Genomic DNA, 114520 nt, shown 5'->3' on the forward strand with positions numbered 1-114520 from the left:
ATCGCCTCGCAGAACGGGGACGGCGTGGTCGTCGCCGTCGACTCCGCCGGTCAGTACGTGCAGTGCGAGTCGAAGGGCGACAAGGGCAACAGCCCGGACTCCCCGCCCACGTTCATCAACGATCGCCTGTGGGGCACCGGTCACATGGTCGAGTACTTCGACTCCACCAGTGAGCCCGCAGGTAAGGGGAAATACCTCTTGCTGGGTGCCGGGCACTACACATCCGACATTGCCAAGATCACCGTCAGCTACGGCGACAACCCGAAGCAGTACCCGGCGGTCATGGCGGGCGGCGCGTTCGTCTACGCAGCGGCCCTCTCCACGGATGACCCCGACCCGCGCTATGCGGGCCCCAGCCCCTACGTCCATGCCTACAACGCATCCGGCAAGGAGATCTACAACCAGAAGAAGGACCCGCAGTTCAGCGACGAGCAGTAGGCGGCCCTTTCGCCCCGCCCCCTTGCTGCCCCGGCGATGCAAGAGGTGGCGAAACGGTCACCCCTCGCTCGGCAGGGGCCTTGAAGGCGGTTCCTCCGGTCTGTCAGGAGCCCGGGCAGACGTCCGCAACTCCGGTGGTGCCGGAGGAACCGCCTGTTGGTCCGTTGCGGTACGTCCAGCAGGAGGACGCATTTGCATCGCTGACCGGCTGCGTTTCGATGCCGCCGCGATCGCCACCGCCGCCATCGTCACCGCCCCGGTCACCCTGACCGGCGTCGTGTCCGAGTGGCTCACCAGGCCCCAGGACAGGCAACGGCGCGGTGCCCCATCGGGCACCGCGCCGAAGCGTGTGGGTACGCGGGACGCCTGGGTCAGCCCACGCTGCAGCTGCCGACCGACGGGGACGGGCTGCTGGGTCCGCTCACGGTGAAGCCGAACGACGTCGACTGCCCCGCGCTCAGGGTGCCGTTGTAACCGACCGGGGTCACGGTCAGAACGTTGCCGTTCCGGCTGGAGGTGCCGTTCCAGAGCGAGGTGACCGTCTGACCGCCGGCCAGCGTCACCGGCACCTTCCAGTCGGTGATGCCGCTGCTGCCCGCCTTGATGGTCACCTCGCCGTTGAAGCCGTCGCTCCACGAACTGGTGGTTCGGTAGGTGGCGGTGCAGGCACCCGTCTCCGGAGGAGGAGTGGTACTCCCGCCCGGAGGCGGAGTGGTGGGCGCCGTCCCGCCGCCGCCCAGGCTGACGCTGGAGCTGCCGGTGCTCTGGTAGCCCTCCGTGGCCATGATCATGTAGTAGTTGAACGCCCCCATCGGCATCCCGGCCGCTTGCCAGGCGTCGAAGTGCGTGCCGGTGTTGATGGTGCCGGAGCTGCGCTTGCTCTGCCGGATGCTCCAGTACTGCTGGAAGGTCTTGGTGCCCTCCACGGAGGGCTGGTTGGTCCGGGTGGACTCGTAGATGTCGTACGTACCGCCGTCATCGGTGACCGTGCCGCGCTTCGTGCCGGCGGAACCGGGGTTGTACGGGCCGAAGTTCTCCACGATGTAGTACTCGACCAGCGGGTTGGCGGTCCACCCGTACAGCGCCAGGTAGCCGTTGCTGCCCGGGTTGAACGCACCGGAGTAGGTGACGGCCCGGCGGCTGCCGTTGCTCCAGCCGAGACCGCCGACCCAGTTGTTGGCGTTGCTCCACTGGCTGCTGTACGAGCCGGCGGTGTCCGACAGCGTCATGCTGACGGAGCCCGGGGTGTCGGTCCAGAAGGAGTAGTAGTAGCCGTTGTACGTACCGGTCGCGTTGCTGTTGAGGACCGTTGCGGCGCGCGCCGTGCCGGGCAGCAGTAGTCCTGCTGTCCCGGCCGCCACCAGCGCCCCGGCACTGCCGAAGACGAGTTTCCGGCGGCTGATCTGACGTGGGTCGGAGTTGTGGGAGGTGTCGCTCATGCGTTGTTTCCTCCTCGCGATTAGCGCGGTCTGTGACCAAAAGAAACGCCGAGCACACGTCGGCGTTCATCGATGGGGTGACACAGCCCGGTCGTGCGCATCGCATGCACGGCCGGCGGGCGTCACAACAGTCGGGCCTGGCAAGGGAGTTGTCAACGGTTTCCGTAACGTTTCCGAAACTCGGGTGACACCATGAATCCCTGCTGCGCTGGTCAATGCGGGTGCGGGTGAAACGCTGAGAGAGGGAAGTCGGAATTTCACCGATCCCGCGATGCTTGGGCTTCTGAATCCTCGAAATCTTTCGAAGCCACTTTCGGTGCGATGCGGGGCGTCATGTGTCCGGTCGGGACGGCCGTGGCGGCGGGGGACTTCCTGGGGCTCCGCGACGGTGGTCGCGTGGGGCCGGTCATGCTGGGTCCGCCCGTGATCGGCCTCTTCCCGCGCAGTCCCGCGAGTGGAACGAGGACCCTGTTCAAGGAAGCCCTCAGCACGAAACGGGTCGGCGTCGGCGATGGGCTCCCCGGCCTCGACGGACGCTGAGGTCTCTTCAACCCGGTTGTCGGGCTGGGCGGTTGGGGCGCCATGCCCGAGGCGAACGGCGAAGCTCCTGGTAGACGGGTTTCACGACGCAGACCCACCGCCTGCCGGGAGCTTCGCGTGCTTGTCTGCCGATCGGTGATCGGCCTGTCCAGCGCGTGCCTTCGCCACCTTGGCCGGCTTCCGGCCGCTCACCGCCGCGGGACCGGCACCCGATGGCGTTGCATCACACCGAGCCGGCAGGCGCTTCCGGCCCTGGTCCAGCCCGCGTTGCCGCCGCCGGCCGACGAGCAGGCACTCGGAGTTCCGCTGTCAGCCGCCGGCGCGGTGCGAGGTCCGCGGCGCGGGGGCGGGGGCCTGTGCGGCGCGGGTCACGTCTGAGACCAGTTCCACCACATCGGGGCCGTACGCCTGCGAGTTGACCACCTTCAGCAGCAGGCAGAAGGTGTTGTTGCCGTGCTTGCGGGCCAGGCGATCGTGGTTCCGGGCCAAATAGCGGGACGCCGCCTGGTTGGTGATCGCCTGCTGTCCGCAGAACAGGAAGACCGGACGGGCATCCTGACCAGCCGTCAGGCGCGCGAGGAGCACGTACTCGGCTATGCCCTTCTCCACCCGGTAGCGCTCCGAACCGATCTGGAAGGCGTTGCGGTCCGGGCCGGGCTCGGCGTCCGTGTTGACCTTCACGCCAGGCAGCAGTGAGTGCAGGTGGGCGGCCATGCGGCGGTTGGAGACGGGCCCGCCGACGCAGAACTCGGTCCGTTCGCCGAATCCCTGCTGGGAGACGTCGTGGGACAGGATCTGGGCATGCGCCGAGCAGTCCTTGATCAGCGCGGAGAGTTCGAGCAGTGCGAAGACGTCGTGCCGGTGGACGGCGCCGTCACCGCCCGCATCGCGGTTGACGACGAGCAGGCACTCCGAGTTCCCCGGCAGCCCGAAGAACGCCTGCTTGCGGCGGAGCTTGCGGCGCCAGAGATAGGTGCGTGCGAGCCAGCCGAGGGCGGCGCTGATGCCTGCGGCTATCACGCCCAGCACGATGTTGCGTACGTCGTCAGTCATGGGCGGGCATGTTAGCGGGCATTCGGCCTCAAGTTCGAGGCGGTCCTGACGGGGCGGCCGGAGCGGCGTTACCCTGCGCGGAGATTTCCTTTACTGGAGGTGCGCATGAGGCGTTCCGTTGCGCGGAATGTGTCGTTGTTAGGTGTTCTCGCCGCCGTGGTGTCGGTCGGGGCGGCCGCCCCGTCCTCGTCCGCTCCGCCGACCGCGCCGCCGCTCAAATCCCCCGTCGCGGTGGGATACGGGGGAGCGGTCTCCAGCGTCGACGCCGACGCGTCGGCCGCGGGCATCGAGGTGCTCCGCAAGGGCGGCAACGCGGTGGACGCGGCCGTCGCGACCGCGGCGGCCCTCGGGGTGACCGAGCCCTACTCGGCGGGGCTGGGCGGCGGTGGTTACTTCGTCCACTACGACGCCCGCACCCGCACGGTGGAGACGATCGACGGCCGGGAGACCGCGCCGCGCAGCGCCGACTCCTCGCTCTTCCTCGAGAACGGAAAGCCCCTCGCGTTCGAGTCCGCCGTCACCAGCGGCCTCGGCGTCGGCACGCCCGGAACCCCCGCCACCTGGGACGCCGCGCTCGACGCCTGGGGCAGCAAGTCGCTCCGGCAGGTACTGAAGCCGGCCGAGCGCCTGGCCAGGGACGGCTTCGTCGTCGACGGTACGTTCCGCTCGCAGACGGAGGGCAACCAGGCCAGGTTCGCCGACTTCCCCGCCACCCGGAAACTCTTCCTGCCGGGCGGCGGCCTCCCGGTGGTCGGCTCGGTCTTCAAGAACCCCGACCTTGCGCGTACGTACGAGGAGGTCGGCCGCAAGGGAGTCGACACGCTCTACCGGGGCAAGCTGGCCGAGGACATCGTGCGGACCGTACGCAATCCCCCCGTCGACCCCGCGTCGGCCCGGGTGGTCCGTGCCGGCGATCTCACCACGAAGGACCTGCGCTCCTACCGGGCGCTGCGGCAGGCACCCACGAAGGCCGACTATCGCGGGCTCGACGTCTACGGCATGGCGCCGTCCTCGTCGGGTGGTACGTCGGTGGGTGAGGCCCTCAACATCCTTGAGTCCACCGACCTTTCGAAGGCGAGCCAGGCGCAGTACCTGCACCGCTACATCGAGGCGAGCCGCATCGCCTTCGCCGACCGCGGGCGATGGGTCGGCGACCCGGCGTTCGAGGACGTGCCGACGAAGGAACTGCTCAGCCAGCGGTTCGCCGACTCGCGGGAGTGCCTGATCAAGGACGACGCGGTGCTCGCCAGCCCGCTCGCCCCGGGGGACCCGCGCCACCCCGCCGACTGCGCCGCCGCCGGGACGGCTGCCCCGACGACGTACGAGGGCGAGAACACCACGCACCTCACGACCGCCGACAAGTGGGGCAACGTCGTCGCGTACACCCTGACGATCGAGCAGACCGGTGGCAGCGGCATCACGGTGCCGGGGCGCGGCTTCCTGCTCAACAACGAGCTGACGGACTTCTCGTTCGCGCCGGCCAACCCGGCCGTCCACGACCCGAACCTGCCCGGTCCGGGCAAGCGGCCGAGGTCGTCGATCTCCCCGACCATCGTGCTCAAGCACGGGAAGCCGGTGCTGGCCCTGGGGTCGCCGGGCGGCGCCACGATCATCACGACCGTGCTCCAGTCCCTGATCGGCGTGGTCGACCGGGGACTTCCGCTGGTGGACGCCATCGCGGCGCCCCGTGCCAGCCAGCGCAACGCGGCGGCGACGGAGCTCGAACCGGGGCTGTGGAACAGCCCGGAACGCACACAACTGGAGGCCCTGGGCCACGTCTTCAAGCTCAACCCGGAGATCGGGGCGGCGACGGGCGTGCAGCGGCTGCCGGACGGGCGGTGGCTCGCAGCCGCCGAGACGGAGCGGCGTGGCGGCGGTTCGGCCATGGTGGTGAGGCCGGCCGGATAAACCTGACTGTGTGTCAGTAGTTGTACGGGCGGGGTCGGCCGGACGCGGGGAGATGCGCGTCGGGCCGGCCCCGCGGCCTCGACGGGGGCATGCCGGGGGGCGTCTTGGCTGATGTCAGCAAGGGAAAGACTCCTCACGGAAAGGCACCCCCACGGTGCGTATGCGAACGCTTGCCCTCGCCACGGTCTCCGGCGCCGCCCTGCTCGCGTCCGGATCCCTGACGCCCGCCGCCCGGGGCGGCACGGTCTTCCGCTCCGATGCGGACATGCCGGCTCGGAAGGCGTATTCCGCTCCGGTGCGCCTTGCCTCCGCCGCCTACAGCCGTCCGGCACCCGGCGAGGACCCCTCCGACGCCGCCTCGCCCGCCCCCACTCCGGTCCCCGCTGACGTGAGGGAAGGTTCTGTCGGTGCGGCCGAGCTGCTGGCCAAGGTTTCGGCCTGCAAGCAGATCTCGAACGGTTTCTACCGTACGGACGAGGGGGCTTCGCCCTCCGTGCCGGTGTGCGGCATGAACGGCGCGGTGTTCTGGAAGGCCGACCTCGACATCGACTGTGATGGTGAGGTGACCAAGGCCTGCAACGCGGACACCGACCCGTCGTTCCAGGGCGACACCGCGTTCCACACCTCCGGCGACCGGCCGCTCGACGCGGCGGAGCTCCCCTATGTCGTGGTGCCGAGCCGTAGCTCGGTGTGGGACTTCAGCACCGCCGGGATCAAGGGCGGCAGTGTCGCCGCCGTCATTCACGCGGGCAAGGTGGAGTACACCGTGGTCGGCGACACCGGACCCGCCGGGATCATCGGTGAGGCCTCGTACGCCACCGCCGAGGCGCTCGGCATCGACCCGGACCCGAAGTCCGGTGGTGCCGAGTCCGGCGTCACGTACATCCTGTTCAAGGACTCCGTCGTCGCACCGATCGAGAGCCACGGTGCGGCGGTGACCGCCGGGGAGGCCCTCGCCAAGGAGTTCCTGCGGATCAACTGACCAGGACGCGGCCGGCCGGAAGGTGTCAGAGGGCGGTCAGGATCCGGGGGCCGTCGTCCGTGATGGCCACCGTGTGCTCTGCGTGTGCGGCCCGGCTGCCGTCGTTCGTACGCAGGGTCCAGCCGTCCCGGTCCGGATGGAACTCGTCCCGGCCGCTGCCGATCAGCATCGGCTCGATGGCCAGCACCATGCCGTGCCGCAGCGGCATGCCGCGGCCGGGCCGTCCCTCGTTGGGGACGCCCGGGTCCTCGTGCATGGACCGGCCGATGCCGTGGCCGCCGAATCCCTCCGGGATGCCGTAGCCGGCCGTACGGCAGACCGTGCCGATCGCGTGCGCGATGTCGCCGATCCGGTTGCCGACGACGGCTGCCGCGATGCCCGCCTCCAAGGCCTCGAAGGCCGTTTCGACGAGACGGGTGTCCGCCGGCCGGGGGCGGCCGACGATGAAGCTGATCGCGGAGTCCCCGCACCAGCCGTCGAGTGTCGCGCCCGCGTCGATGCTCACCAGATCGCCGTCGCGCAGCCGAAGATCGTTCGGGATTCCGTGCACGATCGCGTCGTTCACCGATGCGCAGATCACGCCGGGGAAGGGCGTCGGCGCGAAGTGCGGCCGGTAGTTCAGGAACGGCGATCCGGCGCCGGCCTCGCGAAGGACCCCGTGGGCCACCTCGTCGAGCTCGCGGAGCGAGACGCCTACGGCCGCCGCCTCGCGCGCCGCCGTCAGCAACTGCGCCACGACTCGGCCGGCCTCGCGCATGGCTTCGATGGATGTGTCTGTCTTGAGCTGCACCATGCCAATTACTATACCGGTCTGAGCGGTATTAGAATGACGGCATGGTTCGAACTCCTCTCACCCCTGAAGAGCGCCTCCGCGGCGAACGGCTCGGCCGGCTGCTCCGTGAGGCACGCGGCCGCCGCAGCATGGCCGACATCGCGGGATGCGCCGGAATCTCGGCCGAGACACTCCGCAAGATCGAGACCGGTCGCGCGCCGACCCCTGCCTTCTTCACGGTCGCGGCACTCGCCGGGGCGCTCGGACTCTCCATGGACGAGCTGCTCCCGCGGTGTGCCCCGGAGCCGGACACCGTCCCGCTCGCCGGGTAGCTGAAGAGGGGTAGTGGCCCCTGCGTAGGGTTGGGTCATGAGCCTTCAGGACTTCGCCCGCAGCGAGTACGTCAGCCTCACCACGTACCGGAAGGACGGCACACCCGTCGCCACGCCGGTGTGGGCCGCGGTCGACGGGGACGAGCTGTTCGTATGGACCAAGAGCGATTCATGGAAGGTCAAGCGGCTGCGCAACGACAGCCGTGTCCGCGTCACCGTCTGCGACGCGCGCGGACGGATCGCGGAGGGTGCCCCGAGCGCCGAGGGGACCGGCAGGCTGCTCGACGAGCGGGGTACTGCCGCTGTGCGCAGGGCCATCGGCCGCAAGTACACCTGGAAGTACTGGCTGCTCGACTACCCGGCGATGATCGCCAGGCTCGGCAAGCGGCCGCACACCGGGATCGCCATCACCTTCTGAGTCCCGGGCCGGTCGCCGAGGGGGCGCGCGCAGCCCCTTCCCGCGCCTCTCGCACCCGGGCCGAAAAGTGCGCGTAGCCGCCCCGTAACACTACTGCGGTCGAATGCCTGCGGACTGGAAGGTTCCAGACGACGGCGGCCGAGGGCGACGATGACGGTGCATCAGCATGCTGTGTCCATAGGGGAGTTCGCGCGCCATCTGCGAGAGATGGCAGCGCTGCTCGACCCCTCGCGGGGTTGGTACGGAGTCTTCTGCCGGCGTGATCCGGAAGGGATGCGGGCCTGTCTTGCGGGCACCGAGATCCCGCCCTGGGATGTCATGGAGTCGCTCTTCGCGGACCTGGCGTCGGTACGCGGCACGGCGTTCGCGGAGCGCGAGTCGGTGCACGCGGCCGAGCTCTACGCGGCCTCCGCCGTCGCCCACGACAGGCGCCCCGGCGGGCGGCAGCAGCTGGTGGACCGGCTGGAGCTGATGCTGCGGGAACAGGCGAACGCGGCCCAGCGGCTGAGCGCCGCCCGAACAGGCGGCGAGGCGGGCGAGAGGGGCGCGGAGGCGGTCGCCTGGGCCCGCGACGACCACGCCCGGGCGTCGGCCCGCTGCACGGAGCTGCGCAGGAGGCTGGCAGCGGTGGCGGTACCGGCGGGCTGGTTCCGCACGGAAGGGGAACCCGCACCCGCGCCCGCGCCCGCGCCCGCGCCCGCACCCACGCCGACGCCCACGCCCACGCCCACGCCCACGTCCGCACCCTGGCGCGTACCCGGGCTCGGGGCCGCACCATCCAGGGCTGCACGGCAGTCCGCCGCCTCACGGGGGTCCGCCGCCGCACCGGAGCCCGGGACCGAACCGGAGTCCGCGGCCGGTGCGCCCGGCCCCGTCTCCGCTCGGCAGTCCCCGGCGGCGCACAGGCCCCCCGAGCCGTCGTCGGCCCCCGCGGGCAAGCCGCCGCGCAAAAAGCCGCGGGGCGCGCGTTTCGCCGGGCTGGAGGCCGAGGACGAGGGTGCGGTGGCCGCCGCGCCCGTCCTGCCCATGGCGGCCGCCCAGCCCCGCGGAGCCCGGTTCGGCGGCGCCCCGGGCGCGGACGGCGGCCCGGCCACGCATGCCGGCGCCGTCCAGGACCCGGCCGCGCTCCATTCCGCGCGGGCCACGGTCGCGACCCTGGTCCGGCTCCGGGCGGAGGGCCGAAGCGGTGAGGCGCACGGCGTGCTCTGCGAGGCGGCGGGCCGGCCCGCGGAGCTGCTGCCGGTCCTCGCCGTCGAACTCCACCGGGCGGGGCTCGGAGTGGACTGGTCGACCCTCCTGTGGGAGGTTTCCTCGCTGCCGCCGGCCGAGCTCGCGGCCGCGGCGGACGCACTGGCCGCGGCGGGACGCCCGGAGGACTGCGGGCAGTTGCTGCGTCAGGGAGTGGCGCGGCCGGCCGCCGAGATCGCCGATGCGGTGGTCGCCCTGGACCGGGCAGGCCGGGGCGCCCAGGCACAGGCGCTGCTCGGTGCCTTCGTCCGGGTGCGGACGGCGCAGGACGCGGCCAGGATCGCGGAGAGCGACCCGCGCCACCTCGTACCGCAGCTGCTGGCGGCGGCCCGGACGGTGTCCGAGGCGCGGGAGCGGGACGTGGAGCATGCGCTGCGGGTGGCGGGTATCGGATAGCGCCATCCGGCCGAGCCCGGTCACTGGACCGCATGGGTGTGAAACATGATCGACTCCGCTGGTTCACGGCGATGGTCTTGCCCCGCTGTGTGACGGGGCTTACGTTCTCCTCTACGCACGTGTCTACGGGCGTAGAAACGCGAAGAGGCTCTCTGACGCCGCGTCGAAGGAGCAGCTCATGTCCCAAGTCGTACGCGCCGCACTCGTCCAGGCGACCTGGACCGGCGACACCGAATCCATGATCGCCAAGCACGAGGAACACGCTCGTGAGGCCGCCCGGCAGGGGGCGCAGATCATCGGCTTTCAGGAGGTGTTCAACGCCCCCTACTTCTGCCAGGTGCAGGAGCCCGAGCACTACCGCTGGGCGGAGGCCGTGCCCGACGGCCCGACCGTGCAGCGGATGCGGGAGCTGGCCCGCGAGACCGGCATGGTGATCGTCGTCCCGGTCTTCGAGGTCGAGCAGTCCGGCTTCTACTACAACACCGCCGCCGTGATCGATGCCGATGGCTCGTATCTCGGCAAGTACCGCAAGCACCACATCCCGCAGGTCAGGGGATTCTGGGAGAAGTACTACTTCAAGCCCGGGAACGTCGGCTGGCCGGTCTTCGACACGGCCGTCGGCAAGGTCGGCGTCTACATCTGCTACGACCGGCACTTCCCCGAGGGGTGGCGTCAACTCGGACTCAACGGAGCCCAGTTGGTGTACAACCCGTCCGCGACCTCACGCGGCCTGTCCAGCTACCTCTGGCAGCTGGAACAGCCCGCGTCAGCCGTCGCCAACGAGTACTTCATCGCCGCGATCAACCGTGTCGGCCAGGAGGAGTACGGCGACAACGACTTCTACGGAACCAGCTACTTCGTCGACCCGCGGGGCCAGTTCGTCGGTGAGGTCGCCAGCGACAAGGCGGAGGAACTCCTCGTCCGGGACCTGGACTTCGGACTCATCGAGGAGGTCCGTCAGCAGTGGGCCTTCTACCGGGACCGCCGCCCCGACGCGTACGAGGGACTGGTCGAGCCGTGAGCAGCCTGCACCACCGACACCTCGCCGTCAGCCCCGAGTGGCTGGCGCTCTACTACCGGCACCCGTTGGAGATCACCCACGGTGAGGGCCGTCATGTCTGGGACGCGGACGGCAACCGCTACCTCGACTTCTTCGGCGGCATTCTCACCACGATGACCGCCCACGCACTACCAGAGGTCACCAAGGCGGTGAGTGAGCAGGCCGGGCGGATGATCCACTCCTCCACGCTCTATCTGAACCGGCCGATGGTCGAACTCGCCGAGCGCGTCGCCACGCTCTCCGGCATCCCGGACGCCCGGGTCTTCTTCACGACCTCCGGCACCGAGGCCAACGACACGGCGCTACTGCTCGCCACCACGTACCGCAGGTCGAACCAGATCCTCGCGATGCGCAACAGCTACCACGGCAGGTCCTTCTCCGCGGTCTCCATCACCGGCAACAACGCCTGGTCGCCCACCAGTCTGTCGCCGCTCCAGACCCTGTACGTGCACGGGGGTGTCCGCACCCTCGGACCGTACGCGCACCTGGGCGACGGGGAGTTCATCGCCGCCTGTGTCGCGGACCTGGAGGACCTGCTCGGCCACACCAGGGCGCCCGCCGCGCTGATCGCCGAACCCATCCAGGGCGTGGGCGGGTTCACCTCACCCCCCGACGGCCTGTACGCGGCGTTCCGCGAAGTCCTGAACCGGCACGGCATCCTGTGGATCTCCGACGAGGTGCAGACCGGCTGGGGACGCTCCGGCGAACACTTCTGGGGCTGGCAGGCGCACGGGCGGAACGGCCCGCCGGACATTCTCACGTTCGCCAAGGGCATCGGCAACGGCATGTCGATCGGCGGTGTCGTCGCCCGTGCCGACGTCATGAACTGCCTGGACGCCAACTCCATTTCGACGTTCGGCGGCTCCCCGGTCACGATGGCCGCAGGTCTCGCCAACCTCTCGTACCTCCTCGAACACGACCTCCAGGGCAACGCCCGCCGCGTCGGCGGTCTGCTCATCGAGCGACTGCGTGCGATCGGCGCGGGCTCGGAGTGCGTACGGGAGGTGCGCGGGCGCGGCCTGATGATCGGCATCGAGCTGGTGAAGCCGGGCACGGACGAGGCGAACCCCGAGGCGGCCGCGGCCGTGCTGGAGGCGGCCCGGGAGGGCGGTCTGCTCATCGGCAAGGGCGGTGGCCACAGCACCAGCGTGCTGCGCATCGCCCCGCCGCTCTCGCTGGCCATCCCGGAGGCGGAGGAGGGTGCGGCGATCCTCGCCGAGGCGCTGCGCACGGTGGGCTGAGGACGTGGGTGCGGCGGCCCGCCGGCCGCCGCGCCCACGCGCCCGGTCAGCCCCCGCGCCCGGTCAGCCCCCGCGCCCGGTCAGCCCCGGTGGCCGGTCGGGCGGGTGAGCTCCAGTGTGCGGACCGGGTCGAGCTCGCCGTAGTACGCCAGGCCCTGGAAGCGGACCTCGGTGACCGTCAGCGTCGCCCGGTCGGTGCCCCGGCCGACGGTGCCCTTGAACCGCACCGAGCCGTCCTTCTTCGTGGTGCCGGTGAGCTTGCGCACCGTACCGCCGGCCGACAGCTCGGCGGTGGCCTTCGCGCCCTTCACGGGCTTGCCCTGCGCGGTCCGTACCACGCCGTTCGCGGTGACCTTCCACGCGGCGTCGGACCCGGGCCGGCCGAGCAGCTTCGTGTCGGCGCGGAGGGAGGCGACGGCGAGCTGTGACGGCGGGTTCGGCTGACCGAAGGCGACCTGGTCGACGGTCCAGAACGCGCTGTTCGTGCCGGTGTAACGGAAGCTCAGCCGGGCCGACTTCGCCCCTTCCGGGACAGTGAGCTCAAGGTGCTCGGCGGTGTTGGCGTTCGCGCGGTAGGACTTCACGAGCCGCGGGGCGCCGCCGTCGTAGGAGACGTACACATCGCCGGTCTGCGGACCGTCGATCCGGTAGTTCGTCGCGTAGGAGAGCGTCGCCCGCGCCGCTCCGTTCAGCTGGTACGCGGGGCTGACCAGGGTGGAGTCGAACGGGCCGGCGTCGTGCGCCTTGTCGTCCCACTCGTCGGAGTCGGCGACCGCGAAGACGTTGCGGGCCCGGACGTTCGTCTCGCGGCCCTGGCCGCGCTCGGTGTTCGTCCAGAACTCGTCGGTGGCGAAGGACCAGCCGCGCCACTCGGTGACCCCGCCGGACGGCATCATCGAGTTGTCGATGGACCAGCCGTCGGGCGCGGTGTTCGTCCAACCCCTGGCGTCCGCCGGGAGCTTGGTCTCGTCGACGGGGGTGTGGAGTGCGGGGCGCAGCGCGTCGAAGGCGTCCGGCTTCAGCTCGGCGAGCGCGGTGCCGTCGAGGTTCCAGGCGGGGTCGGTGGCGACGCCCTCGTGACGCAGGACCGTGGGTGCGATGTCCGTGATCCTGACGTCGTCGCGCACGGAGCCGGGTGCGATGCCGCCGCCCCGGGCGATCACGAAGGTGCCGCGCTCCAGCGGGGTGTTGCCGCCGTGTCCGCCGGTCGGGGTGTGTCCGTGGTCTGCGGTGACGACGACGAGCCAGTCCTCGTCGGCGTACGTCGGCCGTGAGGTGACGGCGTCCATGAGCCGGCCGACCTGAGCGTCGGCGGTGCTGAGGGCCTGGAGGTAGGCCTCGCTCGCCGAACCGGAGCTGTGGCCGGCGCCGTCGACCTCGTCGAGGTGGACGAACGTCGAGTCGGGGTTGCCGTGCGCGAGGTAGTCCTCGGCCTTGGCGGTGGTGCCTTCGTCGTCGCCGCCCGCGATCCGCAGGTCCGTCGTCGCGCCGAAGACGATCTGGGGTATCGGGCTCCAGGTGCCGACGACGAGCGTGGAGACCGCCGGGTCGGCCGTCTCCAGCCGGGTCGCGTAGTCGGGGTACCGGCCGTAGTCAGGCGCAGTGAAGTTGTTGTCCTTCACGTTGTGCTTGTCGGGCCAGACGCCGGTGGCGATGGACGACCAGCCGGCACCGGAGACGGTCGGCGCCATGGGCTCGGCGTACAGGTTGCTCCGTGCGGTGAGCCCCTGGGTCATCAGCTGGTTCAGGTGCGGGACGTCGGCGCGCGAGAAGGCGTCGAACGTGGCGCCGTCGATGCCGATGACCAGGGTCTTGGTCTGCTTGGTGCCGGACGGCAGACCCGCGTACGGGGCGGCGGTCCTGCTGCCCGCGCCCTCGGCGTGGGCGGTGGCCGCCAGGAGCGGGAGGGCGACGGCGGCAACGGTGGCGGTGGCCAGCACGGTACGTGCTGAGCGCGGAAGGGACACGTGATCCTCCGGGATCGGTCGGTGGGCACCGGACGATCGGGGTGTCCGGCGACGTGTCCGAGACTCGCGGCCGGCGGTGAGCGGACCACACCGCGTAAGGGACGGGTGAATGAACCGCACTCAACATTTGGACCAGACCCGTAATCAGTTCGTTACACCTGAAGGGTCGTCGGGGGCGCCGTCCTGGCGCCCCCGACTCCCCGGCGGCTACCGCCCGATGCGCTCGAACGTCACGGAACCGCCGGAGTTCTCGTCGTCCGTGCCCCAGAGGCCCGGCCCCCCGGGCAGGACGGCGATGGCCTCGATCTTCCGGTTGTCGTGCTTGGTGAAGAGACCCAGCGGAACGAGGGCCCGCACGGGTTTCAGGCGCAGTACCGCGTCATGGGCCGGGTTCACGGTGAGCCGGCCGGCGTCGTAGACCGCGGAGGCGAAGGGGCCGTCGTCCACGTTGGGGTCCGAGGCCGCCGACACCAGTACGGTGCCGTCACCGAGCACCTTCAGGTCGCTGATGTGTCGCACCTCGTCCTCGTCCGGGAACGGTACGGCGAACTCCTGCCGCGCCGAGACCATGCCGAACTCCAGGCCGTTCGCACCGATACGCACCGCGGCGGCGCGTACGACGGCCTTCTGGTCGCCGCTGCCCCGAGTCGCCCACACGGCGAAGGCCCTCCCCGACCTGTCCCGGTGCAGCGCGAAGCTCTCGTAGTTGTCGCCGTCGCGCCGGCCCGGCAGGGCGACGGGTTCGTGCTCGACCGTCGCCAGGCCGTCCGCGACGACGACGTGGTACGCATCGCCCCGGCTGGCCACGGCGACGTAATGGCCGGGGAGGCCGGGCACCGCGTCGAGTGCCTCCAGGTCGGCGGGGAGCGTGCCGAGCCAGGGGAGTTCCTCGACGACGGGCGCGTGGCCGGGTCGCAGGCGTACCGTCGCCAGCCTGCTCTCGCGGTCCCCCTTGTTGTCCCGTACGACGACGGCGTCGGCCAGCCCGCGGCCCGAGGGTGCGCCTTCGACGAGCGCCATGCCGCTCACGCCGCCCTGGATCCCGGAGCCGACCCGCTGCCAGGCGTCCGGCGCGGCGGCGGCGCTCAGGGGCGTGGTGGCGAGGGAGGCGCAGAGGAACGCCGAGACGATGATTCCGTTTCTGATCATGAAAGGAAGCTAGGGGGCCGGGAGGAGGGCGGGCCGAACTGCCGCTCCCCGTCCGGCGGGTTCCCCCGCAAGGACCTGACGTACTCGCCCGTCCGGAGTCAGGCGAAGCCGCCTCCGGTGGCGCCACGTGCGGCATCCGCCAGAGCACTGCTCGAAGAGCCGGGAGGCCCGGGGTCCCGCATCCGTCGCGTATACGACACGCGCGGGTGCCCGGCCCGGCCGGCGGAACCGCACCGCGCACTGGGCCGGTTGGGTGCCGGACGGGTGAAACAGAAACGTCTTCAGCGGTTAGCCGCAGCGGTCTTGCCACAGTGGGTAACCCACTTCTACGTTCTTCATCACGCACCTTGTCTACGTGCGTAGACCCATTCCGCCACAGTGAGGAGGGGTACATGAGCCGCACCGTCATCCACGGCGGCCTCGTCGTCACCGCGTCCGACGAGATCCACGCCGACGTACTCGTCGAAGGCGGCCGCGTCGCGGCGCTCGCCGCGCACGGCACCGACGCCGCAGCGGGCTGGACCGCCGACCGGACCATCGACGCCACCGGGAAGTACGTCATCCCGGGCGGTGTCGACGCGCACACCCACATGGAGATGCCGTTCGGCGGCACCTACGCCGCGGACACTTTCGAGACCGGCACCCGCGCAGCGGCCTGGGGCGGCACCACCACGATCGTGGACTTCGCCATCCAGTCCGTGGGGCGCTCCCTGCGCGAGGGGCTCGACGCCTGGTACGCCAAGGCGGACGGCAACTGCGCCATCGACTACGCGTTCCACATGATCCTCGCCGATGTGAACGAGTCGTCGCTCAAGGAGATGGACCTGCTGGTCGCGGAGGGCATCACGTCCTTCAAGCTGTTCATGGCCTACCCCGGCGTCTTCTACAGCGACGACGGGCAGATCCTGCGGGCCATGCAGCGGGCCGAGTCCAACGGCGGCCTGATGATGATGCACGCGGAGAACGGCATCGCCATCGACGTCCTCGTCGAGCAGGCCCTCGCCGCCGGCCGTACCGACCCCCGCTACCACGGGGACGTACGGAAGGTGGCGCTGGAGGCCGAGGCCACGCACCGGGCCATCCAGCTCGCCCGCGTCGCCGGTTCCCCGCTGTACGTGGTGCACGTCTCCGCCGACGAGGCCGTCGCCGAGATCGCCGCCGCCCGGCACAAGGGGCTGCCCGTCTTCGGCGAGACCTGCCCGCAGTACCTCTTCCTCTCCACCGACAACCTGGCCGAGCCGGACTTCGAGGGCGCCAAGTACGTCTGCTCCACACCGCTGCGGCCGAAGGAGCATCAGGAAGCGCTGTGGCGGGGGCTGCGGAACAACGAGCTCCAGGTCGTCTCCACCGACCACTGCCCCTTCTGCTTCTCGGGGCAGAAGGAGAAGGGCCGCGGCGACTTCTCGAAGATCCCCAACGGGATGCCGGGCGTCGAGAACCGGATGGACCTCCTGCACCAGGCGGTCGTCGACGGCCACATCTCGCGCCGCCGCTGGATCGAGATCGCGTGTGCCTCCCCGGCCCGGATGTTCGGCCTCTACCCGAAGAAGGGCACCATCGCGCCCGGGGCCGACGCCGACATCGTCATCTACGACCCGGCGGCCGAACAGACCATCTCCGCCGAGACCCACCACATGAACGTCGACTACTCGGCGTACGAGGGCAAGCGGCTCACCGGTCAGGTGGAGACCGTGCTCTCGCGCGGTGAGGTCGTCATCGACCGCCGTACGTTCACCGGCCGCGCCGGCCACGGCATGTACACCCCGCGCGCCACCTGTCAGTACCTGGACTAGGAGCACCTGGCATGGACTTCGGACTCGTCCTGCAGACGGACCCGCCCGCATCGGCCGTCGTCGGCCTGATGCGCCGCGCCGAACGCAACGGCTTCCGCTACGGCTGGACCTTCGACTCGGCGGTGCTCTGGCAGGAGCCCTTCGTCATCTACAGCCGCATCCTCGAACACACCGAACGCCTCGTGGTCGGCCCCATGGTGACCAACCCGGGGACCCGCACCTGGGAGGTGACCGCCTCCACCTTCGCGACCCTCAACGACATGTACGGCAACCGCACGGTCTGCGGCATCGGCCGCGGCGACTCCGCGATGCGCGTCGCCGGGCGCAGCCCCAACACCCTGGCGCGGCTCGGCGAGGCCATCGACGTCATCCGCGACCTCGCCGAGGGGCGCGAGGCGGTCGTCGACGGACAGCCGATCCAGATCCCCTGGGTCAAGGACGGCCGGCTGCCCGTCTGGATGGGCGCGTACGGACCCAAGGCCCTCGCCCTCGCCGGGCAGAAGGCCGACGGTTTCATCCTCCAGCTCGCCGACCCCTTCCTCACCGAATGGATGATCAAGGCCGTACGGGACGCGGCGGCCGAGGCGGGACGCGACCCGGACTCCGTGACCATCTGCGTCGCCGCGCCCGCCTACGTGGGTGACGACCTCGACCACGCCCGCGAGCAGTGCCGCTGGTTCGGCGGCATGGTCGGCAACCACGTCGCCGACCTGGTCTCCCGCTACGGCGAGCACTCCGGCCTCGTCCCCGAGGCGCTGACCGCGTACATCGCCGGGCGCTCGGGATACGACTACAGCCATCACGGCCGCGCCGGGAATCCCGACACCACGTTCGTGCCCGACGAGATCGTCGACCGCTTCTGCCTGCTGGGCCCGCCCGAGGCGCACATCGAGAAGCTCCGGCAGCTGCGCGACCTCGGCGTCGACCAGTTCGCCGTCTACAACATGCACGACGCCCGCGAGGCGACCATCGACGCCTACGGATCCGAGATCATCCCCGCGCTCAACGACTGACCACCGCATTCCTCCGGTCGTACGCACCTCCCCAGCCCCGCACGGCACCGTCCCCGAGCGAAGGGTCCAGCCGCCATGACATCGACCGCACCACCGCCACCACCATCCCGGGACCGGATACCCGCGGCCCCGGACCGCGTCGGACTCCCCGCCGGCGCAGCTCCCGAAGACCGCCGGTTCGTCAACGAGGACCTGCTGCCCGTTCCCCTGGAGCGGCGCAACTGGACGACGTACAACTTCGCAGCCCTCTGGGTCGGCATGGCCCACAACATCCCGTCCTGGCTCCTCGCATCCGGCCTCGTCGCCCTCGGCATGGACTGGAAACAGGCGGTCTTCACGATCGCGCTCGCCAACCTGATCGTCCTCGGACCGATGCTGCTCACCGGGCACGCCGGACCCAAGTACGGCATCCCCTTCCCGGTGCTGGCCCGCGCCTCGTTCGGGCTGCGCGGCGCCAATCTGCCCGCCCTGATCCGGGCCGCGGTGGCGTGCGCCTGGTTCGGCATCCAGACGTGGATCGGCGGCGTCGGCATCTTCACGCTGCTCGGGAAGATCTTCGGCGGCTGGGCGGAGGCGGGCGAGATCGGCGGGCAGCCGTGGACGCTCTGGCTCTGCTTCGTACTGTTCTGGGCCCTCGAACTCGCCATCATCTACCGGGGAATGGACACCCTGCGCAGGTTCGAGAACTGGGCGGCGCCGTTCGTCATCGTCGGCGCGCTGGTGCTGTTGGTCTGGGTCGCCGTCAAGGCGGGCGGCCTCGGCCCGCTGCTCGACCAGCCCTCCAAGCTCGGCTGGGGCAAGGAGTTCTGGCCGGTCTTCTTCCCCTCCCTGATGGGGATGATCGCCTTCTGGGCCACGCTCTCCCTGAACATCCCCGACTTCACCCGCTTCGGCGCCGGTCAACGCGCCCAGATCCGCGGCCAGTCGCTCGGCCTGCCCACCACGATGACGCTCTTCGCCCTGCTCTCCGTTCTGGTCACCTCCGGTTCGCAGGCCGTGTACGGCGAGGCGATCTGGGACCCGGTGCAACTGGTCGCCCGTACCGACAACGTCTTCGGGCTGCTGTACGCGCTGGTGACGGTGCTGGTGGCGACGATCTCCGTGAACATCGCGGCGAACGTCGTCTCGCCCGCGTACGACCTGGCGAACCTCGCGCCCAAACTGATCAACTTCCGTACGGGCGCGCTGATCACGGGGGTCGTCGGCGTCGTGATCATGCCGTGGAAGCTCACCGAGACGCCGGAGCTGTACATCTTCACCTGGCTCGGACTCGTCGGCGGTCTGCTCGGTACGGTGGCGGGCATCCTGATCGCCGACTACTGGATCGTCCGGCGCACGGTGCTCGACCTCGCCGACCTCTACCGGCCCGGCGGCCGCTACTGGTACACGAACGGCTGGAACTGGCGGGCCGTCGCCGCGTTCGCCGTCGGGGGTGTCCTGGCGATCGGCGGCTCGCACTCGGAGCCCGGAAAGGGGCCCTTCCCGGCTGACGGCCTCATCCCGTTCCTGAAGCCTCTCGCCGACTACGGCTGGGCGGTCGGCCTGGCTTCCTCGCTGGTGCTGTACGTGCTGCTCACCGGACGCGAGAGCGTCACACAGGGCTCGTCGAGCGGCCCAGCAGTGCGCTGACGTCGAAGGAGTCGTCCGGCGACGGCGTGGTCCTGGGCACCGGCCTGTCGAAGGCGGAGAAGCCCACGACCGCGTCGGCGCCGTTGCCCTGGATCGTGAGCCGCAGCGGGTAGGGCTTGCCGGTGGCCGCCACGTCCAGCACCAGCGTCGTGTTGTCCCGCATCCTGGTCAGCGGGATGACGGACGCCTTGCCGAGAGTGGTCTTCGTGCCCTTGTTGAGCGTGCCGGTGTCGTTGTTCGCGTTGTCGCTGACCAGCTTCTGGAACGTGTTGAGGTCGCAGGTCTTCGTCAGGGCGCTCAGCCGGGGGTCGTCGGCCGACCCCTTCATGTAGCGGTCGCCCACGATCGCGGCGAAGGCGGAACCGCCGTTGGGGACCTGGTTCTCCCAGAAGTCCGCGTCCGGCTTGATCCAGATGTCGTCGCCCCGCTTCACGATCAGAGCCGAGCCCTGGCTGTTGCCGAGGTCCACCGAACCGTTGCAGTTGCCGTCCCGGTCCAGGGTGAGCTCCAGAGACATGGGGGTACTGCCCCTGCCGAGGTCCCCGCTCGTACTCAGGTGCAGGGAGTGCGTGCTGAGCAGCGCGTCGCGGGAGCGGTCGGCGATCTGCTGGGCGCTGAGGTTGTCGATGTCCTCCGCGTGTGCCACGCCGCTGCCGATGACGCCGCTGCCGGTGACGGACAGCACGATCGCCGCCGTCCATGCGGCCGCGCGTGTGCCGAGGTGTGGACCGGTCACGTCGCCTCCTCGAAAGGTCGTGGCGGGACTGTTCGGGTCTGCGGTCGGATCATTCGAGCGTACGCCGGGGGAGGGGCGGTCGCCCGGCGGAGCGGCACCCCGGGGTGCCGACGCAGCGTGACGTTTTGTGGTGTTTTCGGTTATGGGGACCGGGGGACGGTTGCCACGGCACCGCGTTCGTCACGACCGAGAGGGAAACATGAAGAAGTCCATGGGAAGTCTGTCCAGGGCCGTAGCGCGGGGCGCCGCCGTCGCAGGGGTGGCCACGGCGCTCGCGGTGGCCACCGGTCTGGCCACGGCCGCCTCGGCCGTGGCGCCGGCGGCGACGCCACCGGGGCTGTCCTGCGAGACGGGCAAGCACGCCGTCGACGACTACACCGGCTACGCGCTGTGCCGGAACAACGGCTCCGCGGCGCAGACCTTCTGGGTGCACCTGGTCTGCGGCTGGTCCCCGGACGTCGACGGTGAGCACGTCACGCTCAACCCGGGCCAGTCCGGCCAGTCGACCGCGCACTGTGCCGGGCTCGGCACCGGAATCGGTGAGATCACCGTCCAGCCGTAGGGTCTCTCGACCGGATCATGCCGGGCTCCCTGATCCGGCCTGATCCATACGGAAGGCCCCAGGCCGGGTGTCAGGGTGGTGCCGTTCCGGACCGGAGTGGCGCCGTGCGGGCGCCGTGGACGACATTTCGGCGACACGGACCGGCGGCACCTGCGCCGAACGGTTGAGGGAGCGCCCCCGACTCGTTACCCTCCAGTAAGTCTGTTCGGGCGGACAGGTGTACGCACCTGACGGTACGAGGGAGGCGGGCAGCCCATGTCCTCAGCACAATCCACCGGAACGGACGTCGAGGCCCCGGCCGGGCTGGCCGACAGCGCCCGGGCCCTCGCGGACGGCCGCACCACCGCCACCCGGCTGGTCACCGAGGCCCTCGCCAGGATCGAGGCGAGCCAGGGCACCCTCAACGCCTTCCGGCACCTGCGCGCGACCGCCGCACTCGCCGAGGCCTCCGAGGCCGACCGCAGGCTCGCCGCGGGGGAGCGGCTGCCGTTGCTCGGGGTACCCGTCGCCGTCAAGGACGACACCGACGTCGCCGGGATGCCCACCCACTTCGGCTGCGCGGGAGAGCTGCCCGCCGCGACCGCCGACAGCGAGGCCGTACGCCGGCTGCGCGCCGCCGGGGCCGTGATCGTCGGGAAGACCAACTCCTGCGAACTGGGCCAGTGGCCGTTCACCGAGGGCGCCGCCTTCGGCGCCACCCGCAATCCGTGGAACACCGACCACACACCGGGCGGTTCCTCCGGAGGTTCGGCAGCCGCCGTCGCCGCCGGGCTGGTTCCCGCCGCGCTCGGCTCCGACGGCGCCGGGTCCGTCCGCATCCCCGCCGCCTGGACCCACCTCGTCGGCATCAAACCGCAGCGCGGCCGGATCTCCGTCCACCCCCACAGCGACGCCTTCCAGGGGCTCACCGTCAACGGCCCGCTGGCCAGGACCGTCGCCGACGCCGCCCTGCTGCTGGACGCCGTCGCGGGGGCGCACCCCGAAGACCCGCACCGCCCGCCGCCCGTCGACGCCTCGGCCGCCGCCCGCCGCGACCCGGGCCGGCTCCGCATCGCCCTGGCCTGGCGCCCCCCGCTCACCCTCACCGGCACGGCCCCCCACCCGGACGTACGCCGCGCGGTCACCGAACTCGCCGAGGCACTGGCCCGGCTCGGTCACCACGTCGAGGAGGCCCGCCCCCGCTACGGGCTGATCGGTCTCGGCTTCCTCCCCCGTGCCACCGCCGGCATCGCCGAACTGGCCGCACTGCACCCCGAACCCGCGCTGCTCGACCCCCGTACCCGCAGCGCATTGCGCACCGGCACCCGGCTCGGCGGCCGGGTGGTGCGGGCGGCAAGGGAGCGGGAGGTGCGCCAGCACCGGCGCATCGGCGCCCTGTTCCACCCCGCCCGCGGCAGGGCCGGATCGGGATACCCGGGATTCGACGTGCTGCTCACTCCGACGACCGCCCTGCCGCCTCCCCGTATCGGCAGGTTCGACGGACTGAGCGCCTGGCGCACCGATGTGGCGATCACCGAGGCGTGCCCGTACGCCTGGCCGTGGAACGTACTGGGCTGGCCCGGAATCAACGTCCCCGCGGGCTTCACCCCCGACGGCCTCCCCGTCGGGGCCCAACTGCTCGGCCCCTCCCGCAGCGAGGAGCGGCTCATCTCGCTGGCCGCCCAACTGGAGGCCGACCGCCGCTGGTACGAGCACCGCCCTCCGGCCACACGCTGACGACCTCGTGGACGATAGGAGCCGTCGCTGCATCCGCGCAGGCCAACGGCTCGGGCGCCACGACGAAACAAGCCGCTGACCTGCGGCGATGCCTATCGTGCACGAGGTCGTCAGGGAGTGCGTGCGGTCACCACCCACACGCCCGCCCGCAGCATCACCCCGCTCGGCGACTCATGGGGCAGCAGGGCGTCGGTCATCGCGGCCCGGGTGGAGTCGGAGACGGTGAGGCCGGGGGCGCGGGATACGAAGAACTCGACCGCGTCGGCCGCGTCCTTCCCCCAGCAGGTGTCGGCGCTCACGCCGGTCACCTCGATGTCCACGAAGCCCGCCGCACCCAGGACCTGGTGGATGCGCTCGGGCTCGGAGAGCGATGCCATCGCCGCGGCCACCGCGTTCTCGGTGGTGTGGTCCCGGCCCAGCAGGGAGGCCAGCAGGCCCAGCGCCTTGCGCTCCTCGCCGTCCGGCTGTGCGGGCTGTGGGCAGAGGAACGCCAGCCGGCCGCCCGGCCGCAGCGCGCCCGCGATGTTGGTGAACGCGGCGACGGGGTCGGCGAAGAACATCACCCCGCCCCGGCTGATCGCCAGGTCGTATCCGCCGGGCTCGAACGCGCAGCTCTGCGCATCGCCCAACCGGTAGGTGACATGCGGGAACTGTTCGCCATCGGTGAGTGCGCGGGCCCGTGCGACGAGCGGCTCCGAGATGTCGACGCCGGTGACCCGGCCGTCCGGTGTCCGCCGCGCGGCCATCCGCGTCGTGAGCCCGCTGCCGCAGCCGATGTCCACCACCCGGTCCCCCGTGCCGACCGCCGCCGCGTCGAACAGCGGCCCGTCGAACCCGTCCAGCATGGCGTTGTAGCGGTCCGGGTGGGCGGCCCAGTGCTGCCCGAGCGGTCCGTTCCAGGCTTCGGCGACTGTCATGCGTGCTCCTTCGTTTCGGTGGTGAGCGTGGCCTCGACGCGCCCCATGGCGCAGATCGCGCCGAACGCGATCAGGTGGACCAGGCAGTGATCGGTGAACGGCGGTGCGAGCCAGGCGGCCACGTCCTCGTCCGTGATCCGGTACGGGGCGCGCGCCGCGAGCAGCGCCAGCCGGGCGCCCGGCCGCTCCGACCGGTCCGGCAGGCCCGCTCCGTGCAGGGGGAGCGGGGTGACGCCGTCCCAGGCCGCCACCGACTCCCGTACGAGCGCCGCGTCCTCGTCGCTCAGCAGCCCGGCACCCAGCTCCGCCGCGGTGCGCAGCGCACCGTACGCCGTACCGACGGCGGTGCCCGCCGCCCAGGCGGGTGCCTCGCCCTCCGTTTCGAGCATCGGCAGGCTCAGCCCCGTCACCAGTTCGCGGCTCACGGTCCGGGCCAGGGCGCGGCCCGCCGCACTCCGTACGCAGCGGAGGCGCTGGAGGCCGCCGGGCAGCATGCTCTCGGTCAGCAGCGAGGAGACGATCCGGTTGATGAAGTGGAAGGCGAGCGCGGTCCCGATGTGCTCGGCCGCGGCGGCCGGCCCGAACGGCTGCGGCGTACTCATGTCCTTGCCCCAGGCCAGCAGCGCGCGATGGGCGGGATCCCCCGGCTGCTCGCCGCGTGCGATCGTCTCCGCCAGCCGGTGGTCGCCGGTGGCGTGCAGCAGCACGGTGTGCGCGTCCACGCAGAACGGACACCGGTTGGCGAGCGACACCCCGGCCGCCACCACCTCCTTGTCCGTACGGGACACCCGACCGGCCAGCAGCGACTCGCGCGCCAGGGCCCAGGCCGCGGTGAGGAGCGGAGGGGAGGCGGACAGGACGACGAAGGTCGGGGCGCGTTCGATCCCGAAGTCGGTGGACATCTGGGCGTACACGTCGGCGACCACTCCGGTCGCCGACTTCGGAGGTACGGGTGAGGTGTAACGGAAAGGTCCGGTCATGGCTCCGATGGTCGCCCGCGGACCGGGGCCGGGTCGTCGTACCCGTGAAGGCGATCGGCGCTGATCCCGTTCGGCTGCGGACGGCCCGGCACTACTGCCCGGGGAGTAGTGCCTGGCCGGTCCCCAGGGCTGATGCCGCCACCGTCGTAAGGGAGTTAGGGTGCGGCACATGGGGGACACGGGGGACATCGGCCGCCGCACCCGACTGCTGGACGCGGTACTCGCGGTGGCGATCGGTGCGGCGGTCACCGTCGCCGCCTGCCTGGCCTCGGAGCCCGGCGCACTCGACCTGGTGCTCGTCGCGACCGGGTCGCTGGCCCTCGCCGAGCACCGCCGCGCACCGCGCACGGTGCTGGCCGTCACCACGCTCGCCATGTCCGGCTACGTGCTCCACGCGCACCCGGGCACCTGGGCGGCGTTCCCCGTGCTGGCCGCCGTGCACGCCGCCGCCCGCAGCGGTCACCGCGCCTGGGGCGTCGCGGCCGGTGCACTCTTCCTCGTCGGCTACTTCACCGTCCTGATCACCGCCTCACCCGCTGCCGAGGGGGTCGTGGAGCGGACCGCGCTGCTGCTCGGGTGGTTCCTCTGCGCCGGGGTCACCGGACTCATCGACAAGAACTGGCAGGCCTATCTGCGCCAGACCGAACAGCGGGCGCTCGACGCCGAACGCACCCGGGACGAGGCCGCGTTGCGCCGCGCGGGGGAGGAGCGGCTGCGGATCGCCCGCGAACTCCACGACTCGCTCACCCACTCCATCTCGATCGTCAAGCTCCAGGCGGGAGTTGCTGTCCACCTGGCCCGCAAGCGCGGCAGCGAGGTGGAGCCCGCTCTGCTCGCCATCCAGGAGGCGAGCGGTGAGGCGATGCGTGAACTGCGCGCCACGCTGGAGGTGTTGCGCACCGACGTGGTCGAGCCCGGCACCGGACTCGACCGGATCGGTGAACTCGCCGAGCGGGCCCGCAGCGCGGGCATCGCGCTCGCGGTCACCGTCAGCGGCGAGGAGCGGCCGCTGCCCGTGGCCGTGGACCATGCCGCGTACCGCATCGTGCAGGAAGCCCTCACCAACGTGGCCCGGCACGCCGACCGGGCCCCGACCACCGTCCGGCTGGCCTACGGACCGGACGCGCTGACCGTGCACGTCGACGACCACGGCCCGTGCGGCCCGGACGACACCGTCACCGCGGGCACCGGCCTCACCGGCATGCGGGAGCGGGTCACGGCGCTCGGCGGCACCCTGGCCGCCGCACCGCGCCGGGCCGGCGGCTTCTCCGTGCACGCCGAACTGCCCCTGCACACCGCAGGATCCCTCGCGTGAGCGAGGGCACCGAGGCCCCGATCCGGGTCCTCATCGTCGACGACCAGGCCCTCATGCGGGCGGGCTTCCGGGCACTGCTCGACGCGGAGGACGGCATCGAGGTGGTCGGCGAGGCCGCCAACGGCCGCGAGGGGCTGGAGCTGGCCCGGCTGCACACCCCCGACATCGCCCTCGTCGACGTGCAGATGCCGGTGATGACGGGGATCGAGGCCACCCGGGCGATCGCCGCCGACCCGCTGCTGGGCGGGGTCCATGTGGTGATCCTGACCAACTACGGCCTGGACGAGTACGTGTTCGACGCACTGCGCGCCGGCGCGGCGGGCTTCCTGCTGAAGGACACCGAACCCGCCGAACTGCTCCGGGCCGTCCGTGTCGCGGCCCGCGGCGACGCCCTGCTCTCGCCCGCCATCACGCGCAGACTGATCGGCGAGTTCGTCGCCCGGCCCCCCGACCGGACGACCGCACCCGGCTTCGAGACCCTGACCCGCCGGGAGCGGGAGGTCAGCGCGCTGGCTGCCCGGGGGCTGACGAACGAGGAGATCGCCACGCACATGGTCATCAGCCCGTTCACCGCCAAGACGCACATCAGCCGCGCCATGATCAAGCTCGGGGCCCGCGACCGCGCCCAACTCGTCGTCTTCGCCTACGAGTCGGGTCTCGTCACCCCGCGCGAACGGTGACGTCCGGCGGCGCCTCGGCCACCGCCCCCTACGGCACCCGGGCGGTCCACTCGGCCGTGCCGAACTTCGTGCGGACGAGCTCCTCGGCCCGGGCCAGCTCGTCCGGGGTCACCTTGCCCTGACTGAGGCCGTGCCGGTTGCGGAACGACTCGATCATTCGCTCGATGACGGCCTGCCGGGGCAGACCCGTCTGCCTGCGCAAGGGGTCGACGCGCTTCTTGGCGCTCTTCGTGCCCTTGTCGGACATCTTCTCCTTGCCGATGCGCAGGACGTCGAGCATCTTGTCGGCATCGATGTCGTACGACATGGTCACGTGGTGCAGCACCGCGCCGGGTCCTCCGTCCGGCCCCACCATGCGCTTCTGCGCCGCGCCCGCGATCTTCCCGACCTCGGTCGCGATGTCGTTGAGCGGCTGGTACCAGGCCTTGATCCCCATGTCGCCGAGCGCTTCGAGCACCCAGTCGTCCAGATAGGCGTAGCTGTCGGCGAAGGAGAGACCGGAGACGAGGGACTGGGGCACCGCGAGCGAGTAGGTGATGGTGCTGCTCGGCTCCGCGAACATCGCCCCGCCCCCGGAGATGCGCCGGACCACCGTGACGCCGTGGCGGTCGATGCCTGCCGCGTCGACCTCATTGCGCAGGGACTGGAAGCTGCCGATGATCACCGCGGGGGAGTCCCACTCCCACACCCGGAGCGTCGGAGGCCGTCGGCCCGCGGCGACCTCGGCCGTGATGACCTCGTCGAGCGCCATGTGGAGCGCGGGGGACTGCGGGGCGTCGTGGATGAGCTGCCAGTCGTAGTCGCTCCACTCCGTGGCGTGCGCCAAGGCCCGGCGCACGGCGACGGCGACACCCTCCGACGTGAGTCCGAGCATCACCGTCGACTCCGGGAGGGCCGCGTCGATCCGGGCGGCCAGCCCCGCGGTGTCGGTGGTGGCCGGAGCCCCCTCCAGCGCCGCGTCGATCGTCAGGATCGCCTCGTCCGGCTCCAGGAAGAAGTCACCCGCCACCCGTACGTCGCGCAGCGCCCCGCCCTGGACGTCCAGATCCACCACGACCAGCTTGCCGCCGGGGACCTTGTACTCACCGTGCACAGCCATGCCTCCAGTTCCGCCGGTTCCCATGCGTACGAATCGGCTCCGACCAGGCATAACGCCGCCATCGCGGCTTTTAGTCCGCAGCCGGCGCAGCGAGGGCCCGACCCCGGACGAAGCGCGTTCCATGTACAAATCATGATCTGTCCGGACTGTTTGCAACGGCGGTATTGCGACGTCGTGGCGGGATGGGCCAGGGCCTGGTGGCGCCGCCGGACCACGGATGAGACTGACGCTCGTACTCCTGTACTTGTGTTCCGTCCCCCCAGAAGGCTCCACCGCGCATGCAAACGCCCCCCAGACCCGGCGCCCCCTCGGCGCACCTCCTTCGCGTGGTGAGGAGGTGCTGCCCGTGCTGCGCTATGTGACGCGCAAGGCCACGGGCTGGCTCCTGATGATCGTGGTCTCGACCAACGCCACGTATTTTCTGGCCAGTTGGTTTCTGGACCCGCGGTCGAACTTCAAGGAGCTGCGGCCGGTCCGCAGCGAGGCGCAGATCGACCGGGCGCTCGCGCCCTACAATCTGGATCCCCAGGTGCCGGTGGTGCAGCGGTGGTGGGACTGGTTCACCTCAGTGGTCGTCCACTTCGACTGGGGGAGGTCACCCACGGGTGTCTCCGTCAACGGAGAGATCGGCTACCGCTCGCTCGTCAGCGCGGAGCTGGTCGTCATCGCGACGATCCTCTCCGTCGTGCTCGGTGTCACGCTGGGTGTGTACACGGCGTCGAGGCAGTACGGCTGGGCCGACCGGGTCTCGCAGGCCGTCTCCATCGCGGTGTTCAACGTCCCGACGTCCGTCGCCGCGCTCGGTGTGGTCTTCGTCGCCATCTGGCTGAACCAGCACGCCGGGCTGCACTTCCTCTACGTCGCCGGGGAGAACTCGCCGAACGTCGAAGGACTGCTCCCGACCGTCGGCGACCGCATGCTGCACCTGATCCTGCCGACCCTGACGCTGACCCTGATGGGGTACGTCGGCTACCACCTGACGCAGCGTTCGCTCCTGCTCGACACCATCAACGCCGACTTCGTGCGCACGGCCCGGGCCACCGGACTCACCCGGGCCCAGGCAATCCGCAGACACGCCCTGCGGACCGCGCTCATCCCGACGGCGACCTCCGTGGCATTCAGCGTCCCGGCCATCTTCACCGGCGCCATCATCACCGAGACGATCTTCGGCTGGAACGGTATGGGCCGCTACTTCATCCAGACCATCAGCAAGAACGACGTCCACGGCACGGTCGCGACAGCCGCTTTCGCCGCCGCGCTGACCGCGATCGGCGCGATCCTCGCGGACATCGCCACGGTCTTCCTCGACCCGCGCGTGAGGGTGAGCTGACATGTCCACCGAACTGACCACCGGCCTGTCCACCGACCTGGCCACCCCTGCGCCCGCCGGGCAGCCGCAAGCGGCGCGTGGCGCACACAAGGACGGACGTCACCTCGGCCTCGCCCGGCTCTACCTGAGGCGCTTCCTGCGCAACCGGCTCGCCGTCGTCGGTGTGGTGATCTTCGTGGCTCTGGTGCTGTTCAGCGCGGTGGGTGGCCTGTTCACCTCGTACGCGTACTCCGACGCCGACTTCGCCGCACTCACCCAGCCTCCGAGCGCGAGTCACTGGTTCGGCACCAACCAGGGCGGCAACGACATCTACGCCTCCGCCGTGCACGGACTCAGGCGCTCCCTCGCGATCGCCGTGAGCGTGTCCGTCCTGACCGTCGTCGTCGCCGCCGTCATCGGCTCCGGCGCCGCGTACTTCGGCGGCCGGGTGGAGAAGGCCACGCTCGCCGTCATCCACTTCCTGCTGATCGTCCCCTCGTTCCTCATCCTCGCTCTGGTCTCCAACCGCCTCGCCGGCGACTGGCGGATCCTCATCGTCGTGCTGACGCTGTTCGGCTGGATGTCCACCGCGAGGGTGATCTGGTCCGTCTCGACCTCCCTGCGCGAGCGGGACTACGTGACGGCGGCCGAGTTCATGGGAGTCGGTCCGCTGCGCATCATCCTGCGCCACATCATCCCCAACCTCGGCTCGCTGCTGATCGTCAACCTCACGCTCGGCGTCGTCGCGACCGTGCTCAGCGAAACCGCCCTGTCCTTCCTCGGGTTCGGTGTCCAGACCCCGGACGTCTCCCTCGGCACGATGCTCGCGGACGGTGCGAGCACCGTCACGAGCGCTCCCTGGCTGTTCGCCTTCCCCGCGGGCCTGGTCGTCCTGCTCACCGTTTCGATGACCTTCGTCGGCGACGGACTCCGTGACGCCCTGGACCCCACATCCGTGACCGGTGCGGCAGGAGGCCGACGATGACCCTCGCGACGACCACGTCCACGGCCCCCCTGCCCGGTGACGCCGGCACCCCCGTCCTCTCGGTACGGGACCTGCGGGTCTCCTTCCCCTCCGAAGCCGGACCCGTCGAGGCGGTGCGTGGTGTCGGCTTCGATCTCCTGCCGGGCCGCACCCTCGGCATCGTCGGCGAATCCGGCTCGGGCAAATCGGCCACCGCCATGGGCATCATGGGCCTGCTGCCGCCCTCCGCCGACCTGCGGGGCCAGGTGCTGCTCGGCGGACGGGACCTGATCGGCCTCGGCGACAAGGCCCTCTCCGGGATACGGGGCAACGCCATCGGCATGGTCTTCCAGGACCCGCTGTCCGCGCTCACCCCCATCTTCACCGTGGGCCGGCTGCTCTCCGACACCCTGCGGATCCACCAGGACCTGACGAAGCGGGCCGCCTGGGAACAGGCCGTGGAACTGCTCGACCTCGTCGGCATCCCCGACCCGCGGGGCCGGGCCAGGTCCTTCCCCCACGAGTTCTCCGGCGGGATGCGCCAGCGCGTCGTCATCGCCATGGCGATCGCCAACAAGCCCTCCGTGCTCGTCGCCGACGAGCCCACCACCGCCCTCGACGTCACCGTGCAGGCCCAGATCCTCGACGTGCTCAGGCTGGCGCAGAAGGAGACCGGTGCCGGACTCGTCCTCATCACGCACGACCTCGGGGTCGTCGCCGGCCACGCCGACGACATCGCCGTCATGTACGCGGGCCGGATCGTCGAGCGGGCGGGCGCCGGGGAACTCTTCGCCCGGCCCGTCATGCCGTACACCGCGAGGCTGCTCGCCGCCGTGCCGACCGTGGACAGCGGCGTCCACCGGCCCCTGCTCCCGATCGGCGGGGAGCCGCCCGCACTGGTGGGCCTCCCGGTCGGCTGCCCCTTCGCGAGCCGCTGCGCGGTCGCCCTCGACGCGTGCCGCACCGACGAACCCGGACTTCGCGAGGTCACGGGGCACGGAGACGTGGCCTGCCTGCGCGCGGACGAGATCGCCGGCGGGGCGCTGGATCCGGCGGGGGCCGTCGAGCCGGTCGCGGCAGCCCCTCAGGAGGCCCGCGCCGCCGGCGACGTGGTGCTCCGCGTGGAGGACCTCGTCAAGACCTTCCCCGTCACCAAGGGGGCCGTCCTCAAGCGCCGGGTCGGCACGCTGCGGGCCGTCAACCGGGTCAGCTTCGAGCTGCGGGCGGGGGAGACCCTCGGTCTCGTGGGCGAGTCGGGCAGCGGCAAGACCACGACACTGCTGGAGATTCTCAGGCTGAGGCAACCCGAGGGCGGGCGGATCGAGATCGCCGGCACGGAGGTCGGTGCGGTGGGATCCGCCGCGCGCGTACGGGAGTTGCGGCGCGACGTCCAGATCGTGATGCAGGACCCGCTGGGAGCTCTCGACCCGCGGCTGCCCGTCTTCCAACTGCTTGCCGAGCCCCTGCGGGCCATCGGGCGGGACCGCGATTCGATCCGTACCCGCGTCGACGAACTCCTCGCGCTGGTAGGTCTGGACGCCACGGTGAGCGACCGTTTCCCGGCCGCGCTCTCCGGCGGTCAGCGCCAGCGGATCGGCATCGCCCGCGCTCTGGCCACCGAGCCGAAACTGCTCGTGCTCGACGAGCCGCTCTCGGCGCTGGACGTGTCGGTGCAGGCGGGGGTGATCAACCTGCTGGCCCGGCTCAAGCGCGAACTCGGTCTCGCCTACCTCGTGGTCGCCCACGACCTGGCCGTGGTCCGGTACATCTCCGACCGCATCGCGGTGATGTACCTGGGGCACATCGTGGAGACCGGCGACACCGAGACGCTCTTCTCCGATCCGAAGCACCCGTACACCCGGGCGCTGCTGTCGGCGATCCCGGTCCCCGACCCGCAGCGGGAACGCACCCGCGAACGCGTCGTGCTGGAGGGCGAACAGCCGAGCGCCGCCCGGCTGCCGGCGGGCTGCGTCTTCGTCGACCGCTGCCCCCTGTACCGCGTCGCCGGCGAGGCGGTGCGCGAGCGCTGTCGTACGGAACGTCCCGCGCCCGCCTCCGTGGCCGGCCGGCCCGGCCACCAGTACGCCTGTCACGCCGTCTGAGGCCGTCCCGCCCGGGGACCAGGACCCGCCGGTCCGGGCCCCCGGGCAGTTCACCCCGCCCGTCACCGGGCTCTCCCGTACACCCCACCGAATCAGAAGGAACCATTCCGCCATGCGCGCAAGACTGGCCCTGCCCCTCGCCCTGATCGCCGCCATCTCCGTCGCCGCCACCGCGTGCCAGTCCTCCTCGGGCAAGGACGGGGCCGACGCGGACAGGAAGGACGACCCCAAGGCCGCTTCGGCCGCGGTCGACTTCAACCCCCAGCCGTACGAGAACATCAAGGACGGCGGGACGTACACGACGGTCGGCACCTTCGACGACCAGGGCAACCCGTTCAACGTCAATGCCACACTGACCGCGTCCCGGGTCTGGGGCTGGTACAACGCCGACGCGATCACGTACTCACCCACCGGTGAGGTGCAGTACAACCCCGACTACTACACCGATGTGAAGGTAGCGGTCGAGGGCGGGAACCAGAAGGTCACGCTGACGATCAACCCGAAGGCCGCCTTCAACGACGGCACACCGATCGACTGGACGGCGATCGAAGCCACCTGGAAGGCCAACAACGGCTCGGACAAGGAGTTCGCGGCGTCGTCCACGGACGGCTACGACCAGATCACCTCGGTCGCGAAAGGCAAGGACGCCAAGCAGGCCGTCATCACCTTCAAGGGCGCCAACGCCGCCTGGTCCACCCTGTTCACCACCTTCCTGCACCCCAAGGCCGCCACCGTCGAGAACTTCAACAAGGCGTACGTGAAGAAGGCCCACCCGGAGTGGGGCGCCGGGCCGTACACCGTCGGCAGGTGGGACACGCACTCCGGCAACATCACCTTCGTCCGCAACCCGAAGTGGTGGGGCAAGAAGGGCAAGCTCGACAAGCGCACCTACGTCAACCTGGAGTCGACCGCGGCGGTCAACGCCTTCAAGAACGGGCAGATCGACTACGTCTCCGCCGTCGACGCGGAGAGCCTCAAGCAGGTCAAGGGGCTCAAGGGCACGGAGATCCGCAGCGGTGGCAGCCCCTTCGAGTACTCCCTCTACTTCAACACGAAGTCGGCAGTCCTCTCGGACAAGGCCGTCCGCAAGGCCATCCAGGAGAGCGTCGACCGGGCACAGATCGCGAAGATCCAGTTCCAGGGGCTCGACTACACGGAGCCGCTGCCCGGCTCGGCGGTGCTCTACAGCTTCCAGAAGGGCTATGCGGACAACTTCTCGGCTGTTCTGAAGTACGCGCCGGACGAGGCGAGGAAGACGCTCGACGCGGCGGGCTGGAAGGCAGGGGACGACGGCATCCGCGTCAAGAACGGCAAGAAGCTGGAAGTCGGCTACACCCTCCTGGGCGACGACCCGCTGGGCAAGGCCACCGCGGGCGCCTTCGCCGCGATGCTGAAGCCGGCCGGCATCCATCTCGTCATCAAGAAGGGTGACGACGCGGACTTCTCCAAGATCCTCAGCGACCGCAGGTTCGACCTGTTCCTTTCGGGCAACCGTTCCATGGATCCGTTCGGAGCCCGCTACCTGTGCGATTTCTACTGCTCGGACCGTGACTCCAACATCACCGGTGCGGGCACGCCGGCCCTGGACAAGGAGATCCGCGCCACCACCCAGATCGCGGACCTCGACGAGCAGGTCGCGGCGGTCAACGAGGTCGAGAAGAAGGCGCTCCAGCAGTACGCCTTCCTGCCGCTGTTCAGCGGTCCCTCCACCTACGGAGTGAAGAAGGGCCTGGCCAACGCCGGCGCGACCATCTTCTACACCCCGCTCCCGGAAACGGTCGGCTGGCAGAAGTGACACAGGGTCCTGGCAAGCGCCGGGAGCCACAGCCGCGACGCCGGCCCGCAGGCATTCAGCGAATGCCTGCGGGCCGGCTCCGTTCCTGCCGGTGTCATCGCTTCGACTCTTGGCGGATTTCCGCGGTGTCCACCGGGCCATGGCTACCGGGGCGGGGGTGTTCTCGCACTCCGGGGGCGCCTCTCCGCCGGATCGATCAGTGGTATGTACCAAGGTCTTGACACCCGCTTAGTTCACTTCTTAAATCACCTAGTGAACTAAGCGGCCTCACCGTCGCACGCGTTACGTCACCCAGCACCCCCACTTCGGTCGGCGCGGCTCTCGCACGCCCCTCGCGCCCTGTACCTGCCATGCATGTGCCTGTCATATGCATGACAAGTTCCCCTTCCTCCCCCTCACGCACCGGAAGGGAGAGTCATGGACTCCCCACGCCGTACGCGGCGCCTGCTGCACTCCGTACTCTCGGTTCTCACTCTTGCCCTGGTCACGACGGCCCTCGCGGGCAGCGGCGGACCCGCATCCGCGGCGACCGCCCCGATGGCGGACACGGCGGCGGCCGCCGCGGCCACGACGTTCGCCGACGAGTTCGACGGCGCCGCCGGCTCGGCGGTGAACGGCAGCAAGTGGCAGATCGAGACCGGCGACAACGTCAACAACCACGAGCGGCAGTACTACACGGCGGGCAACAGCAACGCAGCGCTGGACGGCCAGGGACATCTGGTCATCACCGCGCGCAAGGAGAACCCGAACAACTACCAGTGCTGGTACGGCACCTGCCAGTACACCTCGGCACGGCTCAACACCTCCGGGAAGTTCACCCAGACCTACGGTCACGTCGAGGCGCGGATGAAGATCCCGCGCGGGCAGGGCATGTGGCCGGCCTTCTGGATGCTCGGTGACGACATCGGTCAGGTCGGCTGGCCCAACTCCGGTGAGATCGACATCATGGAGAACGTCGGCTTCGAGCCCTCCACCGTCCATGGCACCCTGCACGGTCCCGGCTACTCCGGCTCGGCCGGAATCGGCGCCGGGTACACGCTCCCGAACGGGCAGGCCTTCGCCGACGACTTCCACACCTTCGCCATCGACTGGGCGCCCGACTCGGTCACCTGGTCCGTCGACGGCAACGTCTACCAGCACCGCACGCCCGCCGACACCGGCTCCAACACCTGGGCCTTCAACAAGCCCTTCTTCCTCATCCTCAACCTCGCCGTCGGTGGCTACTGGCCGGGCGACCCCGACGGCAACACGTCCTTCCCCCAGCAACTGGTGGTCGACCACGTGCGCGTCACCACCAGCGACAGTCAGCCGGCAACGGGCGGACCGATCACGGGTCTGGCCGGCAAGTGCGTGGACGTCGCCGCGGCGGCCACCGCCAACGGGACCCCGGTGCAGCTCTACGACTGCAACGGATCCAACGCCCAGCGGTGGAGCGTGAACGCGGACGGCACGATCCGTGCGCTCGGCAAGTGCCTCGACGTGGCGTCGGGCGGAACCGCCGACGGCACGGTCGTGCAGTTGTGGGACTGCAACGGGTCGGCGGCCCAGCGCTGGGCCGTGAGCGGGGCGCGCGACATCGTCAGTCCGCAGGCGGACAAGTGCCTGGACGTCAGCGGCAACACTTCGGCCAACGGCACCCGGCTCCAGATCTGGACCTGCACCGGCACCGCCAACCAGAAGTGGACGGTAAGCAGTTGATGAGACGTCACGTCTCCGGCAGACGTGCGCCCGCCGTCCGGAGCCTGCTCGGTGCCGGGGCGGCCGCGGCTCTGCTGGCCGGTCTGACCGGATCACCTGCCCTGGGTGCCACCGCGGCGACCGGGCAGATCACGGGACTGGCCGGCAAGTGTATGGACGTGGCCGGGGCGAGTACCGCCAACGGCACTCCGGTGCAGCTCTACGACTGCAACGGAAGCAATGCCCAGCAGTGGGACGTCGGCTCGGACGGGAGCGTCAAGGCTCTGGGCAAGTGTCTTGACGTGACATCGGCCGGGACGGCGGACGGCACCGCGGTCCAGCTGTGGGACTGCAACGGCTCCGCGGCCCAGCGCTGGACCGTCACCGCGGCGCACGACATCGTCAATCCGCAGGCGGACAAGTGCCTGGATGTCACCGGCAACAGTTCCGCCAACGGCGCCCGGCTGCAGATCTGGACCTGCACGGGCACCGCCAACCAGAAGTGGACCGCGCCCACCGGCGGAGGAGACCCGACGCCGCCCGCCGGCGCGATGGCAGTCGCCCCGTACCTCTACAACGGCTGGGGCAGCCCGCCCAGCCCGACCACCGTCATGAACGCCACCGGCGTCAAGTGGTTCACCCTCGCCTTCGTCCTCAGCAACGGCTACTGCAACCCGCAGTGGGACGGCGGCAGGCCGCTGACGGGCGGGGTCGACCAGCAGACCGTCAACACCGTCCGGGGCGCGGGCGGCGACGTGATCCCGTCCTTCGGAGGCTGGAGCGGCAACAAGCTGGAGAGCTCCTGCTCCAGTGCGGGTGAGCTGGCAGCCGCGTACCAGAAGGTCATCAACGCCTACGGGCTCAAGGCCATCGACATCGACATCGAGGCCGAGGCGTACGACAGCGCCACCGTCCAGCAGCGCACCGTCGACGCGCTGAAGACGGTCAAGGCCAACAATCCCGGGCTCAAGGTCTACGTCACCTTCGGCACCGGACAGAACGGCCCCGACGACAGCCTGATCCGCAAGGCCGCCTCGTCCGGGCTGACCGTGGACAGCTGGACGATCATGCCGTTCAACTTCGGCGGGGCGGGCCAGAACATGGGCGCCCTCACCGTCAGTGCGGCCGAGGGGCTGAAGAACACGGTCAAGAGCGCCTACGGCTACTCGGACGACCAGGCCTACCGGCACACCGGCATCTCCTCGATGAACGGCATCACCGACAACAGTGAGACCGTGACGGTGGCGGACTTCCGCACCATCCTCGGGTACGCGCAGCAGCGGCACCTCGCCCGGCTGACCTTCTGGTCGGTCAACCGCGACCGCCCTTGCACGGGCGGCGGCGCCGACACCTGCTCGGGCGTCTCCCAGCAGCCCTGGGACTTCACGAAGGTGTTCGCCCAGTACGCCGGCTGACCGGTAACCCTGCCGGCCCCGGCAGCCATCCGACGGGCCCCTTGGTGCTTGTGCACCAAGGGGCCCGATTCGTCGTTTATCCCCGTGCTCGCCGCCCGAATCGGCGTTTGATCCGGTATTCCACCCTCGTGTGCGCATCGTGTGTGCGGCCGTTATCCGATCGTCAGTAAAAACCGTCCGGTATGTGGGCACCCCCCTTGCCTTGCGGACTGTATGCGAAATACGGTCTGCGATATTCCTTGATCACCCCCTGGCGGGAGGTAGGCCCTCGTGCGCCGAAAAGCGGTTGCCCTGGTGGCGGTTGCATTGGTGTCCCTCACCTCGGGCTGCGCGTCGCTGCAGTCCTCGGCGACCGAGGTCGGCGGTGTACGGAAAACCGACGACCGGTCCGTACGCGACGGCGGGACACTCACCGTCGCTCTCAACTCCGACCCGGACAAACTCGACCCCACGCTCGCCCAGACCCTCGTCGGCCGCACGGTCTTCGCGGGCATGTGCGAGAAGCTCTACGACATCGACGAGGACGGTGTCGTCGTGCCGCAGCTCGCTGCCGCACTGCCCACCACCTCGGCCGACGGCCGCACCGTCACCCTGAAGGTGCGCCGCGACCTGAGGTTCAGCGACGGCACCCGGCTCGACGCCGCAGCCGTCGTCACCTCGCTGCTTCGCCACCGCGATCTCCCCGGATCCGCCCGTGGCACGGAGCTCGCCCCGGTCACGTCCATCGAGGCCACCGGCCCCGAAACGGTACGGATGAAGCTCAAGCAGCCCTACGTACCGCTCACCGGCGTCCTCGCCGACCGGGCGGGGATGGTGATGTCACCGACCGCGCTCAAGAAGTACGGGAAGAACTTCACCAACCATCCCTCCTGTGTCGGACCCTTCCGCTTCGTCGAGCGGGTCGGCGGCGACCGGATCGTGCTGAAGAAGGACCCGAACTACTACGACGCGGACAAGGTCCACCTCGACGGGGTCGTCTACAAGCCCATCCCCGACGGAAACGTCCGGCTGGCCAACCTGCGCTCCGGCGACCTTCAGGTCGGCGACCAGATGGGCCCCATCGACGTACAGAGCGCCCTCACCGAGCCGAAGCTCCAGCTCTTCAACTCGCCCTCGCTCGGCTACCAGGGCATCGGCCTCAACGTCGGCAACGTGAACGGCCTCGGACAGAAGCCCGGGAAGCTCGACACCCCGATCGCCCGGGACGTCCGCGTCCGTGAGGCGTTCGAGCTCGCGATCGACCGCGACACCCTCAACGAGGTCGTCTTCCAGGGCATGTACGAACCGGCCTGCGGCCCCATCTCGCCGCAGTCCGCCATCGCCCCAGGCGTCAAGCCCGAGGACTGCCCGAAGCGCGACATCGCCAAGGCGAAGAAGCTGCTGAAGGAGGCGGGCGTGAAGACCCCGCTCAAGATCGAGCTGAAGACCTCCACCACCCCCGAACAGGGGCGGGTCGGCCAGGTCCTCCAGGCCATGGTCAAGGAGGCCGGGTTCGACCTCTCGCTGCGGCCCACCGAGTACGCCACCATGCTCTCCGAGACCGACGCCGGACACTATGACGTCTTCACCAGCGGCTGGTCCGGCCGGCTCGACCCCGACGGCAACGTCTCCAACTTCCTCAAGACCGCCGGCGCCATGAACGCCTACGGCCTCGGCGATCCCGGGATCGACAAGCTCATCGCCGAGGGCCGCACCGTCGCCGACCCGGCGCGGCGCACCGAGATCTACGACGAGCTCACCCGGCGTGTGCAGGACGCCCACACGCTGATCTACCTCTACCGGCAGAAGAACTACGTCGTCGCCACCAAGGACGTCGCGGGCATCCGCGTCTACGGCGACGGTCTGGTCCGCGTCACGACTGCGGGGTACACCCGATGACGAAATACCTGCTGACGCGGTTGCGTCAGTCCCTCATCACACTCTTCCTGGTCTCGATCGTGGTGTTCGCCGGCATCCGGGCGCTGCCCGGCGACCCCGCCCTCGCCCTGGCCGGTGAGGAGCGGAGCCCCGAGGCGCTCGCCGCGATCCGTGAGGCGTACGGCCTCGACGACAACATCGTCGTGCAGTACGCCCGATTCATCGGCCACGCCCTCACCGGCGACCTCGGAACCTCCTCCCGGACCGGGCTCCCGGTCGCCGACGCGATCGGGCAGGCCCTTCCCGTCACCCTGGAACTGGCCGCGCTCTCCCTGCTGCTCGCCGTGGTCCTCGGCATCGGCGCCGGAGTCGTCGCCGCCGTACGGCGCGGGAAGCCCGAGGAGTGGGTCGCCAACATCATCGCGCTGATCGGCCTCTCCATCCCGACCTTCTGGCTCGGCATCGTGCTGGTCCTCGGATTCGCCATCGCCGTACCGGTGTTCGCGGCCTCCGGTTACGTCCCCTTCGGTACGGACCCGGTCGACAACCTGCGCCGCATGGTGCTGCCCGCGATCGTGCTCGGCTCCGGGCTCGCCGCCGTCGTGATGCGCCAGACCCGGGCGGCGATGCTCGACTCGCTCTCCGCCGACTATGTGCGCACCGCCCGCGCCAAGGGACTGTCGAAGCGGTCCGTCGTCGGCGGGCACGCCCTGCGCAACTCGCTCGTCACCGTCGTGACCGTGCTGGGGCTCCAGCTCGGCCACCTGATCTCCGGCGCCGTCGTCACCGAGCAGATCTTCGTCCTGCCCGGCTTCGGCAAGCTCACCATCGACGCCGTCTTCACCCGTGACTACGCGACGCTGCAGGCCGTGGTGCTCTGCACCTCCGCCGCCTACATCCTCATCAATCTGCTGGTCGACGTGGTCTATTCGGTCATCGACCCGCGCATCCGGCTCGGAGGTGCCCGGTGACCACAGCGACCCCAGCGCTCCCCACCGTTTCGCAGCCCGCGAAGAAGCGGACCGGCAACGGACGGCTCCGCGCCCTGCGCAGGAACCGACTGGCCATGACCGGTGGCATCATCGCCGCCGTCTTCATCCTGGTCGCGCTTCTCGCTCCGCTGATCGCCCCGTACGACCCCTCCCAGCCGGACTTCGGGAACGTCCTCGCCGAACCCGGCGGGGCGCACTGGCTCGGCACCGACGACCTGGGGCGCGACCAGCTCTCCCGCATCGTGTTCGGGGCGCGCGCCTCCATGCAGGTCGGCCTCGTCGCCGTCGTGCTGGCGTTCGTGATCGGCGTACCCCTGGGGCTGGTCGGCGGCTACTACGGGAGGTTCGCCGACGGTGCGATCTCCCGGCTCACCGACACCATGCTCGCGTTCCCCTTCCTGGTGCTCGCCGTCGGGCTCGCCGCGATCCTCGGCCCCTCGCTGACGAACGCGACGATCGCCATCGGCATCTCGCAGATCCCCGCAGTCATCCGGATCACCCGGGCCGAGACGCTGCGGCTCAAGCACGTCGACTACGTCGGCGCGGCGATCGCCAACGGCGGCGGCGACGGGACCGTGCTCTTCCGGCACATCCTGCCCAACGCCACCTCCGCACTGATCGTCCAGGCGACCGTCGGCATCCCCGCCGCCATCATCGGCGAGGCGCTGCTCAGCTTCCTCGGCCTCGGCGTCCAGCCGCCCGACCCGTCGCTCGGCGTGATGCTCTCCGGCGCCCAGTCCTTCCTGGCCCCCGCGCCCTGGCTCGCCGTCTTCCCCGGCCTGGCGATCGTCGCGGCGACCCTGGCCTTCAACCTGCTCGGCGACGGACTGCGGGACGTCCTCGACCCCCGTGGAGGGACCCGATGACCGAGACCGTTCTCGAATCCGTGCGGCGGCCGGTGGGTGACCCCGTCCTGAGCGTCCGCGACCTGTCGGTGTCCTTCCGCTCCGACACCCGGACCGTGCACGCCGTCGACGGCGTCTCCTGGGATCTGCATCCCGGCGAGGTCCTCGCCGTCGTGGGGGAGTCGGGGTGCGGCAAGTCCGTCACCTCCATGGCCGTGATGGGGCTGCTGCCGCCCACGGCTCACATCGGCGGCTCCATCCGCCTCGGCGGCCGCGAACTGGTCGGCGCCCCGGAGAAGGAGCTCCAGAAGGTCCGCGGCAAGGACATCGCGATGATCTTCCAGGAGCCGATGACCTCACTGAACCCGGTCCTCACCATCGGCCGTCAGATCGGCGAGGTGCTGCGCAGGCACCAGGGGCTGAGCCGGAAGGAGGCCAGGGAGCGGTCCGTGGACCTCCTCGACCTGGTCGGCATCCCCGCCCCGCGCAGCCGTATCGACGAGTACCCGCACCAGCTCTCCGGCGGCATGCGCCAGCGCGTCATGATCGCGATCGCCGTCGCCTGCGACCCCTCGGTCCTCATCGCCGACGAACCGACCACCGCACTCGACGTGACCGTGCAGGCCGGCATCCTCGAAGTCCTCCAGTCGCTGCGCGAACGGCTCGGCACCGCGATCGTCCTGGTCACCCACGACCTCGGCGTCGTCGCCGACGCGGCCGACCGGGTGCTCGTCATGTACGCCGGACGCTCCGTCGAACAGGCCCCCGTCCACGACCTGTTCGCCACTGCCCGGCACCCGTACACCAGGGGCCTGCTCGGCGCAGTCCTGCGGCCAGGCGGCGAGGGCAAGCGCCGGCTGCCCGAGATCCCCGGCCTGGTGCCCAGCCTCGACAGCCAGCCCGATGCCTGCACCTTCGCGCCGCGGTGCAGCCGCGCCGACGACAGCTGTACGGGCGGCCGCCCCGGCTTCGGGCCCGTCGACCCGAAGGCGGGGACGGACGCCGCCCACCGGGCCGCGTGCTGGCACCCGTACGCCGCCGACGAGGCGTCCGACGTCCTCGCGGCCACCTCAGCGGCCCAGCCCGCGCGACCCGACCAGGAGGCCGGAAAGTGACCGCAGCACAGACCGTCCCCGCCCCGCGCGACAGCGCCCAGGGCGTCACGGACCAGCAGCCCCCCGTGCTGCGGATCGACTCGATGGAACGGCACTTCGCCGCCTCGGGCGGCGGCACCGTCCGGGCCGTCGACGGCGTCTCGATCACCGTCGGCCGCGGGGAGGTCGTCGGCCTGGTCGGGGAGTCCGGCAGCGGCAAGTCGACCGTCGGCCGCTGCGCCGTACGTCTCGACGAACCCACCGGCGGCACCGTCCACATCAACGGTACGGACGTCTCCCACCTGTCCCGCCGTGCCCTGCGTCCCCTGCGCAAGGACTTCCACCTGGTCTTCCAGGACCCCTCGTCCTCGCTCGACCCGCGCATGACCATCGGCCAGATCATCGCCGAACCCGTCAAACTGCACCGCCGGGCCCGCGGCGCTGCCGTCCGCGAGCGCGTCGAGGAGCTGCTCGCCCAGGTCGGGCTGCGTCCCGAACATGCCGACCGGCACCCGCACGAGCTCTCCGGCGGCCAGCGCCAGCGCATCTCCATCGCCCGCGCGCTCTCCTGCGACCCCGATCTCGTCGTCGCGGACGAACCGACCTCGGCGCTCGACGTCTCCGTGCAGGCCTCCGTCCTCAACCTCCTCGCCGACCTCCAGCGCGACCGTGGCTTCGGCTGCCTGTTCATCACCCACGACCTGGCAGCCGTCGAATTCCTCGCCGACCGGATCGCCGTGATGTACCTCGGCCAGATCGTCGAACAGGCCCCCACCGCCGAGCTGTTCGCCGCGCCCAAGCACCCCTACACCCAGGCGCTGCTCTCCGCGGCGCCCGTGCCCGACCCGGTGCTCCAGCGGTCCCGCGAGCGCATCGTGCTCCACGGCGAGCTGCCGAGCCCCCTCGACCCTCCGCCCGGCTGCCGCTTCCACACCCGCTGCCCGCTCGCCACCGAACGGTGCCGCACCGAGGTGCCCGTCCTGCGCGAGCTGCCCGGCGGCCGGCAGGTCTCCTGCCACCTCGTCGACGACGACGGAACAGCCCCCGACGCGGCCGTCTGACCACCTTCCGTCCCGGAGTCCGGACCCCGTTCCGGGGGCCCGGCTCCCGTACGTACGATCCGCACCACACGACGGACCACAGAAACTCAGCACGTCGCAGCAAGGAGCCGCACCCGTGTTCACCACCCGGCCCACCCTCCAGGGCACCTTCGGCATGGTGTCCTCCACCCACTGGCTCGCCTCGCAGTCCGCGATGGCGGTCCTGGAGGACGGCGGCAACGCCTACGACGCCGCCGTCGCCGCCGGATTCGTCCTGCACGTCGTCGAACCGCACCTCAACGGCCCGGCCGGCGAGGTGCCGATGATCCTGGCGCCTCACGACGGGGACGTGCAGGTCCTCTGCGGTCAGGGCCCCGCCCCGGCCGGTGCCACGGTCGCCCACTACCGCTCGCTCGGCCTCGACCTGGTCCCCGGCACCGGACCGCTCGCCGCCGCGGTGCCGGGCGCCTTCGACGCCTGGATGCAGCTGCTGCGCGACCACGGCACCAGGACCGTCGCCCAGGTGCTGCGCTACGCCATCGGCTACGCCGAGGACGGGCACGCACCCGTCGAGCGCGTCGGCCAGACCGTGGAGACCGTCCGCGAGCTCTTCGAGACCGAGTGGCGGACCTCCGCCGACGTCTACCTTCCCGGCGGCAAGTCCCCGAAGCCGGGCGAGCTGTTCCGCAACCCCGCCCTCGCCGCGACCTGGCGCCGCCTGATCACCGAGGCCGAGAAGACCGGCGGCGACGACCGCACCGCGCAGATCGAGGCCGCCCGCGCGATCTGGCGCGAGGGCTTCATCGCCGAGGCCCTCGTCCGCCAGGCCGCCGTCCCCACCATGGACACCAGCGGCACCCGCCACACCGGTACCCTCACCGCCGCCGACCTGGCCGGCTGGTCCGCGTCGTACGAGGCCCCCGCCACGTACGACTGGAACGGCTGGACGCTCGCCAAGGCCGGCGGCTGGAGCCAGGGCCCCGCCTTCCTCCAGCAGCTCGCCCTGCTCCCCGCCGAGCTGCCGCGGTACGGCTCCGCCGAGTACGTCCACCTGCTCATCGAGGGCTGCAAGCTCGCCATGGCCGACCGGGAGGCCTGGTACGGCGATGCCACCGAGGTCCCGCTCGACACGCTGCTCTCCGAGCCGTACAACGCCGCCCGGCGCGCCCTGATCACCGACGAGGCCTCGCACGAGCTCCGCCCGGGCAGCCCCGACGGCCGCGCCCCCGTCCTCAGCGAGCACGCCCACGCCGTCGCCGCCGGCGAGTCCGGCTTCGACGCCATGGGCATACCGGCCGCCGGAGTCGGTGAGCCGACGGTGGCCAAGGACGGCGCGGGGGAGCCGACTGTGGCCAAGGACGGTGCGACCCGCGGCGACACGTGCCACGTCGACGTCGTCGACCGCTGGGGCAACATGGTCTCCGCGACCCCCAGCGGCGGCTGGCTCCAGTCCAACCCGGTCGTGCCCGAGCTCGGCTTCCCGCTCGGCACCCGCCTCCAGATGGCCTGGCTGGACGAGGACCTGCCGAACTCCCTCACCCCCGGCCGCCGCCCGCGCACCACCCTCACCCCGTCCCTCGCCCTGCGCGACGGCGTCCCGGTGATGGCGTTCGGCACCCCGGGCGGCGACCAGCAGGACCAGTGGCAGCTGCACTTCTTCCTCGCTGTCGCCCTGCGCGCCGAGGTCCGCGGCGGCCTCGACCTCCAGGGCGCCATCGACGCCCCGAACTGGCACAACGACAGCTTCCCCGGCTCCTTCTTCCCGCGCGGGATGCGCCCCGGCAGCGTCACCATCGAGGAGGGCATGGACCCGGAGGTCGTCGCGGAGCTGCGCCGGCGTGGTCACGACGTCACGGTCGGCGACCCGTGGTCCGAGGGCCGGATGTGCGCGGTCGCCCGCGACCCGGAGACCGGGGTGCTGTCCGCGGCGGCGAACCCGAGGGGCATGCAGGGGTACGCGGTCGGGCGCTGACCGGCCACCGGCCGGTCACGCCCCCGTCATGACCAGGTCGTCGGCGTCCGGGCGGCCCGTGCTTAGCTGGGGGCATGATCGATGACTTTCTTGCCGGGGACCTGACCGAGGTCGAGGCGGCGGTCCGCGCAGCGGCCGCCGCCGAGATCATGCCGCGCTACCGGCAGCTCGCCGCTCACGAGATCGTCGAGAAGAACGGTCCGCACGACCTCGTGACCACCGCGGACCGGCTCGCCGAGGAACACCTCACCGCCTCCCTGAGCCGCCTCCTGCCCGGCTCCGTGGTCGTCGGCGAGGAGGCGGTCCACGCCGACCCGAAGGTGTACGAGGCACTGAGCGGCGAGGCCCCCGTGTGGATCGTCGACCCGGTCGACGGCACCCGCCAGTTCGTCCGCGGCGAAGCGGGGTTCTGCACCCTGGTCTCCCTGGCCCACCGCGGCGAGCTGCTGGCCTCCTGGACGTACGCCGCCGCCCTCGACGAGATGGCCGTCGCGGTCCGCGGCCGGGGGGCCACGCTCAACGGCGCTCCGATACGCTCCGGCTCACCCGCGCCCGACGCCGTGCTGCACGTGGCGATGTCGCACCCCGACTACACCACCGACGCGCAGAAGCAGGCCCTCCTCGGGCTGCGCACCGAAGGCATCGACGCCCGCCCCTGTGGTTCGGCCGGCCTCGAATACCTCGCCGTCGCCCGCGGCGACCTGGACGCGCTCGCCTTCAACTGGGAGTACGCCTGGGACCACGCGGCGGGGCTCCTCCTGGTCACCGAGGCGGGCGGTGCCCAGGCCACGCTGTCCGGTGCGCCGTTCCGTATAGCCGGAGGCAACGACCTGCCCTTCACCGCGGCCCGGGACCGTGCGACGGCCGAGCGGATCCTCGCCGCGCTGCGCGCCGGGGCCTGAGCAGGCGGGTTCCTCAGGCCAGCAGGGTGCGGGTCAACGCGGCGAGACGCTCGCGCGCCCGGGGATCGTACGCCTGCTCATGGGCGGCCGTCTCCGTGAACCGGTCGAAGTACCGGCCGCTGACCTCCGCCAGGGCGGGGTCGGTGATCAGCCGCACTGTCGGACGGACGCCCTCCGCCACGGGGACCGCCGGAGTCAGCCCGTACGCCCGCACTCCGTCGGTGTCCATCAGATGGGCCGGGTGCAGGGCGTTGAACGTGACCCCGCTGCCGGGCGTCTCCGTGGCGGCCAGGTCGAACGTCGACATGATCATCGCGAGCTTGCTCCGGCAGTAGGCCTCAAGGCCTTCGTAGCCGCGCTCCATCATGACGTCGTCGAAGTCGACGGGGGACTGCCCCACCGACGCCACCTGGACCACGCGCGCCGGGGCCGATGCGGTCAGCAGCGGAAGCAGCTCCCTGATCAGCAGATACGGCGTCAGATAGTTGACTGCGAACCGGAGTTCATGACCCTGCGTGCTCAACTCGCGGCGCAGCGGCTCGGCGCCCCCGCCGGCCACCGCGTTGTTGACCAGCACGTCGAGCCGGGGCTCGGCCGCCCGGACGGCCGCGGCCAGGGAGCGGACCTGGTCCAGGTCGGAGAGATCGGCGAGATAGGTGCGGACCTCGGCGCGGCCGTCCGAGATCGTCCGGACCTCGGCGGCCGCCCGCTCCAGCCGATCCCGGTCGCGGCCGTGCAGCAGCAGCGTCGCGCCGCGGCCGGCCAGATCGCGGGCGAGGTGCAGGCCGAGGCCCTGGGTGGCGCCGGTGATGAGGACGGTCCCGGCGAAGAGGGCGGGCGCATGACTGTGCACGTCGTGAGTATCCATGGGTTGAGTTATATCAAGACCTTGATTCAACTTCCATACTTGCTATGTGTCTGATCCCTGCTGTATGCACATGGCTGTACGCTCGCGAGCATGGGAATGACCGCCGGCGACCGCCTCGGCGCAGACATCAAGCGGGCAGAGCAAGCCCTCATGGCCGCCAAGAGCGCCGCGCTGAAGGGTGCCGACCTGAGCGTCGCGCAGTACGCGGCGCTGTTCGCGCTCGCCGACAACCCCGGGATGTCAGGGGCAGCTCTGGCGAGAGCGTGCCTGGTGACACCGCAGGCGATGGCGGCGGTGCTCAAGCACCTGGAGGAACGCGGGCTGATCGTCAGGTCCGTGCATCCGTGGCACCAGAAGATGCTGGAGACCCGTCTGACCGAGGCCGGGACGCGGACGCTGCGGCAGGCCGACGAGCAGGCGGTGCGGATCGAACGCCGGATCGCGGACGAGTTCACCCCGCAGGAGCGCGACGCCCTGCGCGAACTGCTCGCCCGCTGCGTCGTGGCCATCCAGCGGGACTGAGCCCTTGAGCTCCTTCGGCGACTCGGCCCCTCGATCCCCTCAGGGACGGGCCTGCGCCGTGCCTACGGTCAGGCCGCGTTCGCCCGCAGGACCTCGCGCACGTCCCGCACGACCGCCGCGGCCGTCTCCACCGCCGCGGCGTCCAGTCCCCGCAGGGCCTCGCCCACCCGCTCCGCGAAGAACGCGGGAGTCTTGGGCAGGGCCGCCGCGGCGGCCAGCGCGCCCTTCTCGTTGAGGCACCAGGTGCGGTGGTGGGCGTGCAGGGACTGGACGAGGATGCCGAACGCCCGGGACAGGCAGAGCGAGACGTGGAGCCGGTCACCGGCCGGCGCCGACTTGCGGGCCGCTTCGACCGAGAACTCCGCCTCCCAGGCCGCATCGGCAAGCGCCGCGCGCAGCGGCTCCGGATAGCCGGACGTCTCCCGCTGCAGGGCGGTCAGCTCACCGTGCGGATCGGCGAGTACGCACCCGAGGGCGACCTCGCCCGGATAGGCGGGTGACCAGAAGCCGAGCGGATGGCCGGGCTGGCCCCCCACCTCGTAACGGCCCTGCCGGCAGGCGGACCAGACGGCCTCGACCCGGTCCAGATCGCGCAGGATCCAGTCGACCGGGGCACCGTCCACCCGCAGCCAGGCCCCGCCGTTCACCCACGGCCCCCAGCCGCCCGGCCCGGCCACCTCCACCGGGGAGCCCTGGAACGTGGAGGCCAGCTCGGTGAGTGCGGCGAGGTCCGGGGCGCCTCGGTAGTAGAGGCCCAGGTCCCAGTCGGAGTCCGGCCGGTGCGTGCCCCGGGCCCGGCTCCCGCCGAGTACGACGGCGCGGACGCCGGCCACGGCGGTCAGCCGCTCCGCCATCTCGCCGATGCGGTGGCGCAGCCCGGAATCCTCCGTGCCGCGGGAGGCGGCAGGACGCGGTTTCGGGGGCGGCGGCTGCGCGTGGTTCGGAGTATTCATCGGACGGGCACCCTACCCGCGCCCGGACTGCCGGCGCCTGTGAATATCCTGGGTGCTCAGACCGTCGGCTGACAAAGGAGTCCGAAGGTGCCGTCGATGCTCGATGCCGTCGTCGTTGGGGCAGGCCCCAACGGACTGACCGCCGCAGTCGAACTGGCCCGCCGCGGCTTCGCCGTGGAGGTCTTCGAAGCCGAGCGGACCGTCGGCGGCGGGGCCCGTACCGAAGAGCTCACACTGCCGGGCTTCCGGCACGACCCCTGCTCGGCGGTCCACCCGCTGGGCATCGGCTCGCCCGCTTTCGGGGAGATGCCGCTCGCGCGGCACGGCCTGGAGTGGCTGCAGCCGCAACTCGCCCTGGCCCACCCCTTCCCGGACGGCACCGCCGCGGTGCTGGCCACCTCGGTGGGAGAGACGGCCATGGCGCTCGGACCGCAGGACGCGGGAGCGTACCGGCGACTCGTCGCACCGTTCCTCGGGCACTGGGACACCCTTGCCGAGGACTTCCTGCGCACCCCGTGGGACGGCCTGCCCCGTGACCCGTACCGATGGGTGCGCTTCGGGCTCGACGCGATCCAGCCCGCCACGCTCCTGTCCCGCCGATTCCGCGGCGAGAAGGCCCGCGGCCTCTTCGCCGGACTGGCCGCCCACGCCATAGCTCCCACCAGCGGCCTCGCCACCGGCGGCATCGCCCTGCTCTTCGCGCTCGCCGCGCACGAGAAGGGCTGGCCGGTGCCGCGCGGCGGCTCCCAGGCCATCTCCGACGCCCTCGCCTCGTACCTGCGGGAGCAGGGCGGCGTCATCCGTACCGGTACGGAGGTCAAGCGGCTGGACGAACTGCCGCCTGCCCGTGCCTACATCTTCGACACCTCGCCGACCGCGCTGGCCAGGATCGCGGGACTGGGCAACGCCTACCGGGGCTACCGCTACGGCGCGTCCTGCTTCAAGATCGACTACGCCCTGTCGGGCCCCGTCCCCTGGACCGCGAAGGAGGCCCGCCGGGCCGGCACGGTCCACATCGGCCCCACGGCCGGTGAGATCGACTCCGCCCTGCGCGCCGCCGTGACCGGCCGTGACCCCAGCGTGCCGTTCCTGATCACCGCCCAGCCCAGCCTCACCGACCCGTCCCGCGCCCCCGAGGGCAAGGAGACCTTCTGGGTGTACGGACACGTCCCGGCGGGCTGGGAGGGAGACGCCACCGAGGTCATCGAACGCCAACTGGAGCGATTCGCCCCCGGCTTCCGCGACATGGTGCTCGCCCGTGCGGTGACGGGCCCGCCCCAGCTCGCCGTGCGCAACGCGAACTACGTCGACGGGGACATCGCCTGCGGCGCCTTCTCCGGGCTGCAGACCGTGATCCGCCCCAAGCTCGCCCGGGTGCCGTACGCGACCGCGCACCCGTCGGTCTACATCTGCTCGTCGGCGACCCCGCCCGGCCCCGGAGTGCACGGCATGTCCGGACACCACGCCGCGAAGGCGGTATGGCGCCGGCTGCGGGAGTCGGGGCCTTTCGGCGGCCGGTAGGGACTGTCCCGCAGGCTGTCTCCGACGCGGGCTGTGCAGGAGTCGTCCTGCACAGCCGCCTCCCCGGCTCCCGGACTGCCTGGCTTCCGCACTACTTGTTGACGGTGAAGCCCTGATCCGTGCCGTACTTGACGCTTGACTGCTGCCAGGCATCCAGGCTCTGCGACAGGGGCGTCGAGGAGACGTACGACTTGCCCACGGTGTCGTTGAACACGGAGTTCGCGTACACCTGGTACGGCAGGTAGGACCAGCCGGTGCCCACGTCGCGGGCCGAGTCGGCGAAGACCTTGTTGGCCTGCTGGCCACCGAAGTAGGGGAACTCGGTCTCCAGGAACGCCTTCGAATCCAGGTCCGCCCGGGTGGCGGGGAACGCGCCTTCGGCGACGCGGGCCGAGGCGCCGGCACCCGTGGTGGCGTACTCGGTGAAGGCGTAGGCCAGTTCCTTGTTCTTGGCGGCCTTCGGTACGGCGAGGGAGCTGCCGCCGTTCTCGGCGCTCACCGTCTTGCCCTTGGTCCACTGCGGCAGCGGGGCCACCCGCCAGTCACCGGAGGCCGAGGCGACACCCGAGGTGAAGTTGGCAGGCATCCAGGCGCCGATGGACAGAGTGGCGATGCTCCCGTCGGCCAGACCCTTGTACCACTCGTCGCTCCAGGAGGTGATGGGTGCGACCAGATCCTCGTCCAGCAGCTTCTGCCAGGTCTTGGTGTACGTCCTGGTGCCGGCGTCCTTGAAGTCGACGGTGATGTCGGTGCCTTCGGCCTTGTAAGGACGGCCCCCCGCCTGCCAGATGAGGCTGGTGGTGGCGCCCGCGTCACCGGTGTCGTTGGTGATGAAGACCTTGGGGTCGGCCTTGTGCAGGGTCCGCGCCGCCTCGACGTACTCGTCCCAGGTGGTGGGGATCTCGATGTGGTGCTTGTCGAAGACCTTCTTGTTGTAGAACAGCGCCATCGGGCCGGAGTCCATGGGCAGTGCGTACACGGCCTTGTCGTACTTCACCGCGTTCCAGGGGCCGGTGGTGAAGGTCTTGTCCTGCTCGGCCGCGCCGTACCCGGCGAGGTCCTCCACGGACTTGCCGATGGCGAACTGGCCGAGGGCGTAGTACTCGATCTGCGCCACGTCGGGGGCGCCAGAGCCTGCGGCGATGGCGTTCTGCAGGGCGGTGTACTGCTTGTCCCCGGTGCCCGCGTTGACGAGTTCGACGTCGACCTTGGGGTACTTCTTCTCGAAGTCGGCGGCCACCTTCTTGAGGGTGGGCTCCCAGGCCCACACCGTGATCCTGCCGCCCTTCGCCAGCGCGGACTTGACGTCCTTCGCGCTGCCGCCGTCGTCGTCGGCAGGGTCGGAGGAGCCGCAGGCGGTCGCGCCCAGGGTGATGGCGCAGACCGCGGTGACGGCGGCGAGCAGCCGACGGGTGGTGTGTGTCCTCATGCGTGGAACTCCTGGTTCGGTGTTCAGGGAAAGGGAGGGCGCAAGCGGGGGCGGATTCACTCCTTGACGCTGCCCGCGGCCAGGCCGGACTGCCAGTACCGCTGGAGCAGGAGGAAGATCACGACGATCGGCACGATCGTGAGCAGGGAGCCGGTGATGATGAGGTCGAAGACGGCTTCCCCGCCTGCCGTTTGGGCCTGGGCGTTCCAGGCGTTGAGCCCGAGGGTGAGCGGATACCAGTCCGGGTCCTTGATCATGATCAGCGGCAGGAAGTAGTTGTTCCAGGTCGCGACCATGGAGAAGAGCAGCACGGTGACCGTTCCCGGCATCAGCAGCGGCAGTGCGATACGGAAGAAGGTGCGCAGTTCGCCGGAGCCGTCGACGCGGGCCGCCTCCAGGAGTTCCGCCGGCACCGCCTCGGTGGCGAACACCCACATCAGGTAGAGCCCGAAGGGGGAGATGAGGGAGGGGATGATGACGGCCCACGGAGTGTTCGTCAGCCCCATGTTGCTGAACATCAGGAACGTGGGCACCGCGAGCGCCGTGCCGGGCACGGCCACGGCCCCGATGACAACCGCGAACACGGCACGGCGGCCGGGGAAGTTGTACTTGGCCAGGGCGTAACCACCCAGCACGGCCAGGACGGTGGCGCCACCCGCTCCAGCGGCGACGTACAGCAGGGTGTTCAGCAGCCAGCGGACGAAGACGCCGTCGTCGTAGGTCAGCGTGCGGGTGATGTTGTCCAGGAGGCTGAAGTCGTCGCCGAACCACAGGCCGGCGGAGTCGAGCAGGCCCTTCTGGTCCTTGGTCGAGTTGATGACCAGCCAGGCGAGCGGAAGCAGTGTGTATACGAGGACCAGACCGGTCAGCAGGGTCAGCGGGATGCTGGGGCGGGGGTTGAGCGGGGTGTGGGGGCGACGGCGGGGCCGGAGGACCGGCCGGCCGGTCCCGCCGGAGGCGTCCCGGGGCCGGGCCGGTCCTGCGGGGTCCGCGTCGTTGGAGGTGACGCCGGCGAGGTTCGTGGTCATGGCTCAGCCCTTCCGCATTCCGCGCAGCTGGACGGTGTAGGCGATGATCGCGGTGATGACGCCCATCACGATCGCCACCGTCGCCGCGTAGTTGTGCTGCTGGCCGGAGAAGGACAGCGAGTAGGTGTAGAGGTTGGGGGTGAAGTCGCTCGTGATCGCGTTCGGGGCGAGCTTCTGCAGGATGCTCGGCTCGTTGAAGAGCTGGAAGCTGCCGATGACCGAGAAGATCGTCGCGATGACCAGTGCGCTGCGGATGGCCGGCAGCTTGACCGCGGTCACCACCCGCCACTCCCCGGCGCCGTCGATCGCCGCGGCGTCGTAGAGCGAGCGCGGTACGACCTTCAGTGCCGAGTAGAAGATCAGCATGTTGTACCCGACGAACTCCCAGGTCACGATGTTGCCGATGGAAGCGAGCACCAGCGAGGGGGAGAGCGGGTCGGGAAGGGTGACGCCGAATGCGTCGTTGATGTTGCCGACCAGGCCGAACCGGGTGCCGTAGATGAAGCCCCACATCAGGCTGGCGACGACGGCGGGGACCGCATAGGGCAGAAAGATCGAGATCCGGAAGAAGGCCTTGCCGTACAGCCGCCCGCTGTCGATGGCCAGCGCCACCAGCAGCGCGATGCCCAGCATGATCGGCACCTGGACGGCCAGGAACAGGCCCACCCTGGCCAGTCCCTCCCAGAACTGCGGATCGGTCAGCGCCTGGCGGTAGTTGTCCGTGCCGACGAAGGAGTTTCCGCCGATGAGCCGGTCGCGGAAGAGGCTGAGGTAGAGCGCGTAGCCGATCGGTGCCAGGAAGACGAGGCCGAACACCGCGACGAACGGACCGGCGAATCCCCACCCGACGAGGGCCTGCTTGCGGAGGCGGAAGCGCGCTCGAGGGCGGGGCGGTGGTAGTGCCTTCGCCGGAGTCGGCAGGAGCGTCATGGCTGGTTCCTTGTGTCGGTGACCGACCGGTCTGTGGTGAGGAGAGACGAGGGCCTTCGGGCCGTAAGCGGCCGGATCAGGCTGTGTCCGACGAGAAATGTTTACGTAATCATCGGTAGCGTGATGGTGACACTCCCGGTGGGGGTCGTCAAGCATGGAGTGGGAGTCAATGGAAGGAGAACCGGTGACGGAGAAGGACGCGGACGCGCTCGGGAAGGCGGCCGGCAGCGGCGGCCGGCGTGCGGTGCAGAGCAGGCGGCCCCGGGTGTCCATGGCCGACGTCGCCCGGGTCGCGGGCGTCTCGTCGCAAACGGTCTCGCGGGTGTCCAACGGGGACCCGGCCGTCGTCGAGCGGACCCGGCAGAAGGTGCGGGACGCCATGAAGGAGCTCGGCTACCGGCCCAACAGCGCCGCCCGCGCGCTCAAGCGCGGCGACTTCCGGACCATCGGCGTCATCACCATGAGCCTCTCCACCACGGGCAATGTGCGGACCCTTGAGGCCATCGCCCAGTTCGCCTCACGGGCGGGCTACGCGGTCACGCTGATCCCGATCGACGCCCCGACGCGTGACAACGTCAGAGGAGCCTTCACGCGGCTCGACGAGCTCGCGGTCGACGCGGTCGTGCTGATCATGGAAGTGCACCTGCTCGACACGGCGTTGCTGACCCTGCCGCCGCATGTGACGGTCGTCGTCGTGGACTCCGACGCCGGTGACCGGTTCCATGTGGTGGACACCGACCAGCACCAGGGTGCCCGCACTGCGGTGCGCCACCTGCTCGGGCTCGGGCACCGCACGGTCTGGCATCTGGCCGGCCCGGAGGAGTCGTTCGCGGCGGGCCGCCGGGCGGCCGCCTGGGAGGCGGCGCTGCGCGAGGAGGGGCGAGTTGTACCGCCTCTGTTGCGGGGCGACTGGGCCCCTGAATCCGGCTATGAGGCAGGCCTTCGGCTGGCGGACGAACCCGACTGCACGGCAGTGTTCGTGGCGAACGACCAGATGGCACTCGGCGTACTGAGGGCGCTGCACGAGCGCGGAAGGCGCGTACCCGAGGACGTCAGCGTCGTGGGCTTCGACGACATCGCCGAGAGCGCCTCCTTCATCCCTCCACTGACCACGGTCCATCAGGACTTCGCCCGGGTCGGGGAGTTGTGCGTCGACGCCATTCTGAGCGAGCTGGGCGGCGCGGCCGTCGAGGGCGGCACGACACTGGTTCCGACCCGCCTCGTCGTGCGCGCGAGCACAGCTCCGTGGCCGGGCGCGGTTTGATGCCTCCGATGGGACCGGGCCGGATCAGGCGTCGGGACAATCATGGTGCGTACGAGGGTCCGAACCCGGCAGGATGGGCCCTGTGCCGAAGAAGCCGTCCGAATCCATGCCGCACCACCCGCAACAGCGGCCGAGCGCCCGCCCCGAGGGATGCGGGGACGGACCCGCGCCTGCCGCCGCCCGGCCGATTCAGGTGCCCGTGGGGCTGGTCGTCCTCGTCGGGCCACCGGCCTCGGGGAAGACCAGCTTTGTCCGGGCGCTGATCGCACGACGGAAGATCGATGCGGAAGCCGTGGTGTCCAGCGACGAGATCCGCGCCGAGCTCTTTGGTGGCTCTCCTGCGGACGGCGACGAGGTGGACGCACGCGTCTTCGAGGAACGTGACCGCAGGGTGATCGCCAGACTTGCCGCAGGGCGAAGCGCGGTCGCCGAATCGACGAATGTCACCCCGCAGGCCCGCGCACGGCTCCTCGCCGTCGCCGAGCGCTTCAACGCTCCCGCGACCATGCTGCGGTTCACCTCCGACATCACCGAACTCCTGCAGCAGAACAGCGAGCGGGGGCGTCCGGACGTCACCGTCGCGGACGTCCGCACCTCCGCCGCGATCATGGTGCGGGACGCCAGTGCCGACCAGTTGCGCTCCGAGGGCGCAGCAGCCGTCCATGACGTCCCCGGTCGCCGACAGGGAGTGGCACCCGCCGAAGCCGCTGAACGCTTCAGCTTCGGCTGACCTGCCGGGCTCACGGGCCGACGCCGGGACCCGGGCCGGTCACCGACAGCCGGGACCGTGCCCCCCGTTCAGGTGCGCCCGGCCGCGGGCGCTGCTGTGCTGGAGCGCACCACGAGGGAAGGTTCCACGGCCAGCCGGCGCCGGCCGTCCGCGCTGCCGCCGATCTGGTTGAGCAGGAGCGTCACGCAGTGCCGGCCCACCAGGTCGAAGTCCTGGTGCACCGTGGTCAGGGGTGGCTGGAAGAACGCCGCCTCGGCGATGTCGTCGAACCCGGCCACGCTGACGTCCCCGGGCACGTCACGCCCGGCCTCGTGCAGGGCGCGCATCAGGCCGAGTGCCATCTGGTCGTTGGCCGCGAAGACGGCGGTGGCCTCCGGGCGTTCGGCCAGCTTCCGGCCTGCCCGGTACCCCGACTCCGCAGTCCAGTCCCCGTACAGCACCGGGGGTGCCGGGGCGCCGGCGTCGTCGAGCGTGCTGCGCCAGGACTCCGCCCGCCTGCGCGCGGCGAAGGAGTCGCGGGGGCCGGCCACGTGCCACACCGTGCGATGGCCGAGGTCCAGTAGGTGGGTGACCGCGCTGCGGGCGCCGAGGGCCTGGTCGAAGTCGACGTTCGGATAGCGATGTCCCGCGTCACCGTCGGCCACGACGATCGGCATGGCCGCCGGGAGGTGCAAGGACGGAGTGTCGAGCATCTGCGACTCGACCAGCACGATGCCGTCGACGGACTGGAGCATCAGGTGCTGGAACGCCTGCTGGACGGCGGCCTCGGTCTGGGCCCGTACCCCCATGTAGTTCACGGAGAAACCGGCCTCGCGCGCTGCGTCGGCGATGGCCCCGAGCGTACGGGCGTTGCCGTGGGCCCCCACATCGAAGCTGATCACGCCCAGGGCGCCGAACCGGCCCGTCACCAGCGCGCGGGCGGCCGTGTTGGGGCGGTAGCCGAGGGTCTGCATCGCGGAGAGCACCCGCTCGCGGGTGTTCGCGTCGACGTTCTCCCGGTTGTTGGCCACGCGGGAGACGGTCTGCGAGGACACTCCGGCCAACGCTGCGACCTCTGCCATGGAGGGCCACTGCCTGGGTGGCCGTGAACGTGGCGCTCTCGCCCTCTTCTCCGTCGTCATACATCCGTCCTTACGCCCGGAAGCCCTGGATGGGCGAAGACAGCGGCATGTATCCGCATGCGCATGTTGACGCAAACACATCTGACGGTCAAACCATCATGAGTTCCTGCCGAGAGCCTTGACAGTCCCGGGGGGCGCTTCCAAACTCTCTCCACGACGCGAGTGTTTACGCAAACATGCAGAAGGTGATCACGCAGAAGGCGATCACGCAGAGGTGGTGCGTCAGCCCCACACCATCCCCCCACCCGGCAGACAGTAAGAGGTACGTGATGACGCGACACACGATTCCAGGTGCGGCCATGGTCCTTGCCGTCCTGTCCGCCCTCCTTCTGGCCCTCGTCGGAGGTGTCGGCACCGCCCGGGCCACCCCGGTGACCCTGGCCAACGCCACGCAGTTCAGCGATCCGAACGGCAACCCCGTGCACGCCCATGGCGGCGGGGTCGTCAAGGTGGGCGAGTACTACTACTGGTTCGGTGAGGACCGGAACGCCGACAACAGCTTCCGGTACGTCTCCGCCTACCGCTCCACCGATCTGAGGACGTGGGAGTTCCGCAACCATGTCCTGACCCGGGCCGCCGACCCGGAGCTCCTCTCGGCCAACATCGAGCGGCCCAAGGTCATGTACAACAGCGCCACCGGCCAGTTCGTGATGTGGATGCACAAGGAGGGCGCCACCGACTACGGCGAGGCCAGGGCCGCGGTCGCCGTCTCCTCCACCGTGGACGGCGACTACAGCTGGCGCGGCAGTTTCCGCCCGCTCGGGGAGATGTCGCGAGACATCACCACCTTCGTCGACACCGACGGCGCCGGCTACATGATCTCGGCCGCCAACGAGAACGCCGACCTGCACGTATACCGGCTGACGGCTGACTACACCGCAGTCGAGTCCCAGGTGCAGAACCTCTGGGCGGGCCAGTCACGGGAGGCGCCGGCCATGTTCAAGCGGGACGGCGTGTACTTCCTGCTGACCTCCGCCGCCACCGGGTGGTCCCCGAATCAGCAGAAGTACGGCACTGCCACCAGCGTCACAGGCAGCTGGAGCGGCCTGACGGACGTGGGGGACTCCACCGCCTACCGCAGCCAGACCGCCTATGTGCTGCCGGTCCAGGGCGCCAAGGGCACGAGCTACCTCTACATGGGCGACCGCTGGGGCAACTCCATGGGCGGCACGGTCAACGACTCCCAGTACGTCTGGCTGCCGCTGAAGTTCCCCACCCGTACGACCATGACCATGGACTACTCCCCGAACATCACCGTGGACACTGCCGCCGGGACCGTCGACGGCATGGACGCGACCTGGGAGACGCTGACGGCCCGGCACAGTGGCAAGTGTGCCGATGTGGCCGACTTCCGCATGGGCGATGCGGCGCAGGTGATCCAGTGGGGCTGCGGAGGCGGCGTCAACCAGCATTTCCGGATCGAGGATCTCGGCACGGGATATGCCCGGATCATGGCCAGGCACAGCGGCAAATGCCTTGAGGTGAACGGCGCTTCGACCCAGGATGGTGCGCTCGCCGTTCAGAACACCTGCAACGGTCAGCCGTCACAACAGTGGAGGATCCAGCCGACGGACACCGCGGGCTACGTACGGATTGTCGCCCGCCACAGCGGCAAATGCCTCGACGTCGTGAACCGGTCGACCGCCGACGGCACCGCCCTGGAACAGTGGACCTGCAACAACGGCGACAACCAGAAGTGGCACCGCGCGGCAGCCTGACCGGCGCAGGGCCGCCCCCTGCGGCCGACGCCCTCGCGTGCCCCGCGCCCGACCGGGCGGGGCACGCCCCGGTGCACCCCACCCGCCACGCGGGCGCGATGCCACGGACGGTCGCCCGGCCCGCCCCCCCCGTACCGGGGCACGGGGGCATAGCCGGGGTGGGGCCACCGGACGGTGGCCGCACCTACTCCTCGGTGGGGCCGAGGTCGTGGGTCTCCCGGAAGTCGACGGTGCGGGCGCGGTGGGGTGCGTGCAGTTCGAGCACGACGATCTCGTTGATGCCCCGGTGGAGGACCGGTGCGGGCACGTACAAGGAACGCTGGGGCCCGCGGGACCAGTATCGGCCCAGGGCGAAGCCGTTGATCCATGCGTTGCCCTTGGTCCAGCCGTCGAGGTGGAGGAAGGTGTCCGCCGTACCGGCGAGTTCGAACGTGCCCCGGTGGAAGGCGGGACCGATCGGTGTGGTGGCGGCGGCGAAGTCCAGCCCGGCGAGCGATTCCATCGGCAGTGGCCGGTTGGTCCAGCCGATGAGGTCCGTGCCGTTGAGCGTGACCTTCCCGGGAAGTCCCTTGCGGTCGTGGATGCCGGGCCCGTAGTTGACCCGGCCCTGATTCTCGACGAGCAGGCTGAGGACGCAGCCCGCTCGGGGCACGGTGAAGGTGAGGGCGTGTTCGTGGTTCTCCCGCTCCAGGACCCCGACGGGCTGGCCGTCGAGGAAGATCTGGGCGCGGTCGCGCACCTGCTCCAGTTCGAGCAGAGCGGGTCCGGCGGCCGGCAGGGCCGTCTCGTAGAGGATGAATCCGAAGTCCTGGCGGAGCTGTTCCATCGTCAGCGGACTCGGGGATCCGACGGCCTCACCGAGCGTCGGCGCGCTCGTCAGCAGGCCGGTGCTCTCGGTCAATGTGACTGATGCCAGGGAGAGTTTGTCCGCGCGCGGAGGAACGGGCTCGGCGGGGACCGGCGCGTACTTGGCGATGACCTCGCGGAAGGCAGTGAACTTCGCGGTGGGATCCCCGGCTTCGTCGAGGGGTGCGTCGTAGTCGTAGGAGGTGACGGTCGGCCGGTAGGTGTGCTTGTCGTTCGCACCGTTGGTGAAACCGAAGTTCGTCCCGCCGTGGAACATGTAGAGGTTGACCGACGCCCCGGCCGCCAGTGCTTCGTCCAGTTCCTGCGCCGCCTGTTCCGGTTCGCGGACCACATGGTGGCCGCCCCAGCGGTCGAACCAGCCGATCCAGAACTCCGTGGACAGCAGCGGGCCGGTCGGCCGGTGTGCGCGCAGAGCGGCGAGGTTCTGGGTGGAGCGGCTGCCGAAGTTGGCTGTCGCGAGGACCCCGGGCAACCCGCCGCGCTCCAGGTCGGCGGGTTGGTCGCAGGTGAACAGGGGTACGTCGACGCCGCACCGGCGGAGGGAACCTGCAAGGTGTTCCAGATAGGCGGTGTCGTCGCCGTATGCCCCGTACTCGTTCTCCACCTGCACGGCGAGCACCGGGCCGCCACGTGTGGAGAAGTAGGGCTGGAGCGGGGTGAGGAGCTGGGTGAAGTAGTCGTCGACCGCGGAGAGATAGCGGGGGTCGCGGGTGCGCAGACGGACGTCGGGCTCGGCCAGGAGCCAGGACGGCAGGCCTCCGCCCTCCCATTCGGCGCAGATGTAGGGCCCGGGGCGGAGCAGGACGTGGAGGCCCTCGGCAGCAGCGAGGTCGAGGAAGGCGGGCAGGTCGAGGCCGCCGTCCATGCGCAACCGGTCCGGCCGCGGCTGATGAAGGTTCCAGGGGACGTACGTTTCGACGGTGTTGAGGCCCATGAGGCGCGCCTTGTGGAGTCGGTCGGCCCACTGCGCGGGATGGACCCGGAAGTAGTGCAGCCCGCCGGACACGAACCGGAACGGCTCGCCGTCGAGTCGGAATCCGTCGTCGTCGATCTGAAGAACGGACATGTGCTGCTGCTCCTGTGCTCAGGGGGTGCGCGTGTGGTCCGGCGCGCGTCGGAGGGAGTACGTGGGAGTACCTGCCTGTATGTTTGCGTAAACATCAGAGGGATGGCAAGCCCTCGCCGGGAGCGATGGAGGGAACGCTGCCGGCCGGGGTCCGATGCGGACCCGGCGGTGGCCGTCGGCCCGGCACGCGCGTGGTCAACTGCACACGCATGGGCCTGTACCGGCATGATGGCCGCATGCGCACACCTTCCGCCGTCACCGTCACCCTCGTACGGGGCGACATCACCCAGCAGTCCGTCGACGCTGTCGTCAACGCCGCGAACTCCTCCCTGCTCGGCGGCGGCGGGGTCGACGGCGCGATCCACCGCCGCGGCGGCCCCGAAATCCTGGCCGCCTGCAGGGAGTTGCGTGCCTCGCAGTACGGCAAGGGGCTGCGTACGGGTCTGGCCGTCGCCACCACGGCCGGAAAGCTCGACGCCCGCTGGGTCGTTCACACGGTCGGCCCGGTCTGGAGCAGTGCCGAGGACCGCTCGGGGCTGCTGGAGTCCTGCTACCGCGAAGCCCTGCGCGTCGCCGCGGAGTTGGGGGCCCGGACCATCGCCTTCCCGGCGATCTCCACCGGCATCTACGGCTGGCCGATGGACGACGGCGCGCGCATCGCCGTCCGCACCGTACTGGCGGAGGCCGCGGCGCCCATCGAGGAGGTCCGGTTCGTGCTCTTCGACGCGCACGCGTACGTGGAGTTCGAGGAGGCGCTGGCAGCGCGGAGCTGACGGGCGGGGGCGCGCGCACGGCCCGGCGGTGGACCGCGTACGCGTCGGCGGTGGACCGCGCTCAGGCCGCCCGGGCGGGCCCGACCCCCTCGACGTCGAACGTCACCTGGTCCTCGTAGCACCACCACCAGGTCTCGCCCGGCTCGTAGGAGCGGATGAGGGGATGGCCCGTGGCCTCACGGTGCGCGGTGGCGTGCTTGTTGCGGGAGGAGTCGCAGCAGCCGATCTGCCCGCAACTCTGGCACTCGCGCAGATGCACCCAGGCGTCACCCTGCGCGACACACTGCGGGCAGGAGTCGGGGCTGTCCGGGGTGACGCGTCGGACCTGGTCCAGATGCGAGCAGATCGGCGCGGACGAAGCGTCCGTCATGACGGGCTCTCTCCCTTGCGATTCCGTACCGGGCGGGACATCGCCCGCGTCTGCGCAGGCCAACCGGCCGCAGGCCCGCCCGTGGGTGCATCGGGCCGGCCTCAGGCCCGTCCGGGGGCACATCGGAACTCCTTCAAGCCTCTCACCGCGAGGTCGCCTGTCAACTCATGGCCGGCCGGGTGCGGCCGTCGGCAGCGGCTCGGGCCGCAGGCCCACGCCGCCGGGGGACGCACGCCCCTCGCTTCCTCCGCATGTCCGCGCCCGCCCTCACTGGCGCGAAGGGCGGAGCCGTGGGAGTTCCCGACCGGTGGCGGGAGGCGTCGAGGTGGCCAGGCCCCGCTCCGCCATCACCCGCCCCTGGTCGCGGGCCGGTGCGGCGGGTGCGGAGGCCGGGCCGGTCCCGGTCGTCACGCAGGGAGGCGAGGAATCCCTGGCAGCCCGACGCTGATGTCGGATTTCCGCCAGCTGCGGCCCCGGGCCGTGCCCCATGCTTGAACCATGCACACCGACACCGAGCGCTGCGTGCGGGCTGTTCAGTCCAAGGACTCCCGGTTCGACGGCTGGTTCTTCACGGCGGTCCTGACCACCCGGATCTACTGCCGTCCGAGCTGCCCCGTCGTGCCGCCCAAGGTCGAGAACATGACGTTCTACCCGAGCGCCGCCGCCTGCCAGCAGGCCGGGTTCCGGGCCTGCAAGCGGTGCCGGCCCGACACGAGCCCCGGATCGCCCGAGTGGAACGCGCGCGCCGACTCCGTGGCCCGCGCGATGCGCCTCATCCGGGACGGGGTCGTCGACCGGGAGGGCGTCCCGGGACTGGCCACCCGGCTCGGGTACTCGGCCCGGCAGATCGAACGGCAACTGCTCGCCGAGCTGGGCGCCGGACCGCTGGCGCTTGCCCGGGCGCAGCGGGCGCAGACCGCGCGGGTTCTCATCGAGACGACCGGGCTGCCCATGGCCGAGGTGGCCTTCGCGGCCGGGTTCGCCTCGATCCGCACCTTCAACGACACCGTTCGTGAGGTCTTCGCCCTGGCACCGGGGGAGCTGCGCAGCCGCGCGGCCCGGCCGGCGGGGCCGCCGGCCACGCCCGGGGTGATAGCGCTACGGCTTCCGTACCGTGCCCCGCTCAACCCCAGCAACCTCTTCGGGCACCTCGCCGCGACGGCCGTCCCTGGCGTCGAGGAGTGGCGCGACGGGGCCTATCGCCGCACGCTCGACCTGCCCCACGGGCACGGCATCGTCGCCCTCACTCCGCACCCCGACCACATCGCCTGCCGGCTCTCGCTCACCGACCCGCGCGACCTCACCCTGGCCATCAGCCGGTGCCGCTGGCTGCTGGACCTGGACGCCGACCCGGTGGCCGTCGACGAGCAGTTGCGCTCCGACCCGTTGCTGGCCCCGCTGGTGGACAAGGCGCCGGGCCGCCGGGTGCCGAGGACCGTCGACGGAGCGGAGTTCGCCGTCCGGGCGGTGCTCGGCCAGCAGGTGTCCACCGCCGCCGCCCGGACGCACGCGGCCCGGCTGGTCACCGCCCACGGCACACCCGTCGACGACTCCGAGGGCGGTCTCACCCATCTCTTCCCGGCGCCGGAGGCCCTGGCCGGACTCGACCCCGAGCAGCTCGCTCTGCCCCGCAGCCGCCGCCGCACGCTCACCACGCTCGTCGAGGCGCTGGCGGACGGCTCACTGCGGCTGGGCACCGACACCGACTGGGAGAAGGCGCGGGCCGAACTGGACGCGCTGCCCGGATTCGGCCCCTGGACCGTCGAGGTCATCGCCATGCGGGCGCTCGGAGACCCGGACGCGTTCCTGCCGACGGACCTCGGCATCCGGCGGGCCGCCCAGCAGCTCGGCCTGCCCTCGACACCGGCCGCGCTCACCGCGCGCGCGGCGGGCTGGCGGCCCTGGCGGGCCTACGCCGTGCAGTATCTGTGGACCGTCGACGACCACCCCATCAACCACCTTCCCGCACAAGGAAGTTCCTCGTGACCACGACAAGCGCCGCACCCACGGCCCGTACCGCCCCCACGGCCCGTACCTCCACCGTGACCCGGCAGCACACGGTGATCGACAGCCCCTACGGCCTGCTGACCCTCGTCGCCACCGACCGGGTCCTCGCCGGCCTCTATATGACCGGTCAGCGACACCGGCCGCCCGAGGAGACCTTCGGCGAGGCCGACCCCGGCCCCTTCGATGAGGTCGTCGAGCAACTGGACGCCTACTTCGCCGGTGAGCTGAGGGAGTTCGACCTCCCGCTGCACCTCGCCGGCACCCCGTTCCAGCGCTCCGTCTGGGCCGAGCTCCAGCGGATTCCGTACGGTGAGACCCGCTCGTACGGAGAACTGGCCGAGAACCTCGGCAAGCCCGGGGCCTCGCGTGCGGTGGGGCTGGCCAACGGCAAGAACCCGGTCGGCATCATCGTGCCGTGTCACCGAGTGATCGGGGCCTCGGGGAGCCTCACCGGCTACGGCGGCGGCCTCGACCGCAAGCAGCGTCTGCTGGCCTTCGAGAACGGAACGCAGGACAGCGCGCCGGCGCTCTTCTAGGGCGGTACGGCGAAGGGCTCCGCACGTGACGGTACGGCGAAGGGCTCCGCACATACGTGCGGAGCCCTTCGCCGTACCTGCCGTGGCCGGTCAGCCGGTGAAGATCTCGATGACCGTCCAGATCGCCAGCCCCAGCATGCACACGCCGCCGATGCGCTGCACGGTCTTGAGGGGTACGCGCTTGGCGATGAACCGTCCCGCGAGCAGCGCCAGCGCCGATACGGACATCAGGGCGGCGGCGGATCCGATCGCGGTGGACCAGGCGCCGTTGCTCGCGGCCAGGTTGGCCGTCGTGATCTGGGTGAGGTCGCCCCACTCGCTGATGAACACCGCCATGAAGGCGGTGGAGTACACCGGCCAGAAGCCGGTCACCGTCTTCGGGCCGCCCTCCTCGTCGTCGTCGCCCGCGTCGGCCCGGAGCAGCATGAAGGCGCCGAAGGCGAACAGGGAGGCGGAGACGAGCTTGACGATCCAGTCGGGCAGCAGGCCGAGCAGACCGCCCGCCCCGACCGCGATGGCGACATGGGCGATGAACGCGGACGACGTGCCGAACCAGACGTACAGCGGGCGCATGCGTGTGCCCATGGCCAGCGACGCGAACATCGTCTTGTCGGGGAGTTCCGCAAGGAAGATCAGCCCGAAAGCGGTGATGATCGCCAGGGGGTCGAGATGCATTCCGGGTGGCTTTCTGTTGGAGCCGGGCCCCGGATCTTCCGCGAAGCGCCGCTCGGGCTGTTTCGGAGGACCACTCGGCCCGGCACGACGGCACCGCCCACGGGGCGTGGGCGTGTCATACCTGACCGAAGGTCTCGCCCGCCCGCAATGATCCACGAGCCCGGCCACCGGGAACCCGGAGGTTCCAGTGTGTCGACGACCGGTTTGCAGGGCTACTCCCCTTCGCAGCCGTCAACGTTACCGCACGATGCCCGCCGCCGTTACGGCCGGACCGTCGCCGTCCAGGTGCGGTCCAGGAAGTCGGCGATCAGCGGCGCGATCTGCGGGAGGTGGTCCTCCAGGGCGAAGTGACCGGTGTCGAAGACGTGCAGTTCGGCGTCCGGGAGATCGCGCAGATAGGCGCGGGCGCCGGGCTCGGGGAAGAACATGTCTCCGCTTCCCCAGACGACGAGCGCCGGCGGGGTGTGCTTGCGCAGCCAGTCCTGCCACTGCGGGTAGAGCGCCACATTGGAGTGGTAGTCGAAGGCCAGGTCAAGCTGTGGCCGGGTGCGGCCCGGCAGGTCCAGGAAGTGCTGGTCCAGGGTCCAGCCGTCCGGCGCCACCAGCTCCGGGTCGGCGGTGCCGCCCTCGTACTGGCCACGGGTCGCGGGCAGGGTCAGCAGCGACCGCACGGTGTCGGCGGCGCCAGGCGTCTCCGGGCGAAGGGCGATGAAGTCGCGGGCCTGCTGCGACAGTCCCTCCTCGTACGCGTTGCCGTTCTGGACCACCAGACCGGCGATCCACTCCGGGTGGCGGGCGGCGAGGCGGAACCCGACGGGGGCGCCGAAGTCGAACACGTACATGACGAAGCGGGACAGCCCGAGCCGCTGCACGAAGCCCTCGGTGATGTCGGCGAGCCGGTCGAAGGTGTACGTGAACGGGCCACCGGTGGTGGCGGAGGCCGGGGCGTCGCTGTGGCCGAAGCCCGGGTAGTCCGGAGCGATGAGGCGGTAGTGGGCGCCGAGCACGTCCATCAGCCGGCGGAACTGGTGCGAGGCCGAGGGGAAGCCGTGCAGCAACAGCATGACCGGAGCGTCGTCCGCCGCGCCGACGGGGAGCGACTCGCGGTAGAAGACACGGACGCCGTCGACCTCGATGTGCCGGTGACGGATGTGCGGAACAGCTTGAATCGCCATGTTCACATGCCTCCTTGGTGGCCCGATGCATTAGTTCTACGCGAGTGAGCTCTAATGCGTCAAGGAGGTGAGTTAGCATTAGTCACATGAATGGTCTTGAGCCCCTGACCGGCGAGCTGCTCGCCCTGGACCTGCTCAACACGCTGCCGTACACGGCGCAGGGACCCCCGGCCGATCAGCTGGCCGACACGGCCGGTCTGCTGGCCTGGCTGGCTCTGGAGGGGGAGCGGCTGCCCGGAGCCCCAGGGGCACGGGAGGCGACCCCGGACGATCTGGCGGCGGTGCAAGCGATCCGGGCGCACGCGGCGCTCGCCGTCGCGGCGGCCCGCCGCGGTGAGCGCCCGCCGGAGTCCGCCCTGCGCGGGCTCAACGAGGCCCAGCTCGCCGCACCCGCTGTCCGGTACGCGGAGTGGAACGGCGACGCCGTCGTGGTGGCTGCCCGCCGCTCCGGCCCGCTCGGTGTGCGGGTGGCCGCGGCACTGGCCGAGGAGGTGGCCGAACTGCTGGCGGACCCGGCGCTCGCGAGGATCCGGGAGTGCGAGGCGGAGGACTGCACGATGCTGTTCGTACCCGCCCACCCGCGCCGCCGCTGGTGCTCGGCCGAGCGCTGCGGCAACCGTGCCCGGGTGGCCCGCTACTACCGGCGCCACAAGGGGGAGGGGCCGGACAGCCGACGGTAGAGCCTCCGGACCGGCGGACTCCTACGCGGGCTTCCGCACGAGCAGGAACGCCTGCGGGGTGGCCTCCCGCCGGTCCGCGGCCCGGACCAGCCTGGCCGTCACCTCGAAACCGGTGCGTACCAGCAGCCCGGCGACCCGCGCGGGGGAGAACCGGTACACGTCGAGGTCCACCGGATGCCCGTACGCGTGCTCCAGCCGGACCCGCTCGTCGCCCACCTTGAAGGCCAGCAGCAGATGGCCGCCCGGGGCCAGTACGCGGTGGAACTCCGTTACGTACGGCTCCAGTTCATCCGGCGGGGTGTGGACGAGCGAGTACCAGGCGAGAGCCCCGCGCAGCGAGCCGTCCGCCAGGTCCAGGGCGCTCATCGTCCCCACGTCGAACCGCAGGTCCGGGTGGCGACGGCGGGCCTCCGCCACCATGCCGGGCGACAGGTCGATGCCGAACGCCGACAGCCCGATGTCCCGCAGATACGCCGTCACTCGGCCCGGCCCGCAGCCGAGATCGGCGACCGGGCCGCCGCCGTCGGCCGTCACGTGCTCGGCGAAGGCACCGAGCATCGCGCGGTCCAGCGGCTTGGCCGCGAGCTCGTCGGCGAGCAGGGACGCGTAGTCGACGGCGACAGTGTCGTACGAGGCCCGTGTGGTGCCGAGGGAGGAAGCGGTGGTCATGCACCGGACCGTACCGGCGCCCACCGGCATCAGGTCCCGGCACCCGCTGCCGGAGCCGAACCCGACTCGTCCGTCAGCCGCTTGAGCAGGGCGGGCAGCGCCGTGCCGATCGGCTCCCGGATCGTCTCCTGCGCCAGCGCGTCGTACGGCGTCGGCTCCGCGTTCATCACGATCAGCCGCGCCCCGTGCTCCGCCGCGATCCCGGCCAGCGAGGCGGCGGGCTGCACCTGGAGGGTCGTACCGACCGCGATGAACACCTCGCAGCCCTTCGCGACCGCCATCGCGTCGCCCATCACCACCGGATCGAGCCGTTCACCGAACATGACCGTGGCCGCCTTGAGAATCCCGCCGCACGTGCCGCACGACGGATCCGGCTCCCCGGCCTCGACCCGGGCCAGGGCCTCGGCCATCGTCGAGCGTGCGTGACAGCGGGTGCACACCACCTGGCGTGCGGTGCCGTGCAGTTCGAGGACCTTGCGCGCGGAGAGACCGGCCGCCTGGTGCAGACCGTCGACGTTCTGCGTGATCACCCGTACGGCCACGCCCGACCGCTCCAGGTCGGCCACCGCCCGGTGGGCCGGGTTCGGCTCGGCGTTCCACGTCGCGCTGGTGCGTCGCATCTGCCAGGAGCGGCGGCGGATCTCCGGATCGGCCATGTACAGGTCGTACCGGACGAGCTTCTCGGCCTCCGGGTCCTTGCGCCAGAGGCCGTTCGGCCCGCGGTAGTCGGGGATGCCGGAGTCCGTGGAGATGCCGGCGCCGCTGAGGATCGCCACGAGTGTCATGCGGGGAGCGTACGCACCGCGCGCCGCACCTCGCGAGGAGATAACGGCTGCTGCCGGCGCCCCCGCCATGGCGAAGGCAACGGTCGGTCCGGATGCGGAACTCGTGGTCGAAGTGATGGCCGGCCTGTCAGCCGACGGGGCTGCCGTCCTCCAGTTCCACGGTGCCCGCGCCGGACTCCAACGCGTCCAGCGCCGCACGCACGCGCCCGCGGAGCGTCCCGAGCAGGTACCGGTCGATCTCCGCGGGCTCGACGAGCTTCCATGACAGAAGCTCCTCCTCCTGGAGCCGGACCGCCTTGAGCTGCTCCTCGTCCAGCACCCCGCCGTCGTACACATAGGCCACGATCGGCGGCCGCGTGGTGCCGCGCGCCCAGTCGACCGCGAGCAGCCGGCCCGGCTCCAGGTCGAGGCCGATCTCCTCGGCCGACTCGCGACGCGCCCCCTGGCGAGGGGTCTCCCCGTCCGCCGACTCGATCGTGCCGCCGGGCAGCGTCCATCCCTCGCGGTAGTTCGGTTCGACGAGCAGCACTCGTCCCTGGGAGTCGCGGAAGATGCAGGCCGCACCGGCCAGAACCTTCGGGAGACCGGCGATGTACACGGCGTAGTCATTGGTGGTCACGTCGGAAGCGTAGTGGTGGGACGCGATACCAGGTCCAGGGCCCGGACACCCATGGGCAGGGAGGGGGTGCTGCGGTTAGGGTCGGGTCGGCGCGACTGCCTGTTCGAAAGCAAAGGGAATCAAGGTGACGGACGGAGCAGTGATGGAGACCGCACGCGTGCTCGTCGCGGCGGACAAGTTCAAGGGCTCGCTCACGGCCGTGCAGGTCGCGGAGCGGGTGACGGCCGGGCTGCGGCGCGTCGCCCCCGAGGTACGGGTCGAGACCCTGCCCGTGGCGGACGGCGGCGACGGCACGGTGGCGGCCGCGGTGGCCGCCGGATTCGAGCGCCGCGAGGCGCGGGTGACCGGGCCGCTGGGCGACCCCGTGACCGCCGCGTACGCGGTGCGCGATACCACCGCGGTGGTCGAGATGGCCGAGGCCTCGGGCCTCCAGCATCTGCCCGCGGGCGTGTTCGCCCCGCTCACGGCCACCACGTACGGCTCCGGTGAGCTGCTGCTCGCCGCCCTCGAAGCGGGCGCGCGGACCATCGTGTTCGGCGTCGGCGGCAGCGCGACCACGGACGGCGGGGCGGGCATGCTGGCCGCGCTCGGCGCACGCTTCCTGGACGCGGACGGCAAGCCCGTCGGCCCCGGCGGCGGTGGACTCGGCGATCTCGCGACGGCCGACCTGTCCGGGCTCGACGCCCGGCTCGGCGCGGTCGACCTGATCCTCGCGAGCGACGTGGACAACCCGCTCACCGGGCCCAAGGGCGCGCCGGAGGTGTACGGCCGTCAGAAGGGCGCGACCGAGGAAGACATCGCGGTGCTCGACGCGGCGCTCGCCCACTACGCCTCCGTGCTGGGGCCGGACCACGCCCAGCTGCCCGGGGCCGGTGCGGCGGGCGGAATCGGGTACGGGGCGCTCGTCGCGCTCGGTGCGCGGTTCCGGCCCGGGATCGAGGTGATGCTCGACGTCCTCGGCTTCGCGCCGGCACTGGCCCGGGCGACGCTGGTCATCACCGGCGAGGGTTCACTCGACGAGCAGACCCTGCACGGAAAGGCCCCGGCCGGGGTCGCCGCAGCTGCCCGCGCGGCGGGCATCGAGGTCGTCGCGGTCTGCGGCCGCCTGGCACTGGCCCCGGAGGCGCTGGGGCGCGCGGGGATCCGCCGCGCGTACGCGCTCACGGAGCTGGAGCCGGACCCTGCGGTGTGCATGGCCGAGGCGGGGCCGCTGCTTGAGCGGGTGGCGGGGTCCATCGCACGGGACTTCCTGCGCTGAGGTGACGGGGCGCGGGCCCTCGGGGGCCGACGGGGGCGGGGCCCTTCGGGGCCGACGGGGGCGCGGGCCCTTCGGGGGCTCCCGCTCTCCGCTCCGGCCCTCCCCTCCTCAGTCGCCGGAGAGGCTTGAACTCGTCCCCGGCACCAGCCGCACCGCATCCAGCGCCAGCATCAGTTCCACCAGCTCGCGCGGCCGCGAGAGCGAGCGTGACGTCAGCTCCTCGAGCCGCCGCAACCGGTTCAGCACCGTGTTCCGGTGGCAGCACAGCCGTACCGCCGTCCGCCCCGCCGACCCCCCGCACTCGAGCCACGCGTCCAGCGTCGACACCAGCAGGGCCCGGTCGGCCGGGTCGCGGGCCAGGAGCGGGCCGAACACGTCCGTGGCCAGATAGGCCGCGAGGGCGGGCTGTCCCGCCACCAGGGCCGCGGGGACCCGGCCGTCCAGACAGACGACCGCCTCCCCGGCCGGGCCGCATGTCAGCAACGCCGCATCGGCCAGCCTGCGCGCCGTCCCCAGGGCGGACAGGCCGCCCACCACGGGGCTGACCCCTCCGGGTCCCGGCCCCCCGTCCGACAACAGTGCGGCGACGGCCGCCGGATCCGCATCGCCCAGCGCCACCACCGCGATCTCCCGGTCCGGCCGCGGCCGCCAGAGAATCCGCATCCCGTCCGCATGGCCGGGACGGTTCCCGGCGATACGCACGGGCGCCGGGATCACCGCCACCGCGTACCGGCCACGCTCCGGGAGCCCCAGCACCGCACCGGCGAGCTCCGCCAGCCCCGGCCCGGTCTCGTCCTCCAGCAGCGCGTCGAGCAGCGCCCACCCCCGCTCGTCCCCGCGCTGCCGCATGCCCGCTCCGTCCTCCGCACGCCCCCGGGGGCTGCTTCCACACCTCGGTCCTTCACCGGACCGCAGTCGTGAGGATGGCACCGGTCCGGGCCGGGGGCGACAGCGCACACCGCGCCTCTGTGCGTGTGCACAACCGGCGGTCTCCCGCACTGGTCACCCGCAGCGTTTCGGCCAGTGACCGTGGACGCGCGGCCCGCCCGCTGCTGGTCTGTGGCCCCACGGAGGCACAGGGCAGGCACAGGCAGGCACAGGCGGACACCGCCGGCCACGGCTCGGCCGGGGCCCTGCGCACCACGAATCGACGCGTCGATTCCAAGACAAGGCGGAAGGAGGAGGACGCATGGCAACGCTCGAGATCCGCGCACTGTCCGTGGGCTACGGCCCGGTACGGTCCCTGCGCGACGTCTCCCTCGATGTGCCGGCCGGCGCGATCACCGCCGTACTCGGCGGCAACGGGGCCGGGAAGACCACGCTGTTGCGGGCCATCTCGCGGACCCTCGGCTTCCACCGCGGGACGGGTACAGGCACCGTCCACTTCGACGGACGCCCCCTGGAGGGGCTGCGCCCCGCCCAGGTGGTGGCCGCCGGCGTGGTCCAGGTGCCCGAGGGACGACAGGTGTTCGCCCGGATGACGGTGGCCGACAATCTGCGGGCGGGCGCCCTCGGGGCCCGCGGCGGCCGCAAGGCGTCGGCGGGCGCGCTGAACCGCGTACACGAACTGTTCCCGGTTCTGGGCCGGCGTGCGCACCAGCGCGCCGGGCTGCTGTCGGGGGGCGAGCAGCAGATGCTGGCGATGGGCCGGGCGCTGATGGCCCGGCCCCGGCTGCTGCTGCTCGACGAACCCTCCCTCGGACTCGCCCCGTTGATGGCGCAGCGCATCGCCGAGACGGTGCAGGAGATCAACGCGTCGGGCACCTCCGTCCTGCTCGTCGAGCAGAACGCGGCGATCGCCCTGCGGCTCGCCTCCACGGCATACGTCCTGGAGGTCGGCGAGGTCACCCTTCAGGGGCCGGCCGGCGAACTCGCCGCCTCCGACGAGGTGCGCCGCCGCTACCTGGGCGTCGTCGACGAGACAGCCGCAGAGGACGCGGACCGGGCCTCCGGGGCCGTACGCACTCTGAGCAGGTGGTCCGCATGACCGCCGCCCAGGAGGCGACCCAGGTCGCCACCGCCCCGGCCGCACTCGCCGTCCGTGACGTCACCGTCCGCTTCGCCGGGCTCACCGCCCTGGACGGCATCTCCTTCACCGTGGAACCGGGCAGCGTGCACGCCGTCATCGGCCCCAACGGGGCAGGGAAGTCGACCTGCTTCAACGTCCTGTCCGGGGTGTACCGGGCCGCATCCGGCACCGTCCACCTCGGTACGACGGAACTCACCGGACTCGCCCCGCACAGGATCGCTCAACTCGGCGTCGCCCGTACCTTCCAGAATCTCGCGCTCCCGCCGCACGCCACCGTCGCCGACAGCCTCCTGCTCGGCCGGCACCGGCTCACCCGTGCCGGGTTCCTCGCCAGCGGACTGCGCCTGCCGTCCGCCGCCCGCGAGGCCCGCCGCCATCTGGACCGGGTCCGCGAGATCGCCGAATTCATCGGTCTGGACAAGGAGTTGGACCGGCCCGCCGGTGCGCTCCCGTACGGGCAGCAGAAGCTCGTCGAGCTCGGCCGCGCACTCTGCATGGAGCCGCAGGTCCTCCTCCTGGACGAACCCGTCGCCGGGATGACCGCCGACGAGCGGCGGCGTACCGCCGCGGTCGTGGCCGGGGTACGCGACAGCCTCGGCATCTCGATCGTGCTCGTCGAACACGACATGGGCGTGGTGATGCGGCTCGCGGACGCCGTGACCGTACTCGACTTCGGACGCAGGATCGCGGACGGCACCCCCGCCGAGGTCCAGAACGATCCGGCCGTCGTCCAGGCCTACTTGGGGGCACAGGAATGACCACCTTCATCGAACTGCTCCTCGGCGGCCTCTCCATCGGCTCGGTCTACGCACTGATCGCGCTCGGCTTCGTCGTCATCTTCAAGGCCACCGAGGTCGTCAACTTCGCCCACGCCTCCCTGCTTCTCGCGGGCGGCTACGTGACCGCCGTGCTCCACGACGACATCGGTTTCTGGCCCGCGCTCGCCGTCGGGATCGCGGGCGCGGCGGTGGTCGGCGCGGCCGTCGAGTTCCTGGTGATGCGCCGCTACCGGGGCAGCGACCACAGCGTCCTGGCGATCGTCACCATCGGCGTCGACATCCTCCTGACCACCGAACTCACCCGGCGCATGGGCACGGATGTGCTCGCCCTCGGCGACCCGTGGGGCGACGGCGTCGTCACCATCGGCGGCGTCACACTCGCCGAGACCCGGATTGCCGCGTTCCTCGCCGCCGGTCTGCTCATCACGGTGTTCCTGCTGGCCTTCCGTTTCACCTCCTGGGGGGTCTCGATGCGGGCGGCCGCCGAGAACCCGCAGACCGCGGCCCTGATGGGGATCAAGCTCGGCCGGGTCTCGCTCGCCGCCTGGGCGGTGGCCGGAGCGCTTGCCGCGGTGGCCGCGCTGTTCCTCACCGTCTTCCCCACACCCGGCCTCGAACGGGCCACTTCACTGGCCGCCCTCAAGGCCTTCCCCGCCGCCATCCTCGGCGGACTCGACTCGACGACCGGGGCCCTCGCCGGCGGACTGATCGTCGGCGTCACCGAATCGCTCGCCACCGGCTACCAGAGCGACCTCTCCTTCCTGGGCCGCGGCATCGGCGACCTCGCCCCCTATCTGGTGATGGTGCTCGTGCTGCTCCTGCGGCCCGCGGGACTCTTCGGTACGAAGGAGCTCGCCCGTGTCTGACACCACGACCACCGGGACCGCCACAGGTACCCGGCTCACCACCCCGGGTACCGCCCTCGCAGCCCGGCTGCGTCACCCGCGTACCTACCTCTGGGCGATCGGCTCGGTACTGCTGCTCGCGTTCCCGTTCTATCTGGACCGCTTCTGGCTGCAGGCCGGACTCTTCGCGATGGCGGCCGCCATCGGCGCCATCGGGCTCAACCTCCTCACCGGCGCCACCGGCCAGCTCTCCATGGGGCACGCCTTCTTCCTCGCGGTGGGCGCGTACGGCTACTGCGTGCTGGCGGGGGAGAGCAGTACGGAGAACGGGCACGAGCTCTCCGGACTCGGCCTGCCCAGCTGGCTCGCCGCCGTGCTCGCCGTGCTCCTCGCGGGAGCCGCCGGCGGACTGTTCAGCCCCATCGCGAGCCGGCTCCGCGGGGCCTACCTCGGCATCGCGACCCTGGCGCTGATCTTCATCGGCCAGCATGTGCTGTTCAACGCTGGCTCGCTCACCGGCGGCTTCAACGGCCGTTCCGTACCGCCCCTTTCGCTCTTCGGGTTCGACTTCGACGACACCGAGGTCATGGTGGCCGCGGTGCCGTTCCAGTCCTCCGAGAAGCTCTGGTACGCGGCGCTGCTCGCCCTGCTCCTCAGCGGGCTGTTCGCCCGGGGAGTGCTGCGCGGCCGGCCGGGCAGGGCGCTCAACGCCATCCGCGACCACCGCATCGCGGCAGGAGTGATGGGCGTGCCCGTCGCCCGCTACCGGGCGGGCGTCTTCGTCCTGTCGTCGATGTACGCCGGACTGGCGGGCGTCCTGCTCGCGCTGGTCTTCCAGCGGACCGTGCCCGAGTACTTCGGCATGGTCCTGTCCCTCGAATACCTCGCCATGATCGTCATCGGCGGGCTCGGCACCGTGGCGGGAGCGGTCGTCGGGGCCGCGTTCGTCTCGCTGCTGCCGCAGTTGCTCACCCACTACAGCGATTCCCTGCCCCTGGTCTCCGCCCCCGGTACGGGCGGCCTGGCTCCGGGCGAGGCGTCGCGCTACCTGTACGGCGCCGCGGTGGTCGCGGCTGTGCTGTTCCTGCCCGGCGGCCTGACACGTCTGATGAAGAACTCAGGAGAGAAGAAATGAAACTGCGTGTGCTCGGGGCCGTGTGCGCGGCCCTCACCCTCACCCTCGTCGGCTGCAGCGAGAAGGCCAAGTCCTCCGACGAGGGGGCCCAGGACAAGAGCGGTGTGAAGACCGGCGAGGGCGTCACGGACTCGACGATCTCACTGGGTGCGCTCACCGACATGACCGGGGTCTACGCCTCGCTCGGCAAGAGTGTCACCCAGGCCCAGCAGCTCTGGGTCAAGCAGACCAACGCCGCGGGCGGCATCTGCAAGCGCAAGGTCGAGCTGACCGTGCGCGACCACGGCTACGACCCGCAGAAGGCCATCGCCGGCTACACCGAGCTGGAGCCGAAGGTGCTGGGCTTCGTCCAGTTCATCGGTTCGCCGTTCGCGGCGGCGGTCAAGGATCGCATCGACGGCCAGGACAAGGGACTCGTCCTGCCGCAGGCCTGGTCGGCGAGTCTGCTCGGCAGCAAGTACGTCCGTGTCATCGGCGCCACGTACGACGTCGAGACGATCAACGCGATCGACTACCTGCTCGCCGAGAAGCGCATCGCCAAGGGCGACAAGATCGGTCATGTCTACTTCGAGGGCGACTACGGCGAGAACGCCCTGACCGGCTCGAAGTACGCGGCGAAGGAGGCGGGCCTGACCGTTGTCGAGCAGAAGATCAAGCCCACCGACAACGACATGACCGCCCAGGTCGCCGCGCTCAAGCAGGCCGGAGTCAAGGCCGTCGTGGTCAGCGCGGGCCCGCGTCAGGCGGCCTCGCTGGTGGGTGTCGCCGCCGCCACCGGCTTCAAGGTCCCGGTCGTCGGCAACAACTCGGCGTTCGCACCTCAGCTGCTGAAGACGCCGGCAGGCCCGGCCCTGGAAACCAACTACTTCGTCGCCGCGCCCACCCTGCCGATCGGCGACCCGGGCGCCGGCCCGGCGAAGCTCGCCAAGGAGTACGGCGCCGAGTACCCGAAGGACGGCCTCGACAACGGCGTCATCGCGGGATACAACGCGGCGCGGCTGTTCGGTGAGGTACTGGAGAAGGCCTGCGCCTCGAAGGACCTCACCCGTGAGGGCATCGACAAGGCCCTGCTGACCATCACGGACTTCGGCAGCGACTTCGGGATGGCCCACGACTTCTCCGACCCGACGGCGCCCTCCAGCCGGGAGAGCGTGATCATGAAGCCGGACGCCAAGACCCCCGGCGGTCTCAAGACCGTCAGGCCCGCGCAGGCGGCAGCGGCGGCGAAGTCCTACACGCTGAAGTAGTCCGGGTACCGCGACGACGGCCGCCGGACGGCACGCATCACGCGTGCCGTCCGGCGGTCTTTCGCGGGCCGGGTCAGCTGGTGTAGGCCTCCAGTTCGGAGAGCTGTGCGGCCGGCCATCCGGTGTTGGCGGTGAACGTCAGCCGCAGATAGCGGGACGGTGTGCCGGGCAGGGTGACGGTCGCCTGATTCCCGCTCGACGGATCGAAGGTGTAACCCGCCGAGTTCTTCAGCGAGTTGAACGTGCCGTTGTCGGTGCTGCCCGACACGCTCAGCGTCTGTGTGCGGGTGGACCAGGCGGCCGCCGGGGGCAGCTTGAGGACCAGCCGCTTGACCGCCTTCGCTGTACCCAGGTCCACGGTGATGGTCTGCGGGAAGGCGTGGTTGGTGCTTTCCCAGTAGCTGTTCGCGTCCCCGTCCACGGCCCTGGACGCGCTGTACACGTCCGCGTGGCCGGATTCGGTGACCGTACGGCCCCGGGCGAGGTTGCCCGTCTCGGCGGGCGGATCCGTGGGCGGGTCGGTCGGCGGGTCGGTGGGCGGATCCGTCGGGCCACTGCCGCCGCCCGGCACCCCGCCGTTGGTCCACACCGGGTCCGGCCAGTTGCCTGTGCAGGCCGGCGGATCGGCGTACCAGCCGGAGTTCCCACTGCCCCGCGTGATCTGGAACCCGCTGCCCACGCAGTTGTGGATCGGGTTGGACTGCGCGATGTGCGTGGCCACGACGTTGGTGAAGGTCGCGGTGCCCGGAGACTGGATCTGAAGGGCGTACGTGCCGGCGCCGTCGATCTTGATGTTGTCGAAGTGCAGCCCGTTCGTCGCACCCTCGATGAGGTGGATCGCGGCGTAGGAGCTGTCCAGGACCTCGGTGTCGGAGATGTTGACGGTGGCGTTGATCGGTTCGTTGAGCCCGCTGAACCAGATCGCGCCGACGCCGAAACGCCAGTTGTAGTCGTTGTTCCCGGTACGGATCAGAGTGTTGCGCGCTGCCGTGGTCGTACCCGAAACGGCGGTTCCCTGACCGGAGTTGACACCCGGATAGCGGTTGGCGATGTGCAGCCCGCCGCCGTTGGTGATGGTGTCCGACATGACGTTGTCGGAGATGGTGATGTCCTTGCCGCCGTACGTGACGATGTTGTTGGCCAGGATCGGCAGGATCACGGTGTTGAACGTGAACTTGTTCTTCACGTTCGGAACGTTCTCCGCCCACATCGCCAGGCCGTCGTCACCGGTGTTGCGGACGAAGGTGTTGGTGACCGTGGAGTTGGTGACGCCGTAGTGGAAGTTCACGCCGTCCGCGGTCTGGTCCAGGATGCGGCTGTTCTTGATGGTGAAGTTGTCCATCGGGCCGTCCATCCAGGCGCCGCACTTGGTGTGCTGCATCCAGACGTTGTCGACGGTCGAGTTCGACAGGGCGCCACCGATGGCGTTGACCTGGTCGTTGTCCTCCCGCTCCTGGATGTTGCCGATGATGGCGAAGTCCTTGAGGGTGACGTTGCTGCTGCCGCCGTCCCCCGCGTACTTGCCGTAGACGCCGACGGCCTTGCTGCGGTTCGAGGGATCGCGTCCGGTCAGGACGGAGTACCAGGGACCGGCCCCGCGCAGCGTCACCTTGTCCACGACGATGTGGTCGCGGACCTGGAAGGTGCCCTGCGGGATGTACACCTCCTTGCCCTGCGCCTTGCCCGCGTCCACGGCCGCCTGGATTCTGGCGGTCGAGTCGGCGGCCCCGGTCGGGTCGGCACCGAAGTCGGTGACGACGTCGAGGGCGCCCGAGGGCTTGGCGGTGGGCGCGGCCACCTGCTCGAAGTCCGCCAGGTCGATGGTGAACGACGGCGACGCGGCGGTGGAGGAGACCTGCAGCCGGACCTTCGTGCCGGCCGCGAGGGTGGTCCCGAACATGGTCCGGGCCTCGTCGTAGAAGTGGTGCGGGTTGGTGTCGCCCGGGTTGTTGTTGAACGGGTAGCCGCCGTAGTACCAGCCGTACTTCGAGGTGACCGGCACCGCCTTGGGTGAGGCGCCGTTCACCGTCACGTCGATCGAGGCGTCCCGGCCCGATCCCGCGGCGTTGTCCGGCAGCGAGTAGCGGAAGGACATGGCGTTGGCCGGGGTGGTGAGGGTGAACTCGACGTACTCACCGACCGCGTCCAGCGTCACGGCCTGCCGGCCCGAGGCCTCGGAGGGCAGCGTGCCGTAGAGGCGGTTCGGGCCGATCAGCGTGCCGTTGGTGGCGGCGTACTCGGCTTCCTGTTCCTTGAACGGAATGGTCGCGCCGCGACCGGGGACCGCCACCGGGGAGGGGGCGGGGACCCCCGCGGCCTGGGCGGGCGGGGCGCCGGACAGGACCACGGCGGCGGCGGTGCCGAACGCGGCGAGTGCCAGCGAGAGAGAGGCGGATATGGATCGTCTGAGCAACAGGCGTCGCGGTGGTGGGGTCACGTAACAGTCGTCCTTGCGGCTCGTGGGGGCTCTTCGGACGCCCACAGGCTAGGAGCAGCAACGCAAAGAAGTCCACGGTTGTGCGCAAGATTCCGCTTCTACTACTCAAATTTGCGACGGATCATCGAGAGAATTGGGCGTTCTGGGCGGGTTGGTCGGCTCGGCGAGGTGGTGGCTCCGCGGTCCGGGCGCGTGCCCGAAGGTGTCAGGGATGGAGAAGGCGCGCCCTGGGGCGAAAAGCCGGGATGTCGCCCTGTGGGGAGCCGCGGACGTCGACGCGACCTGTTGAGGGCGCGCCGGCGCGTTGGCTCCACGCTGTGGGAGCGCTCCTGCGCTTCCTTGTGCTTCATCCGAAAGGCGAAAGAGAATGAGGCCCCTCAGCCGTGGCGGGACTCGAAGCGGAATCGCAAGCGGAATCCCGTACCGAAGCCGCGACCGGTGCGGAGCGGCCGCATGCCAGGGCAATCGGATGGCGGACGAGAACGCGGTCACGAGGTCTGGACGACCGGCGTCAACCGGCTCGTTTGCAATGCCGCCGGGCGGGTCTTTCGCGGCCTCCGGTAGGCCAATCCGGACACCCCCACCTGGCAGATGGCACCTGGCGGATATGGCGGATGGGGGATGGCGGAACAGTGCATCAATATCGTCAGGGCGCCGATCCCCACCCAGCTTCTCCTGAAATGGAGGAACGGACAGGCGGCCTTCCCCGCCGCAGTCAATTCCTGAGCGAATCCGGAACTGAAGGACAGGAAGAGCCTTCAGGTATTCGATGCCTTTATCGATAGGGCGGAGAAATGCGGCATCAAGATCATGCTCGGAGGTCATGCCCGACATGCACAGCGCCGAGGCGGACAGCGCCGGGCACATCGACCCCGTCTGGTGGAAGGGGCCGATCACCCCGCAATTTCGAGTACGCCTGCGAAACGGAACGCCTGTGAAACGCGGGCAAGCGCATTCACGTCGTCAGCCCGCACGTACTGATCCTTTGCGAGCTGCCGAGCTGATCCTTCGCGAGGAGGGCGGAGAGCGGTTCGCCTACTTGCCGCACGCATACGGACCGCTTGTCCTCGCCCACGGGACAGCCCTCAGCCCCGGTTTCAGGGCGAGTGGAGCCGTACGGCGCCGGAGCGGGACCGTGTGGGACCTGTAACCGGCTCCACCTCCACAAGGACGGCAGGGCCCCCTGCTGACCGGCGAGTGGCGGCCGGCTGGACAACGGGCCCGACCGGAGGTGGATGACCGCCCGTGGCGTCATGCCGAGAACCGGATCAGCGGGTCCTTCTGCTGCCCCACCCGGCTGCACCGCGAATCCGTACGGCCCGCGCCGCCGCTCCGAGCCAGGCCCGCCCCGGAGCGCCGGGGCCGGCCGTGCACGCACGAGGGCCCGGATGCTGGGGAGCATCCGGGCCCTCGTGCATGATGTGCGGACTACGGCAGCTGAGCCGCTCGTGCCTCGCGCCGGTTGTCACGGAAGGTGTTCACCCGGCGGGCGGTCGCGAAGAGCGGGATGACCGCACCCAGGACCACCTGGAGCGCACAGCCGGTCTGCAGCAGCAGCTGACCACCGGGCGCGTCGAACGCCCAGGCGGCCAGAAGCCCCATGGCGGCCACGATCCAGCCGAGCATCGCCACCGCGAGGACGCCCCGCGGCTTGGGGTACTCGACCCGGCTCACCATCAGCCATGCCACGCCGACGATCGCGAGCAGCGTCGGCACGAAGGGCAGCTCCAGGAGCACGATCGAAATGACCGTGAGCGCTCCGAAGGGGCTCGGCATGCCCTGGAACATGCCGTCCTTCAGGGTCACACAGGAGAATCTCGCAAGCCTGAGCACCACCGCCAGCAGCACCACGATCGCCGCGAGCGCCGAGACCCGCTGGTGTGCGTCGTCCGCGACCATGCCGTAGACGAGGACGAAGTACGCCGGGGCGAGCCCGAAGCTGACCAGGTCCGAGAGGTTGTCCAGCTCGGCACCCATCGGCGAGGAACGCAGCTTGCGGGCCACGAGGCCGTCGAAGAGGTCGAAGATGGCGGCCATGAGCATGAGGATCACGGCGGTGGCCGCGGAGTGCCGCGCCATGCCGCTTTCGTCGCTGCCCGTGAGGTGCGGGATGAGGATCCCCGTGGTGGTGAAGTACACCGCCATGAATCCGCACGTGGCGTTACCGAGGGTGAGGGTGTCCGCTATCGACAGCCGCATAGAGAGCGGCATGTCCTCGGCGTCGTCCTCGGCCTCGGCCTCCGGCACCCAGCCGGCCTGTGTATCAGGATCAATCACGGTCAATTCGAGTCACCCCCGCGGTGGTGGCCTGGCCGACCTCGACCGCGACATCGATACCTTCCGGAAGGTAGATGTCGACCCGGGAGCCGAACCGGATCAGGCCGATGCGCTCGCCCTGCTCCACCTTCGTGCCCTGCGGGATGTAAGGGACGATGCGGCGGGCCACCGCGCCCGCGATCTGCACCATCTCGATGTCGCCGAGCTCGGTGTCGAAGTGCCAGACAACGCGCTCGTTGTTCTCGCTCTCCTTGTTGAACGCGGGGACGAACCCACCGGGGATGTGCTCGACCGACGTCACCGTGCCCGCCAGGGGCGCGCGGTTGACGTGGACGTTCAGCGGGCTCATGAAGATCGCGACGCGGGTACGCCCGTCCTTCCACGGCATGATGCTCTGCACCACGCCGTCGGCCGGTGAGATGACGCGACCCTGGGTGATCTCGCGCTCGGGGTCGCGGAAGAACCACAGCATGCCCGCCGCGAGCGCGGTGGTGGGCACGGCCACGGCCGCCCAGCGCCCGGACCTGCGGGCCCGGGTCAGGCTGAGTGCGGCGGTGGCGACGGTCGGCAGGAGCCACGGCGAAGCTCCGCGTGCAAGGCGGACCCCGCCGCGTGGTGCAGAGGTATGGCTGTCGGGCATGGATGACCTTCGTAGCGGATGATGCCGCGCTGGCAACGGGGGACGGCGGCTTTTCCGGCGATGTTATCGGTTGCGGACCGCAACTGGGCAAGCCAGCAGCCGAGTCGGACGTCTGGAAGGCACCGGATGAGGATGACAGGGTGTGATCTTCTTCGCGGCTAAATCACCTCGAAAGGGACAATCAACCCTGGATGCGGTACTCCTCGAGGAGTCGGCGCCCGATGATCATTTTCTGGATCTCGGCGGTACCTTCACCGATCAGCAGCATCGGGGCCTCACGGTAGAGGCGCTCGATCTCGTACTCCTTGGAGAAGCCGTAGCCGCCGTGGATACGGAAGGCGTCCTCGACGACTTCCTTGCAGTACTCGGAGGCGAGGTACTTCGCCATCCCTGCCTCCAGGTCGTTCCGCTCCCCGGAGTCCTTTTTGCGCGCTGCATTTACCATCATTGCATGCGCGGCCTCGACCTTGGTGGCCATTTCAGCCAGCTTGAACTGGATCGCCTGGTGCTGGGCGATCGGCTTTCCGAAGGTGTGGCGCTGCTGCGCGTAGGAAACGCCCAGTTCGAATGCACGCTGTGCGACGCCGCAGCCACGCGCAGCCACGTTCACGCGGCCCACCTCCACGCCGTCCATCATTTGGTAAAACCCTCGGCCGGTGGTGCCGCCCAGTACGCGATTGGCCGGAATGCGCAGTCCGTCCATGATGAGCTCGGTGGTGTCGACGCCCTTGTAGCCCATCTTGTCGATCTTTCCCGGGATCGTGAGGCCGGGCCTGACCTCGCCGAATCCGGGCTCCTTCTCCACCAGGAAGGTCGTCATCGACTTGTGCGGCGGCGTGCCCTCGGGGTGGCCTTCGTCACTCCGGCACAGGACGGCGACGAGCGAGGACGTGCCGCCGTTCGTCAGCCACATCTTCTGGCCGTTGAGGACGTACTCCTCGCCGTCCTTGACGCCCTTGGAGCTGATCGCCGAGACGTCGGAGCCCAGCGCCGGCTCGGACATCGAGAACGCGCCACGGACCTCGCCCAGCGCCATCCGGGGCAGGAAGGTGTCCTTCTGCTCCTGCGTGCCGTGCTGCTTGAGCATGTACGCCACGATGAAGTGCGTGTTGATGATCCCCGACACGCTCATCCAGCCGCGGGCGATTTCCTCCACACACAGCGCGTATGTGAGAAGCGACTCACCCAGGCCCCCGTACTCCTCGGGAATCATCAGTCCGAACAGGCCGAGCTCCTTGAGCCCCTCGACGATCTCGATGGGGTACTCGTCGCGGTGCTCCAGCTGGGTCGCGACCGGAATGATCTCCTTGTCGACGAAATCCCGGACCGTGGAGAGGATTTCCTGCTGGACGTCGTTGAGTCCGGCCGTCTGGGCGAGTCGCGTCATGGCTACTTCTCCGCGTTCTTCTGCGAGGGCTGCTTCAGCTCCGGGCGGCCCGGCTGCTCGCCGCCCCGCTCCTTGATGTACGTCTCGGTGGGGACCATGACCTTGCGGCGGAACACGCAGACGAGCGTGCCGTCCTGCTTGTAGCCCTTGGTCTCCACATAAACGATGCCGCGGTCGCTCTTGGACTTTGACGGGGTCTTGTCCAGGACGGTGGTCTCGCCGTAGATCGTGTCGCCGTGGAAGGTCGGCGCCACGTGCTTTAGCGACTCGACCTCCAGGTTGGCGATCGCCTTTCCGGAGACGTCCGGGACCGACATGCCGAGCAACAGCGAGTAGATGTAGTTGCCGACGACGACGTTCTTGCCGAAGTCGGTCGTCTTCCCGGCGTAGTTGCTGTCCATGTGCAGCGGGTGGTGATTCATGGTCAGCAGGCAGAACAGGTGGTCGTCGTATTCGGTGACGGTCTTTCCGGGCCAGTGCTTGTAGACAGCACCGACCTCGAATTCCTCGTACGTGCGTCCGAACTGCATGATCAGGCCTCCGGAGCTTCGAACTTGGAGGTGCGCTGCATGCCGGCCGCGCGGCCCTTGCCCGCGATGACCAGGGCCATCTTGCGGCTGGCCTCGTCGATCATCTCGTCGCCGAGCATCGCGGAGCCCTTCTTGCCGCCCTCCTCGGAGGTGCACCAGTCGTAGGCGTCGAGGATGAGCTCGGCGTGGTCGTAGTCCTCCTGCGAGGGTGAGAACACCTCGTTGGCCGCGTCGACCTGACCGGGGTGCAGCACCCACTTGCCGTCGAAGCCGAGTGCCGCGGCACGGCCGGCGACCTCGCGGTACGCGTCCACGTCGCGGATCTGGAGGAACGGGCCGTCGATCGCCTGGAGATCGTGCGTACGGGCCGCCATCAGGATGCGCATCAGGATGTAGTGGTAGGCGTCCGCGCCGTAGCCGGGCGGCTGCTGGCCGACGACCAGGGTCTTCATGTTGATCGATGCCATGAAGTCGGCCGGGCCGAAGATGAGGGTCTCCAGGCGGGGCGAGGCCGCGGCGATGTCGTCGATGTTGACGAGGCCCTTGGCGTTCTCGATCTGCGCCTCGATGCCGATCTTCCCGACCTCGAAGCCCATCGTCTTCTCGATCTGCGTGAGCAGCAGGTCCAGCGCGACGACCTGCTGGGCGTCCTGGACCTTCGGCAGCATGATGCAGTCGAGGTTGGGGCCCGCACCCTCGACGACCGTGATGACGTCGCGGTACGTCCAGTGCGTCGTCCAGTCGTTGACCCGCACGACCCTGGTCTTGCCCGTCCAGTCGCCGTTGTTCAGCGCGTCGACGATGTGATGGCGGGCGCCCTCCTTGGCGAGCGGCGCGCAGGCGTCCTCCAGGTCCAGGAAGACCTGGTCCGCGGGGAGGCCCTGGGCCTTCTCCAGGAAGCGCGGGTTCGAGCCCGGGACGGCCAGGCAGGAGCGGCGGGGGCGCAGCCGGTTCACGGGAGACGAGGGGTGCGCGGCGGAGCCGCCCGAAATCGGGGTGGTGGCGGGCGACGGGCTGGGCGTGGTCATGCGGGGACCTCCAGAGGGTCGAGCTTGTTCGCTTTCCGGATCTCGTCGACGATACGGCCGATGATCTCCGTGATGCCGAAGTCCTTCGGGGTGAATACGGCGGCGACACCGGCCTTGATCAGGGCCTCCGCGTCTGCGGGGGGAATGATCCCGCCCGCGATCACCGGGATGTCGCCGGCGCCGGTGCGGCGCAGCCGGTTCAGTACGTCCGGCACCAGCTCGGCGTGCGAGCCGGACAGGATCGACAGCCCGACGCAGTGCACGTCCTCGGCGACGGCGGCCGAGACGATCTGTTCGGGCGTCAGGCGGATGCCCTGGTAGACGACCTCGAATCCGGCGTCACGCGCGCGTACGGCGATCTGCTCGGCGCCGTTGGAGTGCCCGTCCAGGCCGGGCTTGCCGACGAGCAGCCGCAGCCGGCCCGTGCCCAGGTCCTCGGCGGTCCGGGCGACCTTCTCGCGTACGAGGGCGAGCGGGGTGCCCGCCTCCGCGGTCACCGCGACCGGGGCGGACGACACACCCGTCGGGGCCCGGAACTCGCCGAAGACATCGCGCAGGGCCCAGGACCACTCGCCGGTGGTGACGCCCGCACGGGCGCACTCGACGGTCGCCTCCATCATGTTCTCGGTCCCCGCCGCGGCCTTCTTCAGGGCGGCGAGCGCCTCGGTGGCACGGGGCTCGTCGCGGTTGTCGCGCCACTCGTGGAGCGCGGCGACGACCTTGGCCTCGTTCGCAGGGTCGACCGTCATGATCGCGGCGTCGAGGTCGGCGGTGAGCGGGTTGGGTTCCGTCGTCCCGTAGATGTTGACGCCGACGATCTTCTCCTCGCCGCCCTCGATCCGGGCGCGCCGGGCGGCGTGCGAGGAGACCAGCTCGGACTTCAGATAGCCAGACTCGACGGCCGCCATGGCGCCGCCCATCTGCTCGATCCGGTCCATCTCGGCCAGCGAGTCGGTGACCAGCTCGTCCACCTTGGCCTCGATGACGTGCGAGCCGGCGAAGATGTCCTCGTACTCCAGCAGATCGCTCTCGTGGGCGAGGACCTGCTGGATGCGCAGCGACCACTGCTGGTCCCAGGGCCGGGGAAGCCCCAGCGCCTCGTTCCAGGCGGGCAGTTGCACGGCGCGTGCGCGGGCGTCCTTGGAGAGGGTGACGGCCAGCATCTCCAGGACGATGCGCTGGACGTTGTTCTCCGGTTGTGCCTCGGTCAGACCGAGCGAGTTGACCTGCACGCCGTAGCGGAAGCGGCGCTGCTTGGCGTCTCCGATGCCGTAGCGCTCGCGGGTGACCCGGTCCCAGATGCGGCCGAAGGCGCGCATCTTGCACATCTCCTCGATGAAGCGGACGCCCGCGTTCACGAAGAACGAGATCCGGGCGACCACGTCGCCGAACTTCTCCTCGGGCACCTGCCCGGAGTCGCGCACCGCGTCGAGCACGGCGATCGCCGTGGACATGGCGTACGCGATCTCCTGGACGGGGGTGGCTCCCGCCTCCTGCAGGTGGTAGCTGCAGATGTTGATCGGGTTCCACTTCGGGATGCGGTTGACCGTGTACGTGATCATGTCGGTGGTCAGCCGCAGCGAGGGTCCCGGCGGGAAGACGTGCGTCCCGCGCGAGAGGTACTCCTTGACGATGTCGTTCTGCGTGGTGCCCTGGAGCTTGTTCGCGTCGGCGCCCTGCTCCTCGGCTACGACCTGGTAGAGCGCCAGCAGCCACATGGCGGTGGCGTTGATCGTCATGGACGTGTTCATCTGCTCCAGGGGGATGTCCTGGAACAGCCGGCGCATGTCGCCGAGGTGCGAGACGGGCACGCCGACCCGGCCGACCTCGCCGCGGGCGAGGACGTGGTCGGGGTCGTAACCGGTCTGGGTCGGAAGGTCGAAGGCGACCGACAGACCGGTCTGGCCCTTGGCGAGGTTGCGCCGGTAGAGCTCGTTGGACGCCTCGGCGGTCGAATGACCGGCGTACGTCCGCATGAGCCACGGGCGGTCCTTCTGACGGCCGGTCATGTCAGATGTTCCTGAATCGGTTGATGGCGTCGATGTGCTGCTCGCGCAGCTCCCCGTCGCGCACGCCCAGGCCCTCGGTGGGTGCCAGTGCCAGGACGCCGACCTTGCCCTGGTGCAGGTTGCGGTGCACGTCGTACGCGGCCTGGCCGGTGTCCTCCAGGGAGTAGACCTTCGACAGCGTCGGGTGGATCTTGCCCTTGGCGACCAGCCGGTTGGCCTCCCAGGCCTCGCGGTAGTTGGCGAAGTGCGAGCCGACGATCTTCTTGAGCGACATCCACAGGTAGCGGTTGTCGTACTCGTGGTTGTAGCCCGAGGTCGAGGCACAGGTGACGATCGTGCCGCCCTTGCGGGTCACGTACACACTCGCGCCGAAGGTCTCGCGGCCCGGGTGCTCGAAGACGATGTCCACGTCCTCGCCGCCGGTCAGTTCACGGATGCGCTTGCCGAACCGCTTCCACTCGCGCGGGTCCTGGTTGTGCTCGTCCTTCCAGAACTTGTAGCCCTCGGCGTTGCGGTCGATGATCGCCTCGGCGCCCATCTTCCGGCAGATCTCCGCCTTCTGGTCACTGGAGACGACACAGATCGGGTTGGCGCCGCCGGCCAGGGCGAACTGCGTGGCGTAGGAGCCGAGTCCGCCGCTCGCGCCCCAGATGAGGACGTTGTCGCCCTGCTTCATACCGGCGCCGTTGCGGGAGACGAGCTGGCGGTACGCGGTGGAGTTGACCAGCCCGGGAGCCGCCGCCTCCTCCCAGCTGAGGTGGTCCGGCTTCGGCATCAGCTGGTTGGACTTGACGAGTGCGATCTCCGCCAGCCCGCCGAAGTTGGTCTCGAAGCCCCAGATGCGCTGCTCGGGGTCGAGCATCGTGTCGTTGTGGCCGTCCGAGGACTCCAGCTCGACCGAGAGGCAGTGCGCGACGACCTCGTCGCCGGGCTTCCAGGCGTTGACGCCCGGGCCGGTGCGCAGGACGACGCCCGCCAGGTCGGAGCCGATGACGTGGTACGGGAGGTCGTGGCGCTTGCTGAGGTCGCTGAGCTTTCCGTAGCGCTCCAGGAAGCCGAAGGTCGAGACGGGCTCGAAGATCGACGTCCACACGGAGTTGTAGTTGACCGAGCTGGCCATGACCGCCACCAGGGCCTCGCCCGGGCCGAGCTCCGGCACCGGAACGTCCTCGACATGGAGGGACTTGCGGGGGTCCTTGTCGCGGCTGGCGACGCCGGCGAACATCTCGGCCTCGTCCTTGTGCACGGTCACCGCGCGGTACGACTCGGGAATGGACAGGGCCGCGAAGTCTGCGGCGGTGCTGTCCTCGGACTGGATCGCGTCCAGGATTTCCTTCACGGTGTGCCTCCGGCGGTGCGGCGTTTGAGGGAACGCTTGAGGGTCCTGCCAAGCAGGGGGAGCGGTGTTGCGTGGAGGTGTGCCGTCGGTTCGGCGGATGGTGCTTCGGCTGCTTGCTCTGTGGAGCAGAAGGGTTTGCCTGTGACGCAGGCGTCCGGGCGCGCAGGCACGTGGCTTGCGGGGACAGCCGGCGTACGTGAGGTCTCAGCACGCCGGCCGCCCGGACGACTTCAACGTATGGCACTCCGTGACAGCTGGCAAGGCACTGGGTGCCAGCAATTTCCCTCAATTGTCATCCGGGTGCCACGCATGAGCAACACGGGGGCGTTTTGCCGTCTTGCGACCGGTTCTGGGTGGTAGCGGTCGGGTCAGGAGGCGGGGCGGTAGACGTACGGCGTCGTCGTGCTCAGGGCCGTGAACCCGAGACGCTGGAGGATCGGGCGGCTGTCCTCCGTGGCGTCGACCTGGAGGTACCGGCAGCCGCGCTCGGCGGCGATGCCCGCCCGGAAGGCGATCAGTGCCCGGTAGATGCCCTTGCCGCGCCACGCCTCGACCGTGCCGCCGCCCCACAGTCCGGCGAAGCCGGTGCCCGGGTACAGCTCCATCCTGGCCGAGCTCACCGGCTCGTCGCCCGCCATGGCCAGCACTCCGACGAAGTGGTCCTCCTTCAGCTGGGCCAGCAGCTGATGCCGCAGCCGGGACGAGTCCGAGCCGAACGCCTGCTCATGGGCCCGCGCCATCAGATCGACATCGGCCTCGTCACGCACCGTGCGCAGGCGGACGCCGTCCGGGAGCCGGACGGCCGTGGGCTGGTCCGCGACAGGTGCGACGAGCAGGGTCTCCGGCTCCTCCGGCTCGAAGCCGGCCGCCAGCAGCCGCGCCCCGAGGTCGGCCGGCCGGTCGTGCGCGTACAGCTTCCACTCGAACTCCCCGTACCCGAGCTCGGTCCAGTGGGCCACCTGCGCGGCGATCGCGGCGTCGGCCCTGGCCGCGTCCAGATCGGGCGACGACCATACGACCCCGTTCCAGTCGTTCTCCCCACCCACCTGCCGTACGACGTCGGCTGTGCGCTCGACGCGGACGCCGGGGCCGCCGGGGCGGGCGTGCTCACGCATCTCGCGGTCGAAGGCGGCCAGCAGAGGGTGGTGGTCCTGATTTCGGGTCATCCGCACACCACAGCACCGGGCCGAGGCGCCGGCAACCGCATTTAGCGCCGTTGAATCCGCCGGGCCCGGGCAGACGGCAGAGATGAATGATCTTGGAAGACTCATATCCGGACGAGCGGGGCGGCGGGGATGACGGCACCGGTGCGGGAACGGGGTTTCGAGGGGCGCCGGAAGGCCTTCAGCGTGCGCAGGACCGCTTTCGGGTTCGGCGCCATTGCTCTGCTCATCTGCGGTGGATGGCTGATGGTGCGCACCGTGTGGGAGGGCATGTGCAGGCATCCGGCCGCCGTGGTGCCGGTCGCGGCGCTCTGCGCGGCGGGCGTCCTGATCCTGTACCTTCGCGGGCCGCGCCGCCGCCCGCGCGGGGGCACCGGCCCGCTCTCCGAGGCCGCGCGCGAGCTCTTCGAGCCGCCTCAGGAGCTCTGTGACCCGGCCCCCGAGCCGTCCGGCCACCCCCACCGCGACATCGCCCGCACGGTCGTCCTGACAGAACCGGAACCGGTGGAGCCGGAGGGTGAGGACGCGGACTACGCCGCCCTGGACGCCGACGGTTTCGAGGACGCGATCGCCGCGCTCTGCGAGCGGGACGGCTGCTCCGACGTGCAGGTCGTGGGCGGAGCGGGTGACCTGGGGGCGGACGTGATCGCGACGGCCCCGGACGGGCGGCGCCTGGTCGTCCAGTGCAAGTGCTACGGCCCCGCCACCAAAGTCGGTTCCCAGGACCTTCAGCGATTCGGCGGAACCTGCTACGCCGTGCACGAGGCGGAGATCGCCGTCTGCGTCACCACCAGCGCTTACACAGGTCCCGCCCTCGACTACGCGAAGCAATGCGGGATCCTGTGCCTGGACGGCGAGGCGCTCGCGGGCTGGAGCGAGGGCTCCGCGCCGGCGCCATGGCAGGCCGACGAGGGTCTCTGAAGGCCTCCCGGGCCGGGCGGCCGAGAACGGGCGGTCCCGCTCAGCGCTCCTTGAGCGCCTGCTGGATCGTGCGCATCACTTCGTCCAGCGGCGCGTCCGTCCGCGCCACGGCCACCAGGACCTCGCCCTCCGTGCTCACCGACGCGGACGGCGGCTTCGCCGGCTCACTGCCGGCGGTCCGGCCCGCGCCGATCCCCGTCCCGAACGTGTCACGGACGATGGCGAACGCCTGGTCCAGTTGCGCCTCCACATCGCCCTGGCCGTCCGCGCGCAGCCAGCGACGCAGCACGTGGTTGTGCGCGGTGACCACGGCCGACGCCGCGACCTCCGCCAGCAACGGGTCGTCGTTGCCGGCAAGGTGGTCGCGCTCGTCGAAGTGGCCCAGCAGGTAGCGGGTGAAAAGCCGCTCGTAGCGGGCCACCGAGGCGATCTCGGCCTGCCGCAGGGTGGGTACCTCCCGGGTCAGCTTGTACCGGGCCACGGAGACCGCGGGCTTCGCCGCGTACATCCGCATGACTTCCTTGATGCCCCGGCAGACCGTGTCGAGCGGGTGCTCGTGCGCGGGGGCGGCGTTGAGGACCGCCTCGGCCCGGACGAGGGTGTCGTCGTGGTCCGGGAAGATGGCCTCGTCCTTGGACCGGAAGTGCCGGAAGAAGGTCCGCCTGGCGACGCCCGCGGCGCCCGCGATCTCGTCGACGGTCGTCGCCTCGTATCCCTTCGTGGCGAAGAGCTCCATCGCCGCGGCGGCCAGTTCACGGCGCATTTTGAGCCGTTGGGCGGCGGCGCGGGTGCCTGCGGCACTTTCCGGGACGTCGGGCGTGGCGGACACACGGGGGGACCTGGCGGGCTGGGACATGGTGTGAACGTACTGCATCGGTGCAGGAGGGTGCGCCTGTGGGGGCGGGCCGCCCGAAGGGCCGAGCAGCCCGCCCCAGCCGGCTCCCGGCCCGGAAGGCCCTGTACCGGGCCTTCCGGGCCGGGCCCTCTCAGCGGCGGGCATATTCGCGGAAGCCGCGCCCCGTCTTGCGGCCGAGGCAGCCCGCGGCCACCAGATGCTCCAGGAGCGGCGCCGGCGCGAGGCCCGGGTCGCGGAACTCGCCGTGCAGCACCTTCTCGATGGCGAGCGAGACGTCGAGGCCGACGACGTCCAGGAGCTCGAAGGGCCCCATCGGGTAGCCGCCGCCCAGCTTCATCGCGGCGTCGATGTCGTCGAGGGTCGCGTAGTGCTCCTCGACCATCTTGATCGCGTTGTTGAGGTACGGGAACAGCAGCGCGTTCACGATGAACCCGGCCCTGTCCCCGCAGTCCACCGGGTGCTTGCGGACCTTTCCGCAGACCTCGCGGACCGTGGCGTGCACATCGTCGGCGGTGAGCACCGTACGGACGACCTCGACCAGCTTCATCGCCGGCGCCGGGTTGAAGAAGTGCATCCCGATGACGTCCTCGGGCCGCGAGGTGGCCCGGGCGATCGACACGACGGGCAGCGACGAGGTGGTGGTGGCGAGCACCGCGCCAGGCCTGCACACCTTGTCCAGCGTGGCGAACAGCTGCTGCTTGACCACCAGGTCCTCGGCGACGGCCTCGACGGCCAGGTCCACCCCGTCGAAGGAGTCAAGCGAGCCCGCCGCGGTGATCCGGGCAAGGGTCTCGTCCCGGGCCCCGGCCGTCAGCCGCCCCTTGGTGACCGACCGCTCCAGCGACTTGGCGATCCGGCCCTTGGCGGTGTCCGCCTTCTCCTGACTGCGGGCGGCGAGCACCACGTCGTAGCCGGCCTTCGCGAAGACCTCCGCGATCCCCGAAGCCATCGTCCCGGAGCCCGCGACACCGACCGAACGCACCGTGCGGCCCGCACCCGCCCCGCCGTCCTGCGCCGGGGTCTGTGCGTCCGGGACCACCGTCTGGCTGCCCGGCTCCGCGTACGTGTAGAAGCCGCGGCCCGTCTTGCGGCCGCTCAGCCCGGCCGCGCTGAGCTGGCCGAGGATGGGCGCCGGGGCGTGCAGCCGGTCGTGCGAGGCGGAGTACATCGCCTCCAGGACGGTACGGGCGGTGTCGATGCCGATCAGGTCCAGCAGGGCGAGCGGGCCCATCGGCAGACCGCAGCCCAGCTTCATCGCCGCGTCGATGTCCTCGCGGGAGGCGTAGTTGGCCTCGTACATCGCGGCGGCCTGGTTGAGATAGCCGAACAGCAGGCCGTCGGCGACGAACCCCGGCCGGTCGCCGACCGCGACCGGCTCCTTGTCCAGCTGCCGGGCGAGCGCGGTGACGGCCTCGACGGCCGGCGGCGCGGTCAGCACCGAGGAGACCACCTCGACCAGCTTCATCGCCGGCGCCGGGTTGAAGAAGTGCAGGCCGAGCACGCGCTCGGGGTGCTGCGACTCCGCGGCGAGCCGGGTCACCGACAGGGCGTTGGTGCCCGTGGCGAGGATCGCGGTGGGCGAGACGACCGCGTCGAGCTCCCGGAAGACCTGCTGCTTGATCTCGTACGTCTCGGGCACGACCTCGATGACCAGCTCGGCTTCCGCCGCGGCCTGGAGATCGGAGAAGGTGCGGAACCGGGCGAGGATGTTGCGCCGCTCCTCCTCGGTGATCCGCTCGCGCTGCACGGCGCGGGCGGTGGAGGCCTCCAGGGAGGCGACGGCCTGGCGGGCGGCCGCGTCATTGATGTCGATACCGATGACCTCGCGGCCGGCGCGGGCCAGGACCTCGGCGATGCCGGTGCCCATGGTGCCGAGGCCGACGACGGCGATGGTGCTGAAATGGGTGTCCATCACGGGACTCCAGGGATGAGTGACGACTGAGGGACGCACGGAGCGCGGCCGATGAGAGGGGCGAAGAGCCCGACCGGCGCATGGCGTGCGGGAATTGCCTGTCGTGGTGCTCGGGTCCCGGGCGTGAAGTACCCGCCGGGACCGGGAAGGGGCGACGGACTCTGTCCCGGAGTCACGTCTCGCAAAGCTGCCGAACCGACAATCACTCCGGGTGGCTGCGTCACCAGGCCACCGGAGCCGGCGGGGGAGTGTCCCGCTCACATGAGGTTAACCGACGGGTAATGAGCGCGCCAGCCCCCGATTGTTGTGGTCCCTCTCACATCCGCCGCCCCCGCCGGCACGCTGTGTCGCCACCGATACGCTGACGGTCATGGACGAGGAGTTCCGGTCACTGACACACCGGCTGGCGGACGAGGCGGGAGAGTCGGCGGCCTACCGCAGACTGATCGCCACCGATGACGACGAGGAACTGGCCCGGGTGCTCATCGAGCACGAACGCCCGTTGTGGGCGCGCGAGATCGCCGCGTTCCGGCTCGGCTGCGGCGGTGACCGCCGTGCCTTCGAGCCCCTGGTGCTGCTGCTCAACCACCGCGACCCGGAGCGTTGCGTCGCAGCCGCTCACGCCCTGGCCCGCCTGGGCGACCCCCGCACGCCCCGTGCCGCCGCGGCACTCGCCACCAACGACCTGCGCACCGCCTACGCCCTCCACCCGGTCCGCCTGCTCACCGAACTGCGGGCCCCCGAGTCCGTACCCGCGCTGATGAGCACTCTGTCCCGGCTGCTGGGGCCGGACGAGCCGCACTGGCGGGTGGCGCTGGCCTGCGTGGAGGGCCTGGGGCGGCTCGGTGACGCGCAGGCCCGTCCGGTCCTGGAGGCCGCCCTGCCGCACCCCCGTCTCGGCGACGCGGCCGAGGACGCGCTCAGCCGGCTCCCGGCGGGCTGAGCGGGCGCACGTAGCGCACCTCGGGCACCGGGACACCGTCCACGTCGAAGGGTTCCTCGGCACCGTCGGCGCGAAAGCCCGCACGCTCGTAGAAGCGACGGGCGGGCGCGTTCTCGGCCAGCACCCAGAGCGCGAGGTCGGGGTGACCGGCCGCGGCGGCGCGGGCGAGCACCTCCGCCATGAGGGCCCGGCCGGCCCCGGTCCCGGTCTGCTCCGGAGCTACGTAGATCGCGTACAGCTCGCCGCGCGCGAGCCGCCTGCCGTCCTCGCGGTACGGCCCGTACGCGGCCCAGCCGATGACACCGAGGCCCGCCCGCTCGGCCACCAGGTTGACGACCGCGTTGTCCGCGGCGAAGAAGCCGCGACGGCGCTCCGCGTCCTCGGCGATGTTCATCGCGTCCAGATGCGCCTGCGGCATCAGGCCCGCGTACGCACTCTGCCAGCCGCGGACCCGGACCGTCGCGACAGCTTCGCAGTCGTCGACGGTCATGTCGCGGATCAGCGGTTCGGGGGCGTGTGCCGGAGCGAGGCGTGCAGTCATCCCGGCATCCTCGCGCACGCCCCCGATATGCGACAACGTCCTTCTGTCAGCCCCGGAACCCGATCAGCCCGTGCAGCGTGCTGCCCCGGCTGTCCGCCTCGGTACGGGACGCGGGCCGCGCGGACTTGGCCGCCGCCGGCTTCGGATCGGGCGTCTTCGCGCAGACCGCGTCCACGTCTGTGCCCTTCCCACGGGGCACCGTCCCCTTGGCGAGATAGCCCGCCAGGTACCGGTCCAGGCAGTCGTTGCCGCTCAGCGTGACACCGTGGTTGCCGCCGCCCTCCTCGACGACCAGGCTCGAACCGTCGAGCTTGCGGTGCAGGGTGACCCCGCCCTCGTACGGCGTGGCCGCGTCGTCCGTCGCCTGGAAGAGCAGCACCGGCGGCAGTTCGTGGTTGGAGATCCGGACCGGGTTCAGCGGCTCCACCGGCCAGTCGGCGCACGGTGCGTTGTACCAGGTGTTGCCCCAGGTCATGAACGGCGCCTTGGCGTGGACCCGCTGGGTGTCGTTGCGCCAGACGTTCCAGTCGCCCGGCCACTGCGCGTCGCGGCACTGCACGGCCGAGTAGACCGAGTACCCGTTGTCGCCCTCCGCGTCGACCGCGCCGAAGCGCTCGTACGCCTTGACCAGGGCCTTCTCGTCCTTGTCGTTCACATAGGCCGCGAACGCCCCGGCCAGTGTCGGCCAGTAGCCGTTGTAGTAACCGCCGGGCAGGAAGGTGTCGTCCAGCTCGCCCGCACCCACCTTCTTGCCCGCGGGATGCTTCTTGACCGCGTCGCGCATCCGGTACCAGGCCGCTTCGACCTTCGCCGGGTCGGTGCCGAGTCTGTACGTGCTGTCGTACTTCGCGACCCAGGCGGCGAACGCCTTGTGGCGGGTGTCGAACGCGTAGTCCTGGCTGAGGTTGTCGTCGTACCAGACCCCGTCCGGGTCCACGTTCGAGTCGAGGACCAGGCGCCGGACGCGGTCCGGGAACAGCTTCGCGTACACCGCGCCCAGGTAGGTGCCGTAGGAGTAGCCGAGGTAGTTGAGCTGACGCGAGCCGGTCGCGGCCCGGATCACATCGAGGTCCTTGGCCGCACTCACCGTGTCCATGTACGGAAGCAGGTCCGGGTACTTCTCGCCGCAGGCGGCCGCGAAGTCGCGGGCGCGGTTCCGGTTGGTCCGCTCGTCCTGGACGGAATGCGGTACCGGGTCGGGTCGTACCGGGTCGAAGTACTTCGGTACGCAGTCCAGAGCCGGCCGGCTCCTGCCGACGCCACGCGGGTCGAACCCGATCACGTCGTACTGGGCGGCCACCGCCTTCGGCAGTGAGCCGGCGACGAAACCGGCCATCGACAGACCGCTGCCGCCGGGACCGCCCGGATTGACCAGCAGCGGACCCTGGAACGTCTTCGCCGTGTGCGGGATCCGCGACAGGGCGAGAGTGACCTGGCGGCCCGACGGGTCGTCATGGTCGAGCGGAGCGTGCACCGACGCGCACTGGAGCGTCGGGTACGACTGGGTGCCGCAGCCGGTCCATTTGACCGACGCGGCACGTTGCGCGCCACTGTCGGCGCTCGCCGGGGCCGGCGCGGCGGTCACCAGACCGGCGACCGTCGCCCCGACCGCGATCAGAATTCCTGAACGGTTCGTCATATGGCCTCCCGTGGTGGGGGAACACGGCTGCGCGCGGCGCAGCCCCCGCCGCATGCTCCCCGCATTCGGAGCCGGAAGGGCCTGTTCTGTCAAGAGATGACCCGTTTGCCTCCGCAGGCGCGGCCCGGGTCAGAGCAGGGTCAGCTGGGTGGGTTCGGAAGCGGGCAGTGGGGTCTGCGGCTCGGCGCGCTCGGGGAAGCCGCGGGGCGTTCCGTGGTGCGAGGGGCCGATGCCGTACTCCGTCGCCAGCTCGTGCACGTACCGGGTGATGCGGCGCTGGTACCAGGTGGGCGCGTAGGCGCCGTCCGCGTACAGCCGCTCGTACCGCCGCACCAGATGCGGATGGTGGCGGCCGAGCCACTCCATGAACCACTCCCGGGCGCCCGGGCGCAGATGGAGGACGAGTGGGGTCACCGAGGTCGCGCCGGCGGCGGCGACGGCGCGGACCGTCGCCCGCAGCTGTTCCGGCCGGTCGCCGAGGTACGGAATGACGGGCGCCATCAGCACCCCGCAGCCGATGCCGTGCTCGCTGAGGGTGCGGACGACGTCGAGGCGCCGCTCGGGGGAGGGGGTGCCGGGCTCCACGGTCCGCCACAGTTCGGGGTCGACGAATCCGACGGAGACCGAGACACCGACCTCGGTGACGTCGGCGGCCTGCCGCAGCAGCTCCAGGTCGCGCAGGATCAGCGTGCCCTTCGTGAGGATCGAGAAGGGGTTCGCGTGGTCGCGCAGGGCCGTGAGGATGCCGGGCATCAGGCCGTAGCGGCCCTCCGCCCGCTGATAGCAGTCGACGTTGGTGCCCATCGCGATGTGCGCCCCGTGCCAGCGCGGTGAGGCGAGTTCGCGGCGCACCAGCTCCGGGGCGTTGATCTTGACCACGATCTGGGAGTCGAAGCCGAGCCCGGTGTCGAGGTCCAGATAGCTGTGGGTCTTGCGCGCGAAGCAGTAGACGCAGGCGTGTGTGCAGCCCCGGTACGGATTGACGGTCCACTCGAACGGCATCCGGGACGCGCCGGGTACCCGGTTCACGATCGAGCGGGCCCGTATTTCGTGGAAAGTGATGCCCCGGAATTCCGGGGTGTCGAAGGTGCGCGTCGTTACCGCGTCCGCGGCGAAGAGCGCGCCGGTACCGGTTTTGGTGGTTTCGGTGGGGTTATCGGCCAGATTGTCCCAGCGCATGGACGCCTCCTCGGTAGCACTGACCTGAGAATAGAACACTTGTTCCCTTGATCGTTTTCTCCCCTTCGTCCCGGACCGGATTTTGAGCCGGGCTGCCGAGGTGGTTGGCTCAGCACACCCCGAACAACCGAGTGCTGGAGGAACAGCCATGGCGCAGGTCGAGGCCACGACAGAGCGGATCATCGCGGCGGACGCGGAGACGGTGTTCGACGCGCTGGCCGACTACAAGGACGTCCGCGGCAAGGTGCTGCCCGGCCACTTCAGCGAGTACGAGATCCGGGAGGGTGGCGACGGCGAGGGCACCCTCGTCCACTGGAAGCTCCAGGCCACCAGCAAGCGGGTGCGTGACTGCCTGCTGGAGGTCACCGAGCCCACGGGGGGCCCCTCCCATGCCGCAGGCTATGGGGGAGGACAGCTCGTGGAGACGGACCGCAACTCCTCGATGGTCACGACCTGGACCGTCACCCCGGCCGGTGAGGGCAAGTCCAGGGCCGTCGTCTCCACCGTGTGGAACGGGGCCGGCGGCGTCGGAGGATTCTTCGAGAAGACCTTTGCTCCCAAGGGACTTGGGCGTATCTACGACGAGCTTCTGCAGAACCTTGCCGCCGAGTTGGAGAAGTAGCCTCCGGCCGGACTGTCCGGCCTCACCGGTTCGGGTGGTCTTTCCGGCCGGTCGGTTGTGCGCCGTAGTGGCTCCCACCGGGGGATACGCCCCCTGAGTGCGCCGTCAGCGCCCCCTCGTCGCGTTTGCCCTCACTTGTCGCGCAATGCGAGAAATGGGCGGCGGCAGTGCGACGAGGGGAGCGGCACGTGGTGGGTGGCATCACTCTGGTGAAGGACGAACCGGACGGTACGGGCGGCGCCGAGGCGGTGCCCGCGGTCGCCCCGCCTCCGCCGCCCGCCGCGACGGAATCCGTCGCCCCGGCCCTGCCCGGCGACGGGGCGACGGACCCCCGCCGCATCAGGCTCGTCTTCGTCGGGCTGATGCTCACGCTCCTGCTCGCGGCGCTCGACCAGATGATCGTCGCCACCGCGCTCCCGAAGATCGTCGGTGAGCTGCACGGCCTGGAGAAGATGTCCTGGGCGGTCACCGCCTATCTGCTCGCCTCGACCATCGGTCTTCCGATCTACGGCAAGCTCGGCGACCTCTTCGGCCGCAAGAGCGTCTTCCAGTTCGCGATCGTCGTCTTCGTCGTCGGCTCCGCGCTGGCCGGCTGGTCGCGCACCATGGACGAACTGATCGCCTTCCGGGCCCTTCAGGGCGTCGGAGGCGGCGGGCTGATGATCGGCGTCCAGGCCATCATCGCGGACGTCGTACCGCCCCGGGAGCGCGGCCGGTTCATGGGGCTCATCGGCGCGGCCTTCGGACTCGCTTCCGTGGCGGGCCCGTTGCTCGGCGGCTTCTTCACCGACCATGCCTCGTGGCGCTGGTGCTTCTACATCAACGTGCCTTTCGGCATGGTCACGCTGGCCGTCATCACCGTCGTGCTGAAACTGCCCAAGCCGACGGTCCGGCCCCGGCTCGACATCCTCGGCGCCGTGCTGCTGGCCGCCGCCTCCACCTGCCTCGTGCTGCTGACCAGTTGGGGCGGCACGGAGTACGCCTGGGGGTCGCGCACCATTCTGGGGCTGGCCGCCGGAGCTGCCGGAACGACTCTGCTGTTCCTCGCCGTCGAGCACCGCGCGCCCGAACCGATCATTCCGCTGCGGCTGTTCCGCGACTCGATCTTCAACGTCACCGCGCTGGTCGGCGCGGTCGTCGGGGTGGCACTGTTCGGCGCCGCCAGCTACCTGCCGACCTTCCTGCAGATGGTCGACGGGGCCACCGCCACCGAGTCCGGACTGCTGATGCTCCCGATGATGGGCGGCATCGTGGGCGCTTCCGTCGTCTCGGGCCAGCTCATCTCCCGTACCGGGCGCTACCGCGTCTACCCGATCGCGGGCAGCGCGATCTCGGCGGTGGGCATGTGGCTGCTGTCCCGGCTCGAGACCGATACCCCGCGGTTCGAATACAGCATCGCGCAGGCGGTCCTCGGCCTCGGGATCGGGCTGATCATGCCGGTGCTGGTCCTCGCCGTGCAGAACTCCGTACGCCCCGCCGATCTCGGCACCGCGACCAGTGCCAACAACTACTTCCGGCAGATCGGCGGCAGCGTCGGCGCCGCCGTGTTCGGCACCCTCTTCGCCGGACGGCTGGCCGACGCGCTCGCTGTGCGGCTGCCCTCCGGCGCAGGTCTTCCCGACCCGGAGTCGATCACGCCGCAGCTGGTCCACGCGATGGAGCCCGCGCTGCGGGACGCCTACATCCAGGCGTACGCCGACGCGATGCCCCGGATCTTCCTCTACCTCGTGCCGGTCCTCGTGCTCGGCCTGTTCTTCGCCTTCTTCCTCAAGGAGAAACCACTGGTGTCCCACCACAGCCCCGAAACCTCGGCCGAGCCCGCAGCGATCCCCTCCGCCCGCACCGACTCAGGCCCCCCGACCACCGGTTACCTCTCGGGTGTGCCGGTCTGCGGCAGTGTCCAGCACCCCGACGGTACGAAGGTGCCCCGCGCCGCCCTCACCCTCATCGACATCCAGGGACAGCAGGTCGGAAGGGGCGCCAGCGGGGACGAGGGGCGGTACGCGCTGAGTGTGCCCGGGGCCGGTTCGTACGTCCTCATCGCCGCGGCGGGGGGCCACCAGCCGCAGGCGGTCAGCGTCACCGTGGGTGAACGGCCGGTGGAACTGGACGTGGTGCTCGGGGGAGCCGGACGGCTGGCCGGCACCGTCGTGACCGCGGACGGTGTCCCGGTACGGGACGCGGCCGTCACCCTGACCGACGTACGCGGGGAAGTCGTCGCCTCCACGCGCAGCGGGCGCGAGGGCGGGTACGTGATCACGGAGCTGGTCGCGGGCGAGTACACCCTGGCCGCCTCCGCACCCGCCTTCCGGCCCGCCGCGCTGCCGGTCAGCGTGCAGGCGGCCAGGGAGACCCGGCAGGACATCGAACTGGCCGGCGGAGCCGTGCTGCGCGGGATCGTCCGGGCCAGTGGCGGACGGCCCGTCGAGGACGCCCGGGTGACGCTCCTGGACGCGGCCGGCAATGTGGTCGACACGCTGACCACCGGCCCCGACGGATCCTTCCGGTTCGTCGACCTGTCCACGGGCGAGTACACCGTGATCGCGGCCGGGTACCCGCCGGTCGCCACGGTGCTCCAGGTCGCGGGCGGCGGTCGCACCGAACGGGACCTCCAGCTGGGACACGAGGACTGAGAGCCCGGGGCTGGGACGGAGCCGGGTTCCCTCACCCCTCCGGCCCGGCCCCGCGACCGGCCCCGCGGTCCGGCCCTCCGGGCCGCGCGCGGTGCACCACCCCCGTGGGGGTGATTCCGTGCGATGGCCCGCGACGCCGGACGCGGGGCCGTACCGTGGACGCACGCACCGCAGAACCTTGCGGTGGGGAAGGAGCCTTCCGCCCATGGACCTCGGTGTGCCGCCGCAGAGGACACCACCGTCGCGTGACGCCGCGGCGGGCCGCGTGCCGCTCGCCGTGGTCGTCGTCGACGCGGACGGACTCGTCTCGCACTGGTCGACCGGTGCGAGGAGACTCTTCGGGGTCTCCCGCGAGGACGCCGTCGGCTGCCCCGCGGGTGAACTCCTGCCGGTGACCGGTGCGTTACGGCGACACGGCGATCCGTTGCCGGACAGGGCGTACGTCGAGTTCGGTCCGGAACTCGACAGTTCCCTCAACGGGACGGTCGCCTACCCGACGGCGGGCCGGGCCCGCGTCGACGAGCCGGACCGCGGCCGCATGGACGTGCTCTGGTGGGCCTATCCGCTCGTCGGCCCCGGCCCCGAACGGCTGCTCGTGCTGGCCGCCGACTCCGGGCCGCTGCGGGCCGACGCCGAGGGCGACACCCGGGACAACGAGACGATCGCCCCCGGATTCGCCCTGCACACCGACTTCCCCGGCTACCGGGAGCTGTCCTCGCGACTGCCCGAGATCCTGCCCAGCATGAGTGTCAGGGAAGCCACCCGGATCGTCTCCCAGGTTCTTGAACTCGGCTATCCCGTACTGGAGTTCAGTCACCACGACCGGATCCCCGTGACCCCCGACTGGGGCGTGCCGCAGCGCACCGGACACCGCACCGCCGACGGCCCGCAGCGCACCGCCGGGGGTTCCTCCGTCCCGCGCGCCGCACCCCGTCCCGAGCTGGACCTCGAATACGCGGCGGTCCGCGAGCGGCTGGAGTTCCTCAACGAGGTCAGCGGCCGCATCGGCACCTCGCTCGACCTGGAGCGGACCATCCGCGAGGTCACCAGCGCCGCCGTGCCCCGCTTCACCGACTTCGCCGGTACGCATCTGCGCGCCGCGGTCCTGGCCGGCGAGGGCTTCCCGGACGGGCCGCCCGACGTCACGACCATCTGGCACCGCGTCTGGGTCGAGCACAACGACGAACCGGGCCGCTGGGACGACACCGTGCCCGTCGGCGAATCCATCGCCTTTCCCGAGCACACCCCGTTCTTCCAGTGCATGGTCACCGGCGAACCGGTCATCATCCCTTACGTCAGTGAGGAGTTGAGCGGCCGGATCTCGGGCGAGTTCGAGAAGCGCGACCTGCGCCCCCTGATCACGCACCGCTCCCTGCTCATCGTCCCGCTCAAGGCCCGCGACGTGGTGCTCGGCTTCATGGTGCTGATGCGCCGCCCCGGCCGCGAACCCTTCGACGACATGGACCGCACCACCGGCGCCGAACTCGCCGCCCGGGCCGGGCTCGTCCTCGACAACGCCCGCATGTACACGTACCAGGAGAACGTCGCCGAGACCCTCCAGGACAGCATGCTGCCGCAGATCGAACCGCGCATGGCGGGCTGCGACATCGCCACCCGCTACCTGCCCGGCGCCCGGCTCGGCAGGGTCGGCGGCGACTGGTTCGACTCGGTGAAGCTCCCCGGATCCCGGACCGCGCTCGTCGTCGGTGACGTGATGGGCCACGGCCTCAACTCGGCAGCGATGATGGGTCAGTTGCGCACCGCGGTCCTGACCATGGCCACGATGGAGATGCCGCCCGCCCAACTGCTGCGCAACCTCGACGACCTGGCCCAGCGGCTCGGTGAGCAGTACCTCGCGACCTGTCTCTACGCGGTCTACGACCCGATCCGCTCCGAGCTCCAGATCGCCAACGCGGGGCACATCCCGCCTGTGCTGGTGCGCGCCGAGGACGGGCGGGCCGAGCTGCTCGACCTGCCGACCGGCGCCCCGATCGGCGTCGGCGGGGTCGCCTTCGAGACCGCCACCGTGCGGGTGCGCCCCGGTGACCGGCTGGTGCTCTGCACCGACGGTCTGGTCGAGGTGCGCGGCCAGGACATCGGGGCCGGTCTGGCAGCGCTCTGCGCCTCGGCCGCACATCCGGCCGCTTCGATGGACGACGCCTGCGACACGATCATCCGGGCCCTGAACCCCAGCGGCGGCCGCAAGGACGACGTGGCCCTGCTGATGGCCCGGCTCAACGGCATCCCGGACGGCGATGTCGCCGAGTGGCAGCTGGCCCTGGACCCGCGCGAGGTGGCCCGGGCCCGCCGTCTCGTGCGCGGCAGACTTCTCGACTGGGAGCTGCCGGACGCGGTGGAGGCGGCCGAGCTGATGGTCAGCGAGCTCGTCACCAATGCCGTGAAGCACGGCCGTTCCCACCACATCGGTCTCCGGCTGGTCCGCACCGGAGCCCTGCTCTGCGAGGTCAGCGACGACGAGCCCGCCCCCGCCACGCTGCTGGGCACCACCGCGCACGACGAGTCCGGCCGCGGACTGGTTCTGGTGAGCAGCCTCGCCCGGGAGTGGGGCAGCAGTACCACGGCCCGCGGCAAGACCGTCTGGTTCGAGCTGGCACTCTCCCGTGTCCCGCGCCCCCGGCCGATCGCCCGGTGACTGGAGGCCCGCCACGGGCCGAGACCGTCGAGGGTGTGCGCACCCTTGCCCGGAACAGCGGAAGACGGTAGTCCGGTGCTGAGCGAAATGCCTCGGGACGGCCGGACTTGGGAGTGCGCATGGATGTGTCGCAGCGATATCGTGAGGCGTGGGAAGGCTTCTGGTCGGCCACCTCGGACACACCCGGCGAGGCGATCTGGGACGCCGACCCCTCGCTGAGCGCCGCACCGCACAGCGAACTGCTCCTGCCGTACGCCGACGTCTCGCTGCCCGTCGTCGACCTCGGCTGCGGAAACGGCACCCAGACCCGCTATCTCGCCACCCGGTTCGCCCGTGCGATCGGGGTCGACCTCTCGCATGCGGCGGTCGGCCACGCCCGGCGGGCGGACCCCGAAGGCATCGCCGAGTTCGCTCAGCTGGACCTGGTCGACGGCGACGCCGTGCGCGCCCTCCACGAGCGGATCGGCGATGCGAACGTCTACATGCGGGCGGTCATCCACCAGAGTGAACCCGAGGCCAGGCCGGCGGTCGCGGCGGCTGTGGCGACGCTGCTGGGGAAGCGCGGCCGGGCGTTCGTCGCCGAGCTGACCCCGGCTTCCAAGGGCGTGCTGCAGCACGCCGCACAGGGGCCGGACGGGCCGCCCGAGAAGCTGCGACGGGTCTTCGAGCACGGGCTGAAACCGGCGAGCGCCACCGAGGAGGAGGTGCCGGATGTGCTGCGGGCGGCCGGACTGACCATCCTGGACAGCGGTGACACGGCACTGCCGCAGACCGAGTACCTGCCCGACGGAACCCGGATCGACCTGCCGGCGCGGTGGTTCGTCCTGGCCGCCCGCTGATCCGGGGCGCGCACCGGCCCCTCAGGAGTCCGTCCGGGGCCGGGCGCGTCTCTCACGGCAGCAGTCGCGGTCTCCGTTTCGCCGCAACGTCCTCCACCCAGCCGAGGAGCACGACAGCCGCGGCGACGAGGACCCAGGCGACGCCGAACTGCAGCCACGTGCTGGCGAGCGGCAGATGCCGTTCGAACGCGGGCACGTTCCACATGAGGTCGATCAGCGGCACGCTCGCCATCAGTGCGACCTCGTGCCACAGATAGACCGTCACGGCACGGGCGTTGAACACCTTCACCACCCGCGCCGCCACGGCGCGGCGGCCGAGCCACGCGCAGGCGGGCCGGAACCGAAGGAGCAGCAGGACGAAGCCCGCGGACCACAGCGCCTGGGCGAGCGGGATGTCGTCGAGGTCGTAGGACCCGTCGACGCGGTGGTGCAGCGCCCACCAGCCTCCGGCCGCCAGCAGGACCGGCACCACGGCGACGACCTGGCCGGGGCGCAGCCGGTCGAGCACCCCGTCGCGCTGGGCGAAACCGAGCAGCCAGCAGAACAGGAAGACCGACACATCGCTGACCGCACTCCCCAGCCGCCCGTCCGGCCCCCCGCCCAGTGCGGTCAGCGCCAGGACCGGGACGAGGGAGAGCACCAGCACCGGGACCGGAGCGAGCCGGAAGCCCCGGAGCAGCGCCGGCGACAGGAGGACGAACCAGAGGTACGTCCGCAGGTACCACAGCACCGCCCAGGCCTGCTCGCCCCACACGTTGCCCGGCGGATCACCGACCGGCAGCACCCAGTACAGGACGTCGGCGCCGGGTACCCAGCCGTGCAGCAGCATCGCCACGCCGATCACCAGGCCGAACACCCACAGCGGGATCAGCAGCCTGCGCAGCCGCCCCCGGATCACCTGCCGGGCCGGCCGCTCGAGGGAACGCGCCATGAGCGAACCGGCGAGCGCGAACATCACACCCATCGACGGGAACACGAGCCCCAGCCACGGCCATTCGAAGGTGTGGTAGGTGACGACACGGACCAGGGCGAAGGCCCGCAGCAGGTCGAACCAGCGGTCACGTCCGCCGCCGGCCCCGGAGGCAGGATCCGTACGAGCGGCGGCCGGCGGCGCTCCCCGCCGGTGCGCGCCTGCCATCAGCGGCTCTCCGTACCGGACGTGGGGGAGCCGACCACGCCGGTGCGCTTCAGCTTCTGCCAGCGCAGCCGGCCACCGGTCGCGGCGGTGACGCACGAGTGGATGAGCACCAGGTACATCAACTGCCGGTACGCCAACTGCTGGAACGGCAGCATCAGCAGATACCGGTACTTCTCCCGGTCGAGTCGGAACGCGTAGGCCGCGCAGACGAGTTGCACCAGCAGCACTGCCATCCAGGCCAGCAGCGACGCCCTGAAGTCCACGAACAGCATCGCGTAGAGGGTGAACACGTCGATCAGCGGGGCGAAGAGGGGGGTGACGATCTGGAAGAGGACCACCAGCGGCATCCCGATGCGGCCGAAGCGGCCCGACGGCCCGCGGTCCGTCACGGACCGCCGGTGCTTCCACAGCGCCTGCATGGTGCCGTAGCTCCATCGGTAGCGCTGCCGCCACAACTGTCCCAGGGAAGCGGGGGCCTCGGTCCACGCGCGGGCGTGCTCGGCGTAGACGACGCGCCAGCCGGCCCGGTGCAGGGCGATCGTGATGTCGGTGTCCTCGGCGAGCGTGTCCTCGCTCATGCCGCCGACGTCCGTCACCGCCGTACGGCGGAACGCGCCGATCGCGCCCGGGATGGTGGGCATGCACCGCAGCAGGTCGTACATCCGGCGGTCGAGGTTGAAGCCCATCACGTACTCGATGTGCTGCCATGCGCCGATCATCGTGTTGCGGTTGCCGACCTTGGCGTTGCCGGCGACCGCGCCGACCTCGGAGTCGCCGAAGGGCTGCACGAGCCGGTGCACGGTGTCGGGTTCGAAGACGGTGTCGCCGTCCATCATCACGACGATGTCGTGACGCGCTTGCCGCACACCGTTGTTGAGCGCGGCCGACTTGCCGGCGTTCTCCTGGCGTACGACCCGGAGGTTGGGGAGCCCCAGGGACTCGGCGATCTCCGGGGTCCCGTCGGTCGATCCGTCGTCGACGAGGATGATCTCGATCGGATGGGTGCTGGACGCCAGCGAGTTGAGGGTGTGGGCGATGCACTCCTTCTCGTTGTACGCGGGCACGATCACGCTCACCGGGCCGGTTACCGCGGGCCCCCAGACGAACCGGCGTCTGTTGCGCTGCCGGTAGTGGCGGCGGGCGAGGAGGAGCATCAGCCCGAACCGTCCCAGCACGGCGACGCCGACGACGGTCAGCGCAGCGGCGAGTACGGGCACGGTCCATTCGGCGACCGCGACGGCCGCGAGAAGTGCCCGGCCCTCCCAGAGGGTGGTGGCGTCGGCCTTGCGGTGCGCTGCCTGCTCGGTACCGGAGCCGGCGGCCGAGGCGGCGGCCGGCGGACCGGCGGCCTGCCCGGTCCGGTCCTGCCCGGTCCGGGTGTCGTGGCCGGACTGCGCCTGTGTCTGGTCGTCCTGCTGCTGGGCGCCGCTGACCGTGGTGAAGGTGTAGCCCTTCGCCTTCATCTTCTTGATGTACCGGGGCAGCGCCTCAAGGGTCTGTTCCCGGTCGCCGCCCGAGTCGTGGAAGAGCACGGAGGCACCCTTGCCGCTCTTCGGGGTGGCCAGGTCGATGATCTTGTCGACGCCCGGCTGCTGCCAGTCCTCGCTGTCGGTGTCGATGAAAACGCTGGTGTAGCCCAGTGCGCCGAGCTTCTTGTAGACGGGCCAGCTGTAGTTGTCGATGGCGTCGTTCGTCGACGAGTAGGGGGCGCGGAACAGTGTCGTGGTGATGCCGGTGGCCCCGGCCAGGGCCAGCTGCGTCTGGGCGATCTCACGCGTGATGCGGGAGGCGCTCCGGTACGAGAGGTCGACGTGCGTGAAGGTGTGGACGCCCACCTCGTTGCCGTTGTCGACCACCTTGCGCACGACGTCCGGATAGCGCGAGATCATCGAGCCCACGAGGAAGAACGTGCCCGGGACGTCGTTGTCGTCCAGGATGTCGAGCACCTTGCCGGTCCACTCGGGATCGGGCCCGTCGTCGAAGGTCAGCACGATCGTCTTGTCGGGTACCGACTGTGTGCGGGCCGTGCCGCCCCGGAAGCTGAGCAGGGGGCCGCCGTCCAGGACGCTGTCCGGGACCTTGCTCGCACTCGCGTCGGAGCGGATCCGCTGGTCGTTGCCGACCTCGGCCCGCAGATAGCCGTCGAGCAGCATCACGGAGACGAGGCCCAGCAGCAGCAGAAGGGCGATGACCACCCGGGGCCCTGGTATCGCCTGGGGGCGGGAGCGCGCGGTCCGGCTCATCGGGCCGTGCCGGTGCTCGGCGGGGCGTATGCGCTGTCGCCGCCGGGGGGCCCGCCGTCGCCGGGGCCGCCCTGGGCGTTGGACGTGCCGTCGAAGGGGAGCAGTGTCGAGGGCGACAGGGAGATCCCGCCCATGAAGGCAAGGGCCAGAACGGCGGTGTACCCGACGCAGGCGACACCCAGCGCGGCACCCGCCCGGCGCAGCAGCCGGGCGCGGCGGCCTGAGCTGTCCACGAAGACGGGCCCCTCCTGCGCCGCGGGCAGGGAGGTGCGCGCGTGTTTGCGGCGTCGGCCACGTACGACCGGATCTGTCTCGACAGGGGTATCGGAATGCATTTGCGTATGTTGACCAACGGCCATGTGCGAAGTCTGGGGCTTGGCTGGCCGGACGCTGTGGATCCGTGCGTCACCTGTAGGTGGGCTGAGAATACGAGAGCTGTGAGCGGCCGCCTGACGACACCAATGATCGGCCAACTGGCGCCCCGTCAAGCGAAGTTGGCATCGTCAGTGCGGAGCTTGGTGCTGTCCGGCCATGAACTTGCTGTGAGTGCCGAGTCGGTCAGGTGTGAGAGGTTCTGGGTGTTCCGGTCTCTCTGTGTCGCGGTTTCGGGGCACTCTTTACCGAAAGCAGGTGCAAACAGCATGCGTACGTCACTGTCCCGGACGGCCACGGCCGGCGCCGGCCTCGCCGCATTTCTCCTCGCCTGCTCCGCCTGCGCGACCGGCACCGCGGCGGACCAGGGCGCTGTGTCGGCCCCCCGCCCGGCCACCAGTGCGGCAGCCCGGGCGGTCACCGCGTACACCCCGTACGTGAGCGCCACGGCCTCCTCCGATACGGACGCGGCGGGTTCCCCCGACACGTACAACCTCGCCTTCGTGGTCGCGGACGGAGATGCCTGCACCCCGGTCTGGGGCGGCAGCGCGGCGGTCACCGACGCCGCCGTGGTCTCTCGCGTCGCCGCGCTCACCGCGTCCGGCGCGGACGTCCGGGTCTCCTTCGGCGGCGCGGCGGGCACCGAAGCGGCGCTCGCCTGCGACAGCGCGCAGGAACTCGCCGATGCGTACGGGGAAGTGCTCGACGCGGTCGGCGCGACCAAGGCGGACTTCGACATCGAGGGCGACGCGCTCACCGACACCGCGTCCGTCACCCGTCGCAACGAGGCCCTGCGTCTGCTCCAGCAGGAGCGTGATCTGGACGTCACGTACACCCTGCCGGTCATGCCCGACGGCCTGGAGGCAAGCGGTACGGCCGTCCTGGACGATGCCGTGGCCCAGGACGTCGAGGTCTCGGCGGTGAACATCATGGCGATGAACTACAGCTCGTCCCACGACGGCGACATGAGCGACTACGCGGAGCAGGCGGCCTCGGTGGCGCACGACCAGGTCGCGGACGCGTTCGGGCTGTCGGACAGCAAGGCCTGGCAGGCCCTGCACATCACCGTCATGATCGGCGTCAACGACGTGGCGGGCGAGACCTTCACCCTCGCCGACGCGGCGTCCCTGCGCTCCTTCGCCCGGAGTGAGGGCGTCGGCGCCCTCTCCCTGTGGGCGGCCTTCCGTGACCGGCCGTGCACCGGTGAGGACACTACGCGGGCCAGCGATACGTGCAGCGGAGTCGAGCAGGGGGACGGAGCGTTCGCCGAGGCGCTGAGCGGCTGACCGCTGCCCTCTGGGGCCGGTCGTCGAACTGTCGTCTGCCGCGCGGCGTCCGGCACCAGTCTGATGTCCAACCTGCGCGGCGTGGTGGTGGGGTAGTTGACTTCCTCTCGTGCCTGAGTTGCCGACGGTGTGCACGTCGTGGCGTGGGGCGGGCCGTGTACTTGCGGCCCGGTGGCCGTCCGGTGCCGGGGCGGGCGGGTTTCGGTGGATCGGCGGGACAGGCGGCCTGCAGGGGCGGATCCGCCGAAAGGCGCGGCGTACCCGCGCGGGAGTGAGTCCGTCGGGCGGGCGGGGTTTTTGGCCACGGACGCCGGAGGCCGGCTGCCGGCGGGCGCGCGAGACGGGGCTGGGTGAAGACCGCCAAGACCAACCAGGTCCAGCGGTCGGCGGCCGGCCTGGGCAGACAACGCCGGTTTGCGGAGCGCGCGTTGACTCAACTGCAGCCGAAGCAGCTCATGACACCCGTAGGCCTGGCCGGGGGCACGGCTCGTGCTTCTTCTGCCGGCGTTGGCGTAGCAGTGGTGGCCATTTCAACTTTGTAGTCCACGTGTTGCCGGATTTCCCTTCCAGCCAGACGCTGGAAGGGAAGGGGTGAACAGTGAATACCTGCTGACCCGTGGCGCGAGAGTCGGAGTGATGATGGCTTTTGTACGCAGAGACCAGGCAATGCTGAACCCGTCCGAGCGATCCACATTCGTGGATGCCCTGTTGGAACTCAAGAGCAGTGGTGTCTACGACAACTACGTCAAGCAGCATTCTCAGATCGGCTACAACGGCCACATGGGCCCGGCATTTCTCCCTTGGCACCGGGAGTTCCTGCACCGTTTCGAGCTGGAACTTCAGAACGTCACTCCGGGACTCACCATTCCCTACTGGGACTGGACGTTCGACAACAGTCCGAGTGCGTCGATCTGGGACGCGAACTTCATGGGCGGAGACGGGAAGGGTGCTGAGCGGAAGGTGATGACCGGCCGGTTCGCGTTCGATGCGGGTCACTGGGCCTGCCTGAAGATCGATATCGGTGCGGAGTATCTGACCAGGGAGTTCGGGGTGCACATCGCCTCGCTGCCCGCCGCCCAGGATGTAGCCGACTGCCTTCGGATCACGCCCTACGACAATCCGCAGTGGGACACGAACAGTACTCCGAGTTTCCGCAATCACCTCGAAGGCTGGATCGGGACGAACATCCACAACCGGGTGCACGAATGGGTCGGTGGCCACATGAGGCCGCTGAGCTCTCCCAACGACCCGTTGTTCTGGCTGCACCACGCCAACACCGACCGCCTGTGGGCCCAATGGCAGAGCGACCACTCGGACCAGACCTACCTGCCACAGAGTGGGGCCCTCCTGGGGCAGAACGAACCCGACCCCATGGATCCCTGGTTCGGCACAACCACCATTGCCAGCACGCTCGAGCGTAAGGGCTTCGAGTACATCTACGACACGGAATGGCCTGCGGCTCAAGGAGACCGCATGCTGCCCGGTGACACGCTCGTGGCAGAGCAGTACCTGACCTCCCAGGACGGCGCCTACACGTTCAAGTTCCAGGCGAACGGCAACCTGTTGCTGTCCCGCAGCGAAAACAACGCGCCGCTGTGGACATCCGGCACCGAGGGTAAAGCGCCTGGTGGCGTATGCATCCTTCAGAAAGATGGTGACCTCGCCATCTTCGACGCCGGATACAACCGTGTCTGGCATACGAACACGGGATCCCTGGATAACCGGGCGAGTCGGTTCTATGTCCAGTACAACGGCCACGCGTCGATCTATCGGCCGGACGGCAGGCCCGTTTGGAGCAAGCCGGACGCGTCGTGAGGCGAACTCGTTTCACCGTCGGGCCGGAGCCCGAGCCGTCCCGATTCGCGTAGGGCGTCTGGCGGGTGTGAATGCCGTGAGCGGCAGCCGTCGGCAGATTCAGGGTCTTCGCCGGCTCGCACCGATCGGTCGTACACGCGCTGACGGTATTGCCGCGTGCGGGCCGACAGCGAGACCGGAAGCGTGCGGAGAGTTCCGTCGACGGTCCGAGGGTGCGACGCACCCTCGGACCGTCGAGGTACTGGCAGGAAATGGGAAATGGGCCGGGACGCCTCCGGACCCCGCCGTTTCGGCCGGAGCCGGACGTGAGTCAGTGCCCGGTCCCCTCCCGTACGAGAGCCATCAGTGCCCGCGCTCCCGGGCTCATCGCCTGCGCGGCCGGAAGCACCACGACGCTCTCGTAGTACGGCTGGTCCGCCCCGTCGAGCGGAACCGCCACCAGGGCCCGGGCCTCGGGCTTGCGCGAGAAGTGGTGCGGGACCACCGCGATGCCGAGTCCCTCGTGCACCAGCTCCAACAGGCTGTGCACGTCGTTGACCTCCAGCGCCACCGTGCGGCGCACCCGCGCGGCCGCGAACGCCTCGTCGGCCGCGCGGCGCGGACCGAAGTCCGGATGGAAGTCGATGAACGGCTCACCGGGCAGCTCGTCCCATCCGGCCCGGTCCGCCGCGGCCAGCCGGTGGCCGGGGGCGCACAGCAGGACCATGGGCTCACGGGCCAGCGGGACCAGCTCGCCGTGCCACCCCACGGGGGAGACCGTGGCGGCGAAGGCGATGTCGAGCCGCCCGCCGGCCACCCCGTCCACCAGATTCGTCGTGCCCTCCTGGCGGAGCCGTATCTCCATGTGCGGGTGCTCGCGGTGGAAGGCGGCGAGCAGCCGTGGCAGGCTCACCCCGGCCACGCACTGTTCCACGCCCACCGACAGGGTGCCGCGCAGCAGTCCCCGTACGGCGTCGACGGCGTCCCTCGCCGCCTGCGCGCCCGCCAGCGTGCGTTCGGCCTCCACCAGCAGGGCGCGCCCGGCCTCGGTCAGCCGCACACTGCGGGTGGTCCGGCTGAACAGGGGGGTCCGCAGCTCCTGCTCCAGGGCCCGGACGGAGGCGGACAGGCCGGACTGCGACACGGCGACGCGCTCCGCGGCCCGGGTGAAATGCTGTTCCTGGGCGACGGCGACGAAATGTTCCAGCTGGCGCAACTCCATGATTGAGAAATATAGGTCCTGAATCCAAGCGGAATCTCCTGTTGGACTGCTGGATCGTTGTGAGCGAGCCTGGACCCAGCACCCCGCCCGGGGGCGGAGCCGAACGGCATCGCCCCCGGGCGAACCGGAACGATCTCTCCCGTGGAGCCCCGCATGTACATCCCGTCCGACGGCCGCTACCAGGACATGCCGTACCGGCGCACCGGGCGCAGCGGTCTGAAGCTGCCTGCCCTCTCGCTCGGTCTGTGGCACAACTTCGGCGGTGACCGGACACCGGAGTCCCAGGGGCAGATCCTCCGCCGGGCGTTCGACCTCGGCATCACCCACTTCGACCTGGCGAACAACTACGGCCCGCCGCCCGGCTCCGCCGAGACGGCGATGGGCCGCGCGCTGGGGACGGACTTCGCCCGGCACCGGGACGAGATCATCGTGTCCACCAAGGCGGGCTACCTGATGTGGGACGGCCCGTACGGGGAGTGGGGGTCGCGCAAGAACCTGCTCTCGTCGCTGGACCAGAGCCTCACCCGCCTCGGCCTCGACTACGTCGACATCTTCTACTCCCACCGGCCCGACCCGGAGACCCCGCTCGAAGAGACGATGGGTGCCCTCCACTCGGCCGTGCAGCAGGGCAAGGCGCTCTATGTCGGCATCTCCAACTACTCGGCCGAGCAGACGAGGGAGGCCGCCCGGATCCTGAAGGACCTCGGCACGCCGCTGCTCATCCACCAGCCGCGCTACTCGATGCTGGACCGCTGGGTGGAGGACGGTCTGCTCACGGCCCTCGACGAGCTGGGCATCGGCTCCATCGCCTACTCGCCGCTGGAGCAGGGCATCCTTTCGGACCGCTACCTCCGCGGCATTCCCGAGGGCTCACGGGCGGCAGGCAGCAGCCCGTTCCTGTCGGCGGACTCGGTCACCCCGGAACTGGTCGGCCGGCTCCGCGAGCTCGATCAACTGGCTTCCGAGCGCGGCCAGTCGCTGGCGCAGATGGCGCTGGCCTGGGTGCTGCGCGGCGGCCGGGTCACCTCCGCCGTGGTCGGGGCGAGCAGCGTCGCCCAGCTGGAGAACAGCGTCGAGGCGGTTCGCAACCTGGAGTTCGGTGACAAGGAACTCGCCAGGATCGAGAAGCTGCTGAAGGGCGCGAAGCGCCGCTGAACCCACGAACGGCCGGCGCCCCGGAAGCGGGGGTGCCGGCCGTTCGCGTGCGTGAAATGCCCGTGCGGGTGATCTTCGGGCCCGGCATGACGACGCGGTGAGCGATGACACCAGGACCCGGCCCCCGGCGTCGCTGCCGGGCGTGCGTCGTCGAGCGCCTTTCCCGGTACCGGCGCGAGACCTGGCGATGAAGTGCGCCGCGCTGCCCACGCCGCAGCCGAGGGGGCGGGCCGTCTTCCGTCGGACCTGTCGCCGCTCGGTCCGGTCCGGCACCTGTCGGATGCCGAACATCGGTGGTTCCGCCGGGTGTTGAATGAACGCCTCAGGCGTCGTCCGCCCGCAGCAGCAGGTCCAGCAGGCCCGGGAAGCGGGCCTCGAACTCTTCGCGGCGAAGGCGGTTGACCCGTTTGGGGCCCATGTCGCGCTGTTCCACCAGGCCCGCCCCGCGCAGCACCGAGAAGTGATGGCTGAGCGCGGCCTTGCCGACGGGTACGTCGAAGCTGCCGCAGCTGCGCGTCCAGTCCTCGGAGCCCGCCAGGTCGCGGACCAGTTGCAGGCGGACCGGATCGGCCAGCGCGGAGAGGGCTCCGAGCACGGAGACCTCCGCAGGGTCGGTGTGTACGGGAGCGGCGCGGTGGCCGCCGCCCGCAGGCTGGTTGGGCATGTCCCGCTCCCCGTGTCCTCGGCCCTTGCTGAGTGTTCGATGAATATCTTACACTCCAAGTGTTCGCTTTTCGTTGAACACATCTTCCAGGGGGCGGTCTGTGATGCGTGCGGTCGAGTTCAAGGAGTACGGCGGGCCCGAGGTGCTGACGGTCGTCGAGGCGGTCACACCCGAGCCCGGTCCCGGTCAGGTCGCCATCGACGTCGCCTACGCGGGCGTCAACTTCGCCGACCTCAAGGCCAGGGCCGTGGGGTACCGGGTGCCCCGACTGCCCTTCGTCCCGGGCCTGGAGGTCTCGGGCCGGGTTCGGGCCGTCGGCGAGGGGGTCGTGGGGCTGAGCCCCGGACAGGAGGTCGCGGCATTCCTTGACGGCGGTGGATACGCGGACGTAGTGGTGGCACCGGCCAACACTGTCTTCCCGCTCCCCGGCGGCACGGACCTGCGCACCGGTGCCACCCTCCCCACCGTGCTGCCGACGGCGCACGCCCTGCTGCACGAGGTCGGGCGGCTGCGGACCGGGGAGAGCGTGCTGGTGCAGGGTGCGGCCGGCGGGGTCGGCACGGTGGCCGGGCAACTGGCCCGGCTCGCGGGTGCCGGGGCCGTGTACGGGGTGGTGTCCTCCGCCGCGAAGGCCGACTACGCCCTCGCCCACGGCTACGACGAGGTGTTCGTCGGCGACACCTTCCCGGACGAGGTCCGCCGCGCCACCGGTGGCCGGGGCGTCGACCTGGTGCTCGACCCGGTCGGCGGGGACACCCTGCGGCGCGGCATCGACGCGCTCGCCGTCTTCGGGCGGCTCGTCTCCTTCGGCAACGCGGGCGGCGCACAGCCCTGGAGCGTCGGGCAGGGCGAGCTGTACCCGGGGAGCAGATCGGTGGCCGGATTCTCGATCCTGGAACTGGCCGCGAACGACCCCGCGACCCTGCGTACCGTCGCGGAGCGCGCCTTCCGTACTGTGACCGACGGGCACGTGGATCTTCCGGTGACGGCCGAGTTCGCACTGGCGGACGCGGCCGACGCGCACCTGCTGATGGAGGGGCGTACGTCGACCGGCAAGCTGGTCCTGCGTATCGACGGCTGAACGATGCCGTCCTGTGCCTCGACCCCCTGCTCACGGCCCCCGGAAGGTGCACGTACATGAAGATTCTGGTTGTGGGAGCAGGAGCCACCGGTGGCTACTTCGGCGCCCGTCTCGCGCAGGCGGGCGAGGACGTCACCTTCCTCGTCCGCCCGCGCCGCGCCGCCGCCCTCCGCGAGCGGGGCCTGCGCATCACAGGGCTGGGGGAGGAGGAGGTGCTCACGCCCCGGCTCGTCACCGCCGATCAGCTCTCCGGCACCTACGACCTGGTGCTGCTCTCGGTGAAGGCCACGGCCCTGGACGGGGCCCTCGACGACATCGCACCGGCCGTCGGGCCGACGACCGCGATCGTTCCGCTGCTCAACGGCATGGCGCACCTGTCGCCGCTCAACGACCGGTTCGGCGAGAAGGCGGTGCTGGGCGGCGTCGCCAAGATCATCACCACGCTGAACGCCGAAGGGGACATCGTGCGCCTCGCCCCGGTCGCCAGTCTGACGATCGGAGAGCAGCAGGGCGGCACGTCCCGGCGGGTGGAGGCGATCGCCGCCGTCCTCGCGGACGCGGGCATCGACACGCACCAGCCCCAGGACATCCTCGCGGCGATGTGGAGCAAGTGGGTGTTCATCAGCACCTTGGCAGGGCTGACCTGCCTGATGCGCGGCACCGTCGGCGACGTCCGCGCCGTACCCGGCGGACGGGCTTTCGTGACCGCGCTCCTGGCCGAGTGCGCCGCCGTCGCGGCCGCCGCGGGACACCCCGTGCGGGAGAAGGAACTCGACGCGGTGGCCGCGATGCTGACCGCGGAGGGGTCGCCCCTCACCGCCTCGCTGTACCGCGACGTCACCCAGGGGGCCCCGACCGAGGCCGAGCAGGTCTTCGGTGACCTGACCGACCGGGCACGGGACCTGTCCGTCGACACGCCGCTGCTCGGCCTCGTCACGCTGAACCTGCGCGTCCACGAACACCGCACCGTAACGGCCGGCTGAGAATTCCGGGGCCTGTGCGCCCGGGGCCGCGGCCTTCAGTGGAATGGACCTCTGGAGGCCGGGGCCGCCCTGGCCTGCACGTTCATCG

The 114520-nt window shown here is 70.6% G+C and carries 96 protein-coding genes and 1 pseudogene (1 of these 97 cut by a window edge); 54 read left to right on the top strand and 43 right to left on the bottom strand.

All coding sequences use genetic code 11. The features are described from left to right. Positions 1-438 carry the 3' portion of a hypothetical protein gene (locus ACIOEW_RS07060; RefSeq protein WP_401962077.1) on the top strand. 387 nt of this gene lie to the left of the window's left edge, so only the last 438 of its 825 coding nucleotides appear in the window; its start codon lies beyond the left edge, outside the window; the stop codon is at positions 436-438. Between the two features lie 371 nt (positions 439-809). Here ACIOEW_RS07060 and ACIOEW_RS07065 read toward each other — a convergent pair whose 3' ends face one another. Both ACIOEW_RS07065 and ACIOEW_RS07070 read right to left on the bottom strand, forming a co-directional pair. Continuing rightward, positions 810-1877 (bottom strand): glycoside hydrolase family 11 protein, encoded by a 1068-nt coding sequence (locus tag ACIOEW_RS07065; protein ID WP_401962079.1) that lies wholly within the window; start codon positions 1875-1877, stop codon positions 810-812. Between the two features lie 849 nt (positions 1878-2726). Further along, a complete protein-coding gene (locus ACIOEW_RS07070; RefSeq protein WP_362554207.1) occupies positions 2727-3470 on the bottom strand; it encodes a hypothetical protein in 744 nt (247 codons plus the stop codon). 105 nt (positions 3471-3575) lie between these two features. Between ACIOEW_RS07070 and ggt the strand changes: the two genes are divergently transcribed. Both ggt and ACIOEW_RS07080 read left to right on the top strand, forming a co-directional pair. After that, positions 3576-5378 carry a gamma-glutamyltransferase gene (gene ggt / locus ACIOEW_RS07075; protein ID WP_401962082.1) on the top strand — a complete coding sequence of 601 codons (1803 nt, stop codon included), beginning with the start codon at positions 3576-3578 and terminating at the stop codon, positions 5376-5378. A 154-nt stretch (positions 5379-5532) separates the two neighbouring features. Then, a complete protein-coding gene (locus tag ACIOEW_RS07080; RefSeq protein WP_401962083.1) occupies positions 5533-6360 on the top strand; it encodes a glycoside hydrolase family 75 protein in 828 nt (275 codons plus the stop codon). 25 nt (positions 6361-6385) lie between these two features. Here the strand turns inward: ACIOEW_RS07080 and map are convergent, their stop codons facing one another. Further along, the gene (gene map / locus ACIOEW_RS07085) at positions 6386-7153 is read right to left on the bottom strand and encodes a type I methionyl aminopeptidase (RefSeq protein WP_362554198.1); all 768 of its coding nucleotides are present in this window, start codon (positions 7151-7153) and stop codon (positions 6386-6388) included. A gap of 41 nt (positions 7154-7194) precedes the next feature. Here map and ACIOEW_RS07090 point away from each other — a divergent pair, with 41 nt between their 5' ends. The 5 genes from ACIOEW_RS07090 (at position 7195) to ACIOEW_RS07110 (ending at position 11827) form a co-directional block, all read left to right on the top strand. Next, a complete protein-coding gene (locus ACIOEW_RS07090; RefSeq protein WP_327707960.1) occupies positions 7195-7464 on the top strand; it encodes a helix-turn-helix transcriptional regulator in 270 nt (89 codons plus the stop codon). Positions 7465-7501: 37 nt separating this feature from the next. Beyond that, positions 7502-7882 (top strand): PPOX class F420-dependent oxidoreductase, encoded by a 381-nt coding sequence (locus ACIOEW_RS07095; protein ID WP_401962085.1) that lies wholly within the window; start codon positions 7502-7504, stop codon positions 7880-7882. Positions 7883-8032: 150 nt separating this feature from the next. After that, positions 8033-9526, top strand: a complete 1494-nt coding sequence (locus ACIOEW_RS07100) for a hypothetical protein (RefSeq protein ID WP_401962087.1) — start codon at positions 8033-8035, stop codon at positions 9524-9526. Between the two features lie 178 nt (positions 9527-9704). Further along, the gene (locus tag ACIOEW_RS07105; RefSeq protein WP_362554189.1) at positions 9705-10547 is read left to right on the top strand and encodes a nitrilase-related carbon-nitrogen hydrolase; all 843 of its coding nucleotides are present in this window, start codon (positions 9705-9707) and stop codon (positions 10545-10547) included. Continuing rightward, positions 10544-11827: an aspartate aminotransferase family protein gene (locus tag ACIOEW_RS07110; RefSeq protein WP_401962089.1), complete on the top strand. Its 1284-nt coding sequence runs from the start codon at positions 10544-10546 to the stop codon at positions 11825-11827. Before ACIOEW_RS07105 ends, ACIOEW_RS07110 begins: the two co-directional genes overlap by 4 nt. Before the next feature lie 80 nt (positions 11828-11907). On the opposite strand, the gene ACIOEW_RS07115 is transcribed toward ACIOEW_RS07110, so the two are convergent. Further along, positions 11908-13794, bottom strand: coding sequence for an alkaline phosphatase family protein (locus ACIOEW_RS07115; RefSeq protein ID WP_401962091.1), 1887 nt, complete (start codon positions 13792-13794; stop codon positions 11908-11910). A gap of 207 nt (positions 13795-14001) precedes the next feature. After that, complete coding sequence (locus ACIOEW_RS07120) at positions 14002-14943, bottom strand: hypothetical protein (RefSeq protein ID WP_401962094.1); 942 nt, start codon at positions 14941-14943, stop codon at positions 14002-14004. Positions 14944-15335: 392 nt separating this feature from the next. Here ACIOEW_RS07120 and hydA point away from each other — a divergent pair, with 392 nt between their 5' ends. From hydA to ACIOEW_RS07135, 3 genes are all read left to right on the top strand, one after another. Then, positions 15336-16736 carry a dihydropyrimidinase gene (gene hydA / locus ACIOEW_RS07125; RefSeq protein ID WP_401962097.1) on the top strand — a complete coding sequence of 467 codons (1401 nt, stop codon included), beginning with the start codon at positions 15336-15338 and terminating at the stop codon, positions 16734-16736. Positions 16737-16747: 11 nt separating this feature from the next. Further along, complete coding sequence (locus ACIOEW_RS07130) at positions 16748-17749, top strand: TIGR03842 family LLM class F420-dependent oxidoreductase (RefSeq protein ID WP_401962100.1); 1002 nt, start codon at positions 16748-16750, stop codon at positions 17747-17749. Between the two features lie 75 nt (positions 17750-17824). Continuing rightward, positions 17825-19378 carry an NCS1 family nucleobase:cation symporter-1 gene (locus ACIOEW_RS07135; RefSeq protein ID WP_362557439.1) on the top strand — a complete coding sequence of 518 codons (1554 nt, stop codon included), beginning with the start codon at positions 17825-17827 and terminating at the stop codon, positions 19376-19378. Here the strand turns inward: ACIOEW_RS07135 and ACIOEW_RS07140 are convergent. After that, positions 19341-20114 (bottom strand): hypothetical protein, encoded by a 774-nt coding sequence (locus ACIOEW_RS07140; protein ID WP_401962103.1) that lies wholly within the window; start codon positions 20112-20114, stop codon positions 19341-19343. The genes ACIOEW_RS07135 and ACIOEW_RS07140 overlap by 38 nt on opposite strands. Before the next feature lie 199 nt (positions 20115-20313). On the opposite strand from ACIOEW_RS07140, the gene ACIOEW_RS07145 reads away from it, so the two are divergent. Both ACIOEW_RS07145 and ACIOEW_RS07150 read left to right on the top strand, forming a co-directional pair. Next, a complete protein-coding gene (locus tag ACIOEW_RS07145) occupies positions 20314-20676 on the top strand; it encodes a hypothetical protein (protein ID WP_362557435.1) in 363 nt (120 codons plus the stop codon). A gap of 255 nt (positions 20677-20931) precedes the next feature. Beyond that, positions 20932-22392 carry an amidase gene (locus ACIOEW_RS07150; protein WP_401962106.1) on the top strand — a complete coding sequence of 487 codons (1461 nt, stop codon included), beginning with the start codon at positions 20932-20934 and terminating at the stop codon, positions 22390-22392. A gap of 110 nt (positions 22393-22502) precedes the next feature. On the opposite strand, the gene ACIOEW_RS07155 is transcribed toward ACIOEW_RS07150, so the two are convergent. Then, positions 22503-23309 carry a class I SAM-dependent methyltransferase gene (locus tag ACIOEW_RS07155; protein WP_401962109.1) on the bottom strand — a complete coding sequence of 269 codons (807 nt, stop codon included), beginning with the start codon at positions 23307-23309 and terminating at the stop codon, positions 22503-22505. Next, positions 23306-24289: a carboxymuconolactone decarboxylase family protein gene (locus tag ACIOEW_RS07160; RefSeq protein WP_401962112.1), complete on the bottom strand. Its 984-nt coding sequence runs from the start codon at positions 24287-24289 to the stop codon at positions 23306-23308. The genes ACIOEW_RS07155 and ACIOEW_RS07160 overlap by 4 nt, the downstream gene beginning before the upstream one ends. 169 nt (positions 24290-24458) lie before the next feature. On the opposite strand from ACIOEW_RS07160, the gene ACIOEW_RS07165 reads away from it, so the two are divergent. Both ACIOEW_RS07165 and ACIOEW_RS07170 read left to right on the top strand, forming a co-directional pair. Beyond that, positions 24459-25604: a sensor histidine kinase gene (locus tag ACIOEW_RS07165; protein WP_401962115.1), complete on the top strand. Its 1146-nt coding sequence runs from the start codon at positions 24459-24461 to the stop codon at positions 25602-25604. Beyond that, the gene (locus tag ACIOEW_RS07170) at positions 25601-26284 is read left to right on the top strand and encodes a response regulator (RefSeq protein ID WP_401962118.1); all 684 of its coding nucleotides are present in this window, start codon (positions 25601-25603) and stop codon (positions 26282-26284) included. The genes ACIOEW_RS07165 and ACIOEW_RS07170 overlap by 4 nt, the downstream gene beginning before the upstream one ends. A gap of 28 nt (positions 26285-26312) precedes the next feature. On the opposite strand, the gene ACIOEW_RS07175 is transcribed toward ACIOEW_RS07170, so the two are convergent. Next, positions 26313-27377, bottom strand: a complete 1065-nt coding sequence (locus ACIOEW_RS07175) for a biotin/lipoate A/B protein ligase family protein (protein ID WP_362557446.1) — start codon at positions 27375-27377, stop codon at positions 26313-26315. Between the two features lie 352 nt (positions 27378-27729). Here ACIOEW_RS07175 and ACIOEW_RS07180 point away from each other — a divergent pair, with 352 nt between their 5' ends. The 13 genes from ACIOEW_RS07180 (at position 27730) to ACIOEW_RS07240 (ending at position 45347) form a co-directional block, all read left to right on the top strand. Beyond that, on the top strand, positions 27730-28713 hold the full coding sequence (locus ACIOEW_RS07180; RefSeq protein WP_362557426.1) for an ABC transporter permease: 984 nt from the start codon (positions 27730-27732) through the stop codon (positions 28711-28713). 1 nt (position 28714) lies between these two features. Next, positions 28715-29677: an ABC transporter permease gene (locus ACIOEW_RS07185; RefSeq protein WP_362557424.1), complete on the top strand. Its 963-nt coding sequence runs from the start codon at positions 28715-28717 to the stop codon at positions 29675-29677. Further along, positions 29674-31758 carry a dipeptide ABC transporter ATP-binding protein gene (locus ACIOEW_RS07190; RefSeq protein WP_401962122.1) on the top strand — a complete coding sequence of 695 codons (2085 nt, stop codon included), beginning with the start codon at positions 29674-29676 and terminating at the stop codon, positions 31756-31758. The genes ACIOEW_RS07185 and ACIOEW_RS07190 overlap by 4 nt, the downstream gene beginning before the upstream one ends. Before the next feature lie 112 nt (positions 31759-31870). After that, complete coding sequence (locus tag ACIOEW_RS07195; protein WP_401962125.1) at positions 31871-33553, top strand: ABC transporter family substrate-binding protein; 1683 nt, start codon at positions 31871-31873, stop codon at positions 33551-33553. A 417-nt stretch (positions 33554-33970) separates the two neighbouring features. After that, the gene (locus tag ACIOEW_RS07200; protein WP_401962127.1) at positions 33971-35251 is read left to right on the top strand and encodes a lectin; all 1281 of its coding nucleotides are present in this window, start codon (positions 33971-33973) and stop codon (positions 35249-35251) included. Then, positions 35251-36645, top strand: a complete 1395-nt coding sequence (locus ACIOEW_RS07205; protein WP_401962130.1) for a ricin-type beta-trefoil lectin domain protein — start codon at positions 35251-35253, stop codon at positions 36643-36645. The genes ACIOEW_RS07200 and ACIOEW_RS07205 overlap by 1 nt, the downstream gene beginning before the upstream one ends. Positions 36646-36915: 270 nt before the next feature. Beyond that, positions 36916-38523: an ABC transporter substrate-binding protein gene (locus ACIOEW_RS07210; RefSeq protein ID WP_401962132.1), complete on the top strand. Its 1608-nt coding sequence runs from the start codon at positions 36916-36918 to the stop codon at positions 38521-38523. Next, a complete protein-coding gene (locus ACIOEW_RS07215; RefSeq protein WP_362557263.1) occupies positions 38520-39473 on the top strand; it encodes an ABC transporter permease in 954 nt (317 codons plus the stop codon). The genes ACIOEW_RS07210 and ACIOEW_RS07215 overlap by 4 nt, the downstream gene beginning before the upstream one ends. A 74-nt stretch (positions 39474-39547) precedes the next feature. Beyond that, positions 39548-40360 (top strand): ABC transporter permease, encoded by an 813-nt coding sequence (locus ACIOEW_RS07220; protein ID WP_401962957.1) that lies wholly within the window; start codon positions 39548-39550, stop codon positions 40358-40360. Continuing rightward, positions 40357-41454: an ABC transporter ATP-binding protein gene (locus ACIOEW_RS07225; RefSeq protein WP_401962135.1), complete on the top strand. Its 1098-nt coding sequence runs from the start codon at positions 40357-40359 to the stop codon at positions 41452-41454. The genes ACIOEW_RS07220 and ACIOEW_RS07225 overlap by 4 nt, the downstream gene beginning before the upstream one ends. 83 nt (positions 41455-41537) lie before the next feature. Continuing rightward, positions 41538-42494: an ABC transporter ATP-binding protein gene (locus ACIOEW_RS07230; protein ID WP_401962960.1), complete on the top strand. Its 957-nt coding sequence runs from the start codon at positions 41538-41540 to the stop codon at positions 42492-42494. Positions 42495-42609: 115 nt separating this feature from the next. Further along, on the top strand, positions 42610-44445 hold the full coding sequence (locus ACIOEW_RS07235) for a gamma-glutamyltransferase family protein (RefSeq protein WP_401962138.1): 1836 nt from the start codon (positions 42610-42612) through the stop codon (positions 44443-44445). A 74-nt stretch (positions 44446-44519) separates the two neighbouring features. Then, positions 44520-45347 (top strand): inositol monophosphatase family protein, encoded by an 828-nt coding sequence (locus ACIOEW_RS07240; RefSeq protein WP_401962141.1) that lies wholly within the window; start codon positions 44520-44522, stop codon positions 45345-45347. A 13-nt stretch (positions 45348-45360) separates the two neighbouring features. On the opposite strand, the gene ACIOEW_RS07245 is transcribed toward ACIOEW_RS07240, so the two are convergent. After that, positions 45361-46215: an SDR family NAD(P)-dependent oxidoreductase gene (locus tag ACIOEW_RS07245; RefSeq protein ID WP_401962143.1), complete on the bottom strand. Its 855-nt coding sequence runs from the start codon at positions 46213-46215 to the stop codon at positions 45361-45363. Positions 46216-46305: 90 nt separating this feature from the next. Here ACIOEW_RS07245 and ACIOEW_RS07250 point away from each other — a divergent pair, with 90 nt between their 5' ends. Beyond that, positions 46306-46737, top strand: coding sequence for a MarR family winged helix-turn-helix transcriptional regulator (locus tag ACIOEW_RS07250; RefSeq protein ID WP_401962145.1), 432 nt, complete (start codon positions 46306-46308; stop codon positions 46735-46737). Positions 46738-46805: 68 nt separating this feature from the next. On the opposite strand, the gene ACIOEW_RS07255 is transcribed toward ACIOEW_RS07250, so the two are convergent. Further along, positions 46806-47591, bottom strand: a complete 786-nt coding sequence (locus ACIOEW_RS07255; protein ID WP_401962962.1) for a nucleotidyltransferase domain-containing protein — start codon at positions 47589-47591, stop codon at positions 46806-46808. 186 nt (positions 47592-47777) lie between these two features. On the opposite strand from ACIOEW_RS07255, the gene ACIOEW_RS07260 reads away from it, so the two are divergent. Further along, the gene (locus tag ACIOEW_RS07260) at positions 47778-49211 is read left to right on the top strand and encodes a phytoene desaturase family protein (RefSeq protein ID WP_401962147.1); all 1434 of its coding nucleotides are present in this window, start codon (positions 47778-47780) and stop codon (positions 49209-49211) included. 91 nt (positions 49212-49302) lie between these two features. Here ACIOEW_RS07260 and ACIOEW_RS07265 read toward each other — a convergent pair whose 3' ends face one another. From ACIOEW_RS07265 to ACIOEW_RS07275, 3 genes are read right to left on the bottom strand one after another with little or no spacing between them, the layout of a single operon-like run. Then, complete coding sequence (locus ACIOEW_RS07265; RefSeq protein WP_401962150.1) at positions 49303-50640, bottom strand: ABC transporter substrate-binding protein; 1338 nt, start codon at positions 50638-50640, stop codon at positions 49303-49305. 56 nt (positions 50641-50696) lie between these two features. Beyond that, positions 50697-51668 (bottom strand): carbohydrate ABC transporter permease, encoded by a 972-nt coding sequence (locus ACIOEW_RS07270; protein ID WP_401962153.1) that lies wholly within the window; start codon positions 51666-51668, stop codon positions 50697-50699. Between the two features lie 3 nt (positions 51669-51671). Continuing rightward, positions 51672-52598 carry a carbohydrate ABC transporter permease gene (locus ACIOEW_RS07275; RefSeq protein ID WP_401962155.1) on the bottom strand — a complete coding sequence of 309 codons (927 nt, stop codon included), beginning with the start codon at positions 52596-52598 and terminating at the stop codon, positions 51672-51674. 271 nt (positions 52599-52869) lie between these two features. Here ACIOEW_RS07275 and ACIOEW_RS07280 point away from each other — a divergent pair, with 271 nt between their 5' ends. Together ACIOEW_RS07280 and ACIOEW_RS07285 are read left to right on the top strand one after the other, a co-directional pair. Then, a complete protein-coding gene (locus ACIOEW_RS07280) occupies positions 52870-53862 on the top strand; it encodes a LacI family DNA-binding transcriptional regulator (RefSeq protein WP_401962964.1) in 993 nt (330 codons plus the stop codon). Between the two features lie 82 nt (positions 53863-53944). Then, on the top strand, positions 53945-54592 hold the full coding sequence (locus ACIOEW_RS07285; protein WP_362557282.1) for an ATP-binding protein: 648 nt from the start codon (positions 53945-53947) through the stop codon (positions 54590-54592). A 68-nt stretch (positions 54593-54660) separates the two neighbouring features. Here ACIOEW_RS07285 and ACIOEW_RS07290 read toward each other — a convergent pair whose 3' ends face one another. Beyond that, positions 54661-55653: a LacI family DNA-binding transcriptional regulator gene (locus ACIOEW_RS07290; RefSeq protein WP_401962157.1), complete on the bottom strand. Its 993-nt coding sequence runs from the start codon at positions 55651-55653 to the stop codon at positions 54661-54663. A 329-nt stretch (positions 55654-55982) separates the two neighbouring features. Between ACIOEW_RS07290 and ACIOEW_RS07295 the strand changes: the two genes are divergently transcribed. After that, entirely contained in the window at positions 55983-57431 is a 1449-nt protein-coding gene (locus ACIOEW_RS07295; protein WP_401962158.1) for an RICIN domain-containing protein, read from the top strand. 184 nt (positions 57432-57615) lie between these two features. Here the strand turns inward: ACIOEW_RS07295 and ACIOEW_RS07300 are convergent, their stop codons facing one another. Further along, the gene (locus tag ACIOEW_RS07300) at positions 57616-59364 is read right to left on the bottom strand and encodes a beta-galactosidase family protein (RefSeq protein ID WP_401962159.1); all 1749 of its coding nucleotides are present in this window, start codon (positions 59362-59364) and stop codon (positions 57616-57618) included. Positions 59365-59600: 236 nt separating this feature from the next. On the opposite strand from ACIOEW_RS07300, the gene ACIOEW_RS07305 reads away from it, so the two are divergent. Next, a complete protein-coding gene (locus tag ACIOEW_RS07305) occupies positions 59601-60137 on the top strand; it encodes an O-acetyl-ADP-ribose deacetylase (protein ID WP_362557289.1) in 537 nt (178 codons plus the stop codon). 61 nt (positions 60138-60198) lie between these two features. Here ACIOEW_RS07305 and ACIOEW_RS07310 read toward each other — a convergent pair whose 3' ends face one another. Further along, a complete protein-coding gene (locus ACIOEW_RS07310) occupies positions 60199-60507 on the bottom strand; it encodes a UBP-type zinc finger domain-containing protein (RefSeq protein WP_401962161.1) in 309 nt (102 codons plus the stop codon). A 498-nt stretch (positions 60508-61005) separates the two neighbouring features. On the opposite strand from ACIOEW_RS07310, the gene ACIOEW_RS07315 reads away from it, so the two are divergent. Further along, a complete protein-coding gene (locus ACIOEW_RS07315; RefSeq protein WP_401962163.1) occupies positions 61006-62493 on the top strand; it encodes an AlkA N-terminal domain-containing protein in 1488 nt (495 codons plus the stop codon). Between the two features lie 56 nt (positions 62494-62549). Beyond that, positions 62550-63050, top strand: coding sequence for a methylated-DNA--[protein]-cysteine S-methyltransferase (locus ACIOEW_RS07320; RefSeq protein WP_401962965.1), 501 nt, complete (start codon positions 62550-62552; stop codon positions 63048-63050). Positions 63051-63140: 90 nt separating this feature from the next. On the opposite strand, the gene ACIOEW_RS07325 is transcribed toward ACIOEW_RS07320, so the two are convergent. Together ACIOEW_RS07325 and ACIOEW_RS07330 are read right to left on the bottom strand one after the other, a co-directional pair. Next, positions 63141-63725, bottom strand: a complete 585-nt coding sequence (locus ACIOEW_RS07325) for a TMEM165/GDT1 family protein (protein ID WP_401962166.1) — start codon at positions 63723-63725, stop codon at positions 63141-63143. A 260-nt stretch (positions 63726-63985) separates the two neighbouring features. Then, positions 63986-64900, bottom strand: a complete 915-nt coding sequence (locus tag ACIOEW_RS07330; protein ID WP_401962168.1) for an alpha/beta fold hydrolase — start codon at positions 64898-64900, stop codon at positions 63986-63988. 86 nt (positions 64901-64986) lie between these two features. On the opposite strand from ACIOEW_RS07330, the gene ACIOEW_RS07335 reads away from it, so the two are divergent. Then, complete coding sequence (locus tag ACIOEW_RS07335; RefSeq protein WP_401962170.1) at positions 64987-65580, top strand: ABATE domain-containing protein; 594 nt, start codon at positions 64987-64989, stop codon at positions 65578-65580. A gap of 21 nt (positions 65581-65601) precedes the next feature. Here the strand turns inward: ACIOEW_RS07335 and ACIOEW_RS07340 are convergent, their stop codons facing one another. The 3 genes from ACIOEW_RS07340 to ACIOEW_RS07350 form a co-directional block, all read right to left on the bottom strand. Then, positions 65602-66249, bottom strand: a complete 648-nt coding sequence (locus tag ACIOEW_RS07340; protein WP_401962172.1) for a class I SAM-dependent DNA methyltransferase — start codon at positions 66247-66249, stop codon at positions 65602-65604. Positions 66250-66278: 29 nt separating this feature from the next. Next, positions 66279-67034, bottom strand: a complete 756-nt coding sequence (locus ACIOEW_RS07345) for an SIR2 family NAD-dependent protein deacylase (protein WP_401962173.1) — start codon at positions 67032-67034, stop codon at positions 66279-66281. A gap of 127 nt (positions 67035-67161) precedes the next feature. Further along, positions 67162-67653, bottom strand: coding sequence for an NUDIX hydrolase (locus ACIOEW_RS07350; protein ID WP_362555960.1), 492 nt, complete (start codon positions 67651-67653; stop codon positions 67162-67164). Between the two features lie 142 nt (positions 67654-67795). On the opposite strand from ACIOEW_RS07350, the gene ACIOEW_RS07355 reads away from it, so the two are divergent. Next, entirely contained in the window at positions 67796-68911 is a 1116-nt protein-coding gene (locus ACIOEW_RS07355) for a glycerate kinase (RefSeq protein WP_401962967.1), read from the top strand. A gap of 108 nt (positions 68912-69019) precedes the next feature. Here the strand turns inward: ACIOEW_RS07355 and ACIOEW_RS07360 are convergent, their stop codons facing one another. After that, positions 69020-69760 carry a PucR family transcriptional regulator gene (locus ACIOEW_RS07360; protein ID WP_401962176.1) on the bottom strand — a complete coding sequence of 247 codons (741 nt, stop codon included), beginning with the start codon at positions 69758-69760 and terminating at the stop codon, positions 69020-69022. 340 nt (positions 69761-70100) lie between these two features. Between ACIOEW_RS07360 and ACIOEW_RS07365 the strand changes: the two genes are divergently transcribed. From ACIOEW_RS07365 to ACIOEW_RS07385, 5 genes are read left to right on the top strand one after another with little or no spacing between them, the layout of a single operon-like run. Further along, positions 70101-70898 (top strand): ABC transporter ATP-binding protein, encoded by a 798-nt coding sequence (locus ACIOEW_RS07365; protein ID WP_401962179.1) that lies wholly within the window; start codon positions 70101-70103, stop codon positions 70896-70898. Next, positions 70895-71698 (top strand): ABC transporter ATP-binding protein, encoded by an 804-nt coding sequence (locus ACIOEW_RS07370; RefSeq protein ID WP_401962181.1) that lies wholly within the window; start codon positions 70895-70897, stop codon positions 71696-71698. The genes ACIOEW_RS07365 and ACIOEW_RS07370 overlap by 4 nt, the downstream gene beginning before the upstream one ends. Then, the gene (locus ACIOEW_RS07375; RefSeq protein WP_326739998.1) at positions 71695-72585 is read left to right on the top strand and encodes a branched-chain amino acid ABC transporter permease; all 891 of its coding nucleotides are present in this window, start codon (positions 71695-71697) and stop codon (positions 72583-72585) included. The genes ACIOEW_RS07370 and ACIOEW_RS07375 overlap by 4 nt, the downstream gene beginning before the upstream one ends. Continuing rightward, positions 72578-73699, top strand: coding sequence for a branched-chain amino acid ABC transporter permease (locus ACIOEW_RS07380; RefSeq protein WP_401962184.1), 1122 nt, complete (start codon positions 72578-72580; stop codon positions 73697-73699). The genes ACIOEW_RS07375 and ACIOEW_RS07380 overlap by 8 nt, the downstream gene beginning before the upstream one ends. Next, positions 73696-74946 carry an ABC transporter substrate-binding protein gene (locus ACIOEW_RS07385; RefSeq protein ID WP_401962186.1) on the top strand — a complete coding sequence of 417 codons (1251 nt, stop codon included), beginning with the start codon at positions 73696-73698 and terminating at the stop codon, positions 74944-74946. Before ACIOEW_RS07380 ends, ACIOEW_RS07385 begins: the two co-directional genes overlap by 4 nt. A 73-nt stretch (positions 74947-75019) precedes the next feature. Here ACIOEW_RS07385 and ACIOEW_RS07390 read toward each other — a convergent pair whose 3' ends face one another. The 9 genes from ACIOEW_RS07390 to ACIOEW_RS07430 all read right to left on the bottom strand — a co-directional run bounded on the left by ACIOEW_RS07390 (position 75020) and on the right by ACIOEW_RS07430 (position 87759). After that, a complete protein-coding gene (locus tag ACIOEW_RS07390) occupies positions 75020-77383 on the bottom strand; it encodes a discoidin domain-containing protein (RefSeq protein WP_401962189.1) in 2364 nt (787 codons plus the stop codon). 1428 nt (positions 77384-78811) lie between these two features. Then, positions 78812-79630, bottom strand: a complete 819-nt coding sequence (gene pssA, locus ACIOEW_RS07395; RefSeq protein ID WP_328898482.1) for a CDP-diacylglycerol--serine O-phosphatidyltransferase — start codon at positions 79628-79630, stop codon at positions 78812-78814. A gap of 22 nt (positions 79631-79652) precedes the next feature. Continuing rightward, on the bottom strand, positions 79653-80300 hold the full coding sequence (locus ACIOEW_RS07400) for a phosphatidylserine decarboxylase (RefSeq protein ID WP_326656564.1): 648 nt from the start codon (positions 80298-80300) through the stop codon (positions 79653-79655). 181 nt (positions 80301-80481) lie between these two features. After that, positions 80482-81687 (bottom strand): acyl-CoA dehydrogenase family protein, encoded by a 1206-nt coding sequence (locus ACIOEW_RS07405; RefSeq protein WP_401962192.1) that lies wholly within the window; start codon positions 81685-81687, stop codon positions 80482-80484. A 2-nt stretch (positions 81688-81689) separates the two neighbouring features. Continuing rightward, positions 81690-82217, bottom strand: coding sequence for a MaoC family dehydratase (locus ACIOEW_RS07410; RefSeq protein ID WP_362555946.1), 528 nt, complete (start codon positions 82215-82217; stop codon positions 81690-81692). A gap of 2 nt (positions 82218-82219) precedes the next feature. Beyond that, positions 82220-83245: a CoA ester lyase gene (locus ACIOEW_RS07415; RefSeq protein WP_362555944.1), complete on the bottom strand. Its 1026-nt coding sequence runs from the start codon at positions 83243-83245 to the stop codon at positions 82220-82222. Beyond that, the gene (locus ACIOEW_RS07420; protein ID WP_401962196.1) at positions 83242-85254 is read right to left on the bottom strand and encodes a protein meaA; all 2013 of its coding nucleotides are present in this window, start codon (positions 85252-85254) and stop codon (positions 83242-83244) included. The genes ACIOEW_RS07415 and ACIOEW_RS07420 overlap by 4 nt, the downstream gene beginning before the upstream one ends. Before the next feature lies 1 nt (position 85255). Further along, the gene (ccrA, locus tag ACIOEW_RS07425) at positions 85256-86593 is read right to left on the bottom strand and encodes a crotonyl-CoA carboxylase/reductase (RefSeq protein WP_362555940.1); all 1338 of its coding nucleotides are present in this window, start codon (positions 86591-86593) and stop codon (positions 85256-85258) included. Between the two features lie 368 nt (positions 86594-86961). After that, positions 86962-87759 (bottom strand): GNAT family N-acetyltransferase, encoded by a 798-nt coding sequence (locus ACIOEW_RS07430; protein ID WP_362555938.1) that lies wholly within the window; start codon positions 87757-87759, stop codon positions 86962-86964. A 183-nt stretch (positions 87760-87942) separates the two neighbouring features. On the opposite strand from ACIOEW_RS07430, the gene ACIOEW_RS07435 reads away from it, so the two are divergent. Then, on the top strand, positions 87943-88677 hold the full coding sequence (locus tag ACIOEW_RS07435) for a restriction endonuclease (protein ID WP_362555936.1): 735 nt from the start codon (positions 87943-87945) through the stop codon (positions 88675-88677). Between the two features lie 40 nt (positions 88678-88717). Here ACIOEW_RS07435 and ACIOEW_RS07440 read toward each other — a convergent pair whose 3' ends face one another. Further along, positions 88718-89533, bottom strand: coding sequence for a TetR family transcriptional regulator (locus ACIOEW_RS07440; protein ID WP_351000874.1), 816 nt, complete (start codon positions 89531-89533; stop codon positions 88718-88720). A gap of 130 nt (positions 89534-89663) precedes the next feature. Beyond that, the gene (locus ACIOEW_RS07445; protein ID WP_362555934.1) at positions 89664-91445 is read right to left on the bottom strand and encodes a 3-hydroxybutyryl-CoA dehydrogenase; all 1782 of its coding nucleotides are present in this window, start codon (positions 91443-91445) and stop codon (positions 89664-89666) included. A gap of 370 nt (positions 91446-91815) precedes the next feature. On the opposite strand from ACIOEW_RS07445, the gene ACIOEW_RS07450 reads away from it, so the two are divergent. Then, positions 91816-92388, top strand: coding sequence for an adenylosuccinate lyase (locus ACIOEW_RS07450; RefSeq protein WP_362555932.1), 573 nt, complete (start codon positions 91816-91818; stop codon positions 92386-92388). Here ACIOEW_RS07450 and ACIOEW_RS07455 read toward each other — a convergent pair. The 3 genes from ACIOEW_RS07455 to ACIOEW_RS07465 form a co-directional block, all read right to left on the bottom strand. After that, positions 92366-92929, bottom strand: a complete 564-nt coding sequence (locus tag ACIOEW_RS07455; protein ID WP_401962202.1) for a GNAT family N-acetyltransferase — start codon at positions 92927-92929, stop codon at positions 92366-92368. The genes ACIOEW_RS07450 and ACIOEW_RS07455 overlap by 23 nt on opposite strands. Positions 92930-92975: 46 nt before the next feature. After that, the gene (locus ACIOEW_RS07460; RefSeq protein WP_401962205.1) at positions 92976-94568 is read right to left on the bottom strand and encodes an alpha/beta hydrolase; all 1593 of its coding nucleotides are present in this window, start codon (positions 94566-94568) and stop codon (positions 92976-92978) included. A gap of 129 nt (positions 94569-94697) precedes the next feature. Continuing rightward, on the bottom strand, positions 94698-95747 hold the full coding sequence (locus ACIOEW_RS07465; protein ID WP_401962208.1) for an Rv2578c family radical SAM protein: 1050 nt from the start codon (positions 95745-95747) through the stop codon (positions 94698-94700). 148 nt (positions 95748-95895) lie between these two features. Between ACIOEW_RS07465 and ACIOEW_RS07470 the strand changes: the two genes are divergently transcribed. The 4 genes from ACIOEW_RS07470 to ACIOEW_RS07485 all read left to right on the top strand — a co-directional run bounded on the left by ACIOEW_RS07470 (position 95896) and on the right by ACIOEW_RS07485 (position 102494). Further along, positions 95896-96369: an SRPBCC family protein gene (locus ACIOEW_RS07470; RefSeq protein WP_401962211.1), complete on the top strand. Its 474-nt coding sequence runs from the start codon at positions 95896-95898 to the stop codon at positions 96367-96369. 188 nt (positions 96370-96557) lie between these two features. Then, positions 96558-99002: an MFS transporter gene (locus ACIOEW_RS07475; protein ID WP_401962214.1), complete on the top strand. Its 2445-nt coding sequence runs from the start codon at positions 96558-96560 to the stop codon at positions 99000-99002. Positions 99003-99207: 205 nt separating this feature from the next. After that, positions 99208-101655, top strand: coding sequence for a SpoIIE family protein phosphatase (locus tag ACIOEW_RS07480; protein WP_401962216.1), 2448 nt, complete (start codon positions 99208-99210; stop codon positions 101653-101655). 119 nt (positions 101656-101774) lie between these two features. Beyond that, positions 101775-102494 (top strand): class I SAM-dependent methyltransferase, encoded by a 720-nt coding sequence (locus tag ACIOEW_RS07485; RefSeq protein ID WP_401962218.1) that lies wholly within the window; start codon positions 101775-101777, stop codon positions 102492-102494. 52 nt (positions 102495-102546) lie between these two features. On the opposite strand, the gene ACIOEW_RS07490 is transcribed toward ACIOEW_RS07485, so the two are convergent. The 3 genes from ACIOEW_RS07490 to ACIOEW_RS07500 are packed head-to-tail and all read right to left on the bottom strand — an operon-like array spanning position 102547 to position 106210. Then, positions 102547-103632: an acyltransferase gene (locus tag ACIOEW_RS07490; RefSeq protein ID WP_401962220.1), complete on the bottom strand. Its 1086-nt coding sequence runs from the start codon at positions 103630-103632 to the stop codon at positions 102547-102549. Next, positions 103632-105875, bottom strand: coding sequence for a bifunctional polysaccharide deacetylase/glycosyltransferase family 2 protein (locus ACIOEW_RS07495; protein ID WP_401962221.1), 2244 nt, complete (start codon positions 105873-105875; stop codon positions 103632-103634). The genes ACIOEW_RS07490 and ACIOEW_RS07495 overlap by 1 nt, the downstream gene beginning before the upstream one ends. Next, the gene (locus tag ACIOEW_RS07500) at positions 105872-106210 is read right to left on the bottom strand and encodes a hypothetical protein (protein WP_401962223.1); all 339 of its coding nucleotides are present in this window, start codon (positions 106208-106210) and stop codon (positions 105872-105874) included. Before ACIOEW_RS07500 ends, ACIOEW_RS07495 begins: the two co-directional genes overlap by 4 nt. A gap of 306 nt (positions 106211-106516) precedes the next feature. Between ACIOEW_RS07500 and ACIOEW_RS07505 the strand changes: the two genes are divergently transcribed. Further along, entirely contained in the window at positions 106517-107533 is a 1017-nt protein-coding gene (locus ACIOEW_RS07505) for a chitinase (RefSeq protein ID WP_401962225.1), read from the top strand. A gap of 70 nt (positions 107534-107603) precedes the next feature. Here the strand turns inward: ACIOEW_RS07505 and ACIOEW_RS07510 are convergent. Beyond that, positions 107604-107924 (bottom strand): annotated as a pseudogene (locus ACIOEW_RS07510) (transposase); the annotation flags it as partial. A 200-nt stretch (positions 107925-108124) separates the two neighbouring features. Between ACIOEW_RS07510 and ACIOEW_RS07515 the strand changes: the two are divergent. Continuing rightward, positions 108125-109348, top strand: a complete 1224-nt coding sequence (locus ACIOEW_RS07515; protein ID WP_401962226.1) for a tyrosinase family protein — start codon at positions 108125-108127, stop codon at positions 109346-109348. A 310-nt stretch (positions 109349-109658) separates the two neighbouring features. Here ACIOEW_RS07515 and ACIOEW_RS07520 read toward each other — a convergent pair whose 3' ends face one another. After that, the gene (locus ACIOEW_RS07520) at positions 109659-110549 is read right to left on the bottom strand and encodes a LysR family transcriptional regulator (RefSeq protein ID WP_401962227.1); all 891 of its coding nucleotides are present in this window, start codon (positions 110547-110549) and stop codon (positions 109659-109661) included. A gap of 153 nt (positions 110550-110702) precedes the next feature. Here ACIOEW_RS07520 and ACIOEW_RS07525 point away from each other — a divergent pair, with 153 nt between their 5' ends. Then, complete coding sequence (locus ACIOEW_RS07525) at positions 110703-111704, top strand: aldo/keto reductase (protein WP_362555905.1); 1002 nt, start codon at positions 110703-110705, stop codon at positions 111702-111704. A gap of 322 nt (positions 111705-112026) precedes the next feature. On the opposite strand, the gene ACIOEW_RS07530 is transcribed toward ACIOEW_RS07525, so the two are convergent. Continuing rightward, a complete protein-coding gene (locus tag ACIOEW_RS07530; RefSeq protein ID WP_362555903.1) occupies positions 112027-112368 on the bottom strand; it encodes a helix-turn-helix transcriptional regulator in 342 nt (113 codons plus the stop codon). 103 nt (positions 112369-112471) lie between these two features. On the opposite strand from ACIOEW_RS07530, the gene ACIOEW_RS07535 reads away from it, so the two are divergent. Continuing rightward, on the top strand, positions 112472-113449 hold the full coding sequence (locus ACIOEW_RS07535; RefSeq protein ID WP_401962230.1) for a zinc-binding alcohol dehydrogenase family protein: 978 nt from the start codon (positions 112472-112474) through the stop codon (positions 113447-113449). 56 nt (positions 113450-113505) lie between these two features. Then, positions 113506-114432, top strand: coding sequence for a ketopantoate reductase family protein (locus ACIOEW_RS07540; protein WP_401962231.1), 927 nt, complete (start codon positions 113506-113508; stop codon positions 114430-114432). The last annotated feature ends 88 nt before the right edge of the window (positions 114433-114520 follow it).

Source organism: Streptomyces sp. NPDC087901 (assembly GCF_044742205.1).
Taxonomy (GTDB): Bacteria; Actinomycetota; Actinomycetes; order Streptomycetales; family Streptomycetaceae; genus Streptomyces.

Bases quoted from the DNA above. Each gene is read 5' to 3' on its own strand.
- ACIOEW_RS07400 (WP_326656564.1), bottom strand. From the start codon at position 80,300: ATGCCCGACAGCCATACCTCTGCACCACGCGGCGGGGTCCGCCTTGCA.
- ACIOEW_RS07090 (WP_327707960.1), top strand. From the start codon at position 7,195: ATGGTTCGAACTCCTCTCACCCCTGAAGAGCGCCTCCGCGGCGAACGG.
- ACIOEW_RS07370 (WP_401962181.1), top strand. From the start codon at position 70,895: ATGACCGCCGCCCAGGAGGCGACCCAGGTCGCCACCGCCCCGGCCGCA.
- ACIOEW_RS07360 (WP_401962176.1), bottom strand. From the start codon at position 69,760: ATGCGGCAGCGCGGGGACGAGCGGGGGTGGGCGCTGCTCGACGCGCTG.
- ACIOEW_RS07280 (WP_401962964.1), top strand. From the start codon at position 52,870: ATGGCCGACGTCGCCCGGGTCGCGGGCGTCTCGTCGCAAACGGTCTCG.
- hydA (WP_401962097.1), top strand. From the start codon at position 15,336: ATGAGCCGCACCGTCATCCACGGCGGCCTCGTCGTCACCGCGTCCGAC.
- ACIOEW_RS07300 (WP_401962159.1), bottom strand. From the start codon at position 59,364: ATGTCCGTTCTTCAGATCGACGACGACGGATTCCGACTCGACGGCGAG.
- ACIOEW_RS07135 (WP_362557439.1), top strand. From the start codon at position 17,825: ATGACATCGACCGCACCACCGCCACCACCATCCCGGGACCGGATACCC.
- ACIOEW_RS07275 (WP_401962155.1), bottom strand. From the start codon at position 52,598: ATGACGCTCCTGCCGACTCCGGCGAAGGCACTACCACCGCCCCGCCCT.
- ACIOEW_RS07240 (WP_401962141.1), top strand. From the start codon at position 44,520: ATGATCGATGACTTTCTTGCCGGGGACCTGACCGAGGTCGAGGCGGCG.
- ACIOEW_RS07160 (WP_401962112.1), bottom strand. From the start codon at position 24,289: ATGACCGGACCTTTCCGTTACACCTCACCCGTACCTCCGAAGTCGGCG.
- ACIOEW_RS07230 (WP_401962960.1), top strand. From the start codon at position 41,538: ATGGAACGGCACTTCGCCGCCTCGGGCGGCGGCACCGTCCGGGCCGTC.
- ACIOEW_RS07225 (WP_401962135.1), top strand. From the start codon at position 40,357: ATGACCGAGACCGTTCTCGAATCCGTGCGGCGGCCGGTGGGTGACCCC.
- ACIOEW_RS07485 (WP_401962218.1), top strand. From the start codon at position 101,775: ATGGATGTGTCGCAGCGATATCGTGAGGCGTGGGAAGGCTTCTGGTCG.
- ACIOEW_RS07185 (WP_362557424.1), top strand. From the start codon at position 28,715: ATGTCCACCGAACTGACCACCGGCCTGTCCACCGACCTGGCCACCCCT.
- ACIOEW_RS07405 (WP_401962192.1), bottom strand. From the start codon at position 81,687: ATGACGCGACTCGCCCAGACGGCCGGACTCAACGACGTCCAGCAGGAA.
- ACIOEW_RS07325 (WP_401962166.1), bottom strand. From the start codon at position 63,725: ATGCATCTCGACCCCCTGGCGATCATCACCGCTTTCGGGCTGATCTTC.
- ACIOEW_RS07255 (WP_401962962.1), bottom strand. From the start codon at position 47,591: ATGGCGGAGCGGCTGACCGCCGTGGCCGGCGTCCGCGCCGTCGTACTC.
- ACIOEW_RS07155 (WP_401962109.1), bottom strand. From the start codon at position 23,309: ATGACAGTCGCCGAAGCCTGGAACGGACCGCTCGGGCAGCACTGGGCC.
- ACIOEW_RS07490 (WP_401962220.1), bottom strand. From the start codon at position 103,632: ATGGCAGGCGCGCACCGGCGGGGAGCGCCGCCGGCCGCCGCTCGTACG.
- ACIOEW_RS07455 (WP_401962202.1), bottom strand. From the start codon at position 92,929: ATGACTGCACGCCTCGCTCCGGCACACGCCCCCGAACCGCTGATCCGC.
- ACIOEW_RS07410 (WP_362555946.1), bottom strand. From the start codon at position 82,217: ATGCAGTTCGGACGCACGTACGAGGAATTCGAGGTCGGTGCTGTCTAC.
- ACIOEW_RS07305 (WP_362557289.1), top strand. From the start codon at position 59,601: ATGCGCACACCTTCCGCCGTCACCGTCACCCTCGTACGGGGCGACATC.
- ACIOEW_RS07195 (WP_401962125.1), top strand. From the start codon at position 31,871: ATGCGCGCAAGACTGGCCCTGCCCCTCGCCCTGATCGCCGCCATCTCC.
- ACIOEW_RS07480 (WP_401962216.1), top strand. From the start codon at position 99,208: ATGGACCTCGGTGTGCCGCCGCAGAGGACACCACCGTCGCGTGACGCC.
- ACIOEW_RS07470 (WP_401962211.1), top strand. From the start codon at position 95,896: ATGGCGCAGGTCGAGGCCACGACAGAGCGGATCATCGCGGCGGACGCG.
- ACIOEW_RS07120 (WP_401962094.1), bottom strand. From the start codon at position 14,943: ATGATCAGAAACGGAATCATCGTCTCGGCGTTCCTCTGCGCCTCCCTC.
- ACIOEW_RS07505 (WP_401962225.1), top strand. From the start codon at position 106,517: ATGCGTACGTCACTGTCCCGGACGGCCACGGCCGGCGCCGGCCTCGCC.
- map (WP_362554198.1), bottom strand. From the start codon at position 7,153: ATGGTGCAGCTCAAGACAGACACATCCATCGAAGCCATGCGCGAGGCC.
- ACIOEW_RS07445 (WP_362555934.1), bottom strand. From the start codon at position 91,445: ATGGACACCCATTTCAGCACCATCGCCGTCGTCGGCCTCGGCACCATG.
- ACIOEW_RS07095 (WP_401962085.1), top strand. From the start codon at position 7,502: ATGAGCCTTCAGGACTTCGCCCGCAGCGAGTACGTCAGCCTCACCACG.
- ACIOEW_RS07460 (WP_401962205.1), bottom strand. From the start codon at position 94,568: ATGACGAACCGTTCAGGAATTCTGATCGCGGTCGGGGCGACGGTCGCC.
- ACIOEW_RS07215 (WP_362557263.1), top strand. From the start codon at position 38,520: ATGACGAAATACCTGCTGACGCGGTTGCGTCAGTCCCTCATCACACTC.
- ACIOEW_RS07200 (WP_401962127.1), top strand. From the start codon at position 33,971: ATGGACTCCCCACGCCGTACGCGGCGCCTGCTGCACTCCGTACTCTCG.
- ACIOEW_RS07190 (WP_401962122.1), top strand. From the start codon at position 29,674: ATGACCCTCGCGACGACCACGTCCACGGCCCCCCTGCCCGGTGACGCC.
- ACIOEW_RS07310 (WP_401962161.1), bottom strand. From the start codon at position 60,507: ATGACGGACGCTTCGTCCGCGCCGATCTGCTCGCATCTGGACCAGGTC.
- ACIOEW_RS07500 (WP_401962223.1), bottom strand. From the start codon at position 106,210: ATGCATTCCGATACCCCTGTCGAGACAGATCCGGTCGTACGTGGCCGA.
- ACIOEW_RS07440 (WP_351000874.1), bottom strand. From the start codon at position 89,533: ATGTCCCAGCCCGCCAGGTCCCCCCGTGTGTCCGCCACGCCCGACGTC.
- ACIOEW_RS07535 (WP_401962230.1), top strand. From the start codon at position 112,472: ATGCGTGCGGTCGAGTTCAAGGAGTACGGCGGGCCCGAGGTGCTGACG.
- ACIOEW_RS07105 (WP_362554189.1), top strand. From the start codon at position 9,705: ATGTCCCAAGTCGTACGCGCCGCACTCGTCCAGGCGACCTGGACCGGC.
- ACIOEW_RS07420 (WP_401962196.1), bottom strand. From the start codon at position 85,254: ATGACCGGCCGTCAGAAGGACCGCCCGTGGCTCATGCGGACGTACGCC.
- ACIOEW_RS07065 (WP_401962079.1), bottom strand. From the start codon at position 1,877: ATGAGCGACACCTCCCACAACTCCGACCCACGTCAGATCAGCCGCCGG.
- ggt (WP_401962082.1), top strand. From the start codon at position 3,576: ATGAGGCGTTCCGTTGCGCGGAATGTGTCGTTGTTAGGTGTTCTCGCC.
- ACIOEW_RS07540 (WP_401962231.1), top strand. From the start codon at position 113,506: ATGAAGATTCTGGTTGTGGGAGCAGGAGCCACCGGTGGCTACTTCGGC.
- ACIOEW_RS07250 (WP_401962145.1), top strand. From the start codon at position 46,306: ATGGGAATGACCGCCGGCGACCGCCTCGGCGCAGACATCAAGCGGGCA.
- ACIOEW_RS07375 (WP_326739998.1), top strand. From the start codon at position 71,695: ATGACCACCTTCATCGAACTGCTCCTCGGCGGCCTCTCCATCGGCTCG.
- ACIOEW_RS07365 (WP_401962179.1), top strand. From the start codon at position 70,101: ATGGCAACGCTCGAGATCCGCGCACTGTCCGTGGGCTACGGCCCGGTA.
- ACIOEW_RS07525 (WP_362555905.1), top strand. From the start codon at position 110,703: ATGTACATCCCGTCCGACGGCCGCTACCAGGACATGCCGTACCGGCGC.
- ACIOEW_RS07495 (WP_401962221.1), bottom strand. From the start codon at position 105,875: ATGAGCCGGACCGCGCGCTCCCGCCCCCAGGCGATACCAGGGCCCCGG.
- ACIOEW_RS07315 (WP_401962163.1), top strand. From the start codon at position 61,006: ATGCACACCGACACCGAGCGCTGCGTGCGGGCTGTTCAGTCCAAGGAC.
- ACIOEW_RS07265 (WP_401962150.1), bottom strand. From the start codon at position 50,640: ATGAGGACACACACCACCCGTCGGCTGCTCGCCGCCGTCACCGCGGTC.
- ACIOEW_RS07070 (WP_362554207.1), bottom strand. From the start codon at position 3,470: ATGACTGACGACGTACGCAACATCGTGCTGGGCGTGATAGCCGCAGGC.
- ACIOEW_RS07415 (WP_362555944.1), bottom strand. From the start codon at position 83,245: ATGACCACGCCCAGCCCGTCGCCCGCCACCACCCCGATTTCGGGCGGC.
- ACIOEW_RS07245 (WP_401962143.1), bottom strand. From the start codon at position 46,215: ATGGATACTCACGACGTGCACAGTCATGCGCCCGCCCTCTTCGCCGGG.
- ACIOEW_RS07430 (WP_362555938.1), bottom strand. From the start codon at position 87,759: ATGACCCGAAATCAGGACCACCACCCTCTGCTGGCCGCCTTCGACCGC.
- ACIOEW_RS07530 (WP_362555903.1), bottom strand. From the start codon at position 112,368: ATGCCCAACCAGCCTGCGGGCGGCGGCCACCGCGCCGCTCCCGTACAC.
- ACIOEW_RS07385 (WP_401962186.1), top strand. From the start codon at position 73,696: ATGAAACTGCGTGTGCTCGGGGCCGTGTGCGCGGCCCTCACCCTCACC.
- ACIOEW_RS07145 (WP_362557435.1), top strand. From the start codon at position 20,314: ATGAAGAAGTCCATGGGAAGTCTGTCCAGGGCCGTAGCGCGGGGCGCC.
- ACIOEW_RS07270 (WP_401962153.1), bottom strand. From the start codon at position 51,668: ATGACCACGAACCTCGCCGGCGTCACCTCCAACGACGCGGACCCCGCA.
- ACIOEW_RS07340 (WP_401962172.1), bottom strand. From the start codon at position 66,249: ATGACCACCGCTTCCTCCCTCGGCACCACACGGGCCTCGTACGACACT.
- ACIOEW_RS07150 (WP_401962106.1), top strand. From the start codon at position 20,932: ATGTCCTCAGCACAATCCACCGGAACGGACGTCGAGGCCCCGGCCGGG.
- ACIOEW_RS07345 (WP_401962173.1), bottom strand. From the start codon at position 67,034: ATGACACTCGTGGCGATCCTCAGCGGCGCCGGCATCTCCACGGACTCC.
- ACIOEW_RS07205 (WP_401962130.1), top strand. From the start codon at position 35,251: ATGAGACGTCACGTCTCCGGCAGACGTGCGCCCGCCGTCCGGAGCCTG.
- ACIOEW_RS07295 (WP_401962158.1), top strand. From the start codon at position 55,983: ATGACGCGACACACGATTCCAGGTGCGGCCATGGTCCTTGCCGTCCTG.
- ACIOEW_RS07100 (WP_401962087.1), top strand. From the start codon at position 8,033: ATGACGGTGCATCAGCATGCTGTGTCCATAGGGGAGTTCGCGCGCCAT.
- ACIOEW_RS07450 (WP_362555932.1), top strand. From the start codon at position 91,816: ATGGACGAGGAGTTCCGGTCACTGACACACCGGCTGGCGGACGAGGCG.
- ACIOEW_RS07465 (WP_401962208.1), bottom strand. From the start codon at position 95,747: ATGCGCTGGGACAATCTGGCCGATAACCCCACCGAAACCACCAAAACC.
- ACIOEW_RS07165 (WP_401962115.1), top strand. From the start codon at position 24,459: ATGGGGGACACGGGGGACATCGGCCGCCGCACCCGACTGCTGGACGCG.
- ACIOEW_RS07335 (WP_401962170.1), top strand. From the start codon at position 64,987: ATGAATGGTCTTGAGCCCCTGACCGGCGAGCTGCTCGCCCTGGACCTG.
- ACIOEW_RS07130 (WP_401962100.1), top strand. From the start codon at position 16,748: ATGGACTTCGGACTCGTCCTGCAGACGGACCCGCCCGCATCGGCCGTC.
- ACIOEW_RS07355 (WP_401962967.1), top strand. From the start codon at position 67,796: ATGGAGACCGCACGCGTGCTCGTCGCGGCGGACAAGTTCAAGGGCTCG.
- ACIOEW_RS07290 (WP_401962157.1), bottom strand. From the start codon at position 55,653: ATGGCAGAGGTCGCAGCGTTGGCCGGAGTGTCCTCGCAGACCGTCTCC.
- ACIOEW_RS07520 (WP_401962227.1), bottom strand. From the start codon at position 110,549: ATGGAGTTGCGCCAGCTGGAACATTTCGTCGCCGTCGCCCAGGAACAG.
- ACIOEW_RS07330 (WP_401962168.1), bottom strand. From the start codon at position 64,900: ATGGCGATTCAAGCTGTTCCGCACATCCGTCACCGGCACATCGAGGTC.